Source organism: Serratia proteamaculans, from assembly GCF_008830365.1.
GTDB lineage: Bacteria > Pseudomonadota > Gammaproteobacteria > Enterobacterales > Enterobacteriaceae > Serratia > Serratia proteamaculans.
Genome location: NZ_WBKI01000005.1, coordinates 1 through 115343 on the forward strand (window position 1 = coordinate 1; position 115343 = coordinate 115343).

General features: G+C 55.7%; 104 protein-coding genes, 2 pseudogenes and 1 riboswitch (1 of these 107 running past the window's edge). Of the genes and pseudogenes, 62 read left to right on the forward strand and 44 right to left on the reverse strand.

All coding sequences use genetic code 11. The features are described 5' to 3' along the window. Positions 1–1067 (forward strand): transketolase-like TK C-terminal-containing protein (locus F8R23_RS17485; protein WP_280524785.1); only part of this gene is annotated, 1067 nt, incomplete at its 5' end. A 68-nt stretch (positions 1068–1135) separates the two neighbouring features. Here the strand turns inward: F8R23_RS17485 and nudK are convergent. From nudK to napF, 6 genes are all read right to left on the reverse strand, one after another. Continuing rightward, the gene (gene nudK, locus F8R23_RS17490; RefSeq protein ID WP_112348709.1) at positions 1136–1711 is read right to left on the reverse strand and encodes a GDP-mannose pyrophosphatase NudK; all 576 of its coding nucleotides are present in this window, start codon (positions 1709–1711) and stop codon (positions 1136–1138) included. Between the two features lie 131 nt (positions 1712–1842). Then, on the reverse strand, positions 1843–2460 hold the full coding sequence (napC, locus tag F8R23_RS17495) for a cytochrome c-type protein NapC (RefSeq protein ID WP_085118070.1): 618 nt from the start codon (positions 2458–2460) through the stop codon (positions 1843–1845). Positions 2461–2471: 11 nt separating this feature from the next. Next, positions 2472–2921, reverse strand: a complete 450-nt coding sequence (gene napB / locus F8R23_RS17500; RefSeq protein WP_112348708.1) for a nitrate reductase cytochrome c-type subunit — start codon at positions 2919–2921, stop codon at positions 2472–2474. Between the two features lie 55 nt (positions 2922–2976). Next, positions 2977–5463, reverse strand: a complete 2487-nt coding sequence (napA, locus tag F8R23_RS17505) for a nitrate reductase catalytic subunit NapA (RefSeq protein ID WP_112348707.1) — start codon at positions 5461–5463, stop codon at positions 2977–2979. Beyond that, complete coding sequence (gene napD, locus F8R23_RS17510; RefSeq protein WP_198642606.1) at positions 5460–5726, reverse strand: chaperone NapD; 267 nt, start codon at positions 5724–5726, stop codon at positions 5460–5462. Before napD ends, napA begins: the two co-directional genes overlap by 4 nt. Beyond that, entirely contained in the window at positions 5716–6213 is a 498-nt protein-coding gene (gene napF / locus F8R23_RS17515; protein WP_129936928.1) for a ferredoxin-type protein NapF, read from the reverse strand. Before napF ends, napD begins: the two co-directional genes overlap by 11 nt. Positions 6214–6632: 419 nt before the next feature. Between napF and narQ the strand changes: the two genes are divergently transcribed. Both narQ and narL read left to right on the forward strand, forming a co-directional pair. Then, positions 6633–8315, forward strand: a complete 1683-nt coding sequence (gene narQ / locus F8R23_RS17520) for a nitrate/nitrite two-component system sensor histidine kinase NarQ (protein ID WP_151415855.1) — start codon at positions 6633–6635, stop codon at positions 8313–8315. A gap of 161 nt (positions 8316–8476) precedes the next feature. Beyond that, a complete protein-coding gene (gene narL / locus F8R23_RS17525; RefSeq protein ID WP_129939006.1) occupies positions 8477–9109 on the forward strand; it encodes a two-component system response regulator NarL in 633 nt (210 codons plus the stop codon). Positions 9110–9135: 26 nt separating this feature from the next. On the opposite strand, the gene F8R23_RS17530 is transcribed toward narL, so the two are convergent. Continuing rightward, positions 9136–9414, reverse strand: a complete 279-nt coding sequence (locus tag F8R23_RS17530; RefSeq protein WP_099062557.1) for a winged helix-turn-helix domain-containing protein — start codon at positions 9412–9414, stop codon at positions 9136–9138. Positions 9415–9695: 281 nt separating this feature from the next. Between F8R23_RS17530 and acrD the strand changes: the two genes are divergently transcribed. Further along, positions 9696–12833 carry a multidrug efflux RND transporter permease AcrD gene (gene acrD / locus F8R23_RS17535; protein ID WP_129936925.1) on the forward strand — a complete coding sequence of 1046 codons (3138 nt, stop codon included), beginning with the start codon at positions 9696–9698 and terminating at the stop codon, positions 12831–12833. Between the two features lie 120 nt (positions 12834–12953). On the opposite strand, the gene ypfM is transcribed toward acrD, so the two are convergent. Both ypfM and F8R23_RS17545 read right to left on the reverse strand, forming a co-directional pair. Then, entirely contained in the window at positions 12954–13013 is a 60-nt protein-coding gene (ypfM, locus tag F8R23_RS17540) for a protein YpfM (protein WP_112349006.1), read from the reverse strand. A gap of 238 nt (positions 13014–13251) precedes the next feature. Next, the gene (locus F8R23_RS17545; RefSeq protein ID WP_129936924.1) at positions 13252–15291 is read right to left on the reverse strand and encodes a TonB-dependent receptor domain-containing protein; all 2040 of its coding nucleotides are present in this window, start codon (positions 15289–15291) and stop codon (positions 13252–13254) included. A 395-nt stretch (positions 15292–15686) separates the two neighbouring features. On the opposite strand from F8R23_RS17545, the gene yncE reads away from it, so the two are divergent. The 6 genes from yncE (at position 15687) to F8R23_RS17575 (ending at position 20966) form a co-directional block, all read left to right on the forward strand. After that, complete coding sequence (gene yncE, locus F8R23_RS17550) at positions 15687–16757, forward strand: 7-bladed beta-propeller protein YncE (protein ID WP_129936923.1); 1071 nt, start codon at positions 15687–15689, stop codon at positions 16755–16757. 8 nt (positions 16758–16765) lie between these two features. Beyond that, positions 16766–18937 (forward strand): TonB-dependent siderophore receptor, encoded by a 2172-nt coding sequence (locus F8R23_RS17555; RefSeq protein WP_129939005.1) that lies wholly within the window; start codon positions 16766–16768, stop codon positions 18935–18937. 132 nt (positions 18938–19069) lie between these two features. Next, the gene (locus F8R23_RS17560) at positions 19070–19549 is read left to right on the forward strand and encodes a tetratricopeptide repeat protein (RefSeq protein WP_129939004.1); all 480 of its coding nucleotides are present in this window, start codon (positions 19070–19072) and stop codon (positions 19547–19549) included. 11 nt (positions 19550–19560) lie between these two features. Then, a complete protein-coding gene (locus tag F8R23_RS17565) occupies positions 19561–19992 on the forward strand; it encodes a GNAT family N-acetyltransferase (RefSeq protein ID WP_129939003.1) in 432 nt (143 codons plus the stop codon). Positions 19993–20015: 23 nt separating this feature from the next. Beyond that, complete coding sequence (locus F8R23_RS17570; RefSeq protein ID WP_129936920.1) at positions 20016–20336, forward strand: isochorismate lyase; 321 nt, start codon at positions 20016–20018, stop codon at positions 20334–20336. Positions 20337–20360: 24 nt separating this feature from the next. After that, on the forward strand, positions 20361–20966 hold the full coding sequence (locus tag F8R23_RS17575; protein ID WP_129936919.1) for a GNAT family N-acetyltransferase: 606 nt from the start codon (positions 20361–20363) through the stop codon (positions 20964–20966). 15 nt (positions 20967–20981) lie between these two features. Here the strand turns inward: F8R23_RS17575 and F8R23_RS17580 are convergent, their stop codons facing one another. After that, the gene (locus F8R23_RS17580; RefSeq protein WP_099062565.1) at positions 20982–21407 is read right to left on the reverse strand and encodes a GNAT family N-acetyltransferase; all 426 of its coding nucleotides are present in this window, start codon (positions 21405–21407) and stop codon (positions 20982–20984) included. Between the two features lie 228 nt (positions 21408–21635). Here F8R23_RS17580 and F8R23_RS17585 point away from each other — a divergent pair, with 228 nt between their 5' ends. Genes F8R23_RS17585 through F8R23_RS17600 form a run of 4 tightly spaced genes read left to right on the forward strand, consistent with a single transcriptional unit; the run spans position 21636 to position 23984 of the window. Next, a complete protein-coding gene (locus tag F8R23_RS17585; protein WP_085118090.1) occupies positions 21636–22001 on the forward strand; it encodes an ArsC family reductase in 366 nt (121 codons plus the stop codon). Next, positions 21998–23125, forward strand: coding sequence for a succinyl-diaminopimelate desuccinylase (dapE, locus tag F8R23_RS17590; protein ID WP_129936918.1), 1128 nt, complete (start codon positions 21998–22000; stop codon positions 23123–23125). Before F8R23_RS17585 ends, dapE begins: the two co-directional genes overlap by 4 nt. Beyond that, positions 23122–23796 carry a M15 family metallopeptidase gene (locus tag F8R23_RS17595; protein WP_151415856.1) on the forward strand — a complete coding sequence of 225 codons (675 nt, stop codon included), beginning with the start codon at positions 23122–23124 and terminating at the stop codon, positions 23794–23796. The genes dapE and F8R23_RS17595 overlap by 4 nt, the downstream gene beginning before the upstream one ends. 2 nt (positions 23797–23798) lie before the next feature. Further along, complete coding sequence (locus tag F8R23_RS17600) at positions 23799–23984, forward strand: YpfN family protein (protein ID WP_099062576.1); 186 nt, start codon at positions 23799–23801, stop codon at positions 23982–23984. A gap of 28 nt (positions 23985–24012) precedes the next feature. On the opposite strand, the gene ypfH is transcribed toward F8R23_RS17600, so the two are convergent. The 6 genes from ypfH to dapA form a co-directional block, all read right to left on the reverse strand. After that, positions 24013–24702, reverse strand: a complete 690-nt coding sequence (ypfH, locus tag F8R23_RS17605) for an esterase (protein WP_129939001.1) — start codon at positions 24700–24702, stop codon at positions 24013–24015. Positions 24703–24819: 117 nt separating this feature from the next. Further along, positions 24820–26832, reverse strand: coding sequence for a tRNA(Met) cytidine acetyltransferase TmcA (locus F8R23_RS17610; RefSeq protein WP_151415857.1), 2013 nt, complete (start codon positions 26830–26832; stop codon positions 24820–24822). Positions 26833–26880: 48 nt separating this feature from the next. Continuing rightward, positions 26881–27747 (reverse strand): KPN_02809 family neutral zinc metallopeptidase, encoded by an 867-nt coding sequence (gene ypfJ, locus F8R23_RS17615; RefSeq protein ID WP_012146218.1) that lies wholly within the window; start codon positions 27745–27747, stop codon positions 26881–26883. 165 nt (positions 27748–27912) lie between these two features. Continuing rightward, a complete protein-coding gene (gene purC / locus F8R23_RS17620; RefSeq protein WP_112348693.1) occupies positions 27913–28626 on the reverse strand; it encodes a phosphoribosylaminoimidazolesuccinocarboxamide synthase in 714 nt (237 codons plus the stop codon). A 124-nt stretch (positions 28627–28750) separates the two neighbouring features. Next, on the reverse strand, positions 28751–29803 hold the full coding sequence (gene bamC, locus F8R23_RS17625; RefSeq protein ID WP_112348692.1) for an outer membrane protein assembly factor BamC: 1053 nt from the start codon (positions 29801–29803) through the stop codon (positions 28751–28753). A 16-nt stretch (positions 29804–29819) separates the two neighbouring features. Continuing rightward, positions 29820–30701, reverse strand: coding sequence for a 4-hydroxy-tetrahydrodipicolinate synthase (dapA, locus tag F8R23_RS17630; protein WP_099062580.1), 882 nt, complete (start codon positions 30699–30701; stop codon positions 29820–29822). A gap of 110 nt (positions 30702–30811) precedes the next feature. Between dapA and F8R23_RS17635 the strand changes: the two genes are divergently transcribed. Together F8R23_RS17635 and bcp are read left to right on the forward strand one after the other, a co-directional pair. Continuing rightward, positions 30812–31417 carry a glycine cleavage system transcriptional repressor gene (locus tag F8R23_RS17635; RefSeq protein ID WP_198404413.1) on the forward strand — a complete coding sequence of 202 codons (606 nt, stop codon included), beginning with the start codon at positions 30812–30814 and terminating at the stop codon, positions 31415–31417. A 2-nt stretch (positions 31418–31419) separates the two neighbouring features. Then, positions 31420–31884: a thioredoxin-dependent thiol peroxidase gene (bcp, locus tag F8R23_RS17640; protein WP_085118108.1), complete on the forward strand. Its 465-nt coding sequence runs from the start codon at positions 31420–31422 to the stop codon at positions 31882–31884. Between the two features lie 50 nt (positions 31885–31934). Here the strand turns inward: bcp and F8R23_RS17645 are convergent, their stop codons facing one another. Next, a complete protein-coding gene (locus F8R23_RS17645) occupies positions 31935–33005 on the reverse strand; it encodes an AI-2E family transporter (RefSeq protein ID WP_099062582.1) in 1071 nt (356 codons plus the stop codon). A gap of 241 nt (positions 33006–33246) precedes the next feature. On the opposite strand from F8R23_RS17645, the pseudogene F8R23_RS17650 reads away from it, so the two are divergent. After that, positions 33247–33357, forward strand: a pseudogene (locus F8R23_RS17650) (TOBE domain-containing protein); the annotation flags it as partial. Between the two features lie 50 nt (positions 33358–33407). Here F8R23_RS17650 and F8R23_RS17655 read toward each other — a convergent pair. Further along, positions 33408–34025, reverse strand: a complete 618-nt coding sequence (locus F8R23_RS17655) for a LysE family translocator (RefSeq protein ID WP_129936914.1) — start codon at positions 34023–34025, stop codon at positions 33408–33410. A 194-nt stretch (positions 34026–34219) separates the two neighbouring features. On the opposite strand from F8R23_RS17655, the gene F8R23_RS17660 reads away from it, so the two are divergent. Then, the gene (locus tag F8R23_RS17660) at positions 34220–34681 is read left to right on the forward strand and encodes an Lrp/AsnC family transcriptional regulator (RefSeq protein ID WP_085118113.1); all 462 of its coding nucleotides are present in this window, start codon (positions 34220–34222) and stop codon (positions 34679–34681) included. Between the two features lie 38 nt (positions 34682–34719). Here the strand turns inward: F8R23_RS17660 and F8R23_RS17665 are convergent, their stop codons facing one another. Together F8R23_RS17665 and F8R23_RS17670 are read right to left on the reverse strand one after the other, a co-directional pair. Beyond that, positions 34720–35928 (reverse strand): NAD(P)/FAD-dependent oxidoreductase, encoded by a 1209-nt coding sequence (locus F8R23_RS17665; protein WP_129936913.1) that lies wholly within the window; start codon positions 35926–35928, stop codon positions 34720–34722. 148 nt (positions 35929–36076) lie between these two features. Next, on the reverse strand, positions 36077–36619 hold the full coding sequence (locus tag F8R23_RS17670) for an RrF2 family transcriptional regulator (RefSeq protein ID WP_151415895.1): 543 nt from the start codon (positions 36617–36619) through the stop codon (positions 36077–36079). Between the two features lie 371 nt (positions 36620–36990). Here F8R23_RS17670 and bepA point away from each other — a divergent pair, with 371 nt between their 5' ends. The 4 genes from bepA (at position 36991) to F8R23_RS17690 (ending at position 39822) form a co-directional block, all read left to right on the forward strand. Then, a complete protein-coding gene (gene bepA, locus F8R23_RS17675; protein WP_099062589.1) occupies positions 36991–38460 on the forward strand; it encodes a beta-barrel assembly-enhancing protease in 1470 nt (489 codons plus the stop codon). Between the two features lie 20 nt (positions 38461–38480). Next, positions 38481–38834 carry an arsenate reductase (glutaredoxin) gene (gene arsC, locus F8R23_RS17680; RefSeq protein ID WP_085118116.1) on the forward strand — a complete coding sequence of 118 codons (354 nt, stop codon included), beginning with the start codon at positions 38481–38483 and terminating at the stop codon, positions 38832–38834. A gap of 205 nt (positions 38835–39039) precedes the next feature. Further along, entirely contained in the window at positions 39040–39270 is a 231-nt protein-coding gene (locus F8R23_RS24325; RefSeq protein ID WP_151415858.1) for a hypothetical protein, read from the forward strand. Between the two features lie 12 nt (positions 39271–39282). Continuing rightward, positions 39283–39822, forward strand: a complete 540-nt coding sequence (locus F8R23_RS17690) for a helix-turn-helix transcriptional regulator (protein ID WP_129936932.1) — start codon at positions 39283–39285, stop codon at positions 39820–39822. Positions 39823–39851: 29 nt separating this feature from the next. Here F8R23_RS17690 and hda read toward each other — a convergent pair whose 3' ends face one another. Beyond that, a complete protein-coding gene (hda, locus tag F8R23_RS17695; RefSeq protein WP_085118118.1) occupies positions 39852–40553 on the reverse strand; it encodes a DnaA inactivator Hda in 702 nt (233 codons plus the stop codon). Positions 40554–40781: 228 nt separating this feature from the next. On the opposite strand from hda, the gene F8R23_RS17700 reads away from it, so the two are divergent. Together F8R23_RS17700 and F8R23_RS17705 are read left to right on the forward strand one after the other, a co-directional pair. Continuing rightward, positions 40782–41297, forward strand: a complete 516-nt coding sequence (locus F8R23_RS17700; RefSeq protein WP_129938997.1) for an E3 ubiquitin--protein ligase — start codon at positions 40782–40784, stop codon at positions 41295–41297. A 30-nt stretch (positions 41298–41327) separates the two neighbouring features. Continuing rightward, complete coding sequence (locus F8R23_RS17705) at positions 41328–41576, forward strand: GlsB/YeaQ/YmgE family stress response membrane protein (protein ID WP_006316897.1); 249 nt, start codon at positions 41328–41330, stop codon at positions 41574–41576. 52 nt (positions 41577–41628) lie between these two features. Here F8R23_RS17705 and uraA read toward each other — a convergent pair whose 3' ends face one another. Continuing rightward, positions 41629–42918, reverse strand: a complete 1290-nt coding sequence (gene uraA, locus F8R23_RS17710) for a uracil permease (RefSeq protein ID WP_129936910.1) — start codon at positions 42916–42918, stop codon at positions 41629–41631. A gap of 184 nt (positions 42919–43102) precedes the next feature. Then, positions 43103–43729, reverse strand: coding sequence for a uracil phosphoribosyltransferase (upp, locus tag F8R23_RS17715; RefSeq protein WP_020828072.1), 627 nt, complete (start codon positions 43727–43729; stop codon positions 43103–43105). Between the two features lie 255 nt (positions 43730–43984). Here upp and purM point away from each other — a divergent pair, with 255 nt between their 5' ends. The 5 genes from purM to F8R23_RS17740 all read left to right on the forward strand — a co-directional run bounded on the left by purM (position 43985) and on the right by F8R23_RS17740 (position 48591). Further along, positions 43985–45022, forward strand: coding sequence for a phosphoribosylformylglycinamidine cyclo-ligase (gene purM, locus F8R23_RS17720; protein ID WP_129936931.1), 1038 nt, complete (start codon positions 43985–43987; stop codon positions 45020–45022). After that, positions 45022–45660 (forward strand): phosphoribosylglycinamide formyltransferase, encoded by a 639-nt coding sequence (gene purN / locus F8R23_RS17725; protein WP_129936909.1) that lies wholly within the window; start codon positions 45022–45024, stop codon positions 45658–45660. The genes purM and purN overlap by 1 nt, the downstream gene beginning before the upstream one ends. 114 nt (positions 45661–45774) lie before the next feature. After that, positions 45775–46326 carry a spermidine N1-acetyltransferase gene (gene speG / locus F8R23_RS17730; protein ID WP_004951898.1) on the forward strand — a complete coding sequence of 184 codons (552 nt, stop codon included), beginning with the start codon at positions 45775–45777 and terminating at the stop codon, positions 46324–46326. A gap of 322 nt (positions 46327–46648) precedes the next feature. Next, positions 46649–48103, forward strand: a complete 1455-nt coding sequence (locus F8R23_RS17735) for an SIR2 family protein (RefSeq protein WP_129936908.1) — start codon at positions 46649–46651, stop codon at positions 48101–48103. Further along, positions 48100–48591 carry a TIR domain-containing protein gene (locus F8R23_RS17740; RefSeq protein ID WP_129936907.1) on the forward strand — a complete coding sequence of 164 codons (492 nt, stop codon included), beginning with the start codon at positions 48100–48102 and terminating at the stop codon, positions 48589–48591. The genes F8R23_RS17735 and F8R23_RS17740 overlap by 4 nt, the downstream gene beginning before the upstream one ends. 74 nt (positions 48592–48665) lie before the next feature. On the opposite strand, the gene F8R23_RS17745 is transcribed toward F8R23_RS17740, so the two are convergent. The 8 genes and pseudogenes from F8R23_RS17745 to F8R23_RS17780 all read right to left on the reverse strand — a co-directional run bounded on the left by F8R23_RS17745 (position 48666) and on the right by F8R23_RS17780 (position 63314). Continuing rightward, positions 48666–49478, reverse strand: a complete 813-nt coding sequence (locus F8R23_RS17745; RefSeq protein ID WP_151415859.1) for a hypothetical protein — start codon at positions 49476–49478, stop codon at positions 48666–48668. A 207-nt stretch (positions 49479–49685) separates the two neighbouring features. Beyond that, positions 49686–50361: pseudogene (locus F8R23_RS17750) on the reverse strand (DUF637 domain-containing protein); the annotation flags it as partial. 126 nt (positions 50362–50487) lie between these two features. Beyond that, on the reverse strand, positions 50488–50853 hold the full coding sequence (locus F8R23_RS17755) for a DUF596 domain-containing protein (protein WP_073438616.1): 366 nt from the start codon (positions 50851–50853) through the stop codon (positions 50488–50490). A gap of 9 nt (positions 50854–50862) precedes the next feature. Next, positions 50863–56709: a DUF637 domain-containing protein gene (locus tag F8R23_RS17760; protein WP_151415860.1), complete on the reverse strand. Its 5847-nt coding sequence runs from the start codon at positions 56707–56709 to the stop codon at positions 50863–50865. Between the two features lie 61 nt (positions 56710–56770). Beyond that, a complete protein-coding gene (locus F8R23_RS17765; protein ID WP_232811097.1) occupies positions 56771–58420 on the reverse strand; it encodes a ShlB/FhaC/HecB family hemolysin secretion/activation protein in 1650 nt (549 codons plus the stop codon). A 229-nt stretch (positions 58421–58649) separates the two neighbouring features. Continuing rightward, a complete protein-coding gene (gene pstB, locus F8R23_RS17770) occupies positions 58650–59462 on the reverse strand; it encodes a phosphate ABC transporter ATP-binding protein PstB (RefSeq protein ID WP_085118133.1) in 813 nt (270 codons plus the stop codon). 28 nt (positions 59463–59490) lie between these two features. Next, on the reverse strand, positions 59491–61143 hold the full coding sequence (gene pstA, locus F8R23_RS17775; protein WP_112348678.1) for a phosphate ABC transporter permease PstA: 1653 nt from the start codon (positions 61141–61143) through the stop codon (positions 59491–59493). Then, positions 61140–63314 carry an ABC transporter permease subunit gene (locus tag F8R23_RS17780; RefSeq protein ID WP_151415861.1) on the reverse strand — a complete coding sequence of 725 codons (2175 nt, stop codon included), beginning with the start codon at positions 63312–63314 and terminating at the stop codon, positions 61140–61142. The genes pstA and F8R23_RS17780 overlap by 4 nt, the downstream gene beginning before the upstream one ends. Before the next feature lie 394 nt (positions 63315–63708). Here F8R23_RS17780 and ppk1 point away from each other — a divergent pair, with 394 nt between their 5' ends. Then, positions 63709–65772: a polyphosphate kinase 1 gene (gene ppk1, locus F8R23_RS17785; protein ID WP_112348676.1), complete on the forward strand. Its 2064-nt coding sequence runs from the start codon at positions 63709–63711 to the stop codon at positions 65770–65772. Between the two features lie 10 nt (positions 65773–65782). Then, entirely contained in the window at positions 65783–67333 is a 1551-nt protein-coding gene (gene ppx, locus F8R23_RS17790) for an exopolyphosphatase (RefSeq protein WP_112348675.1), read from the forward strand. Between the two features lie 32 nt (positions 67334–67365). Here the strand turns inward: ppx and F8R23_RS17795 are convergent, their stop codons facing one another. Continuing rightward, entirely contained in the window at positions 67366–69585 is a 2220-nt protein-coding gene (locus F8R23_RS17795; protein ID WP_232811098.1) for an EAL domain-containing protein, read from the reverse strand. Positions 69586–70044: 459 nt separating this feature from the next. On the opposite strand from F8R23_RS17795, the gene F8R23_RS17800 reads away from it, so the two are divergent. The 4 genes from F8R23_RS17800 (at position 70045) to F8R23_RS17810 (ending at position 72825) form a co-directional block, all read left to right on the forward strand. Further along, on the forward strand, positions 70045–70224 hold the full coding sequence (locus tag F8R23_RS17800) for a YfgG family protein (RefSeq protein ID WP_129936405.1): 180 nt from the start codon (positions 70045–70047) through the stop codon (positions 70222–70224). Positions 70225–70414: 190 nt separating this feature from the next. Then, positions 70415–71848, forward strand: coding sequence for a magnesium transporter (gene mgtE / locus F8R23_RS17805; protein ID WP_099062603.1), 1434 nt, complete (start codon positions 70415–70417; stop codon positions 71846–71848). A 162-nt stretch (positions 71849–72010) separates the two neighbouring features. Then, positions 72011–72163, forward strand: coding sequence for a hypothetical protein (locus F8R23_RS24185; RefSeq protein ID WP_165367292.1), 153 nt, complete (start codon positions 72011–72013; stop codon positions 72161–72163). A 311-nt stretch (positions 72164–72474) separates the two neighbouring features. Next, on the forward strand, positions 72475–72825 hold the full coding sequence (locus F8R23_RS17810) for a DNA-binding protein (RefSeq protein ID WP_112348671.1): 351 nt from the start codon (positions 72475–72477) through the stop codon (positions 72823–72825). Between the two features lie 5 nt (positions 72826–72830). Here the strand turns inward: F8R23_RS17810 and alkA are convergent, their stop codons facing one another. Next, positions 72831–74327, reverse strand: a complete 1497-nt coding sequence (gene alkA, locus F8R23_RS17815) for a DNA-3-methyladenine glycosylase 2 (protein ID WP_151415862.1) — start codon at positions 74325–74327, stop codon at positions 72831–72833. A 166-nt stretch (positions 74328–74493) separates the two neighbouring features. Between alkA and yegD the strand changes: the two genes are divergently transcribed. Both yegD and F8R23_RS17825 read left to right on the forward strand, forming a co-directional pair. Further along, positions 74494–75846 carry a molecular chaperone gene (gene yegD, locus F8R23_RS17820; protein ID WP_112348669.1) on the forward strand — a complete coding sequence of 451 codons (1353 nt, stop codon included), beginning with the start codon at positions 74494–74496 and terminating at the stop codon, positions 75844–75846. A gap of 153 nt (positions 75847–75999) precedes the next feature. After that, complete coding sequence (locus F8R23_RS17825) at positions 76000–76566, forward strand: GNAT family N-acetyltransferase (protein ID WP_129938990.1); 567 nt, start codon at positions 76000–76002, stop codon at positions 76564–76566. Positions 76567–76590: 24 nt separating this feature from the next. Here F8R23_RS17825 and F8R23_RS17830 read toward each other — a convergent pair whose 3' ends face one another. Then, the gene (locus F8R23_RS17830) at positions 76591–77544 is read right to left on the reverse strand and encodes an aldo/keto reductase (protein ID WP_151415863.1); all 954 of its coding nucleotides are present in this window, start codon (positions 77542–77544) and stop codon (positions 76591–76593) included. 457 nt (positions 77545–78001) lie between these two features. Between F8R23_RS17830 and F8R23_RS17835 the strand changes: the two genes are divergently transcribed. The 6 genes from F8R23_RS17835 to baeR are packed head-to-tail and all read left to right on the forward strand — an operon-like array spanning position 78002 to position 88975. Further along, positions 78002–79243: an MdtA/MuxA family multidrug efflux RND transporter periplasmic adaptor subunit gene (locus F8R23_RS17835; RefSeq protein WP_129936410.1), complete on the forward strand. Its 1242-nt coding sequence runs from the start codon at positions 78002–78004 to the stop codon at positions 79241–79243. After that, positions 79243–82362 (forward strand): MdtB/MuxB family multidrug efflux RND transporter permease subunit, encoded by a 3120-nt coding sequence (locus tag F8R23_RS17840; RefSeq protein WP_129938987.1) that lies wholly within the window; start codon positions 79243–79245, stop codon positions 82360–82362. The genes F8R23_RS17835 and F8R23_RS17840 overlap by 1 nt, the downstream gene beginning before the upstream one ends. Beyond that, a complete protein-coding gene (mdtC, locus tag F8R23_RS17845; protein WP_151415864.1) occupies positions 82359–85439 on the forward strand; it encodes a multidrug efflux RND transporter permease subunit MdtC in 3081 nt (1026 codons plus the stop codon). The genes F8R23_RS17840 and mdtC overlap by 4 nt, the downstream gene beginning before the upstream one ends. Positions 85440–85449: 10 nt before the next feature. After that, a complete protein-coding gene (mdtD, locus tag F8R23_RS17850; RefSeq protein ID WP_129936413.1) occupies positions 85450–86880 on the forward strand; it encodes an MFS transporter in 1431 nt (476 codons plus the stop codon). Beyond that, positions 86877–88259 (forward strand): envelope stress sensor histidine kinase BaeS, encoded by a 1383-nt coding sequence (baeS, locus tag F8R23_RS17855; protein ID WP_112348661.1) that lies wholly within the window; start codon positions 86877–86879, stop codon positions 88257–88259. Before mdtD ends, baeS begins: the two co-directional genes overlap by 4 nt. Beyond that, a complete protein-coding gene (gene baeR / locus F8R23_RS17860) occupies positions 88259–88975 on the forward strand; it encodes an envelope stress response regulator BaeR (RefSeq protein ID WP_112348660.1) in 717 nt (238 codons plus the stop codon). Before baeS ends, baeR begins: the two co-directional genes overlap by 1 nt. A gap of 6 nt (positions 88976–88981) precedes the next feature. Here the strand turns inward: baeR and F8R23_RS17865 are convergent, their stop codons facing one another. Further along, entirely contained in the window at positions 88982–89368 is a 387-nt protein-coding gene (locus F8R23_RS17865) for a type II toxin-antitoxin system VapC family toxin (protein WP_129936414.1), read from the reverse strand. A 2-nt stretch (positions 89369–89370) separates the two neighbouring features. Then, complete coding sequence (locus tag F8R23_RS17870) at positions 89371–89634, reverse strand: antitoxin (protein WP_112348659.1); 264 nt, start codon at positions 89632–89634, stop codon at positions 89371–89373. Positions 89635–89988: 354 nt separating this feature from the next. Between F8R23_RS17870 and F8R23_RS17875 the strand changes: the two genes are divergently transcribed. The 17 genes from F8R23_RS17875 to gutQ all read left to right on the forward strand — a co-directional run bounded on the left by F8R23_RS17875 (position 89989) and on the right by gutQ (position 107366). Next, complete coding sequence (locus F8R23_RS17875) at positions 89989–90327, forward strand: YegP family protein (RefSeq protein ID WP_099062617.1); 339 nt, start codon at positions 89989–89991, stop codon at positions 90325–90327. Between the two features lie 301 nt (positions 90328–90628). Continuing rightward, the gene (gene trhP / locus F8R23_RS17880) at positions 90629–91981 is read left to right on the forward strand and encodes a prephenate-dependent tRNA uridine(34) hydroxylase TrhP (RefSeq protein ID WP_129936415.1); all 1353 of its coding nucleotides are present in this window, start codon (positions 90629–90631) and stop codon (positions 91979–91981) included. A gap of 489 nt (positions 91982–92470) precedes the next feature. Beyond that, positions 92471–93388, forward strand: a complete 918-nt coding sequence (gene yegS, locus F8R23_RS17885; protein WP_129936416.1) for a lipid kinase YegS — start codon at positions 92471–92473, stop codon at positions 93386–93388. 203 nt (positions 93389–93591) lie between these two features. Next, the gene (gene manD, locus F8R23_RS17890) at positions 93592–94806 is read left to right on the forward strand and encodes a D-mannonate dehydratase ManD (RefSeq protein WP_085118175.1); all 1215 of its coding nucleotides are present in this window, start codon (positions 93592–93594) and stop codon (positions 94804–94806) included. A gap of 14 nt (positions 94807–94820) precedes the next feature. Next, positions 94821–95837 (forward strand): Zn-dependent oxidoreductase, encoded by a 1017-nt coding sequence (locus tag F8R23_RS17895; protein ID WP_112348656.1) that lies wholly within the window; start codon positions 94821–94823, stop codon positions 95835–95837. A gap of 88 nt (positions 95838–95925) precedes the next feature. Next, the gene (locus F8R23_RS17900; protein ID WP_112348655.1) at positions 95926–97215 is read left to right on the forward strand and encodes an MFS transporter; all 1290 of its coding nucleotides are present in this window, start codon (positions 95926–95928) and stop codon (positions 97213–97215) included. A 58-nt stretch (positions 97216–97273) separates the two neighbouring features. Then, a complete protein-coding gene (locus F8R23_RS17905) occupies positions 97274–98752 on the forward strand; it encodes a mannitol dehydrogenase family protein (RefSeq protein WP_129936418.1) in 1479 nt (492 codons plus the stop codon). Positions 98753–98766: 14 nt separating this feature from the next. After that, entirely contained in the window at positions 98767–100098 is a 1332-nt protein-coding gene (locus F8R23_RS17910) for an MFS transporter (RefSeq protein ID WP_112348653.1), read from the forward strand. Between the two features lie 98 nt (positions 100099–100196). Next, positions 100197–100883, forward strand: coding sequence for a GntR family transcriptional regulator (locus F8R23_RS17915; protein WP_129936419.1), 687 nt, complete (start codon positions 100197–100199; stop codon positions 100881–100883). A gap of 213 nt (positions 100884–101096) precedes the next feature. After that, the gene (gene fbaB, locus F8R23_RS17920; protein WP_085118187.1) at positions 101097–102146 is read left to right on the forward strand and encodes a class I fructose-bisphosphate aldolase; all 1050 of its coding nucleotides are present in this window, start codon (positions 101097–101099) and stop codon (positions 102144–102146) included. A gap of 266 nt (positions 102147–102412) precedes the next feature. Continuing rightward, positions 102413–102961: a PTS glucitol/sorbitol transporter subunit IIC gene (srlA, locus tag F8R23_RS17925; RefSeq protein WP_004941528.1), complete on the forward strand. Its 549-nt coding sequence runs from the start codon at positions 102413–102415 to the stop codon at positions 102959–102961. 15 nt (positions 102962–102976) lie between these two features. Then, positions 102977–103957, forward strand: a complete 981-nt coding sequence (gene srlE, locus F8R23_RS17930; protein WP_129936420.1) for a PTS glucitol/sorbitol transporter subunit IIB — start codon at positions 102977–102979, stop codon at positions 103955–103957. 26 nt (positions 103958–103983) lie between these two features. Continuing rightward, positions 103984–104346, forward strand: a complete 363-nt coding sequence (srlB, locus tag F8R23_RS17935; RefSeq protein ID WP_129936421.1) for a PTS glucitol/sorbitol transporter subunit IIA — start codon at positions 103984–103986, stop codon at positions 104344–104346. Positions 104347–104356: 10 nt separating this feature from the next. After that, positions 104357–105136, forward strand: coding sequence for a sorbitol-6-phosphate dehydrogenase (gene srlD, locus F8R23_RS17940; protein WP_099062628.1), 780 nt, complete (start codon positions 104357–104359; stop codon positions 105134–105136). Between the two features lie 52 nt (positions 105137–105188). After that, the gene (gene gutM, locus F8R23_RS17945; protein ID WP_129936422.1) at positions 105189–105545 is read left to right on the forward strand and encodes a transcriptional regulator GutM; all 357 of its coding nucleotides are present in this window, start codon (positions 105189–105191) and stop codon (positions 105543–105545) included. An 83-nt stretch (positions 105546–105628) separates the two neighbouring features. After that, positions 105629–106402 (forward strand): glucitol operon DNA-binding transcriptional repressor SrlR, encoded by a 774-nt coding sequence (gene srlR / locus F8R23_RS17950; RefSeq protein WP_099062630.1) that lies wholly within the window; start codon positions 105629–105631, stop codon positions 106400–106402. Then, the gene (gene gutQ, locus F8R23_RS17955) at positions 106395–107366 is read left to right on the forward strand and encodes an arabinose-5-phosphate isomerase GutQ (protein ID WP_112348647.1); all 972 of its coding nucleotides are present in this window, start codon (positions 106395–106397) and stop codon (positions 107364–107366) included. Before srlR ends, gutQ begins: the two co-directional genes overlap by 8 nt. An 85-nt stretch (positions 107367–107451) precedes the next feature. On the opposite strand, the gene F8R23_RS17960 is transcribed toward gutQ, so the two are convergent. The 3 genes from F8R23_RS17960 to thiM form a co-directional block, all read right to left on the reverse strand. Beyond that, positions 107452–107910 (reverse strand): inhibitor of vertebrate lysozyme family protein, encoded by a 459-nt coding sequence (locus F8R23_RS17960; RefSeq protein ID WP_112348646.1) that lies wholly within the window; start codon positions 107908–107910, stop codon positions 107452–107454. Between the two features lie 86 nt (positions 107911–107996). Further along, positions 107997–108797, reverse strand: a complete 801-nt coding sequence (gene thiD, locus F8R23_RS17965; protein WP_129938983.1) for a bifunctional hydroxymethylpyrimidine kinase/phosphomethylpyrimidine kinase — start codon at positions 108795–108797, stop codon at positions 107997–107999. Next, a complete protein-coding gene (gene thiM / locus F8R23_RS17970; RefSeq protein WP_151415865.1) occupies positions 108794–109588 on the reverse strand; it encodes a hydroxyethylthiazole kinase in 795 nt (264 codons plus the stop codon). Before thiM ends, thiD begins: the two co-directional genes overlap by 4 nt. 36 nt (positions 109589–109624) lie before the next feature. Then, a riboswitch (TPP riboswitch) is annotated at positions 109625–109716 on the reverse strand. A gap of 68 nt (positions 109717–109784) precedes the next feature. Between thiM and F8R23_RS17975 the strand changes: the two genes are divergently transcribed. Beyond that, positions 109785–110210: a GNAT family N-acetyltransferase gene (locus tag F8R23_RS17975; RefSeq protein ID WP_151415866.1), complete on the forward strand. Its 426-nt coding sequence runs from the start codon at positions 109785–109787 to the stop codon at positions 110208–110210. A gap of 41 nt (positions 110211–110251) precedes the next feature. Here the strand turns inward: F8R23_RS17975 and F8R23_RS17980 are convergent, their stop codons facing one another. The 4 genes from F8R23_RS17980 to F8R23_RS17995 all read right to left on the reverse strand — a co-directional run bounded on the left by F8R23_RS17980 (position 110252) and on the right by F8R23_RS17995 (position 114672). Continuing rightward, positions 110252–111517 carry an MFS transporter gene (locus tag F8R23_RS17980; RefSeq protein ID WP_129936435.1) on the reverse strand — a complete coding sequence of 422 codons (1266 nt, stop codon included), beginning with the start codon at positions 111515–111517 and terminating at the stop codon, positions 110252–110254. Positions 111518–111625: 108 nt separating this feature from the next. Next, positions 111626–112603 (reverse strand): sugar phosphate isomerase/epimerase family protein, encoded by a 978-nt coding sequence (locus tag F8R23_RS17985; protein ID WP_129938981.1) that lies wholly within the window; start codon positions 112601–112603, stop codon positions 111626–111628. Positions 112604–112612: 9 nt separating this feature from the next. Further along, the gene (locus F8R23_RS17990) at positions 112613–113320 is read right to left on the reverse strand and encodes a GntR family transcriptional regulator (protein WP_129936427.1); all 708 of its coding nucleotides are present in this window, start codon (positions 113318–113320) and stop codon (positions 112613–112615) included. 116 nt (positions 113321–113436) lie between these two features. Next, positions 113437–114672, reverse strand: coding sequence for an MFS transporter (locus F8R23_RS17995; protein ID WP_129936428.1), 1236 nt, complete (start codon positions 114670–114672; stop codon positions 113437–113439). A 95-nt stretch (positions 114673–114767) separates the two neighbouring features. Here F8R23_RS17995 and F8R23_RS18000 point away from each other — a divergent pair, with 95 nt between their 5' ends. Beyond that, positions 114768–115217 (forward strand): winged helix-turn-helix transcriptional regulator, encoded by a 450-nt coding sequence (locus F8R23_RS18000; RefSeq protein ID WP_129936429.1) that lies wholly within the window; start codon positions 114768–114770, stop codon positions 115215–115217. Between the two features lie 30 nt (positions 115218–115247). Here the strand turns inward: F8R23_RS18000 and F8R23_RS18005 are convergent, their stop codons facing one another. Further along, on the reverse strand, positions 115248–115343 hold the 3' portion of the coding sequence (locus F8R23_RS18005) for a YcgJ family protein (protein WP_129936436.1). Its footprint extends 213 nt past the window's final position; the window shows 96 of its 309 coding nt (coding positions 214–309); its start codon lies beyond the right edge, outside the window; the stop codon is at positions 115248–115250.

Here is a 115343-nt window from a genome sequence, read left to right on the forward strand (position 1 = left end):
AGTTCGCCGCCTACGCCAAAGCCTTCCCGGAACTGGCTGCCGAGTTCAAACGCCGTGTGAACGGTGAACTGCCGGCCAACTGGAAAGCCGACGCCAAAGCGTTCGTTGAAAAACTGCAGGCCAACCCGGCCAACATCGCCAGCCGCAAGGCCTCGCAGAACGCGCTGGAAACCTTCGGCAAGGTGCTGCCGGAATTCCTCGGCGGCTCCGCTGACCTGGCACCGAGCAACCTGACCATGTGGTCCGGCTCAAAACCGCTGAATGAAGACCTGGCGGGTAACTACATCCACTACGGCGTGCGCGAGTTCGGCATGACCGCCATCACCAACGGCATCGCGCTGCACGGCGGCTTCCTGCCGTACTCGGCGACCTTCCTGATGTTCGTGGAATACGCCCGTAATGCGGTGCGTATGGCGGCGCTGATGAAAATCCGCAACGTGTTCGTTTACACCCATGACTCCATCGGTCTGGGCGAAGACGGCCCGACGCACCAGCCGGTTGAGCAGATTGCCAGCCTGCGCGTGACCCCGAACATGAGCACCTGGCGTCCGTGTGACCAGGTGGAATCGGCGATTGCCTGGCAGTACGGTATCGAGCGCAACGACGGCCCGACCACGCTGATTTTCTCGCGTCAGAACCTGACCCAGCAGCCGCGTACCGCAGAGCAACTGGCTAACGCCTACCGTGGCGGTTACGTGCTGAAGGATTGTGCCGGTACGCCGGACGTGATTCTGATTGCCACCGGTTCGGAAGTGGGCATCACCGTGGAAGCGGCAGACCAGTTGACCGCAGCGGGCACCAAAGTGCGGGTGGTCTCCATGCCGTCTACCGACGCGTTCGACAAGCAGGATGCGGCCTACCGTGAATCCGTGCTGCCGGCGGCGGTAAGCGCCCGTGTGGCCGTGGAAGCGGGTATTGCGGACTACTGGTACAAGTATGTGGGTCTGAACGGCGCCATCGTGGGCATGACCAGCTTCGGCGAGTCAGCCCCGGCGGAGCAGTTGTTCAAAGAGTTTGGTTTCACCGTGGACAACGTGGTGGCCAAGGCGCAGGCACTGCTGAAGTAAGCCGTAAGTAGGGGCGCCGCATGCTGCGCCCTGAACATGATGACGAAAACCCGGCGATACCGGGTTTTTTATTCCATAATTCGATGAATTTGCAGGTACTGCAGCAGCATAATGGTCTTGCCGTCTTTCATCCGCCCGTCGGCGATCATCGCCACCGCCTCGGTGAACGGCAGTTCCACCACTTCAATGTCTTCGTCTTCGATACCGCCGCCGGCTGCACGACGCTCATCGTCATGGTACTCGGCAATAAAGAAATGAATGATCTCGGTCACGCCGCCTGGTGACATGTAGGCTTCGAAAATCTTCTTCACCTCGCCAACCTGAAAACCGGTTTCTTCCGCCGCTTCACGGCGCGCGCACTGCTCCGGTGAGTCAGCATCCAGCAGGCCCGCACAGGCCTCCAGCAGCATGCCGCTGTCGTTGCCGTTAACGTAAGTCGGCATACGGAATTGGTTGGTCAGCACCACCGTGCCCTTGGCGCGGTTATACAACAAAATGGTTGCGCCGTTACCGCGATCATAGACTTCACGCATCTGCTGAACAGAACCGCCATCCTTGCGCTTCAGATCAAAAGTGTATTTGTGCAACACATACCAGTTATTCGACAACAGCTCTTTTTTCACATTCTCAATTTTCGCTGACATGAACCCTTCTTCTTTTCCGTTAGCTGAAACGCAAAAATGATACCGCGATTAAGCGCCGAAGTGACAAAGGATTTGCAACAAAAAACCCCGCAGTTCATCAAGAACTACGGGGTTTTTACCACCGAAAGCATTTAGAAGCCGTTAGGCACGTCGCGCATATCCGGCAGCTTGTGGGCGATCCCCTTGTGGCAATCGATACAGGTTTTGCCTTCGGTTATCGCCTTGTCGTGCATCTTCGCCGCCACGGTTTTCTGCGCGGTAAAGTCCATATACTCAAAATTATGGCAGTTGCGGCACTCTTGCGAGTCGTTAGCCTTCATGCGGGCCCATTCGTTGCTCGCCATCGCCAGCCGGTGCTGATCAAATTTCTGTGGCGTGTCGATCAAACCGAATGCTTTGGCATACAACTCTTTGCTGGCCTTGATCTTACGCAGCATTTTCGGCCCCCACTCATGGGGCACGTGACAATCCGGACAGGTAGCACGCACGCCGCTGCGGTTGTTGTAATGCACCGTGCCCATGTATTCCTCATAGACGTTTTCGCGCATTTCATGACAGCCGATACAGAACTGCTCGGTATTCGCCGCCTCCATGCCGGTATTGAAACCGCCCCAGAAGATGATGCCGGCACCAAAGCCCAGCAACAACAGCGTACCCAGCGCCAGACGACTAGGCCTGCGCCACCAGCGCCATAACCGCAGCAGCCGACCGGGCTTTTTTTCAGTGGTGGTGTGTTGGTCTTCGCTCATAGCTCCCCCGCTTAGTGCCCAAAGCCCGGCATGGGCTGGAAATCATTGCCGACAATCGGCGCCGCGTCGGTTTGCGGTACGTGACATTGCAGACAGAAATAACGACGCGGTGCGACTTCACTCAGCACCTTGCCATCCCGGTCCATAAAATGCGTCGGACTGATACGCGGCGCACCGGTGGTGCGATAATGTTCCACTCCGTGGCACTGCAGGCAGCGGTTGGTGTTCTTGCTGACCTGATAGCCATCAACGCTGTGCGGGATCATCGGTGGCTGATTGACGTAGTTCAGCGCCATCCGTTCCTGCTGTTTCGGCATCGAGATCGGCCCGCTGACAGTCCCGGACACTTCCGGGGACTTACTGAGATCAACATCACCAGCAGCAAACGCCAGACCGGCGAAGGCCAGCGATAACAAGGTAACCCACAGGGCAAGCGTCTTTTTCACAACAGGGCTTTTCATTTTTATTTGGCTCCCGGGTAATAAAATGGGGTGTTCATCGTGCAATTCGTCCGCCTCATACCTTCTGCAACTTCACCGCACATTTCTTGAAGTCGACTTCCTTGGAAAGCGGATCGGTAGCATCCAGCGTCAGGTTGTTCACCAGCTGCGCCGCATCAAAGAACGGCATATACACCAGTCCTCTTGGCGGACGGTTACGGCCACGGGTTTCGACCGTGCTGATCAATTCGCCACGGCGCGACAGCACCTTGACCTTCTCGCCACGGCGCAGGTTGCGGCTTTTGGCGTCCAGCGGATGAATAAACAACACCGCTTCCGGGAAGGCCCGATGCAGCTCCGGCACCCGGCGGGTCATCGAACCGGTATGCCAATGTTCCAGCACCCGACCGGTGGATAACCAAAGGTCGTATTCACTGTCCGGGCTTTCCGCCGCAGGTTCGAACGGCAGTGCGAAGATCACCGCCTTACCGTCCGGCTTGCCGTAGAAACGCACTTCTTCCCCGGCTTTCACATAAGGATCGGTACCTTCGCGATAACGCCACAGCGTCTCTTTGCCCTCCACCACCGGCCAGCGCAGACCGCGAGCCTGATGGTAGCTATCAAACGGCGCCAGATCGTGACCATGACCGCGCCCAAAACCGGCATATTCTTCAAACAGCCCTTTTTGCAGATAGAAACCGAAGTCGCGTGCCTCATCGTTCAACTGGTCCGCCGGGATTTCAGTCAGCGGGTATTTGTTGACCTCGCCATTGGCGAACAGCACGTCGTACAGCGTTTTACCGCGATATTCCGGTTTCTGTGCCAGCAGCTCCTCCGGCCACACTTCTTCTACCTTAAAGCGCTTGGAGAACTCCACCAGTTGCCACAGGTCAGATTTGGCCTCGCCCGGTGCTTTCACCTGCTGACGCCAGAACTGGGTGCGGCGCTCCGCATTGCCGTAGGCGCCCTCTTTCTCCACCCACATGGCGGTCGGCAGGATCAAATCGGCAGCCAGGGCACTGACGGTCGGGTAAGGATCCGACACCACCACAAAGTTGCGCGCATCGCGCCAGCCCGGCATGCGGTCTTCATTAATGTTCGGCCCGGCCTGCATGTTGTTGTTGCACATCACCCAGTAGGCGTTCAGCGTGCCGTCTTTCAGCGCGCGGTCTTGCGCTACCGCATGCAGCCCGACTTTAGCCGGGATGGTGCCGGCCGGCAGTTGCCATTTCTGTTCGGCTGTCTGGCGGTGCTTTTCGTTGGTGACCACCATGTCGGCTGGCAGACGGTGAGCAAAAGTCCCCACTTCACGCGCGGTACCGCAGGCGGAAGGCTGCCCAGTCAGCGAGAAAGGTCCACAGCCTGGTTTGGAGATCTTGCCGGTTAACAGGTGCAGGTTGTAACACAGGTTATTGGCCCACACGCCACGCGTGTGCTGGTTAAAGCCCATGGTCCAGTACGACACGACCTTGATGTTCGGATCGGCATACAGCTTGGCCAGCGCTTCCAGTTGGTCTTCCGGCACGCCGCTCATTTTCGCCGTTTTTTCCAGCGTGTACTCCGCCACGAAGGTCTTGTATTCGTCGAAGCTCATCGGATCCGAAGCGTCGCTGCCCGGGTTTTTCGCCGCTTTTTCCAGTGGGTCAGTCGGACGCAGGCCGTAGCCGATATCCGTCGCCCCACGGCGGAAGTTAACGTGTCGATTCAGGAAGTCCTGATCCACCGCGTTGTTTTGAATGATGTAATTGGCGATATAGTTCATGATCGCCAAATCGGTCTGCGGCGTGAACACCATGCCGTTATCCGCCAGCTCGAAGCTGCGATGCTCAAAGGTCGACAACACCGATACGTTGACTTTCTCGTTGCTCAGGCGACGGTCGGTAATGCGCGACCACAGGATCGGGTGCATTTCCGCCATGTTGGAGCCCCACAGCACGAAGGCGTCGGCCTGCTCGATATCGTCATAGCAGCCCATAGGTTCGTCCATGCCGAAGGTACGCATAAAGCCCACTACCGCTGACGCCATACAGTGCCGAGCGTTCGGATCCAGGTTATTGGAGCGCAGGCCGGCTTTCAGCAGTTTGGCGGCGGCATAGCCTTCCCACACCGTCCACTGGCCGGAGCCGAACATGCCAACCGCGTCTGGGCCCTTATCTTTCAGGGCCTGCTTGAACTTTTCGGCCATGATGTCGAACGCCTGCTGCCAGCTGACCGGCGTGAACTCGCCTTCTTTGTGGTACTGGCCGTCTTTCATGCGCAGCAGTGGCTGAGTCAGACGATCTTTGCCGTACATAATTTTTGGCAGGAAGTAGCCTTTGATGCAGCTCAACCCACGGTTGACCGCCGCATCCGGATCGCCCTGTGAGGCCACAATGCGGCCATTCTGGGTGCCAACCAGCACGCCGCAGCCGGTACCGCAGAAACGACAGGGCGCTTTGTCCCATTTGATAGAGTCAGCGCTGCCGGCCACTGCCTGCGCCACCGTAGGAATAGTCAGCCCGGCGGCTGCCGCAGCGGCTACCGCGGCGTTTGCTTTCATGAAGTCTCGACGACTGAGTTTCATGGCGTTACCTCACCTTGAGTGTCCTGCTGGTGATAAACCAGCGATACCGCCAGCACGCCATCCAGATTGCGTACCGACTCAATTTTTTCCAGCAGCTGATGAGAACAAGCTGCCTGCATCACTACCACCAGCTTGCCGTGCTGCGGATCCTGCGCCGGGATTTCCGTGTCCGTTATCGCCAGCAAGGCCGTTATCAGTAGTGGAATTTTTTCCGGTCGCGCCTGCACTACCAGCCCGCTGACGTGCCATTCGCTATTCATTATTATTTTCGCTCCGGGTTAAGGTGACGGCGTCGGCCGGACAACCGGCGACACAGGCGCCACAGCCATTGCAGGCTGCGATGTCCAGCGTCGGTTGTGCCATTTCGCCCAGACGTGGCCGAAAGCGGATCGCCTGAGTCTCACAGCTATCCTGGCAACTACGACATTCCACGCCCCGCTGCGCCAGACAGGCGCTACCGAATACCGCATGTTGCCGCCAGGGGGTTTCTGCCAACGGGCGAAATAGCGGTTCTTCGCAGGCCTGTACGCAGAGCCCGCAAAACGTGCATTCCGCTCGCTGAAAATCAATTTCGGGAAAACCGCCGCTGCCGCCGATCAGCACCCCGGTTTCGCAGGCGCGAACGCAGGCCTGGCAGCGAGTGCAACCGGCAATAAAAAGGGATTCTTCCAGCGACCACGGGGGGCGGATCGCTGCGGTTGGCTGACGCCATTGTCCACCGAGCAGTTTGCGTCGCGACAATACGGTCATGCTGTTTTTCCTCGACGTTGCAAACACGCCACCGCGCGTAATAAATAAAACCTGTTTTTGTATTGTTATTGTAGTCGTTACCAGAGAACTTCCCGTTGCCGCCATGACGCGAAAGGCGACAGGAATAAACCCTGAGAAAGACGGGGGTAAGATAAGAGGATAGCCGGGGGTATATAATTACCCTAAAGGGGTAATTGCGGGGGTAGCTTGCGCCAGATCAATCTATTTCCGCTCTCAATGGGTTATCGGCCGCAGGAACGCCAGCCAGACGCTATCTAGTTGATTATATAGCGTCTGAATTTTGTGGTGATGCAGACCCACTTAATGCAAAACGCAGTGCATTTTAGTTGCAAAACTTATAATTTTGCTTTCGAATGAAACCCGGCGATGCTCATCGCCCACCAGAAAAGGATGCATGATTGCTTGTTAAACGTTCAGTGACCAGCAGCCTGGCCAAGGCGCTGTTTTGCATTGTAATTTTGTCCGTGCTCTCCACCGGGCTGGCGCTGACCACCGTTGCTGACAGCCTGCGCGACGCCGAAGCGGTCAACATTGCCGGTTCACTGCGCATGCAGAGCTACCGACTGGCCTACGATCTCACCCGCCCGGCTCCGGAGCTGGAGCAGCACCTGTTGCAGTATCAGCAATCGCTGCAGGCCCCGGCATTACAAAAGCTGGACCGTTTTTACGTGCCTGAGGAGGTGCGGGAAAAGTACCTGTCGCTGCAGCATGCCTGGCAACCGCTGGCGCAGCAGATCCGAGCCGGCCAGTCGGCCGACTATCAGGCCAATATCGCCGGCTATGTTAACCAGATTGACCATTTTGTGTTGGCGCTACAGCGTTATTCCGAGCTGAAACTGACCGCCGTGGCGGCCATCAGCGTATTGGGTTTTATCGCCATTATCGGCCTGGTCCTGTTTTGCATCCGGTTTATGCGCCGTCAGGTCGTGGCACCGCTGAAGCACCTGGTGGATGCCAGTCAGCGCGTGCAACAGCGGGATTTTAACCACCCGCCGCTGGATACCGCCCTGCCGAACGAACTCGGGGTATTGTCGCAGGCCTTTACCGCCATGTCGGGCGATCTGGCCAAGTTATATAACTCGCTGGAACAGAAAGTGCAGTTAAAAACCCAGCGGCTGCAACAGGCGAACAAGACGCTGGAGGTGCTGTACAGCTGCTCGCAAGCGTTGAGCGTGCGGCAGATAGACCAGCAGGCATTCGAACAGATCCTGCATATCGTGCGCCAAAGCGAGGATTTGCACTGCATCCGGCTAAACGTGGCGGACAACCTCAGTGAATGGCAATTGCACAGCGGTAGCCCTTCGCCGACGCTGGCGTGGCAATCGTTGACCATCATCCAGGGCGGCAAACCTCTGGGTGAACTGAGCTGGCAGCATCAGGATCATCCGCCACACCCACATCTGATGCAAAGCGTGGCCAACATGCTGAGTCGTGGGGTTTATTTTAACCGGGCGCAGAAACAGCATATGCAATTCTTACTGATGGAAGAACGCGCCACCATCGCCCGGGAGCTGCACGATTCTCTGGCACAGGCCCTGTCATTCCTGCGTATTCAGTTAACCCTGCTCAAGCGCAAACTGGCGGGCAGTGCCCCTGAAGCCCAAGAGATCATTACCGATTTTGACCAGGCGCTGGCCGATGCCTATCGTCAGTTGCGCGAGTTGCTGACCACCTTCCGCCTCAACATTCAGGAGGCCGATTTGAACACCGCGCTGCAGCAGTTGCTGACGCCATTAAAGGTTCTTACCGACGCGCGGATTCAGTTACACTGTCGGCTTTCTTCCCAGGCGCTCAATGCCCAGCAGCAGGTGCATGCACTGCAGATTGTGCGTGAAGCGGTGCTCAACGCCATCAAACATGCCGAAGCACAGGAAATCGTGATTCGCTGCGAAATGACGGCCGAGGGGGATAACAGTATCAGCATTGCTGACGACGGCTGCGGCATTGCCAGCCTGAATGAACCTGAAGGCCACTATGGCCTGACCATCATGAGCGAACGCGCTGCGCGACTGGGAGGAACGCTGCGCATCCAGCGGGGTGAGCCGGACGGCACGGAAGTCCGTCTGACATTCCCGCCATAAAATCAGGACAGTTCACCCTTCGTTACGGTTTAGCGAAGTCTAACGGTCATTTCAGGATGTTCATGGCGCCAATTGCCACTATTTTATAAGAGTCTGTCCCACTGTGAAGCGTGCTGCACAGCGCGTTTGAGTGGCTTTACTCGCTACAGGGAGCATATTTCATGGTGATGAAGAATTACCGAGTGATGATCGTCGACGACCACCCGCTGATGCGCCGCGGCATCAAACAACTGCTGGGGCTGGATCCGCTGTTTACCGTGCTGGCCGAAGCCAGTAACGGTAACGAAGCCATTACGCTTGCGCTGCAACACGCGCCGGACGTCATTCTGCTCGATCTGAATATGAAAGGTTTATCCGGTCTGGATACGCTGAAAGCGCTGCGCAATGAAGGCGTGGATGCCCGCATCATCGTGCTGACGGTGTCAGACTCACGCAACGACGTGTATACGTTGATCGACGCCGGTGCCGACGGCTACCTGCTGAAAGACAGTGAACCGGAACAGTTGCTGGAACACATTCGCGCGGCGGCGGAAGGACAGAACGTGATCAGCGACGCGGTGGCGGACTATCTTTCATCCCGCAGCGAACAGCACGATCCCTTTGCCGAACTGACCGAACGCGAGCTGGACGTGTTACAGGAAGTGGCGCGCGGCCTGTCCAATAAACAGGTAGCGGCGCAACTACACATTTCTGAAGAGACGGTAAAAGTGCATATCCGCAACATGCTACGCAAGCTGGACGTGCGTTCACGCGTGGCAGCCACGGTGATGTATCTGGAGCACAAGAGTCATTGATACTTCCCCGGCGTGCCGGGGAGGCTTTATTCAATCGCGGCGAGCAGCGTCTGATGGTGCTGGTTAACCCAGCCCTTGTTGATCGGCCCCCAGTTTTCCAACTGGTAGAAACCGTCGTTATTACGTACGCCCTGCTGAACAAACTGCAACTCCACCCCCAGGCCTGGCAAGGCTTTCAACACGTCTTGCAGAGTACGGCGCGGCCAGCCGGTCAACTCCATCAGACGTGGAACATTGGGCCGTTCGCTGTGGCTGATCAACCAGCATAGATAAAGACGACGGGCAAATACCGGGTTAATTTCCATGCCTTGCTCCTGCATTAATATGAGTCCTGATGATTTCCCGTGATTCCTGATCGGTCAGGCCTTTGATAGTAATAAAATTGTCTTAATGGCGTAATTAACAGCAATAGCAGCACCATTGCAGGTTTCTACTACCGTTATTTACATTATCTCCTTTTTTTCTCCACGCTTTACTCCTCCTACCCGAGTAAAGTGCATAAGCGCCGGAATCCTTCCCAGCCGCTGATAAACGCAATTCCGATGCGTCTTAAAGATAGAACAAGTCATAACGAGGTTCGCGCTGCATGGCCAATTTTTTTATTGATCGCCCGATTTTCGCCTGGGTTCTGGCAATTATTCTTTGCCTGACCGGCGCCTTGGCGATTTCTTCCTTACCGGTAGAACAGTACCCGAACCTGGCACCGCCGAACGTTCGTATTAGCGCCAACTACCCCGGAGCCTCGGCGCAAACGCTGGAAAACACCGTCACCCAGATTATCGAACAGAACATGACCGGTCTGGACAACATGATGTACATGTCGTCGCAGAGTACCAACACCGGGCGTGCCACGGTAACGCTGACCTTTGAGGCCGGCACCGATCCCAACGAGGCGATGCAGCAGGTGCAAAACCAGCTGCAGGCGGCGATTAAGCGACTGCCACAGGCCGTGCAAACCCAGGGCGTGACGGTCTCGAAATCCGGCGACACCACGCTGATGATGGTGGCCTTTGTCTCCACCGACGGCAGCATGGACAAGCAGGACATTGCCGATTACATCGTTTCCAACCTGCAGGATCCACTCAGCCGCATCAACGGCGTGGGCAGCATGGACGTTTACGGTTCGCAATATGCCATGCGCATTTGGCTCGATGCCAACAAGCTCAACAGCTACCAGCTCACCACCCAGGACGTGGTTACCGCGATCAAATCACAGAACGCCCAGGTGGCCGTCGGTCAGCTCGGCGGCACACCCTCCGTTGATAAACAGGCACTCAACGCCACCATCAACGCCCAGTCTCAGCTACAAACGCCGGAACAGTTCAAACAAATCACCCTGCGGGTCAACCAGGACGGTTCACTGGTGACATTGGGTGATGTTTCCACCATCGAGCTGGGCGGCGAGAACTATGACTATCTCAGCCGCTATAACGGCATGCAAGCCGCCGGCATGAACATCAAGTTGGCCTCCGGTGCCAACGAACTGCAAACCGACCAGTTGGTGAAAGACAAAATTGCCGAGCTGTCACAGTATTTCCCGCACGGGCTGGAGGCGAAGGTCGCCTACGAGACGACTCCGTTCGTTAAAGCCTCAATCAAAGACGTGGTAAAAACCCTGCTGGAAGCCATTTTGCTGGTGTTCCTGGTGATGTATCTGTTCCTGCAGAACTTCCGCGCCACGCTGATCCCGACCATTGCCGTACCGGTGGTGCTGATGGGCACCTTTGCCATTCTTTCGGCCTGCGGATTCAGTATCAATACCCTGACCATGTTCGCCATGGTACTGGCCATCGGGCTGCTGGTGGATGACGCCATCGTGGTGGTGGAAAACGTCGAACGTGTGATGAGCGAAGAAGGCCTGTCGCCCCGGGATGCCACACGAAAATCCATGGGGCAGATCCAGAGTGCGTTGGTCGGTATCGCCATGGTGCTATCGGCGGTGTTTATTCCGATGGCCTTCTTCGGCGGCACCACCGGTGCCATCTACCGTCAGTTCTCGATCACCATTGTTTCTGCCATGGTGCTGTCCGTGCTGGTGGCGATGATCCTGACCCCTGCCCTGTGTGCGACCCTGCTCAAACCGATCGCCAAAGGTCACCATCATGGTAAACGCGGCTTCTTCGGCTGGTTTAACCGCATGTTCAACCGCAACGCCGATCGCTACGAGCGCGGTGTGGCACGGGTGCTGCATGCAAGCACCCGCTATATGGTGATTTACCTGTTGCTGCTGGGGGGCATGGCATTGCTGTTTATCAAGCTGCCAACCTCGTTCCTGCCGCAGGAAGACCGTGGAGTGTTCACCGTACAGGTGCAGTTGCCGCCGGGATCGACCCAGCAGCAGACCACCAAGGTGGTGGAAAAAGTTGAGCAATACTTCCTGACCAAAGAGAAGCAGGACGTGTTGTCGGTGTTTTCCACCATAGGTGCTGGCCCCGGTGGTAACGGGCAAAACGTGGCGCGTATGTTTATTCGATTGAAAGACTGGGATCTGCGCACCTCCGGCGCCAACAGCTCTTTCGATATCATCGATCGCGCCACCCACGAATTTAACAAGATTAACGAGGCGCGGGTGATTGCCAGCAGCCCACCGGCGATCACCGGGCTGGGTAACTCCTCCGGTTTCGATATGGAACTGGAGGATCATGCCGGGCTGGGTCACGAAAAACTGATGGCAGCGCGCGATCAACTGCTGCAACTGGCCGCCGCCAATCCACTGCTGTCCCGGGTACGCCACAACGGTCTGGATGACAGCCCGCAATTGCAGATTGATATTGACCAACGCAAGGCTCAGGCGCTGGGGGTTTCTATCGATGACATCAACAACACGCTGTCGACCGCCTGGGGTTCAACCTACGTCAACGACTTCGTCGACCGTGGTCGGGTGAAAAAAGTTTATGTGCAGGCTGCCGCACCGTTCCGCATGTTGCCTGGCGACATCGATAAATGGTTTGTGCGTAACAGCGCGGGCGGCATGGTGCCGTTCACCGCTTTCGCCACCTCCCATTGGGAGTACGGTTCCCCACGTCTGGAGCGTTATAACGGCAGTTCGGCGCTGGAGATTGTTGGTGAGGCGGCAGAAGGCGTTAGCAGCGGTACTGCAATGATCGAAATGGAGAAAATTGTCAGCCAGTTACCGACCGGTTTCGGCCTGGAATGGACCGCCATGTCCTATCAGGAACGCCTGTCCGGTTCCCAGGCACCGGCGCTGTACGCCATCTCGCTGCTGGTGGTGTTCCTGTGCCTGGCGGCGCTGTATGAGAGCTGGTCGATTCCGTTCTCGGTGATGCTGGTGGTACCCCTCGGCCTGATTGGTGCCGTTGCGGCGACCTGGCTGCGTGGACTGGAGAATGACGTTTACTTCCAGGTGGGGATGCTGACCATTATCGGGCTGTCGGCGAAAAACGCCATTTTGATCGTCGAATTCGCCAACGAGCTGAATCAAAAAGGCCAGGATTTGATGGCGGCGACGCTGGAAGCCTCGCGCATGCGTCTGCGGCCGATTCTAATGACCTCACTGGCCTTTATCTTCGGTGTACTGCCGATGACCATCAGCAGCGGTGCCGGCTCAGGCAGCCAGCATGCAGTAGGCACCGGCGTAATGGGCGGAATGATTTCCGCTACCCTGCTGGCGATATTCTTCGTACCGCTGTTCTTTGTGCTGGTTCGTCGCCGCTTCCCGGGAAAACCCTCCAGAGCGGCCAAACCGCAAGACAGCGCAGAATAGCAGGCAAAAAAAAGCAGCGTCGGGAAACCGATGCTGCTTTATCTCGAACGAGAGTCTCGTTCCCAAGGTGCTTCAATTACGGACAAATCAACCAACCTTGTTTTCAGCCTCAACGCAGTGTCAGTTACCCAACATCTCTTCGATGAAGTCTTTCCAGTTTCCTAACTCACGATCAACCATAATAATTTACAACCTCAATTAATAGACGAAGCGAATTCTACGCCTGTTTTTTGAGCAAGTGAAGGGGGTTGGGAACGATGCCAGCCGCGAAAACCGGGGATAGTGCACATTTTCGTATTTATCTGATCAATCGATAATCCCGACTATTCCCTTCCGATCTTAATCCGTCCAAGCCAACGCAGAAAAGATCTAACCCGGCCGCTGTTAGCAAACGGCCGGGCTATTTACTCAGCAAAACTTAGAAATCAACGCGTAAGCCGAGGTTATAACGACGGCCCTCCAGCTGCGGATATTCCCCCCAACTGGTGGTGCGTTTTGGCGCGCTATCGAAAATGTTATACACGCCCGCCATCACCTGGGTGTGCTTGTCGAAGTGGTAAATCACCCCGGCGTCCAGCAAGGCGTAAGCACCGTAGCGGGTATGGTCACCGGTCTCCTCGTTGCGGCTGCGATAATTGACTTTGGACCAGACGTCCAGCGCCGATGCCGCCGCCCACTTGGCGGATAAATTGGCCATGTGTTTTGGGAAGTCATTTAGCGCATAACCCTTATTGACGCCGTTTTTCTGCTCGCTCTTGTTGAAGGTATAATTGGCACTAAGATTCAGACTGTCTGTCGCCTGCCAGTCTGCGTTAAGTTCGACACCGTAAACAGTGGCCTTGCCAATATTGAAATACTTATCGATCGATTCGGCGTTATAACCGTTAACCACGCAGGGGTGGTTGGCACTCGCCTCGCAGATATTCACCTCCGCGATCTTGTCCTTGAAGTCGGTATAAAACACCGTGCCGTCAAAGGAGAGATCGCGATTGTTGTTCCAGTACAGCCCCAGTTCGGTATTCAGGCTGGTTTCCGGCTTCAACTCGCTGTTGCCCACCGACAGATAGGGATAAGGCGGGTTGCTGCCACGCGGCGTAATGAATTGATCGGAGTTTTCCCGCAGCGACGGTTTTTTATAGCCGGAAGAGACGCCGCCCTTCAGTGCCCAGGCTGAATCGAGGATCCAGTTGCCGTAAAGTTTCGGGCTAATGTGGGTGCCAAAGTAATTGTCCCGATCCATACGCGCCGAGGTGGTCAGCGAGAAGTCATCGATGTTCCACTGCCCTTCGGCGAACAGCGCCCAGCCGTCGCGCGAAATTTTGGTGACGGGATCGATGCCCGGCGCCCGTTTGTTGTCGGCATAGAAATCGTCATTCAGCGTTTCACGGCTGTAGTTGGCGCCGAGGGTCAGGTTGTGCTCACCCAGGCTTAGCTTGGCCTGGCTATTCAGCACGTAATTCTCGGTCTGGATATGCTGTGGTGCCAACGTGCTGGTGTGGAAGGTTGACTCGCCTTTTTCGTATTGAAAATAACTGGTGGTGGCGATGCTATCTTCCGCATACCAACCCGAGTGGGTCAGGCTCAGGGCATCACGATCAAAGTCCCAGCCCCAAGGGGTGCCACCTCCTTTCTCCGTCCGGCTGCGTTTTTTCTCCCCCTTCACCAGGTTCAGGTCGAACAGGTTGGTTTCATTGGCGGCAAAACCGAGCGTCATGTCGAGCGACTTTTTGTTGTTCTTGCTGAACGAGTTGGGTTTTTCGTCCTCCCGACGATCGAGGTAATCCGCCGACAGGCTGAGCCCCAGAACATCGGGCACCAGCGGCCCCATCAGGAACAGGTTGGTCTGTTGGGTATTACCGAACTCCTGATGTTGTTGCAAGAAACTGTTTGCGGCAATCGAGCCCATCCATTCCCGTACGCCAAACGGTTTTTTGGTGATGACGTTGACCACGCCGCCGATGGAGTCCGAGCCGTACAGCGATGACATCGGGCCGCGGATCACTTCAATACGATCGATGGCCGCCAACGGCGGTAAAAAGCCGGCTTCGGTGCCAACATTCTGGCCATAGGGACGGGACTCGCCGGTATTCTGCTTAATGCTGTTGACCATGAACGAGGTGTAACTCGAGTCCATACCGCGGATCATGACGTCGCCGGAAACCTCAGTGCCGGCACCGTTGCTGACCGACACGCCAGAAATATCCTGAACCGCTTCGGCCACATCGCGGCTGTTCTGCTTCTCGAGCGTCTTTTGATCGATAACCGAAATGCTGGCCGGGGCATATTTCTTGTTCTGCTTGAATCCGGAAGCGGTGACCACCAGTTGGTCTTCCTGCGAGGCGTTATTTTTCTGCTCTGCCTCCCCTTCCTGAGCATAAGCCTGAGGGGCAATAATCAATACCAGCGCCATCGCTCTGGCTATTCTGCTGCGTTTTCCCATGAAGTGTTGATCAATCATAACCATTCCTAATAAAACCTGTTTCCGATTGGTGTTGTAGCCCGCAAAGCATCCAAAAACGGCTGACGCAGCAGGAGATCAATGGCCTTAGCCAACTCGTTCTGTACGCCAGCGGATAACCGCTGCTGATGGTGTTTTTATTTACAATTCTTCACGATTGACGGCGAATATAGCGGATAATCCTTCGCATTAAAACGAAATGAAAATTATTACGGAAATAAAAACCACGGGGAACAAGATCGAGAAATGCGGACGCCTCATGGGGTTATTTTAAATATTTTCTTATTTTTCAATAACAAAAATACATATCTTCATATGATTAATTAAATGACATTGATATTAATTATCAATATCATTAGCATCCTTGAATCGTAAACTGATGTAAAGGAATGTATATGAAATTGTCCCTATTCACCCCAGGCAAAGGTTTCTCTTTCAGCACCCTGACTTCCGCCATGCTGCTACTGTCTTGCTCAACGCTGGCGGCTGAGCTGCCAGAAAGCCATTTCCAAACCAAACCGGTAGGATACGGCCTGTATGAGTTGGCATTTGATGGCCAAAACAACACCTTGTTTGCCGCTTCTACGCCTTCATTCGCCAAAGGAAAAAACAGCGGGATTGTTTACCGTATCAATCCGGCCACGTTGGCTACAGATGGGAAAATCGTCACCCAACGTCGTGCCTTCGCCACCGCGCTGGATGAAGAACGGCATGTCCTGTACATCGGCAACACCGTGGACGGTTCAGTAACCATGATCGATACCCAGAGCGGTAAAGAACTCGCTACCGTCCAGCTCAGTGAAAGCATGAAAGAAGACCAATTCGTCCCGACGCGTGAAATGGTGCTCGATAAAAAAAATCAGCGCTTGTATGTCTCTGGCACCGCTCAGAAAGGCGTGCTTTGGGTGATCGATACCGCCAAGCGTGAAAAGATTGCCACCATCAGCAACGTCGGCGAATACCCCACCGGTCTTGCTCTGGACACCGAACGTGGCCATATCTACTGTGTTAATGGCGGCGGTGAACTGATTACCCTGGACGCCACCAGCCACCAGATCCTCAAGCGTCTGGTGGTGGAACCCGCTAAAAAACACTTCTTCTTGAATATCAGCCTGGACAGCAAAACCGGCCGTGCCTTCCTCACCGATCCTGACCTGCCGAAGGTGCTGGTTGTCGATATCAACAGCGGCAAAATCCTGCACCAGATTGAGGTGATCAACTCACTGGCGGTGCTGTTCAACCCGGCACGCAGCGAAATCTACATCACGCATCGCGAGGCCAAACGCATCAGCATCGTGGACAGCAATAGCTATCAGGTCAAAAACAGCATCGCCACCCACGCTTTGCCTAACAGCCTGGCCCTTTCTGCGGACGGCAATACCCTCTTTGCCAGCATCAAGCAGTCCAAGGAAGAGATGGAGAAAAAGCAGGATTATCTGCTCAAGATTAATCTCGGCGAACTATGAGGCAGGTAATGACGAGTTTTATGATTCGCCTCTCCGGTGGCGCACTGCTGTGCCTGCCGGTGATGGTGGTGCAGGCTGCGGGGGCCGAGCAGGCTCCCCGCCCACAGAAAGAAGAAACCCTGGAGGTGATCGCTTCACCGTTCAGCGATGACGGCAGCACCGAGAACACCGGCTCCTACACCACCAGCCAGATGACCACCGCGACCGGCTTGCCGCTGAGCATCAAGGATACGCCGCAGTCGGTTTCGGTCATCACCCGCCAGCAAATTGACGATATCAACGCTTATTCGCTAAAGGATATTCTGCGCTGGTCCACCGGTGTCAGTGAGAGCAACTACGACAGCGAACGCTCCTCGTTCAATTACCGCGGTTTTAGCGTCGATAACTATCAATATGACGGTGTTCCCACCTTCTTTGATTCAGGTTATTCCGGCGGTGAGTCGGAAATTGACTCGATCACACTGGATCACGTCGAGATCGTCAGGGGGGCCGCCGGCCTGCTGAACGGCGTCGGTAATCCGGGCGCGGCCATCAACCTGGTCAGAAAGAAGGCTTCCAGCCTTTCTCCTTTTGCCCGCGTCGAACTCTCCGCCGGTTCCTGGGATCATTACCGCACCACGGTCGATGTCGGCACACCGCTCAACGACGAAGGTACCGTCCGGGTGCGCGTCGCTGCCGCCGGCGAACGCAGCCACTCGTTTATGGACAGGCATCAGGAACGCAAAGGCACCATCTATGGCACGCTGGAAGCCGATCTGAGTAGCGAGACATTGCTGCGACTGGGGGCGGATTATCAGCAAAACCGGCCTAAAGCCTCCACCTGGGGTGGTGCCCTGCCAACCGGCTGGTTCAGCGACGGCAGCGAGATCAATTGGGATCGCCACTACAGTGGCGCCTCTGACTGGTCGAGCTGGGACACCACGCTCAGCACCCAGTTCGCGACGCTGGAGCACCAGTTCGATAACGACTGGAAAGGCGTGGCTAACTACACTCATAGCCGTCAGGCTTTCGATGCCAAAATGGCGATGAGTCTTGGTGGGCTGATCGATCCCGATACCTGGGCGGTGAAACCTTCAAGCCCTTATGCCGGGCGTTATGAGGGTTACCGCGATCAGCATGCGGTAGACCTGAAACTGAACGGTGATTTCAGCCTGCTGGGCCGTAATCACAAATTTGTAGTGGGCAGTTCTTCCGCCTGGCAGCACAGTTACAGCACCTATCGTAGTGCCAGTGCCTCACAATTGTTTAGCGGCAGCTTACTGGACTGGAACGGTGGCCTGGGCGAACCCGAGTGGTCAGACAAAATGCCGCAAATGGATTACCGTACGCGGCAAATCGGCTTCTACAGCAGCGCTGACTTTTCGGTCACCGACCGTCTGGATCTGGTACTCGGTGCCCGCTTCAACAGCTTTAAAAACACCACGACTACCACCGCAAACAAAGTCACTCCGTTCGTCGGCACGGTTTATAAGCTGACCGATCAGGTCTCTGCCTATGCCAGCTACACCGACATCTTCAAGGATCAGAACCGGCTCGACAGCAGCGGCCACTATCTGGCACCGATCGAAGGGGTGAACAAAGAGGTGGGTATCAAAGCCGCATTGCTCAATGACCGGCTCAATCTGTCGCTGTCGGCATTCCGCATCACGCAGGACAACCTGGGCGTGCTGGACGAAGACACCGCCAATCTGGACTGGCTGCAGCAGACCTATCATGAGAGTCAGGGTGCCACCAGCAAGGGCGTCGAGTTCGAACTGAACGGTGAACTGGCCCAGGGCTGGAACGCGCAGTTTGGCATTACCCACTTCTCGCTGAAGGACAAGGATAAGGTCGATCTCAACACCGAGCAGCCGCGCACTCGCATCAACCTGTTCACCACCTACCAACTGACGGGTGCCTTGCGCGACCTGACGTTGGGCGGCGGCGCACGCTGGCAGAGCAAGGTTTACGCCAACGTTAGCGGGGCCGATAACGGTGAAATGGTGCAGCGCAAAGCCGAGCAAGGGTCTTACGTTCTGGTCGATGCGATGGCGCGTTACAGACTGACGCCGCAAACTGCGGTGCAACTTAACCTGAACAACGTTTTCGACCAGAAATACTACTCACAGGTTAATTTCTACAGTACCCGCAACTATGGCGAGCCGCGTAACTTCATGCTGACGCTCAAACACGAGTTCTGATCGCTTGCAGTAAAACCGGCCCCGGATCGCGGGGCCAACCTTCCCTCAGCAATACCTATATCCCTTGTGCGATGAATTCTTCCGTAGTAGCGTGCAAAAGATACAAAAACCCCACCCACCTAAGGCCATGTGATGTCCCCTACGCTGACCATCGAACAACTGAAAGAGTTGGGCCGCTATCAGGAAGCGACCGAACTGGCGCAACAACAGTTACTGCAACAACCGGAAGACGCCGCCCTGCACTATCAATTGGCTTGCCTGTATGACGTTCAGGGCTTTGAGCAGCAGGCGATCCCCAGTTACCTCGCGGCACTGACGCGCAATTTGTCGGCAACGCAACGACAGGAAGCCTGGCTTGGACTGGGCAGTACCTACCGGGCGCTCGGCCTGTATCAACAATCGCTGGCCGCCTTCGACGAAGGGCTGAGCGAGTTCCCGCAGGCCAAAGAACTTACCCTGTTTCGCGCCATGACGCTGTACAACCTGGGTGAAACCAAACAAGCGGTCGCGGATTTGCTGTTGCTGCTGGCTGAAACCTCTTCGCATAGCGACATCAGCAGCTACCAGCGTGCGATCCGCCAATACGCCGCCGATCTGGACCGGATTGGCTAAGCGAGGTCACCATGGAAATCGTGACCGACCCGAACCGCTACGGCGTCGACTGGCTGCAGTTGGCCGGGCTACTGGAAGCCGCCGGATTGGGCCAGCGTGATCCGCAGGTTCTGCAGCGCGTTTATCAGCACAGCCAATTTTGCTACTGGGGCTACCTGGATGGCCGGCTGATCGCCACCGCCCACGCCATTAGCGATATGACTTCAGTTGCCTATCTGGCCGACGTGGCTCTGCATCCAGACTTTCAGGGCCAGGGTTTGGGACGTCAGCTGATGGATCGGGTCATGCAGGATTTAGCCCCGCTCGGCAAAGTGTTTATCTACTCGGTGCCCGACAAGCTGGAGTTCTACAAAAAATACCACTTCCGTGAGCTGACTACCGGCATGGTCTATGCCGATAGCGCGGCTTTAGAGCGACTGCAGCAGAATGGTTATATCCGCTGAAAAAACCTTAAAGGAACTCCCCATTGCTTATTGAAAACCGGCTGTCTCCGCAGGACTGTGCGAACATGAATGATATTCGCGCTGAAATAGACATGATGGACGAAAGCATCATCAAGCTGATCGCCCAACGCTTCGCCTACGTAAAGGCTGCGGCCAAATTCAAGACCAGCCCCGATGCAGTACGTGCCAAAGAACGCTTTGAGGCCATGCTGCTGCAAAGACGAGTCTGGGCCGATGAGCAAGGTTTAAGCCCAGAGGTGATAGAAAAAATGTATCGCGATCTGGTTAATTATTTTATCAGCGAAGAAATGAAACATTGGTCCCAGGATCAGGGCGAAAAGTGAACTCAATGAGGAAACCAACAGAACATGGCTGACTTATCCTGGCTGATGGAAACCGAACTGAAAAGCGAAAGCATCAGCCTTATCCCATTACGGAAAGAACATGCGTCACAGCTGGTTGAGGCGGCTACCGACGGCCGTCTCTGGGAACTTTGGTTTACCTCGGTACCCAATGAAGACACCGTAGAAGACTATATCAGCCTGGCTTTAAGTGAACAGGCAGCCGGGCGAGCATTACCGTTCGTTGTGGTGCATAACGCCACGCAAAAAATCATCGGCACCACGCGGGTTTGTCATGCCGACGGACAAAACCGTCGCGTTGAAATTGGCTACACCTGGTATGCCAAAAGCCATCAAAAAACCCCCGTTAACACCGAGTGCAAATTGTTGTTGCTCAGTTATCTGTTTGAATCCCTGGCGGTGATTGCCGTTGAGTTTCGCACCCATTGGCATAATCATGTTTCCAGGGCGGCGATAGCGCGCCTGGGTGCCAAGCAAGACGGTGTACTGAGAAATCACCAGAAAAATGCAGATGGCAGCTATCGGGATACGGTGGTTTTTTCCATCATCGACCACGAATGGCCGATGGTGAAAAAAAGCCTGAGTTATAAATTACGTCAGGCCAGAGAATGATTTCTGGCCAGTAATCTACAGCGTCTTCATCATAAAGATCCTGCTGGTACCTGCCGGCAGACAGGGCACTTCGCCAAAGCTCGTCCAGCCGTTCAACTCATAAAACTTCGGTGCCTGAAAGCTGATGGTGTACAGCACGGCGGAAACACAGCCCCTGCGTCGCCCTTCCAGCTCAAAGCGACGCAGCAACTCACTGCCCAGCCCTGAACCACGCAGCGATTTTGGCAGATAAAACAGATCGACAAACAACATACCCAACGATGAACGCCCGCTAATACCACCCAGCACTTCGCCGCTGATCGGGTCTCTCACCACTACCGCTAACGGGCGACGATCGTTGGTGCCGGTCACTTCATCGTTATATTGATTCAGCCCTTCTGCAATCAGCGCTTCTATTTCGTCGATGGCGCTTTCGGTGACTTCGATTCGGTAATTTTCCATGATCTTCTTCTTATGTAGGGTTACTGAGTAGCACAGTGAGATTAGCAAAAAATCACCGTAATAAACGCGAACGGCATTTTTTCAGCTTTCCCCTGCCTTTCAGACCATTGTACGGTGGAACTCCCCGCCATTTTTCGGCATGCTGGTCGCTGGCTTTCATTTCACCGCCACCGGCGGTTTACCACCGGCAGCTCGCCGGTGTTGGGTTGCAGAGAAGGTTCTTACTCCATGACGTTGACCATGTACGGCATCAAAAATTGTGACACCATCAAAAAAGCACGCCGCTGGCTGGAAGAACAGGGTGTGGCTTATCAATTTCACGACTACCGCGCCGACGGGCTGGACGAACAGCAACTGCGCGGTTTTGTCGAACGCCTGGGCTGGGAGCCGCTGCTGAATACCCGCGGCACTACCTGGCGCAAGCTGGATGAAGCGCAGCGCACCGCCTGCGACAATGCCGATGCGGCCATAGCGCTGATGCTGGCTCAACCGGCAATCATCAAGCGCCCACTGCTGGACGACGGCAACGGACACGCCCTGCTCGGCTTCAGTGCCGAAGGCTACCAGCAATTTATTTCCGAGGTGGCAGCATGATTTGTCCGGTTATCGAACTGGCTCAACAGTTGATTAAACGCCCGTCGCTCAGCCCGCACGATGAAGGCTGCCAGGCATTGATGATTGAGCGTCTGGAAGCCATTGGTTTTACCGTTGAACCCATGCCATTCGGCGATACCCTGAATTTCTGGGCCTGGCGTGGCGAAGGCCAAACGCTGGCGTTTGCCGGCCACACCGACGTGGTACCGACCGGCGACGAAAAACGCTGGGACAACCCGCCGTTTGAGCCAACCATCCGCGACGGCATGCTGTATGGCCGTGGCGCGGCAGACATGAAAGGTTCGCTGGCCGCGATGGTCGTGGCGGCTGAGCGTTTTGTGGCAGCCAACCCGCAGCATCAGGGCCGTCTGGCATTCCTGATCACCTCCGATGAAGAAGCCAGTGCTACCCATGGTACGGTGAAGGTGGTAGAGGCGCTGATGGCGCGTAATGAGCGCCTGGATTATTGCCTGGTCGGCGAGCCGTCCAGTACCGAACGTGTCGGGGACGTGGTAAAGAACGGCCGTCGCGGTTCGATCACTGCCAACCTGCACATTCACGGTATTCAGGGCCATGTAGCCTATCCGCATCTGGCGGATAACCCGGTACACCGTGCCATGCCGGCACTGAATGAATTGGTGGCGACCGAGTGGGATTGCGGCAATGAATTCTTCCCGCCGACCAGCATGCAGATCGCTAACGTGCAGGCCGGTACCGGCAGCAACAACGTGATCCCAGGCGAGATGTTCGTCCAGTTCAACTTCCGTTTCAGCACCGAATCGACCGACGCAACCATCAAACAACGCGTGGAAGAACTGCTCGAGCGCCACCAGTTGAACTACAGCATCGAATGGCGCCTGTCGGGCCAGCCGTTCCTGACCGCACGCGGCGCACTGGTGGATGCGGTGGTTAACGCCGTCGAACACTATTCTGAGCTGACGCCACAGTTGCTGACCACCGGGGGCACCTCAGACGGTCGCTTTATCGCCCAGATGGGCGCGCAAGTGGTTGAACTGGGGCCGGTCAACGCGACGATCCATAAGGTCAACGAATGCGTACACGCAGCCGACTTGCAACTGCTCAGCCGCATGTACCAGCGCATCATGGAGCAACTGGTCGCATGATCACGCCAGAAATGCTGACCGGGCGCTCGACAGATCACCTGGTGCCGCTCTGCGGTAACCACCGGTTGCAGCCCGCCGCCGTGGCCGCGTTCCTCGCCATGCAACAGGCGGCGCTTGCGGCCGGGTTCGATCTCCAGCCCGCCAGCACATTTCGTGATTTTGATCGTCAACAGGCGATCTGGAATGGAAAATTCTGCGGGCAGCGCCCAGTATTAGATAAGGACAGCCGACCGATCGACATCGCGACACTGTCCGCCGCCGAGCGCTGTGAGGCAATCTTGCGCTGGTCGGCTTTGCCCGGTGCCAGCCGCCATCACTGGGGCAGTGACCTCGATGTCTACGATCCTTCACTGTTACCAGCAGGGCAAAAGTTGCAGTTGGAGCCCTGGGAATACGAGCATGGCGGCTACTTTTATCCGCTCAATCAGTGGATGACGGCGCATATGGCAGAATTTGGCTTTTACCGTCCGTTCACCGAAGAAAGTGACGGCGTGGCGGTAGAACCCTGGCATCTGAGTTACCGGCCACTGGCGCGTGAAGCCGAGCATCTGCTGACGCCGGCGCTGCTGCTGGCAGCCTGGAAAAATAAGGACGTTGCTGGTGCCCAATGGCTTGAAGAGCATTTGCCATCGATATTTTCGCGTTTTATACGCCCTGAAGGAAAGGAGTAAATATGGAATGGTTAGCTGACTACTGGTGGATTATCCTGCTGATTTTATTCGGCATGATTATCAGTGGGATCAAAGAGCTGCGCCGCGTTGACGTCAAACGCTATCTGGCCGATAAGCCGGAACTGCCACCGCACCGCGATAACAACGCCGAGTGGGATAACGACGACGACTGGCCGAAGAAGAAATGATATCAGGGCGCATTTAGCGCCCTGAAGTTTATTTAAAAGCGATCAAATCGCCTCGTTTACCAAACATCGCTTCATCCCAGTAGCGCTGAGGCACGTAGTAATGCAGCCGTTCGAGGGCATCGTTCATCATGCCCTGATTGATGGCGTGCCCCACGTCTTCTTCCACGTCCAGCGTGAAATCGACGCCAATAGCCTGCAGCTGTTCTGCTGCCGCCCTGGCATGTTGCACCGCAATCACCGCATCCTGTTCGCCGTGGATCAAGTGCACCACGCAATCACCGAATGCCCGCTCCGGCAGGCTGGCAAAACGCCCGCTGAAAGCCACTACCCGACCGACCAGTCTAGGTTCTGCCTTCAAGGCTTCCAGCGCCATGATTGAGCCCTGAGAAAAACCGACCAGTGCGGTGCCGGCATCATTCACGCCGCTCTGCTGCTGCCAGTAACGCACGGTTTCGATAAACTGCGGCATCACTTCAGCAATGCGCTCGGCGCGGTTTTCCTCAGTCACACCCTGCACCGAAAACCACTGACGGCCGCTGCCGTTACCGAAGGCAAAAGGGCCACCAATGCTGACCACCAGCGCCTGCGGGAAGTCTTTGGCGAAATAGCTGCCAATCTCGCCCATCGCCTCTGGGGTATCGCCAACACCGTGAAACAGCAGGATCAGCTGCGCAGCCGGGGTTGCCGGGCTCTGTACAACAAAATGCTCATGTTTCATCGGTGACTCCTCGTATTGATCAAATTCTGCCCGACGCCAGCTGCCCGGGTTCCTGTCAGCTACTATACGCCGCTGAGAATTCAGGAAAATCGGGTTTTATTGAGCAACATCTTCAATTTATTCCAACGATTGCGACCAGTTGTGCCAGCGCAGGCAGTGCTGAGCATCAAGCTGCTCAAGCGCTAACCCCGCCTCCTGCCGCCAGCGGCGTAGCAAAGCCTTCTGGCCGCTAAAGCCAAGCAACACCACGCAGCCCGCCAGCGTCGTTTGCTGTTGCAGATGCTGACGCAGTGCGGGCAGCGGTAAAGGACTGGCTAGCAGTAAACGTTGTAGCGCCCCCAGGCTGGCCTCAAGCGGCCGATGGGCGAAGGCGAACCCGGCCAGTTCACGCCAGTCATCCTCGCCCAACTGGGTATCGCCGTCATCACCGGTGATTTCCAGTTGCAGATCAATACGCGACTGCAGCCAACGCCAGTCACGCGCCAGATGCTTATGCGCCGCATGCCGCAGCGCCTCACCCTGCTCACTCAGCGGCAGGATGGCCATAGCGGTGTAACAACCGCTGCTGGCTTCCGTTTTGCTGCCGATGCGCACCAGTTCAAAACCACAGGATTGCCAAAAGCGCCACAGCGACTCGGTGTAACCAAAGCTGACCGAGAGGTAATCCAGTCCCTGCGCTTGCCGACGTTGCTGCGCGATCAGACTGCGGGCAATGCCCTGCTGACGCAAAGCCGGTAATACCGCAATGCGGGTAATGCGCCGTGAACGCAGCGTCGGTGCCCACCACTGCCCACCATGTGCCGCCAGCGACTGCGCCACCAGGTTGCCGCGCGGTCGCCGCCGCCCGGCCCAGACTTCGTGTGCCAGTTCGGCGCTCAGACCGCCTTCCTCCACCAGCCACAATGCGCCGATGACTTCATCTTCAACCTGCGCCACGCCAAAATGCATGCCGGGCGCGTCCATCAACCGCCGTAAATCAAGCGGTGAAGTGCGGTAATGGGCGCTGCTTAACAGAGCGTAAAAACGCACTAACCCTTGAGGGTCAGCACACAACGCGCCTTGTTCTGCCCCGCTGATACTGACCGGCTTATTTGTCGCCGGCCAGAGTGGCAGTTCGTTGAACAACAGCGCGTTATCAATGACGCGTTCCAGCGCATCGCCCTGCGCCCAACGCATGGGCTGCTGTAACTCCAGTGGCTGGAACTCAGGCAACCCCGCGCAAAATTTCAGTAAAAACCCCCGGCCGGTGCCTTCATAGCCCTGTACCGTGGTGGTCAGCAAAACGCGGGGGAAATGGCTAACCAGTTGTTGCAGCAACGGGCCGGGGATCGCCGCCGCTTCGTCCACCAGCAGCCAGCCCACATCGCTGACGTCATGTTCGCGACAATGGGCCAACAACGCGTCCGGTGCCCAAAATTGTGCGCGGCCCTGCGCCCATTCACCAGCGACCTCGGTAGCCGCTCGGCTGGGCCCGGTGATCCAGCAGGTGAGCGGCGTGTTCGCCACCAGCATACCCGCCACCGTTGACTTGCCGCGCCCACGGGCAGCAGTCAGCACCCAAACGCCTGACTCAGCGCCGAGTAATTGTGCCAGCAACCTTTGCTGCTCGGGAGTCGGCTGGCCATCCGGCGCTTGCCACTGCCGGCGTATTGGCAAGGGCGCCAAAGCCAGCGGCTCATCCTCTCGCCAGAGCGTGACTTCGTTGTCCGCCGCCAGGTGTTGCTGTAGATGGTGAATAAAATTAGGGGTCATGATCGGCTGCGGGCAATCGCTCCAGCGCAGGCTGTCGTGGTCCGGCTGCTGATGCCATTGTTGCCATGGTGGTGTCAGCAGCAACAACCAACTGCCGGCGCGCAGGGTACCGGCCAGCACGGCCAGGGCTTCGACATCCAGGCCGCGGGTCGCATCAAACACCGCATGCAACCGCTCCTGCCCCAGCAATGTCCGTACCGCACCACTGGCCAGTGACGGCATAGCAGGCGGCGGATTTTCTCCCACCCACGGCCAGTCGCCCGGCAGGGTTGTCGCCAGCCGTTGTGCTTGCTGGCGACACCATTGCGGCTCGCCACTGAGCACCAGCAGGCGCCTGATGCCCTGCTGGTGCATAAGTTGTTGCATTGCCTGTAACATCAGGATCCAGACCTAAAAAAATGCCGGAGTCAGGCTCCGGCATGCATGTTAACGGGAAGCAAAGGTGTTGCAGGTGTTAGGATCACCGCTATCGAAACCCTGTTTAAACCAGGTGTAGCGCTGCTGCGAGGTGCCGTGAGTGAAACTGTCCGGCACCACTCGTCCCTGGCCCTGTTGCTGCAAACGGTCGTCGCCGATCGCCTGCGCAGCGTTCAACGCCGCCTGCAAGTCACCCTCTTCCAACATCTGTTGCTTCTCGGCATATTTGCCCCAAACGCCGGCAAAGCAGTCCGCCTGCAGTTCCATTTTCACCGACAGACGATTCACTTCCGCCTGGCTGGCACCCTGCTGCATCTGACGCACTTTAGGCTCAATGCCCAGCAGGTTCTGCACATGGTGGCCCACTTCGTGCGCCACCACATAGGCCTGGGCAAAGTCACCACCGGCCCCCAGTTTGGTTTTCATATCCTGATAGAACGACAGGTCGATATACACCGTTTTATCGCCCGGGCAGTAGAATGGCCCCATCGCCGCCTGACCGGTGCCACAGCTGGTGCGCGTTACGCCGCGATACATCACCAGTTTGGGTGGCTGGTAGGTTTTGCCCATGCGCTGGAAAACTTCTTTCCAGTTATCTTCGGTAGAGGCCAGCACCACCGAGGTAAACTTAGCCAGTTCATCGTCTTTTGGACTGATGCTGGCGCTTTGTTGTTGAGTTTGCGGGCTAACGTCCCCGCCGTTCAACAACGGCGAAAGATCGATGCCGTAATAGCCGGCCACCAGCACCACCACCAGAATGGCGATACCGCCCTTGCCGCGAGGCACGCGGAAACCGCCGCCACCGCCACCCAGACCTGAAGACTGCCCGCGACGATCCTCAACATTGTCACTTTCCCGACGCCCTTGCCAACGCATATGTAAACTCCAGATTAGGTTTTTGTCATGTTACGTAGATCATTATAAATGCTCAGCGGCAAAGGAAATGTAGAATTTTTCTGGAAATGCAGACAGAAGGAACAGACGGCGGGGAAAGTCAGGGAAATAACGGGGCCGGAGAGACCCCGTATAGCGAGAAAACGCTTAGTCGAGTTTGACACCGATGCGGCGAGCCACTTCTTCGTAGGCTTCGATCAAGCCACCCAGGCTCTGACGGAAGCGGTCTTTGTCCATCTTGTCCAGGGTGTTTTTGTCCCACAGGCGGCTACCGTCCGGTGAGAACTCATCACCCAGCACCACGTCGCCATTGAACAAGCCGAATTCCAGCTTGAAATCGACCAGGATCAGGCCTGCGTCATCAAACAGCTTGCTCAGCACGTCGTTCGCCAGGTAGCTCAGCTCACGCATGCGTGCCAGGTGCTCTTTGTTCACCCAACCAAAGGTTTCACAATAGGACTCGTTGACCATTGGATCGTGCATGGCATCGTTTTTCAGGAACAGGTCAAACAGCGGCGGGTTCAGTACCAGGCCTTCTTCAATGCCCAGACGCTTCACCAGTGAACCGGCGGCGCGGTTGCGGATCACACACTCGACCGGCACCATGTCCAACTTCTTCACCAGCACTTCGTTGTCTGACAGCAGGCGTTCCATTTGCGTCGGGATACCGGCTTCTTCCAGTTTGCTCATGATGAAATGGTTGAACTTGTTGTTCACCATGCCTTTGCGATCAAACTGCTCAATGCGCTGACCATCCAGTGCTGACGTATCGTTGCGGAACTCCAACACCAACAGATCAGGGTTTTCGGTGGTGTAGACGGTTTTTGCCTTTCCGCGATACAGCTCAGCTAGCTTTTGCATCTTAGTTACTCCAATAAAAAATTGTTTTAAAAACGCTGCAAGAATGATGGGTATATTGTGCCAAACCTGCGACGCAAACGATACCGTAACCATCAAAGAAAAAGGGGCCTTGGCCCCTTTTCAGTTACTTAACGCTGGTTTTACTGAATGCTGACTGGAATGCCGCAACCAACCCGTCGTTTTGCGACTGGGTCAACGGCTTCCCTTTAGGATCGATAAATTGCAGGCTGGAACGGTTGTTCAAGTCACCCACCTGCAGTTTGTAATCGCCTTCTTTCAGCTCAGGGTCCTTGACGCCCAACGCATCCCAATCGCTGCTGCTCAGGGATTTGTAGGTTACGGCAACGGTACCTTGCGGACGGCTGCGGTCACCCACTTTCATCCCCAGTTTTTCCAACGCCGCCGGCAGACGATCCCACACCACGGTGTACGGACCGCGCACTACCAACATTGGCAGGCCGGTATCATCTGCGCCGCTCTGCACGTCCAGCGTACCGAAACGGTTGGCAGACTGGTTGCTCGCCAGGTTGTCCTGCTTGTCCAGGCCTTCAACCAGAGTGTTCATCATCATGCCGTTGTAGCGCTGTACTTCCGACGGATCGGTAATCTGCTCGGTTTTACCCTGCTGCTGCAGGCCGACGGTTTTCACCACCAGCGCCTGCTGGTAACCCTGCTGCTGTACGCTGATCTGGTAGCGGCCTTCGTACTGGTTGTCTTCATCCAGACGGTTCCACTTCACCCAGTCGGTAGTCAGGGTCTGAGTAGCGTCCTGACGTGAGGCGATCGCAATGTTTTTCGCTTGCAGCATGCTGGTCACGCGTGACCACAGGTTCTGGTTCTGCGGACTGTTTTCCAGCAGCAGCGTGCCGCTGTCGCCGGCATATTGCGCACGTGAACCGCTCAGCAAGGCCAGTGGCTGTACTGGCGGACGAATATCCAGTTGCTTGCCGACGCCGCCTTTCAGCGTGGTGGCCGGAACATCATAATTACCGCTTTGCACCGGCAGGATCATACCGGCTGGTGCGTTCAGTGGCTTGAGCACCGACGCGTCGAGGTAAGACTCATCGCCGCTAACCTGGCGTTTGTAACGCTGATCGGTGGTACAACCCACCAGCATCATCACCAGCGAAATACCCACGACTTTTGCTACCGTCGACTTTTGCAATGAATAAACCATCAAATTTCCCTTAGAGTTACAGCAAACCGGCGCTTTTCAAGGCGCGTTCCACTACCGGACGGGCAGCGTCGGTCAACGGCGTCATAGGCAGACGCATCGTATCGGTTGCCATCAATCCCAATGCCTTACAGGCCCATTTCACCGGGATCGGGTTTGCTTCTACAAACAAATCCTGATGCAACGGCATCAAGCGCTGATTTAAGCGGCGTGCCTCAGCAAAGTTACCCTGTGCTGCCAGCGCGCAAAGTTGCGCCATTTCACGCGCCGCCACGTTGGCCGTCACGGAAATCACCCCTTTGCCGCCCAGTTGCATGAAATCCAGACCGCTGGCGTCATCGCCGCTCAGCAAAATGAAATCTTCATCATCAACCAGCACTTGGATCTGACTTACACGACTTAAGTTCCCTGTTGCCTCTTTAACAGCAACAATATTCTTAATTTTGGCTAAACGCGCGATCACCGGCGGCAGCATGTCACACCCGGTGCGCGAAGGCACGTTATAGAGAATCTGTGGCAGCGCGGTGCTTTCGGCAATCGCCTTGAAGTGCTGATACAGGCCTTCCTGAGTCGGTTTATTGTAGTAAGGCGTGACCGTCAGGCAACCCACTACGCCGGTGTTTTCGAAGCGTTGGGTCAGCGAAATGGCTTCAGCGGTGGCGTTGGCGCCGGTACCGGCGATCACCGGAATGCGGCCAGCGGCCAGTTCCAGCGTCTGCAATACCACGTCAACGTGCTCGTCATGGGCAAGCGTTGCTGACTCACCGGTAGTCCCTACGGAAACGATAGCCGCAGTTCCACTGGCTACATGATAATCAATCAATTTTTTTAGGCTCGCGCGATCGACAGCACCTGTGTCGTCCATCGGCGTAACCAGTGCAACAATACTTCCCGTAAACATTGGCCATCCCCTCCACAAACAAGTCACTCATGGTACTTTTGCTGCCTATCCAAAAGCAAGCAAACAACGGTGTTGTAAGCGCTTGGCAGGCGGTTTTTTTTATGTTTACCATGGTAACCCCATTGTGCACGACAGGAAGCTCCATTTTGCCTAAGCCAGATGAACACTATCTCGTGATTACCGCGCTCGGTACCGACCGCCCCGGGATCGTCAATGCCATCACCCGCCACGTCAGCAGTTGCGGATGCAATATCGAAGATAGCCGTCTGGCCATGCTGGGTGAGGAGTTCACTTTCATCATGCTGCTTTCCGGCAGTTGGAACGCCATTACCCTGATCGAGTCCACCCTGCCGCAAAAAGGCGCGGAGCTGGAACTGCTGATTGTGATGAAGCGCACCAACTCGCACGAAAGGCCGCCGATGCCGGCCACGGTGTGGGTACAGGTTGAGGTGAAGGACTCACCGCACATCATTGAACGTTTTACCGACCTGTTTTACTCCAGCCAGATGAACATTGCCGAACTGGTGTCGCGCACTCAGCCGGCAGAAACTGACCTGCCACCCCAGCTCCATATCCAGATCACCGCACACAGCCCTGGCAATCATGATGCATCAAATATTGAGCAAGCCTTTCATCGCCTATGTACAGAATTGAAAGCACAAGGCAGTATTAGCGTTGTGAACTATCCACAGCATGATGAGAAAGATGGAGAGTAGTGATGACCCCATTGAAAGCCGGTGATACAGCGCCAAACTTTAGTTTACCTGACCAGGACGGTGAGGAAATTAATCTGGCCGACTTCCAGGGACAACGAGTACTGGTTTATTTTTATCCCAAGGCGATGACGCCGGGCTGTACCGTACAGGCCTGCGGTTTGCGGGATAACATGGATGACTTGAAAAAAGCGGGTGTCGAAGTTCTGGGCATCAGCACGGATAAACCCGAAAAACTGTCGCGTTTTGCCGAGAAAGAGTTGTTAAACTTCACGTTGTTATCTGATGAGGATCACCAGGTAGCACAGCAGTTTGGCGTTTGGGGTGAGAAAACCTTCATGGGTAAAACCTATGACGGCATTCACCGCATCAGCTTCTTGCTCGACGGCAAGGGCAAGGTTGAAAAAGTGTTTGATGATTTCAAAACCACCAATCATCACGACATCGTCCTGAGTTACCTGCAGCAATAATTTATACGAAGCGCAGCGGCCTGCTGCGCTTCGTTATTCGTTATTCCAGCCTATTCCTGTTCCGTTTCCACCCGCAGTTCGTCCGGCCAGGCGTGGATCACCGCCTTCACCAAAGTCGCCAGTGGGATAGCAAAGAACACGCCCCAGAACCCCCACAGCCCGCCGAAAATGATCACCGACAGAATAATCACCAACGGATGCAGGTTGACCGCCTCAGAGAACAGGATCGGTACCAGCAGATTGCCATCCAGCGCCTGCACCACCAGATAAGCGACGATCAGCGTCCAGAAGTCAGCCCCGATACCCCATTGGAACATCGCCACCACCACCACAGGAATGGTTACCAGCACCGCGCCAATATAGGGGATCAGCACCGAGACACCGACCAGCACCGCCAGCAGCAATGAATAGCGCATGTCCAGAACAACGAACACCAGATAGGTCGCTATGCCGACAATCACCATCTCCAGCACCTTGCCGCGAATATAGTTGGTGATTTGCTGATTCATCTCGATCCATACCTGCCCGGCCAGCCCGCGATTCCGTGGCAACACGCGGCGCACCGCGTTGAGCATTTGCTCTTTGTCCTTCAGCAGGAAGAACATCATCATCGGCACCAGGATCAGGTAAATCGCCAGCGTCAACAGCCCAACCAGCGAAGCCAGTGAGAATTTCACCACCGACTCCCCCATGCCCGACAAACGCCCACGCAGGTTTTCCGCCATCATATCGATGATACCGGCATCTACCAGCGCCGGATAACGCTTCGGCAGCGTCGCGGCAAAGTTATAGAACTGATTGAGCATGCCCGGCAGATCGGTCATCAGGTTGATACCCTGTTGCCAGGCGGTCGGCGCCACCACAAACACCAGCAGCATCGCAATACCGGCAAACATGATCATCATCATGCTCGCCGCCCAGTTACGCGAGCAACCAATGCGCTGCAGCCGTGCGGTCGGCCACTCCAGCAGGTACGCCAGCACGATGGCCACCAGCAGTGGAGTCAGAATGCCATGCAGAAAATAGAGAATGAGGAATCCGGCAACCAGGATCACCAACAGCGCGATGGCCTGCGGATCGGTAAAACGACGGCGGTACCACTGTAATAACATCTCCAGCATCAGAGAGTGCTCCTAGAGGTTTGACTGGCAGGCATTGCTGTTCCTGTAATTAGTATTATTGACCACACTCTGGCTATGCAAAAACATCAAGCGCTTAAGGCCGGGTATCAAGCGTATGGTTGTACCATGACGGCCATCTGCCAGCCAGCGATTGTCAGTACAGACAAGGGGAAAGACAATTATCGATTTAATGCGGGGAAGGTAGAGCGGCGGTTTAACTGCGAGTCAAACCGCCGCTACCCTGACCTCGGTGATTACCAACGAAAGCCTGCAGGAAATGGCATTGAGAAACGGATCTCGGGTGATTACGCTGATCAAAGCCTCATCCGTGCTGCTTGCCGTCAGAGCCTGACGGCATCCCCCTTGATATATCCGCCATCATGTCGGCGGATATATCCTCTCTTATTTGAGCGCTTGCTCGGCTAACAAGGCGACGGCGATGATCACCATCGCAGCACCTGAGATACGGCTAACAACTCGCGCCGCCTGTGGGCGAGTCTGCAAGACAGACTGCGAGCCAAATCCCACCAACAGATAAACCAGCCCACAACTGACCAGATGCAACAGGCCGAGTGCCAGGATCTGCGTCGGTATCGACCAAACGGCATGTGGATCGGTGAATTGCGGCAGCAGGGCCAAAAACAACAGGAACACTTTGGGGTTCATGCCACTGATGCAAACTCCTTTACTTGCCCAGCGCATCCATGAGTCTGAGCTCTGTTTCTCCGCGGAATTGGGTACAGGCGGGCTCATCAGCAGATTGATGCCAATCCACAACAGATAGGCCGCCCCCGCGACGGTGAGCACGCTCAGGATCAAGGGGTTATCTGCAACCAACACCCCCACGCCAGCCGCCACAACCACAATCGCCAGCAGATGACCAAACAGCAAACCGGCGACGGCGGGGACCACGACCCTGCCACGTATACCTGCCGATATGACGTATGCCCAGTCCATGCCCGGCGTGATGACAAACAGCATAGAGACCGCCCAAAAGGCCGCAAAAATGGCGAGTGTCATGATGGTTTAAGCCCCTGCCGAGATTGCTGTGTTATCCGTATCTTCACCTGACTTTCCTCATTATAAGACCCTGAGCGCCGCTGCAAAAACGCGCAGTCCCGAGCAGTTAATTATTGGAAAGAATATCTTTAGGGCGTTAAAATGTGCTGCCAATTACTTGCCTGAAAACCACAGGTTCGGGGAAATTCTTCCAAATGGATAAGATTGACCGCAAAATTCTTGCTGAACTACAGACCGATGGGCGACTTTCGGTCACCGACCTGGCCGAACGGATCGGGCTCAGCGTTTCTCCCTGTCATCGTCGGGTCCGGGCTCTGGAAGAGTCGGGAGTGATCCGGGGTTATCGCGCCCAGCTTGATCCCACCAGCCTGGGGTATAACTTTTCCGCGCTGGTTTTCGTCACCATGAGGGAAGGCGATCGCCACGCCGTGGCGGCCTTTGAGGATGCGATGGTGGATATTCCTCAGGTGGTGCAGGCGCAAAGACTGTTCGGTGATCCAGACTATTTGCTGCACGTGATCTCGCGCGATCTACCCGCATTCCAGCAACTGTATGACGAGAAGCTTTCCGCCCTGCCCGGCGTTCAACGTCTCAGTTCGACACTGGTGATGAAAACCGTGGTGCCTGAGCGCTCTTTTTTGCCGATGGGGAAATAACAACGGGAGCGTTTCCGCTCCCGTTGGTGACTTAAGTCTTAAGGCACAATCACAAAGTCTGGATTAGCGACGGCGAACAGCGCATCGCGATCCGCTGCCGGTGGGTAGATCCACTGGGTGTTGATTTCCTGTTTGATCTTTTTTCCTTCCTCACGTGTGAAGCGCACCTGACGGTCCCAGCCTTCGGTGTAGAGCGCTCCCCAGGAGCCGAGATCGAGGCAGGTCACGTACTTGGGCTGACTGTAAGGATAAAGAGGCAGCCCGGCCAGTTCCGCCGCAGCATTATGCCCGGCAACACGCCCCAGGCTCATCGCATGCTGGCAGGTCATCAGGTTATGATTCCCCCGCCCGTCGGTCGCGGCTTTGACCGTATCCCCGGTAACAAACACGCCGTCCACCGCCGGTGCATGCAGGAAGGCATCACCGACAATGCGTCCGGAGCCGTCACGCTCACCCGGAATTTGTGCAACCAACGGATGCGCCCGCACGCCGGCGGCCAATATCACCGTGTCGGTTGCAATGCGTTCGCCGCTCGATAACGTAACGCTGCCGGCATCAATCGCCGTAACGCGCAGCCCGGCCCGTGACTCAACGCCGCATTCATCCAGCGCTTGTCGGATCACCACGCCAGGTTCGGCCCCCATACCCGCCCCCACTTCTTCTGCGGTATCAACAATCACCACACGGATGTTCGCTTCACTGCCCAGAATGGCACGCAGGCGCATTGGCATTTCGGCCGCGCTTTCCAGCCCGGTTAGCCCACCGCCAACTACCACCACGGTGTTACGCGCCGGAGTTTCTGGCTGACTCGCCAATGCTTTTAGATGGGCGTCCAGTCGTTGCGCGCTTTGCAGCGTATCCACGTTGAATCCGTACTCGGCAAAACCAGCCACCGGAGGAATAAACAATTGGCTGCCGGTCGCCAATACCAGGCGATCATAATCCAGTTGTAGTCTTTGTCCTTCTGCACACTCCACCACCAGCGTCTGGTTTTCGCTGTCTATCTGCTCAACCAAACCGGCCAAATGACGAACGCCAATAGCGGCAAGCTGTGCCGAGATATCCGGACTCATGTTTTCCAACACCGCTTCATACAGCCGTGGGCGAATGGTGACGTTCGGCGTCGGCGAAACCATCGTCACTTCGATGCCCTCTTCCTTGCCGGCCAGCGAGATTGCCCGCATGGCGGAAACGGCAGCCCAAAAACCAGCAAAACCAGAACCGGCGATCACTATTTTCTGCGTCATGGAATAACTCCTTCATACACGTTTATCGGGTTGCCCGTACTGTTTTCCAGGCGAGTGGCGCCGTTCCGCTCCCGATTAAAAGGGTGCAGAAGGGCTACCGCCTGTGGCACACAGGCGGTAAAAAATAGTCAGAGAAAATACTGAGGCGTTATTGAGGCTTGGTGCGGGCCGGTTTGCCGCTACGCGTGGTGCGCTCGCTCATGCGCTCATCCATCCAGATGTTGACCTCACCGAAAAACCCTTTTGGTGCCTTGCGCCCGAAGCGAGTAGCGACAGCCCCCAGAGTTTGTACCGCCAGCGCATCACGCATGGCCTTTTCGGCCTGCAGCATCACCGCATGGATCGCACACTTTCCCGACACGGCCCAGTCTGGCGGGCTGTCGTCAAACACCGCACAGCGGCCACGCACCTCCTGGCAATCGAACAGCGGTTTGTGACCTTCAATGGCATCAATGACCTCAAGAAAAGTGATCTCATCTGCCGGGCGGGCCAACCGATAACCACCGCGCACGCCTTCGCTCGCGGCAACGATCCCCGCTTTTTCCAGCTTGGGAAAGATTTTGGCCAGGAAGCTGGGGGAAATGCCCTGCAGCTCGGCAAGTTCGCGGCTGCTAAGAGCACGCTGGTTATCGCCGACGAGCCAAAGCAGACAGTGGATGCCGTATTCAACGCTGGTAGTGATGTAAGCCATATTGGGTTTGCGGTGCACCTGTGAATTCAATAACACAGACTATATTAGTCCACGTTTAACCTGTCAATTAAAACGCAGACAAACATTGTCCTTGTTTTTAATCGATGGCCTGAGAGCGTCACTCCGTCGATCGCCATGGCGGTATTCAGAAATGAAAAATAAAGCCTTTCTGTCCGATTATTGCCGAACATAAGTTTCATTGTCGCTTTTGGCTGACTATGATGTGATCTGCCAACAGGCCGCCACAACGCGTGCATTTTTGTGAGCCAACACGCTTTCGCACTGATTGTTTTGGCGAGTCCGGCAGGGAACAAGAACTCTTAGGTGATGCTGACGTCTTAGAAATGACTATTTAAGGGAAAAGCCTGACTATGACCACCCGGTTGACCAAAACAGCGATTGCAGTACTGTTACTTGGCACGCTCAACGCCACGGCGATGGCGCCGGTGCAGGCGGAAACCCAGGATCAACTGCCGGATATGGGCACCTCTGCGGGCGGCACTCTGAGCATTGGCCAGGAAATGGCCATGGGGGATTTCTATGTGCGTCAGCTTCGCGCCAGCGCACCGCTGATCAACGACCCACTGCTGACTCAATACATTAACCAGCTGGGTAACCGACTGGTGGCAAGCGCCTATTCAGTGCGCACGCCATTCCATTTTTATCTGGTGCGTAACGACGAAATTAACGCCTTTGCCTTCTTCGGCGGCAACGTGGTATTGCACTCCGCTCTGTTTCGCGAAACCGACAACGAAAGCCAGCTCGCCTCGGTGCTGGCGCATGAAATCTCGCACGTGACCCAACGCCACCTGGCACGAGCGATGGAAGACCAGCAACGCAATGCTCCCCTGACCTGGGTTGGCGCCCTCGGCTCCATCCTGCTGGCGATGGCCAACCCGACCATGGGCATGGCGGCGCTGAGCGGTACCCTGGCCGGTACGCAACAGGGTATGATCAGCTTTACCCAATCCAACGAACAGGAAGCCGACCGTATCGGTATTCAGGTATTACAACGCGCCGGGTTTGATCCGGAAGCCATGCCTGACTTCTTGCAAAAGCTGTCTGACCAGTCGCGTTACGCCTCGAAACCGCCAGAAATGCTGCTGACCCACCCATTACCCGACAGTCGTCTGTCTGACGCACGCAACCGCGCCAACCAGATGCCCAAGCATTTGGTGCAGTCCACCCAGGATTACCTGATGGCCAAGGTGCGTTCTTTGGGGATGTACAGTTCCGAAGGTTACGGTCTGCGCGAAGAACTGCTCGATACTTACAGCAAAGGCAATATACGTGAACAGACCGCTGCCAAGTACGGCCGCGCCATTCTGTTCTATGAGGCGAAAAAATACGATGACGCCCGTAACATCATTCAGCCGTTGCTGACGCAAGATCCGAAAAACGTCTGGCTGCTCGATTTGATGACCGACATCGATCTCGGTCAGAAGCGAGCGCCGCAGGCCATCGCCCGCCTGCAGGCCGCTAATGCCGCCCAAAGCAACAACCCGGTGCTGCAGCTCAACCTGGCCAATGCCTATGTTGAAGGCAATCAGCCGGCCCAGGCATCCAAAATACTTAACCGTTATACCTTTGCCCATCCGGACGATCCCAACGCCTGGGATCTTCTGGCCCAGGCCAGTGCCGCTCAGGGACTGCGCGATGAAGAGCTTTCTGCCCGTGCCGAAAGCTTGGCACTGACCGGCCGTCTCGATCAGGCCATTGGCTTGCTCAGCAATGCCAGTTCGCTGCAAAAACTCGGCAGCCTGAAACAGGCGCGCTATGATGCGCGCATCGACCAGTTGCGCCAATTGCAAGAGCGTTTCCGCCAGTACCAGCGCAGCTGATTTTGATAAGGATGATTTAAATGAAGAACGTCACGATTTACCACAACCCGCGCTGCTCCAAGAGCCGTGAAACCCTGGCACTGCTGGAACAGCATGGCGTAACGCCTGAAGTGGTGCTGTATCTGGAGACGCCACCGTCGGTGGAGCAACTGAAAAAACTGCTGAAGGAGCTGGGCTTCACCTCAGCGCGCGAACTGATGCGTAAGAAAGAAGATCTGTACAAAGAATTGAAGTTGGCGGATGAAAGCCTGAGCGAAGCCCAGTTGTTAGCAGCGATGGTGGCGAATCCGAAGCTGATCGAGCGCCCTATTGTGGTCAACGGCAGCAAAGCGCGTATCGGCCGACCGCCGGAACAGGTGCTGGAGATTTTGTAAGCGCCTCCTGTTCAGCTATCTATTGATCAATAAAATGGAAATAGCCCTCAATAGGGCTATTTTTAATTGCTTGTTATATAAATACTTTTCATCATCCCTCCTCGCTCTATCTGATATTCTTCCGCTGATGTGTAGATTAAATGCACACCCGCCGTTGACATCAGTCAACACTTAAAATAACCTCAGTAACATCTATAGGCGGGTGATGAAAAACCATCCTAATAAGCATATCCAGGCTGCAATAGCCTATACCATTTCACAAGGCTGGTTGTTTCGCTCCAGCAATGGGCATGCATTTGGCCGTCTCCATTGCTCTCTCCCCGGGCATAAGGAGCACATAATGAGTATATGGTCCACACCAAAAAGCCCGGAACAACACGCCAAACAGATACGCCGTAAAGTCGATCAATGTCCGGCTCTTTCTGGAATAAAATAAAGAGGAATTATGATGGCAGTTTACAATTTCTCACTGACGCTCGCCGGCGTGAGCTCAAAGACCCCGGGTCTGGAAGACGCGTTATACGTCAGTGGCTGTGATGACGGGTTGATTTGTTACTACGGCAAATCGGTCTATGTGGAGTTCGATCGAGAAAGTGACAGCTTCGCCAACGCCATTCTCAGTGCAATCTCGGATATCGAGACTGCCGGCATTGGCGCACAGGTAATGTCGGTCGATTCATATCTGGTGGGTTTAAGCGATATTGCACAACTCACCGGCCTGTCACGGCAAGCTATCGCTATGCTGAAAGACGGGACCCGCGGTTCCGGGGATTTCCCCTCTCCGCTACAGCGGCTTAAAGGCTCGTCCCCCCTGTGGAGTTGGTGCAGTGTAGCGGCTTGGTTGGCAGAGAAAGGTAAAATGGGCCAAGAACTGGCAGATAATGCGCAATGTCTGGAAAATATCAATTTGGCATTACAGCTCCGGGCCAGCAAGCAACGCGTTCAGATCGAACATTTCTTCACCTTGCTGGAACACGCCGTAGATTAAGTGGGGTAAACCCACTCTCAAACCTTCGGTTATAGCCCCAGAATCTCTTTCACAAACGGGATGGTCAGCTTGCGCTGGGCGGTGATTGAAGCATGATCGAGTTGATCCAGCGTCATAAACAGCGTGCGCATTTCACGATCCAGGCGTTTGAGCAGGAAACGCCCCACGTCTTCCGGTAATTCAAATCCGCGCAGTTTGCCACGCAATTGCAGCGCCAGCAGTTTCTCTTCATCCGACAGCGGTTGCAGCTTGTAGATTTGCCCCCAGTCCAGGCGTGAGGCCAGGTCGGGCAAGTGAAGATTGAGTTGGCGTGGCGGACGATCCCCGGTAATAAACAGGCGCGTACGGCCGGTTTCCAGGATGCGGTTATAGAGATTGAAGATGGCCATTTCCCAGGCTTCGTCACCGGCGATGCACTCGATATTATCGATACACACCAGCGCCAACTGCTCCATGCCATCCAGGACCTCAGGCACGAAATAGGCTCGCTTATCCAGCGGCACATAGCCTACGGCTTCGCCGCGCTGCGAAAGCTCTGCGCAGGCCGCATGTAACAAGTGACTGCGCCCACCGCCCTCGCGTGACCAGAAATAGATATAGTTGCCGTGTTCCTGACGAACGGCGGACTGGATCGCGCTCAATAAGGATGGGTTCTCCCCCGGATAAAAACTGGCAAAAGTTTCATCATCGGGAAGATAAAGTGGCAGTGAAAGCTGTGCCGGCGTATTCAGAAAAGCACCTCAACCAAAACTGGCAGGAAAACACGGTAAGTCTACCACAGAAAACGGGCTCTGTTGAACCGGCAGGATTTTATGCCGCAATAGTGTACAACGGTGGCCAACGCGGTCAAATTAACCGACGGCCCTGGTCAGTGAAATTTGTATTTCAGCTAAGTCTTATCCTAGTATAGATAAGCGAAACGCAATCACCATAAACAAGGTTCTACAAGGATATAGACAATGAAAGTATGGAATAAAGTGCTTTTGGCCTCACTCATTGGGCTAGTACTTGCCGGCTGTGATGACTCCTCCAAAGTCGACGCCAATCTTGAAAAGGCCAAAGACAGCGCAGAGCAGATGAAAGACGCCGCCCAGAAAAAAGCGGACGATCTGACCGATAAAGCTGCCGCCGTGGCCAAAGACATCAAGAAAGAGGCCACCACTCAGGCCGACCAGCTAAAAGACAAGGCTTCGGCGATTAAAGACGATGCCAGCAAGCAGGCAGAAGCCATCACCAATGATGCGAAGGCCAAAGCCGATGCCATCAAAGATGACGCCAGCAAACAAAGCCAGCAGTTGGTCGACCAGGCTAAAACCATTAAGAACGACGCCATTAATGGCGCCAACGATTTGACCGAACAGGCCAAAGCGAAAACCGAAGCGATTAAAAACAGCGCTGAGAATAAAGCGGAAGAATTAAAAAGTGATGCTGATGCAGCAGGGACCAACAATACCCAGCCGGCAACACAACAATAATTTAGTTGATATCAAAGAAAGGAGCAGTCAATGGGAATTATTTCCTGGATCATTTTCGGCCTAATCGCCGGTATTTTAGCCAAGTGGATCATGCCAGGTAAAGACGGTGGCGGTTTTATCCTGACCATCGTATTGGGTATTGTCGGTGCCGTGGTGGGGGGTTATATCAGCACCTTCTTTGGCTACGGCAGAGTGGACGGTTTCAACTTCGGCAGCTTTGTGGTGGCGGTGATTGGTGCCATCGTGGTGCTGTTTGTTTACCGTAAAATCCGCAGCTAATTTGTTGCGTATTAATAAAACGGGCAGCTTATCGGCTGCCCGTTTTCATTCATCACTTCCGTTCGGCCGACTCATCCGGCGCTTCGATCACTTCCTCTTCCTTACGGTACAGGCTAATGACCTTGAACAGCAGGCTGAGGCCGATGCCCACGATGGTTGCCAGCGCCATGCCTTTCAACTCGGCAGCACCGATATGCACCTTGGCACCGCTGACGCCGATAATCAGGATCACCGAAGTCAGAATCAAGTTTTGCGCCTTGTTGTAATCCACTTTGGATTCAATCAGCACGCGAATACCGGACGCGCCGATCACCCCGTACAGCAGCAGGGATACACCGCCCATCACCGGTACCGGCACCGCCTGAATGGCCGCTGCCAACTTACCGACGCAGGAAAGCAGGATCGCCAGAACCGCCGCACCGCCGATCACCCAGGTACTGTAAACCTTGGTGATAGCCATCACGCCAATATTCTCACCGTAAGTGGTGTTTGGCGTTGAGCCAAAGAAGCCGGAGATCACCGTCGAGATGCCGTTGGCAAACATGGAACGGTGCAGACCCGGGTCGCGCAGCAGGTCTTTTTTCACGATATTGGCCGTCACTACCAGGTGGCCGACGTGCTCGGCGATCACTACCAGCGCCGCCGGCAGGATGGTGAAGATGGCAAACCATTCAAAACGTGGGGTGTAGAAAGTCGGCAGTGCGAACCAGTGCGCCTCACGGATCGGAGTTAAATCCACCACGCCCATAAAGAACGACAATGCATATCCCACCAGTACGCCGATCAGAATTGGGATAATCGCCAGAAAACCGCGGAACAACACGGAGCCCAGGATAGTCACACCCAGCGTTACCAGCGAAATGGTCACGGTAGTGGTGTCTGCACTGACGCCGTCGGCCGGCAACAGCCCCGCCATATTCGCCGCCACCCCCGCCAGTTCCAAACCGATGACCGCGACAATCGCCCCCATCGCCGCCGGTGGGAAGATGACGTCCAGCCAGCCGGTACCGGCTTTTTTGACAATCAGCCCCACCAGGCAGAACAACACCCCGCACATGATAAAACCGCCCAGCGCGACTTCATAACCCAGTGGCAGTAACAACAAGACCGGTGAGATAAAAGCAAAGCTGGAACCGAGATAGGCCGGGATCTTGCCCTTGCAGATAAACAGATACAACAGCGTCCCTATGCCGTTAAACAGCAACACCGTCGCCGGGTTAATCTTGAACAGGATAGGCACCAGCACGGTAGCGCCAAACATGGCGAACAGATGCTGGAAGCTGAGTGGAATGGTCTGCAATAGCGGCGGGCGTTCGCTGACGCCAATGGCGCGACGGGTCATGGTGGGCCTCTGAGTCGTTATCGGTTGTATAAGCTTCGTGATATATGCTCAATGAATTTCAAGTTACAGCCAGGCAGCAAGGGGAATAAGCCTCAGGAGCTTATCCATGCCCGTAGCCAGCGATGCTGTCGCTTGAAAGACGAAGAGCATAAAAAAGCCGACTCATTAAAGTCGGCTAAATTTGTTACTTGGTACCAAATATCTTGTCGCCGGCATCACCCAGGCCCGGCACGATGTACCCTTTCTCGTTCAGACATTGGTCTATGGACGCGGTGTACAATTCGACGTCCGGATGCGCTTTCTCCAGCGCGGCGATACCTTCCGGTGCAGCTACCAGTACCAGCACCTTGATGCTGTTGCAGCCGGCTTTCTTCAGCAGATCGATAGTGGCGATCATCGAACCGCCGGTAGCCAGCATCGGGTCAACAACCAGCGCCAAACGCTCTTCGATATTGGAAACCAACTTTTGGAAATAAGGTACCGGCTCCAGGGTTTCTTCGTCACGGTAAACGCCAACCACGCTGATGCGTGCGCTAGGGACGTTTTCCAGCACCCCTTCCATCATGCCCAGACCGGCACGCAGGATAGGCACAACGGTAATTTTTTTCCCTTTAATCTGGTCTATTTCAACCGGACCACACCAGCCATCGATGGTCACTTTCTCTGTTTCCAGATCGGCGGTCGCTTCATAGGTCAGCAAACTACCCACTTCCGAAGCCAGCTCACGGAAGCGTTTGGTGCTGATGTCATTTTCACGCATCAGTCCAAGCTTGTGTTTCACCAGCGGGTGTTTCACCTCAACGATCTTCATCATTTTTCTCCTATTAAGGTGGTTGACGGCCAAAAAAATCGCCGGATTATACCTCCTTTTGCCGACTGCGCCACCCACTATAGCCCGATCGGGATCAACAAAAGATTGAATAACAGTATAGATGACGAAAAAGCGGAGCTGGTTCACAAGCCACTCGCAAACGTTTGCCTGCGCTGTTAGAATTGCCGCGCCTTAGTCCGGAATCAATGCCGGATGCACAGTTTTCAAACCGCAAACCGTCGTGGGGATCGCGCAGTGACCGACAAAACCTCTCTCAGCTATAAAGACGCAGGTGTCGATATCGATGCTGGCAATGCATTGGTAGACCGCATCAAAGGTGTAGTTAAACAGACCCGCCGCCCTGAAGTGATGGGTGGTCTGGGCGGTTTTGGCGCCCTGTGTGCGTTGCCGCAGAAATACCGCGAGCCGATTCTGGTGTCCGGTACCGACGGCGTAGGCACCAAGCTGCGTCTGGCGATGGACCTGAAACGACACGACACCATCGGCATCGATCTGGTTGCAATGTGTGTGAACGATTTGGTGGTACAGGGCGCCGAGCCGCTGTTCTTCCTGGATTACTTCGCGACCGGCAAACTGGACGTGGACACCGCGGCCAGCGTGATTACCGGTATCGCCGAGGGCTGCAAGCAGTCTGGTTGTGCGCTGGTTGGGGGTGAAACCGCCGAAATGCCGGGCATGTACCATGGCGAAGATTACGACGTGGCCGGCTTCTGCGTCGGCGTGGTCGAGAAATCTGAAATCATCGACGGCAGCAAGGTTCAGTCCGGTGATGCCTTGATCGCCCTGGGCGCTTCCGGCCCGCACTCCAACGGCTACTCGCTGGTGCGCAAAATCCTGGAAGTCAGCAACACCGACCCAACCACCACCGACCTGGAAGGTAAACCGCTGGCTGACCATCTGCTGGCACCGACCAAGATTTATGTGAAATCCGTGCTGGAGCTGATCGAGAAAATCGACGTCCATGCTATCGCTCACCTGACCGGCGGCGGCTTCTGGGAAAATATCCCGCGCGTGCTGCCGGAAGGTATGCAAGCGGTGATCGACGAATCCAGCTGGCAGTGGCCAGCCGTATTCACCTGGCTGCAGCAGACCGGTAATGTCAGCCGCCACGAAATGTACCGCACCTTTAACTGTGGCGTGGGCATGGTGATCGCACTGCCGGAAGAATTGGTTGAATCCGCCATCGCATTGTTGACTGCCTCCGGTGAAAAAGCCTGGAAGATCGGTAAACTGACCGCTTCTTCTGACGAACAACAAGTGGTCATCAACTGATGAAAAAGATCGTGGTGTTGGTCTCCGGCCAGGGGAGTAATCTCCAGGCGCTGATTGACGCCTGCCAGCAGGGCCGAATTGCCGCCGAAATTGTGGCGGTATTCAGCAACCGGGCGCAGGCTTATGGCCTGCAACGCGCAGAAGCGGCAGGCATTGCCGCCCATGCGCTGGATGCCAAGGCCTTTGCCGACCGCGCGGCGTTTGACGCTGCGCTGGCGGACGCCATCGACCGGTACCAGCCGGATCTGGTGGTGCTGGCCGGCTATATGCGCATTCTCAGCCCGCAGTTCGTACATCGCTTTACCGGGCGCATGCTGAACATTCACCCTTCCCTGCTGCCGAAATACCCTGGGCTGCATACTCACCGCCAGGCCATCGACAACGGTGACAGCGAACACGGCACCTCGGTGCACTTCGTGACCGAACAGCTCGACGGCGGCCCGGTGATCCTGCAAGCCAAGGTACCTATTTTCCCCGGCGACGAGGAAGACGAGGTGGTTGAACGGGTGCAAACCCAGGAACACACCATTTACCCGCTGGTGGTGAACTGGTTTGCCGAAGGTCGGTTGGCGATGCGTGGTGGCGCTGCCTGGCTGGACGGCGAACGCCTGCCGGAACAAGGGCATGCAGCGGACTGATCGCTGTACTCTGAACACCGTCTAAACGGCGCCTTTCACGGCGTCGTTTTTTTTCGCCTCAATCAAGCCCCTGACGTTATACTTTGCACAATTTCACGACATAGAGGAACACACATGTCCAGCACTACCAGCGTCAGGCTACGCCCATTGGAACGGGATGATCTGGCGTTCGTCCATCAGATGGACAACAACGCCAGCGTGATGCGCTATTGGTTTGAAGAACCTTACGAAGCCTTTGTCGAGCTTTCCGATCTCTACGACAAACACATTCACGATCAGAGCGAACGGCGTTTTATCATCGCCCACGAAGGTGCCAAGGTCGGGCTGGTGGAACTGGTGGAGATCGACCACATCCACCGCCGCGCAGAATTCCAGATAATCATAGATCCGGCCCATCAGGGCAAAGGCTACGCCAGCACCGCCGCCAAGCTGGCGATGGATTACGGCTTCTCGGTGCTGAACCTGTACAAGCTGTATCTGATCGTTGACAAAGAAAACCCGAAGGCGATCCATATCTACAGCAAGCTGGGCTTCGAAGTGGAAGGCGAACTGATTGACGAATTCTTCGTCAACGGTGAATACCGCACCGTACTGCGTATGTGCATCTTCCAGCCGCAGTATCTGGCGAAGTTCAAAACGCCTGGCGATAAGCCGCTGGTTAAATAGGGAAATATAATGCCGGTCGCCGCTGATTAGGCAACCGGCATAATTATTTATACCCTTCGCTAATATTAACGTTCAAATACCCGTTCGATTCCTTCATAAAAATGCAACTGCCTGACGCTCACTCACCTATTACTTTTAAAATTAATTTATATTCAAAAAAACCATTATTACATTCACACCATGAATGGCTTTTAATTATTTTAATTTTACTTAATTTGTATATTCCACTAATGTATTTATCAGTATGGAAATAATCATATTCACCAAACAAATAAATACCCATCAATAAATAAAAAGCTGTTATCCACAGGAAGGAACCTACATGTTCTCACGCGATATAGAGTTGTTTATTCGTGATTATGTTAATGACATAAAGGCGGACTCCGCCGCTCTGTTTGCCGGCGCCGGTTTATCCATCCCTGCTGGTTTCGTCAGTTGGAAAGAGCTTATCAGCGATATCGCCTACGAGCTGGAACTGGATATTGAGAAAGAAAGCGATCTTATTTCACTGGCACAATTTCATCTCAATGAAAAAGGTAATCGGCATAAAATCAATCAGAAGATTGTCACCGAGTTTGCCGAACAGGCGCAGGAAACGGAAAACCATCGAGCGATCGCCCGATTACCCATTTCGTCGCTTTGGACCACCAACTACGACGATCTTTTCGAAAAAACCTATGCCCGTTATAACCGCGTATGCGATATCAAAACCACACCCATCAGCCTGACCAACAATATTCACAAACGTGATGTAGTTTTATACAAGATGCATGGTGATTACAGAACGCCTAACGAAGCCATTATCACCCGGCAGCAATATGAAGCCTATCCTCGCTCTCACGCGCCATTTATCAATATGCTGATGGCGGAACTCACCGCCAAGACCTTTCTGTTTATCGGATTCAGTTTCGAAGATCCCAACCTGCAATACGTCCTTAGCCGTCTCTATATGCAACATGGTGAGGGGAACAGAAACCATTATTGCGTCATGCGCCGGGTTCAACTCGGCGATAACGGCAGTGAGGATCAGGCCGCATGCGATTACAACAGCCGCAAGCAAACGCTGATGATCAACGATCTGCGCCGTTACGGCATCCAAACGCTGCTGGTAGATGATTATCAGGACATCACTCGCCTGCTGTTGGCCATCGAAACTCAGTTCAAGAAAAGCACCGTATTCATTTCAGGCAGCGCTGAAAGCTACACACCTTATACACGTGAAGAATCCATTCAATGCCTGCACCGCCTGGCGGGCCAGCTTATCCGCAAACAGTTCCGTATCGTTAACGGTTTTGGCTGGGGCATAGGGACGGCGGTGATCAATGGTGCGCTGGAAGCTATCTATGGAAGCCAGGGGAAAATAACCGAAAGCCAACTCATCCTGCGCCCCTTTCCACAGTTTGCCAGCGGCGGCACAGCGCTGCCTGAACTCTGGCATGAGTACCGTCAGCGCATGATCTCACTCAGCGGCATTGCCGTCTTTTTATTCGGCAACAAAAAAGACGCTCAGGGTGCATTGGCCGATGCCGACGGCCTGCTGAAAGAGTTCGCCATCGCCAACGAACAAGGTTGCATCTGCATTCCAGTCGGCTGCACCGGCTACGTATCCGCCGTTCTCTATCAAATCATCAAGGAGGAAATGACCGACACCTTTTATCACCGCAATCCCGCTGCCATGGCGCTGCTGGACCAGCTCAATGAGCCGGGAAAGCTGGCAGAGAAGAAAACGCGCCTGTTGGAACTCATCGATATCATTGCCAAGGAGAATCCCTCATGACCAGAAGATGCTTTTACAGTTTCCACTACCAGCCCGACAACTGGCGCGTTTCGCAAGTGCGCAGCATAGGCAGCCTGGAAGGTAACCCGCCAGCCAGGGATAACGACTGGGAGGAAGTCACAAAAGGCGGTGACGCCGCTATTGCCGACTGGATCCAAACTCAACTGACCAACCGCAGCTGCATTATTGTTCTGGCCGGTGAAGACACGGCAAATCGCAAATGGATCAATCACGAGATTTGCGAAGCCTGGAAAAAAGGTATGGGGGTGTTGGTGGTCTACATCCACAACCTGAAGGACAGTACCGGCGAGCAGGCAGCTAAAGGTAATAACCCGTTGGATTACATCAAGCTGGGCGAGAACAAGCTCTCTGCGATCGCTAAAGCCTACGATCCCCCCTATTCAACCAGCACCAAAGTCTACGAGTACATCGAAGAAAACCTGGCCGATTGGGTGGAGGAGGCTATTCGCATCCGTAATAACTACTAACGACTGACGCCGTTATCAAAAAGGGGCCATATCAGCGATAGGCCCCTTACTCGTTATCGGCACGTCTTATCTTTTCACTTCTTCTTACCCAGCAGGCGCATTAGCCACCCCCGCTGCGATTTCCTGACAGGCAGCATGTCTTTGATGGACGTTGGTTCTAAAACAGGCTCGCTATCCGCCGTCGTAGCGCTACGCTCATGCAGACATCGCACCTGATACTCCACTTGCGTTTGGCACAAGTGAGGTTGCCATTCCTGCCAGAAATCATTGGCTTGTCCCAGAGAACTCCATTCGTCAATTGACCAGACTACGACGAAAATTGCCATCGCAACATAGGTAACGAAGAAGAATAAAAACCAAGAAGTATTGCTGGCGGTAGCTTCACTTTCCCCCAGAGGAAGCACGGTGACGTAAAAACCGTAGGAGATCGCCAACGCACTGACAATCAGAAAGACTACAGACCCGATACGCTGGTGCCGCAGCCGGTTGGCATCCAGGGAAAAGACACCGCTCTTGACTGAGGTAAGCGAAACACGGCGTAAAAAACAGTTCAGAGAGAGGCTATTCAACGGCAATGATGCACGGCCAAGATAGTCCATCAGTTGATGTGCAACCCACACCGGCAAACAAATCCCGATGCTTTCATAAAGCGCTTTTATTTGCAGTAGCACCATGCCGTCCTGCGGCTTATCCCGCAATGTTTGGATGTGTGACAACACCGATAATCGTTTAACATTGCTAACGACATCAAATTGTCGGCTACGCCGGTTATCACGGCCTTTTAACCTGCGTGAGAACCACCATTTCCCAGTGGGGAGCGCGATTGACACTAATAAGGTTAAGGTTGGAATTATAATATCTTTAACATAGCTTGAATCAATATCCATTATTATATTTTCCTTATATAAAAACAAACATCCATTTACCGAATAAATACATGAACTAACAATAAAAAAGTTAAAGCTTCAACTATCAACATATCAAGAAAATTATCGACCAACCACAAAAATAGCACCCGACATTAGAGAAACCATTTCTATACCATCAATTAAATATGAAACAATGAAAAATATCAGCAAGGAGATTTTTATAGCCTGCGAAGCAATATCAAATCCCAGTTGGAGACCCAGTTCCCTGAAGCCTGTTGCATCAGAGATCCCCAATAACATATCGTTGATACAGTCCCCATTGCCCGAAATCCGACATGATTCAAAATTTTTTTTCATTTTTCGCCGACAATTGTGCCATTTCCCGGCGAACATTGATTTCACAACCGCTATTACCTTTGCAGTCGGCAAGCTTCTTCGCCATTTTTGCCGGTTCATCATGCATCAGGAAATTGTAAACCAGCACATTCTCAGCAGCGGAGGCTCCACTGCTGGCTCCCTTGGCAGAGTTAGTGATAGCTGCACCGGTTACCGCGCCAATAATACGCCCAGCAGACTGCACTTTAGCGTCCCGCGTTGCCGGCTCTGTAAAAATATCACCCAATGTGATTGCAGCCAGCTCCGCCGCCAGCGCCCCAGCCGCCGCACCTTTACCGTCACCGCGGCCGATTTCCACCGCCACACCCGCCACCACCGCATGGCTGACAGATTTACCGACTACGCCCAATACCTCGCTGTTATCGCCAATCAGCTTCGCCCCTTCGGCATTAATCTGGCTGCCGATATTGGCCAACAGAGCATTGGTCAGATTGTCCTTAAAGCTGCCGCCATTGATGGCGGTATTCAGGCTGGAGCTGATAACAGACTGCCCCGCTGCGTGCTGGGGCAATCTAGCTCCCCACGCCAGATGCCCTCTTCTCGAGGAGACCATAACTCGCTAAGCGTATTGGTATTTTTGTGAAGAAAGAATTAGGTAGGAAACGGCTCCGAAGAGCCGCTTCTGTGTATATCAGGTCCAATCCTTATAGCCACTCTCGTGGATCCAGACAAGACCAGCAGGGCAAGCATCAGATAAAAACCAATATCCATTAAAAGCTCCATACTCCATCTCTTCAGGAGTATTAGGAAAACTGGCTCGAAACTTATCTACCTGTTCTTTTACCGTCCCCGTCAAGAGCATGCCTCCGCTGCCAAGTTTTACTTTCCCTTCATTCATCAAACGTTCGATAAACCAGAGGAACAACTCTTTCTCATCATTAAAAGAAAGTGATATTTTACCTGATAGACTATCCGGATGAATATTTTCCCAAATAGTCACCATCGATGCCCCCTCAAGAGCTTCTTTCCTATTTTCATATTGTTCTATCGTAAGCATAAAGATCACCTATCTAAACTTCATTTCAAACTTGTTATCGGAAAGATTCGAAACTTTGTTTATATCTTTATTCCCGATAATATCAATCGTCCACCGAGCTTTCGACTCTTGTGCACTTGTAGAGTAGTTTCTCAGGTTTATTATTTTTCCTTCAAACTTAGCATAATAAACAATGCCTTTCGAATTTCTAACCTCTTTAAGAGGAAGGCCTCCAGCAAGTGATTGTGCATAGTCATAGATTTCCTTATCGCCAAGTGATTCAGAAGCAAAAACTTTTGTTGTTCCTTTTCTATTACTCCCTCCATCGCCCAAAACTTGAGCTATAGACTTACCAAAAACTGTTACGTTACCATCTGACTGCGTTTTATCGAAAAGTTTAACCAGTTGGTCAGTATTAACCTTCTGAATATCTCGCAGATAATCCGCGGTCTTCGTTGACAAGTTTGTACCCGCAGCCGTTTCGCCCTTGATGAAATTGGCAACCGGTTGAGCATTGAAATTTTTTGTTTTATACAACTCGTCTGAAGTCTTCACCAACTGCTGCGTCAGCTTCTTAACGCTATCCTCGGTTTTCCCCAAGATCAGCGTGCTGCCGGTAGTGACGGCTCCCGTTCCAATTATCGCCTCCGGTGCCACAATGTCTGCCGCATAAATCCCAGCCTGATTCAGGCAAAGTGCCGGATTGGTTTTACAGCTAGCAATGGCCAAGCGAGCGGCTAAAACCAACTCCGGTGCCGCACCAACCAATGTTATGCCGCCCGCAGCAAGAACCACACCACCGCCACCTACGGTCGCCACAATGGCTGCGGCTTCCCGGCGAGCCACTACGCGTTTTGCCGCCGCTGCATCGCCTTTATCGGCAGCAAGGATATCTTTCTGATTATCCAATGCGTACTGCATCAACATATGTTCGGTCATGTTGTAGCGATAAACCGACTGTGCACTGTCCGCAGCACTGTAGGCGCCTTCCGGTGTATGCGTTGTCAACGCCCCGGTCAAAGCCCCGATTACTCGTGCCGTTTGCTCTTTTACTTCATTGCCGTTTAACGCTTCCTGCAGACGGTAGAGCTGCCGTTCCTTTTCATTGAGATTAGCCGGTTCAAACAGCGTGCTTTGCATAATCACGCCAGCCAGCTCCGCCGCCAGCGCCCCAGCCGCCGCACCTTTACCGTCACCGCGGCCGATTTCCGCCGCCACACCCGCCACCACCGCATGGCTGACAGATTTACCGACTACGCCCAATACTGCGCCGTTATCGCCAATCAGCTTCGCCCCTTCGGCATTAATCTGGCTGCCGATATTGGCCAACAGGGCATTGGTCAGATTGTCCTTAAAGCTGCCGCCATTAATGGCGGTATTCAGGCTGGAGCTGATGACCGATTGCCCCGCCACCCGCTGCGCCACCTTGCTCCAGTCGCCGTTGCTCAGCTGCGGCAGCTTGACGTTGTTTGGGTTGAGCGGCTTGCCAGCCGCGTCCTTGCTCCAGCCCATCGCACTGTCAAACCCGTTGAGCGCCCCACCAATCGCCATCGCCGTGGCCGTCGCCTTCACGCTCTCGCGACTGCCCAGCACTTTTAGCGTTTTTGACAAATTACCCTGGTTTTCTACCAGCGCTACCGCCGCCTGAGAGGCCAGCGACGACATCCCGGCCGTCACCGCACCACTGGTCACTGCACCGCCACCAATGGCCCCGGCAACATTGCTGGCAGCTAGCGCCGTGAGCGAACTGCCCGCGGTCACTGCCGCCGCTGCAATGGCAATCACCGCCGCCACCGCCGGGTTCAGGTGTTGGCTCTTGTAGTCCCAACTGTCGTAGGCGTCCTTAACGGTGTTCCACTGCACGTCGTTGCGTTTGTTGAGGTCTTTTACCCAGGTGGTGCCCGGCGTATTACCCAGCGCATCTATCGCGCTTTGCAGCACCTGGCCGTTTTTCGCCTTCACGTCGGCGCTAACACCCTTTGCCGCATCGACGGTCAGCGTACCGCCAGTATGAATGCTCGGCAGCACCCACTTGTTGTCTTCATAGCCTTTATTGGATTGCTTGATGAAGAAACCTTTCGAGTTGCTGATCGTTTGCTCGAAGGAGGTATTTTTTACGGCACGGAAGTTAACCTGCCCATATGTGCTGGTTAATCGAGCATTCTGCCCGGCGGCGATTTTACTGGCTTCATAGGTGCTATCGTCGCGGCTCATTAGGTTGATGTTGCCGGCGGCAGTAAACTCGGTGACCTTATTGGCTACATCATGGCGAGTCTGCTTAACTTCGGTTTTCTTGCCCCACCATTTGCGTTTCTTCTCGGTTTTCTCGTAGTGGCTGGACTCTTCCATTGCCTGGGCGTAGAGATAACCGCCCTTGGCCGCTATGTCCATATTGCCGGCGCGCATGGCTTCGGCCTGGTTGTGGGCGTCGACCTGGGCTTTTTGTTTGGCTTCGTCCGCCCCTTTGCTTATCGCCTCATTGCGTGCGGTTGTTAGGCGTGATTGTGCCTCGTTTTTTGTGTTGTTGCCTTGATTGATTCGCTGCTCTGCCTGTGCGACGTCATTTCGAGCAGCAGCCAAACTATTTCTGGCAGCACCAAGTTCTGCTTCACGTTGCGTTACAAACTTATCCCAGCTCCCTACTTCAGCTGACCAGCCGCTGCCATATTCGTGAGGTGGATTATTACGCATAAACTCGTCCCGTCTTTCCTCAGCATCCCTGACGGCGACTTCTGCTTGCTGAACGGACGAAAGGCGTTGCGTCACAACGTGTTCAGCATTTGTTTTTTCCTGCTGTGCCTGATTAATGCGCTGCTGCGCATTCTGAATCTGCTGCTCGGCTACCGCAATGCGTTGGCCCCAGTCAGTCACCGCGACCGGCGGCTTCCAGTTGGCCCCCAACCCCTTAACCACCAGCTTGGTCGCCTGGAACAAAATGCTGCCATTAGAAATGATCGTCATCAGGCCACCAGCAGTTAGCTCTGTGCCCTGCTGGGTTCGTGTTTCGGTAAACTCCTTGTTGCCCTCGCGGTATGTATGGTTTTGCACCGCCTCAAAGCGCGTGTCGGCACCAGATGTCAGGGTCATATTGCCGCCGGAGGTGAGTTTGGCGCCGTAGGTCAGTAACTGATTGTTGGCCGCCGCCGTCAGGTTTTTTCCAGCATTGATGGTCGTCACTGCATGACGGTCATCCTTGTTGTTGTCGTTGGCGGCATCGATGGCGGAATAAGCCACGTTGGACAGCCACAGGTTTTGCCCGGCCAGCAACGTGATGTTGCCGTTGGCAGAGAGCGTGCCGCCCTGGGTGCCCAGGTCACGGGCCGAGTTAATCAACAGGTCGCCACCGGCGTGTATCCGGCTGCCCAGTTCTGGGGTGCGCGAGGATACAAAGGGATGGCCATAATTGCCGTCCAGCGCGCGGTAGTTGAGGTCGGCATTGTGCCCGGCCAGCAGCGTCACGTCCTTGCTGGCATGGATGTTGGCGCCGCGCAACGCCAGATAGCCGCCACTGTTGAGCGAGACCGAACCGGTGGCCTTCATCGCACCGACCTGAAGCAGGCCGTTGAAGTATTGCAGTCGTTTGTCCGCCGGCAGGTTCTCGCCGGGGCGATTGCGCGTCAGGATGGCGTCATTTTTGATAATAGAGATGCTGCCGGGAGCGGTCATACTGATGTTACGGCTTTGTGGTGCCAGCAACGTATTGAGCAGGGTGATGGTGCTCCCTGCCGTCAGCGTCAGGTCGCGCGATGCTTCCAGGCTGCCCAGCCAGCGCACCCCGTCTGGATGGTAATAGTGAGGTTTCTCGCTGGTATGGACCTTTATCTCACCAGTGCGGGCGGTAAGGGTGACATCCTGCCCCTTCAGCTTGCTTTGCCAGGCATCTATGGTGTTGCCCGCCATCAGATCCAGTGATTTTCCTGCCGACAACATCCCCTGCCCCAAAATAACGCGGTCTTCCGCGATGGCAGAGATATTGCCAGTGGCATTAATGGCATCGGTGTTGACGATATTGGCCGCGTGCAGCAGCACATTCTGCGCCCTGATGGTTTCCGGGCGGCCGGTCGTTTTCACGTCATTGAGCTGGTTTTCATTTGGTGTTGGGGTGTTTATTTCTATCTGTTTTTTAAAATCCGCCACCAGATTGCCGCCAGCAAGCAGTGATGAAGCGGAATAACCAGAAGTGGACCAGCTCTTTTGAGTCCCTTTCCTGACATAGAGAATATATTCCGGCGTTGTCGTTTTCACGTCCTGCCACTTATGCCCCAAGACAACATTGGGGTTGGGCGTTTTAGGCTCAAAAAGCGCGTAGTCATTCAGGTCACCGGCCATTTCGCTGCGAACCTTGAGGTTGTTACCGGTCAAAATCAGGTCTTTTGCAGCCTTCAGCGTACTAACATGGTTCCAGAGCTCTGAAGCATTGATATAAGCATTTTTCCCCGAGGTTATTTCGGCGGAACGGCTGTCGGTCACCACCGCAAAATGCCTCTTTTCGCTATTAACCCAGGGTGTTTTTTTGAAATCTATCTGTCCCAGCCATTTGAAGTCTTTATCTTCGAGTTCTGCCAGATAATCGAAGAATCGGAAATCATTCGGGTCCTGATACACCCCATCAGCCAGCCAGCGGTCAATATCCTTGTTATCTTTCGGGGCCGTTGTCGACGAAATAGCAAACTTCTGGCGCACGTTATCAAGCTTGTCAGTACGAATCACCAAATCGCCGCTGTTGGTCCTGATGGTCGCTGAACGGTTCTCGACGTATTTGGATTTATTACCCTGCGCGTCCTTCTGGATCCACATGCTCTTGTTGGCATGGAGTTTGGCGTTTTCTCCCGCATTACGAATGTGGTCGCCAAAAACCCGCATGTCACCACTGGTGCTGATCTGTCCGTCATTAACCAGTTTGGTGGCTGCAAGCGTGGCGTTGCCGTCGGCCTGCACGATAGTACCCGGCGTGACATGCAGCTCTTTGGCGCTGACGTTGAGATCGGTTTTACTGTGCGTAGTGCCGTTGAGCGAGATTTTACCGTTGACGCTCAACGTAATATCTCGCTGTTTACTGGTGAGGTCTTTCAGATTGACTCCGACACCATCTTCATTGGCCACCAGACGAATTTTATTGGCGTACATGCCGCCTAATACCTTGGTATCCACCGCCAACTGTGGTTTGGTGCCCTCGCCGGCGATGGATTTTATAGTGCCATCCTTGAAACTGACCCGGTTGGCACCCTGGGTCAACGACAGGTTGTTCGCATTAATTTTGCCGTTCAATGTTGTGGCACGGCTGATGATATCGACATAATCCTGGGCGTTACCGTCCAGCCCCTTACCGCCAATAGTAACCGTGCCTTTTTTGACTTCCAGCGCTTCCAACGCACCTTTCTTATCGAACTGCGGTTTACCGGTGGTCAACGTCACACCTGGGGTATTAATAAAACCGCAGCCATCGCAACTGATGCCGTTGGGGTTAGCGATCATCACATTGGCTTTGTTGCCGAACACTTCCAGCTTGCCCTGCAGCTCGGAACGGCTGCCGCCGATAACTTCATTGATGATCAAATCGGCAGGTTTGCCCTTGAAGTTGGGGTTGCCGTTGATAATGTCGACACCTAACTGCGTTTTACCGCCCTGTGTCGCGTTATTCAACACTGCGCCAGGCGTGCCGACGTTAAAGTCTTTATAGGTATTATGTGAAATGCCTGCACCGTTGGGAGTGGCGATATTCACTACCGGTACATTGCCCGGTTTGATAATCACTTGAGAATTGCCGTTGGCGGCGTTGATACCAGCGGCGAAGGCTGGATGCAATGGTTGCAGCGCCGTAAGGTAAATCAGCAAGTAACTGGCGCACCGGGCCAGCGGATGGTTGTATTTATCCAACGTTTCACTCCCTCGAAAAATTTTATAATCGGCGCAGATAGCACCTTGCTGTGTACTGGCGTTATAAAGTGACGGTGGCTTGCCAGTAAGCCACCCAATGATCTGGCGTAAAACTGTCGGGATGTGTCAGCGGCCTGCCCAAGGTGGCCGATTGATTGAACCAACGCCCATTCATCGATACCCCCACGGCCGCCCCAGTGACATTGCCACCGTCAATTTTCCCAGTCCGGCCTTGCACCCACCCCGTATCCAACGCGCTGGTAAGAGACAGTTCCCCCAACCCCGGCAACGTCATCCATTGCCAATTGAGCTCATTACGCCAATAAGCGCCGCGGTTACCCGTCAGATACTGCTCTTTAAACCCACGCACCGAATATTGCCCGCCGACGGAAATGCGCTCACTGGAATACAGGTTATCCGCTGTCGTTTGCCCATAGGCTGAGGTGAGGTAGTACAGTGAGGAGGTCAGGGGATAGAAGTAGCTGCCACTGAGACTTAACTTGCGAAACTCACTGCGTGGCGCATCGCCATACTGCGGATTATCAGGTGTTGCCCCCAACATGGGCAGGCCGTGGCTTACCGTCGGGTTCAGCGTCAGATAGCCGCGCCCGGCAACCGCGCTGTAATTTCCGCCGAGGCTAAATACGCTGAGCGTCGGGCTGCTGATAGCCAGACGTTCACCCGCCAGTTGGTTCTCTGTACGCCTGCGCGTCAGCCCTATGTCGACAGAAAACTTGCGCGTACCGTCTCGCAACAGCGTGCGGTTGGCACCCAAACGCTGGGTTTGACTGTTACCCTTATAGCGGTAAGCGTCGCCATTGAACGGCACGTTCTGGAAAAAATCATTCCAGGCATATTGATAGCTGAATAGCCAGTAGCCGTAGGGCAAGGTCACGCCGCCGTTGAGGCTACGGCTGCGATGGCTATGGCTGAAATCGCTGTTACGTGTCGCAGAAAATGACCACTGTTCGGCAAGGCGCAACGGACTATCCAACGTTATGCCGGCATTCATCTGCCCGGTGCCCGTGCTTTTCTGGCCGCTGTTGTCTGCACCAAAAGAAAGTGCAACGGGCAAACGCGTGGAACCGCGCCGCAATATCACGTTTGAATAACCAGAATGCGTTCCAGGCTGGATATCGATACTCACCTGCTGTGAGGGCAGCCGATTAAGCTGTTCCATGCCCTGCTCGATATTCCGCAGGTTTAATACATCGCCGACCAAACCGGGAAACACCATGCTTAGTGCCAGCGTATTTTCCCCGGCGAGGCTGATGGATTCGACCCGCCCTTCGCTGGCGCTGATGATCAATGTACCGCCAGCAATATCCTGATCCTGCAGGAAGGCCTGCGAGGTGATATAGCCGCGTTGCAGATAGGCATTGGTGGTTTCTCGCACCAAGCGATTGATGTGGTTCAACGTCAGGCAACGGCCCTGGTAGGGTTTGGCCAGTTTATCTTTTACCGACCAGGAGAGATGCTCCGCCTCCTGAAATACAATGCGTTGCACGTTGTGGCAGTTTTCCTCGACGGCACTCGCCACAGGCAGCGGTAATGCAGGCAACGCGACATTGTTTTGCAGTGCTTCACGCTGCTGCTGCGCCTGTTCCAATAACATCTTTTGCTGTTGGTTGATGCTGTCCCGGTCAGCCGGGCTGGAGGGTTCAGCCGCCTGAGTAACGCTGAAAAAACATCCACAGACAATGAGCGCCAAAATCCTGAAACGGGGCTTCCATGCACACACTTTAAAACATCCATTTACGATAATTTACACACATTATCGAAGTCTAAACATTTCAGGGCAACATTTCTATACGAATGAGAATCATTTTTATTAAAAAATTAAAAAAGCATGCAATGCGCAGAGAGGGGTTGCAGAAGGATGGGTGAAAATTGAATCATTTTGCGGTGGTTTCCCTGCGGCGCAGCACCGCAGGGGTAAATCAACCATAGCGTCCGGTAATGTAATCCTCGGTACGGCGCTGGCGCGGCGAGGTGAAGATGTCATCGGTGTCGTTATATTCCACCAATCGGCCCTGGTGAATAAACGCCGTGTAGTCGGATACTCGCGCCGCCTGCTGCATGTTGTGCGTCACCAACACCACGCTGTAATGCTGTTTCAACGCAGAAATCAGCTCTTCAATGGTGAGCGTAGAAATTGGATCCAGCGCCGAGGTCGGCTCATCCAGCAGCAACACTTCCGGCTCGATGGCGATCGCCCGCGCAATCACCAACCGCTGCTGCTGACCGCTGGAAAGGCGAAACGCGTTCTCACGCAGCCGATCTTTCACCTCGTGCCAAAGCGCTGCCGCACGCAGCGAGCGCTCTACCGCCTCATCAAGGATGCGTCGATCGCGCACGCCCTGCAGACGCAGGCCATACACCACATTTTCATAAATCGACTTGGGGAAGGGGTTCGGGCGCTGGAACACCATACCGACCCGCCGTCTCAGTGCCGCAACATCGATTTGCGCCCCACTGATGCCCTGACCGTTAAGCTGCAGATCGCCTTCAATCCGGCAGTTATCCACCAAATCATTCATCCGGTTGAAACAACGCAACAGCGTCGATTTACCGCAACCGGAGGGGCCGATCAGCGCCGTCACCCGGTGTTTCGGAATTCGCAGTGAAATATCGTGCAGCACCTGCTTCTCGCCATAAAACAGGTTGAGGTCGGTTACCGACAGCGCGGTATCTTCATCACCAAGATGCTGGACATCCAGCCGGGGCAAACTGCCTGGCGTCATCAAACTCATTAGGCACTCCCCAGGAATAGCTTCATTGTTACTGCGACCATGCTCTGTATCGCTCCCTTAGCGAATGTCGAATGCCCATCGCCGCCAGATTCAACCCCACCACAATCGCCACCAGCAGGAAGGCGGTGGCAAATACCAGCGGCCGGGCGGCTTCCACGCTCGGGCTCTGGAAGGCCATATCGTAAATCTGGAAGCTCAGGTGCATAAACTTCCGCTCCAGATGCAGATACGGGAAAATATCATCCACCGGCAGTACCGGTACGGATTTCACCACGCCCACCAGCATCAGCGGCGCGGTCTCTCCAGCGGCGCGCGCTACCGCCAGGATCAGGCCGGTCATCATTGCCGGTGCGGCCATGGGCAAAACGATGCGCCACAGCGTTTCCGCCCGGCTGGCCCCCAGGGCCAACGATCCCTGACGCAGGGAGGCAGGAATGCGCGACAGCCCCTCTTCGGTAGCAACGATCACCACCGGCAACGTCAACAGCGCCAGCGTCAATGCCGCCCATAGCACCCCCGGCGTACCAAAAGTCGGGTTGGGCAACGATTCCGGATAGAACAACTGATCGAGCGTGCCGCCAATCATATAAACAAAGAAGCCGAGGCCAAATACCCCGTAGACGATCGAGGGCACGCCGGCCAGATTCACCACCGCAATACGGATCAGCCGCGTCAGCAGATTATTCCCGGCGTATTCGTGCAGATAGACGGCGGCAATGACGCCAAACGGCATCACCACGATCGACATCAGGATCACCATCAACACCGTGCCGAAAATGGCCGGGAATACGCCACCTTCGGTATTGGCCTCACGTGGGCTGTCGCTGAGGAATTTCTTCACCTGCTCGCCCCAGTGCACCAGCTTCTGCGTGGTATGCATCGCATTGGGATACCAAGCATCGCGCACCTGGCTGAGCGAAATAGTATGAACCTGGCCGTGCATATCACGCAGCAGCAGCGCATCACGGTGGCGATCGCGGTTCAAGCCTTCCAGTCGATCAGACAGCAAGCGATACTGGCGCTGCAGCTCCAGCCTTTCTGCCTTGATGGACGCCTGCGCACGGGCGTCGAGCTGGTCGTCATGCTGCAGGCTTTTCTCCCGCAGCCGCAACGCGTCAAACCGTTGGTTGATACGCGCCATATCGCGGAACTGAATATCGTGCGCCTGCCGCGAAAGCGCGGCAATTTGCGGCAAACGCTGTAGCAACGCCTGGCTGAGGTTACGCCCGGTCAACGGCTGGCCGTCCTCCAGCATACCCGCCAGATAACCATAGGCGGTGCCATTGCTGTTGCGTTCCAGAACCAGCAAATTGCGCGGCGTGCTTTGGCTCAGAATGTCACCGGCCAGCAGTGTGCGGAAGTCCTGGCCTTCGCTCTCTCGGTTGCCCACCTTGATCAGATAACGTTCAAAACTCTGCGCATTCCCCGGCGGCAGCGCAACGCCGGACTCTTGCAACTGACGGCGCGGAATACTCTGCTGCTGATACAACTCGCCGATCATTGTCACCGGCCCGGCAGCGCTCTGATTGAGCTCAAACTGGTAGACCGGGCTGGGCCAGAAATAGCGCATCCCCTGCCCGGCCAGCAACAGCATAATGCCGATTAACGCCAGCAGGCTGACGGCCACCGATCCGGCGGTCAGCCAGATCCACGGCGAACCGCTCTTTGCCCAAAGCTTCATGGCGCCTCCTGATTCAGGGTATAGCGTTTACGCAGGCGCAGCCGGATCGCCTCCGCCAGCGTGTTGAAGACAAAGGTGAAAATAAACAGCACCAGCGCGGTCAGGAACAGCACCCGATAATGGCTGCTGTCGGCCACCGCTTCCGGCATCTCGATAGCGATATTGGCCGCCAGGGCGCGAAGTCCCTGGAACAGGCTGCCGTCGATTACCGGCGTATTGCCAGTCGCCATCAGCACAATCATGGTTTCACCCACCGCTCGGCCAAAACCGATCATCAGCGCCGAGAAAATACCGGCGCTGGCCGAAGGCAAGACTACCCGCATCACGGTTTGCCACTGGGTCGCGCCTAGCGCCAACGAGCCCTGGCTCAGCGTCGCCGGCACGCTGAACAAGGCGTCTTCCGCCAAAGAGAAGATGATAGGCACCAGTGCAAAGCCCATCGCCACGCCGACCACCAGAGCATTACGCTGGTCATAGTCATCGCCCAGCCAGAAATGCAGCGGTTCGCCAAACAGTTTGACCTCCAGCCACGGTCCCACGCTGAACGCCAGCCAAACGGTGGCTATCATCAACGGCAGCAGGATCAGCAGATCCATGCCCGGTGGCAAGCGACGCGGTGTCAGCTTGTTCACCAGAGCGCCGCAGGCCAGCACCACTACCGCCAACAGCAGCGGCAGCGACAGCACCGCCAATAGATAATGTTCAATCACCGGCGCCAGCCAGATACCGGCCACCAGCCCAATAACTACCGTCGGCAGCGCACCCATCACCTCTATCGCCGGTTTAATCACCCGTCGCAGCCCGGCCGACATGAAATAGGCGGTATAAATCGCCCCGGCCAATGCCAGCGGGATGGCGAACAGCATGGCGTAAGCCGCTGCCTTAAAGGTGCCAAAAATGACCGGCATCAGGCTAAATTTGGCCTGATAGCTGTCCTCACCGGAAGTAGATTGCCAAACATAGGCCGGTTCGGGGTAATTCTCATACCACACCTTGTGCCACAGCGAGCGCCAGGTGACGTCGGGATAAGGGTTATCGATTGGATAATGCTGCCAGCCCTGCGCCGTTTCCAGCAGCAGACCGTCACCGCGTGGGGCGAATGCTATTTGCTGTACGCCGGTGCTCAACCTGCCGTTCAGCAACGGCTGCGGCTGAATGCTGGAGAACAGAGAGAAGCCGCCGTCAGGTCTCAGGGTTGCGAACACCCGACGATAAGGCTCGGCCACCAGCAAATCCTGCGGTTCGGACTGGTGGTCGAAATGCTGCACCGGGGTCAGTTGCCAGCGCTGATCCTTTTCAACATCGAACCATTCGCGTATGCCACCGTCAGCCGCTTCGATCAATAACGCGCTGCCACCGGGCAAGGCGGTCAGTTGATAAGGCGTGTGATCACCGAGGATACGCGTTTCTTTAAGCTGTAACTGGGTATCGTTAATTTGATAGCGCGCCAGTCGGTTGCCCGACAGCAGATATAATTGACGGCCGTCCGGCGTCAGCACCAACTGCTGCACCGCGCTCTCCAGCGGGCTTTCGCTCAACTGCGGCGCTTGATCGCTGCCAAAACGGCCAAACACCAAACGGTGGTCATCAGTGACACCAGCCAGCAGATAGTGACCGTGTCGCACCTCGGACAGTGCCAGCAGCGCCAACGGCCGCCCCTGTTTATCCAGCGCTAGCGGCCGTTGCCCCAGCGGAAATAGCCACTGTGGTGCAGAGGTGCTCGCCGCAGCAAAATCCGCGCTGGCAACGATAAAGCGGCCATCGGCCTGCGCCAAAGCAAACAGATCGCGTTCACCGGCCGCCTGAGTCAACAACGTCGGCTTAGTCAGCAATGGCTGCTGCGACAACGGTATGCCCGCAGCGGCAGTGTCCTGAGGTACCAATCGGTAAAACTGCCCCAGCCCCTGCGCATCAATGCGGTACCCGATACGCTGCTGCACATCCATGCCCAGCGCCAGAGCAGACGCGGTGGCGCTGATCGGCAAAGGCTTGGCCTGCCCCATCGTTGCCGGTTTAAACAGCGGCAGCACCGCAAACAGCAGGTAAACGAAGATCAGCATTAGCGTCATCAGTACCAGCAACCCGCTGACGGTCACAGCCGCCTGCACGCTACGGTCGATGCGCGCACGCAGCCGATCCCGGGGATGTTGGTTTACCGTAGTCTGTGCCATGTCTCTCGCTGTCGCTGATGTAAGCAGGCTTGCGCCATAGAATAACCGGGCATCTTATGTCAGTTTTATGACGTTTGCATGACAAAGTTACCCACCAGGCACAGCGAACTTTGCGCTACCCATCAGCATTATTAATGCTATATATTGCTGAAAAATGATGATAAACCCGATCACATCTATAAATATAAAGCATGAAATACGCCATTTTATGCCAATTGCTGATGACCAACAGTTCCCACGCCGCAGAAAATATATTTACCGCTTAAAATGCCTCACGCCAAGGTAATGGATGTGTTGGACTTTCCTGTCAATCTCTCGCAATAATGATGAAGGACACTAGAGCGGCATCCGGGCCGTGTCCCGGATCCTTTTCTAAAATTGAACTGGAGTGGCAATGGGTCAGGAAAAGCTCTACATCGAAAAAGAACTAAGCTGGTTATCCTTTAATGAACGCGTATTGCAGGAAGCCGCAGATAAGAGCAATCCCCTGATTGAGCGCATGCGTTTTCTGGGCATTTACTCCAATAACCTTGATGAGTTCTATAAGGTCCGCTTTGCCGATCTTAAACGACGTATCCTGATCAGCGAAGAACAGGGTTCCGGTGGCGCTTCACGTCATCTGCTGAAAAAGATCCAGGCCAAGGTATTAAAAACCGATCAAGAATTCGACAGCCTGTATAACGATTTGCTGCTGGAAATGGCGCGTAATCAAATCTTCCTGATTAACGAACGTCAGGTGTCGGAGAACCAGCAAATCTGGCTGCGACAATACTTCAAGCAGCATCTGCGTCAGCACATCACGCCCATCCTGATCAACCACGAAACCAATCTGGTGCAGTTCCTGAAAGATGATTACACCTATCTGGCGGTGGAGATTATTCGCGGTACACGCATCGATTATGCGCTGCTGGAGATCCCGTCCGACAAGGTGCCACGCTTCGTTAACCTGCCACCGGAAGCGCCACGTCGCCGCAAGCCCATGATCCTGTTGGACAACATTCTGCGCTACTGCCTGGATGATATCTTCAAGGGCTTCTTCGACTACGACGTACTCAACGCCTATTCGATGAAAATGACCCGCGACGCGGAATACGATCTGGTCACCGAAATGGAATCCAGCCTGCTGGAACTGATGTCCTCCAGCCTGAAACAGCGTCTGACCGCCGAACCGGTGCGCTTTGTTTACCAGCGCGACATGCCGAATGAAATGGTGGAACTGCTGCGCGGTAAGCTCGGTATCTCCAACTACGACTCGGTGATCGCCGGCGGCCGCTATCATAACTTCAAAGACTTTATTGGCTTCCCGAACGTCGGCAAGGCCAATCTGGTCAACAAACCGCTGCCCCGCCTGCGCCATATCTGGTTCGAAAAGTTCCGCAACGGCTTTGACGCCATCCGCGAACAGGACGTGCTGCTTTACTACCCATACCACACCTTTGAGCACGTGCTGGAGCTGGTGCGCCAGGCGTCGTTTGACCCCAGCGTGCTGGCGATAAAAATCAATATTTACCGCGTAGCAAAAGACTCACGCATTATCGAATCGATGATCCACGCCGCCCACAACGGCAAAAAAGTGACGGTGGTAGTGGAGCTACAGGCACGCTTTGACGAAGAGGCCAACATCCACTGGGCCAAGCGTCTGACGGAAGCCGGGGTGCACGTTATCTTCTCTGCACCGGGGCTGAAAATTCACGCTAAACTGTTCCTGATCTCGCGCCGTGAAGGCGACGAAATTGTGCGCTATGCTCATATCGGTACCGGTAACTTTAACGAGAAAACCGCGCGTATTTATACCGACTATTCGCTGTTGACCGCCGACTCACGCATCACTAACGAAGTGCGCCGAGTGTTCAACTTTATCGAAAATCCGTACCGGCCAGTCACCTTCGACAACCTTATGGTGTCGCCACAAAACTCGCGCCTGAAGCTGTATGAGTTGATCGATAAGGAAATTGCCAACGCTCAGGCCGGTCTTCCTGCTGGCATTATGCTGAAAATCAACAATCTGGTGGATAAAGGGCTGGTAGATCGGTTATATACGGCATCCGGCGCCGGCGTAAAAATCCGCCTGTTGGTGCGGGGTATGTGTTCTTTGATTCCCAACCTGCCGGGGATCAGTGACAATATTCAAGCGATCAGTATCGTCGACCGCTACCTGGAACACGATCGGGTTTACGTTTTCGAAAACAAAGGTGACAAACTGGTTTATCTGTCCTCTGCCGACTGGATGACCCGTAACATAGATTACCGCATCGAAGTCGCGGTCTCGCTGCTGGATCCAACGCTGAAACAACGGGTTCTGGATATTCTGGAAATCCTGTTCAACGACACGGTCAAGGCGCGCTACCTCGATAAAGAACTGAGCAACCAGTACGTCCCGCGCGGCAATCGCCGTAAAGTGCGTTCTCAGGTTGCCATTTATGAGTATTTAAAAGCTCTGGAACAACCAGGACAGTAGGCCAGCCACTATGCCGCTAAAAAGCACTGCAACAAACAAACCGCAGGAAATCGCTGCCATCGACCTCGGGTCGAACAGCTTCCACATGGTGATTGCCCGCGTCGTCAACGGCGCCTTACAGGTGTTGGGCCGTTTAAAACAACGGGTTCACCTTGCCGATGGATTGGACAGCAACAATGTGCTCAGTGAAGAGGCAATAGAACGCGGCCTGGCCTGCCTGGCGCTGTTTGCCGAACGGCTGCAGGGCTTCCCGGCGGATAACGTCACCATCGTCGGAACCCATACCCTGCGCCAGGCGGTTAACGCCGAAGTGTTCCTCAAGCGTGCGGCCAAAGTGATCCCCTACCCGATCGAAATCATCGCCGGGCAGGAAGAAGCGCGTCTGATCTTTATGGGTGTGGAACACACCCAACCGGAAAAAGGCCGCAAGCTGGTGATCGACATCGGTGGCGGTTCTACCGAACTGGTGATCGGCGAAGACTTTGAACCGCTGCTGGCAGAAAGCCGCCGTATGGGCTGCGTCAGTTTCGCCCAACAGTTTTTCCCAGGCGGTGAAATCAGCAAAAGCAATTTCAAACGTGCGCGCCTGGCGGCGGCACAAAAGTTGGAAACCCTGGCCTGGCAATACCGCATTCAGGGCTGGCAATATGCCCTGGGCGCGTCAGGCACCATCAAGGCCGCACACGAAGTGCTGGTCGAGATGGGTGAAAAAGACGGCCTGATCACCCTGGAACGTCTGGAGATGCTGGCGGAGCAGGTGTTGCAGTTTAAAAGCTTCAGTTCCCTGAGTCTGCCGGGGCTGTCGGAAGACCGTCAGTCGGTCTTTGTTCCGGGTCTGGCGATCCTGTGCGGCGTATTCGATGCGTTGGCGATCCGCGATTTGCGCCTTTCCGACGGTGCGCTGCGCGAAGGCGTGCTGTACGAAATGGAAGGCCGTTTCCGCCATCAGGACATCCGCAGCCGTACCGCCAAAAGCCTGGCCGATCACTACAATATCGACCGTGAACAGGCCAAACGGGTGCTGGAAACCACCGAATTGCTGTACGCGCAGTGGATGGCGCAAAACACCAAACTGGCGAATCCTCAGTTGGAAGCGCTGCTGAAATGGGCCGCGATGCTGCATGAAGTGGGGCTAAGCATCAACCACAGCGGCATGCACCGCCACTCAGCCTATATTCTGCAAAACACCAACCTGCCTGGCTTCAACCAGGAGCAGCAGTTGCTGTTGGCGGCGCTGGTGCGGTTCCACCGCAAGGGCATCAAGCTGGAAGAACTGCCACGCCTGAACCTGTTCAAGAAGAAGCATTATCTGCCGCTGATCCAACTGTTACGTCTGAGTACCCTACTCAACAACCAGCGCCAGTCGACTACCACGCCAGAGACCTTGCGCCTGAGCACCGACGATAATCACTGGACGCTGCGCTTCCCGGCCGGTTATCTGGCACAGAACAATCTGGTTCAACTGGATCTCGAACGCGAACAGGCCTACTGGAACGACGTGGTAGGCTGGAAACTGATTTGCGAAGAAGAAGGTTCACAGAACGAGCAACGCTCGGCCTGAGTCTGTGCCCCCTGCCAGCCGGGGGGCACAATTCAATCTTGTACCGGTAACAGCGCAGCCAACGGTTGTGGCTCGCCGATGAAATAGCCCTGCATATAGTCAACACCGACCCCTTTCAACGCGAGCAACTGCTCCATACTTTCGACGTATTCCGCCACAATGGTCAATCGCTTCATCCGTGCCACCTTACAGATAGACGCAATCACCTGGAAATCTACCGAATTGGTCAGCATGTCGCGGACAAACCCACCGTCAATTTTCAACATGTCGACCGGCAGTATCTTCAGCCGATCGTAGCTGGCATAGCCGGTGCCGAAATCGTCCAACGCAATGCGGCAGCCCATTTCACGCAGTGCCTGCAGGTTTGCTCTGGCGTAATCTGTATCCTGCAGCAAGTGCGATTCGGTTACTTCCAGCGTCAGTTGGTACGGTTCAATCCGGTTCTGCTGCAACAGGTTGTTCACATCGTGGCACAGCATCGGACGGCATAGCGAAGAAGGTGATAGATTAATCGCAAAGCGCGCGCTGGGCAGTTCGGCCCGATGTCGGTCCATAAATTTCAACGTATTGCGCAATACCCAAATGTCCACCCGATAAGAAAGGCCAAACTCATGTGCCACCGGTAGAAAATCGTTTGGTGATATGATCTCCCCCCGAGCGTCGCGCATACGCAGCAAAATTTCATGATATCGATCACCACGCAGGCCAACGATCGGCTGCGCCATCAGGATAAACCCGTCGTTATCCAGCGAATGTTGTACGCCATGCAGCAATGCCACCTTGCGTTTGACCTCCTCCTGAACCAGATGACCGCCGTTTTGCACACTCTCCGGCTTGCCGCTGGTCAGGGATACCTCTGCCAGCGAGCTAAGTTCCCCCAACAGCAGGTAGAGATGTTCAAAATCGGACACCACGCTGCAAAATCCTAATCCCAGCGGGGGATGGAGCGGCAAGCCGTTCCATACCAGGCGAAATTTCTCCAGCGCGCGGTAAATCTCTGCGACCTTTGCCTCGCTGTCTTCAGCGTCCACTCGCAGCAGCAGATCATAACCCGGCAGGTGGTAAACCCCCTCGCCAGGTGCCAATACCTGATGCAATAGCGCCGCCAGTTGTTGTTTGAAGCGAATGCGTAACTGCATGCCGTAGTTACGTGTCAGCAAATCCAACTCGCTTACCCGCAGGAAACACAGCGTTGAAGGAGGGGACTGGGCCAGATCGCGCTTGAGGGCACGCAGGTTAGGCAGGCCAATCACCGGATCCTGCAACGAGGCGCTTTGTGCCCTGGCGTGGCTCAGGCGCTGACGGGTGTTGAGTGCCGACATCAGGTAAATGCACAGGGTAAACACCACCATCATCGAAGAGATCACCGCCAGATTCAGCAACAGATTCTCACGCTGGGTATAACCGGGATAATTGAAAAACAACACCAGCAGGGTGGCGGACCAGATAATACAAATGAATTGATAACCAAAACGCATCGCGCCGTACAACATCACCGGCAGCAGCAATATCAGGCCGTAGCCCCCCAGCAGCAAAGGGCTGGCGCTTTTGGCCTGATGGCATAGCAGAGCCACCATGGTGCCCAGCACTGACAGCCACAGCACCAGCTCTTTTTTATCGGCGTTTGGCGCCATTTCACGGCCAAAACGCCGCCAAAGGGTCAGAACAAACCCGGGCTTGTTCAATATGCGCAACATAAAGTAGAACAACGGCATGGCCGAAAGGCTACCCAGCAGCAGAGCCTGAAAATTAACCAAGGCCAGCAGATGACTGCTCTCGCCAGACATCATCCCCAGCTCATCAGGCAATTGAGCGAGGCCGACCAACAGCTTCAGGCCGAAGACAAACAGCAACGCCGGCAACACCACCAGCCAGATCAACCGCGCCTTGACCAGCGCCGGTACCCCCGGGGCCGCACACCAACGCCGCTGGGTCTGGCTGCGGTACCCCAGCCAGCACAGACTCAGGCAAAACAGGTACAGCAACATCACCAACATGCCGCTTTCCAGCCCCAGTCGAAGACCGTAACGCAGCATGATGGCCAGGGTAATGCCCGGCAGCGCACGCCAGTCATAAACCATCAGCAGTGCCATACAGGCTGTCAGTGGCAGATAGAGCAAATAGACTTTGCCCTCGGGCAGCATAATGCGCGGTGACAACCAACCGGCAAACGGGATCAAAAACAGGCCCCAGATGAGGGGAAATCCCCACCAGCGCTCGCGCAAATGCTTCCAGAATATTGGCTTAATCATAAAAATAGCGAGTCCTTCAGAGCGTAATTCCATTCACGCGTTCAGGTAATAAGGCAGGTTCCTTTACGTACCTCTCTCCATTCATGAGGCAAAGTGAAAATAACATATGCGACAGGGGAATGGGGGGAATTTTAGGCGCTGGGGTCAGCGGAGGCTTGACTGCGATCAATCAAAAAAGAAAAGTTGGGTAATAATGTGTAAAGCCATATTTTGTATTGCCTTAACCCGCTGATCCCAGTGACAAACTCAAACCCGAGTTAAACACCGGTGAAATACCTGGTTTTGCCGTCCGGAAATAAATAGACAATATTTGTCATCGATAGCTAAAATTCCGGTTACAATTTATCGGCTTTAATCACCCGCAATCCCCCAGACAGGATCGAGGAAAATGTAATCGCCCCTCTCCCGCTGGCAAGGCGCGCGGGTATAACACAGGAAACCGGCATGGCCGGGTGATATATGCGTAAAAAAACCACCGGACAGATGACGAAAATAGTGCTGTTTATCAGCTTTATCATTTTAGTCGGCCGTCTGTTGTATGCTGCGGTTGTCGCGGTGCCCCATCATCAGGAAAAAAAGCTCGCCCCTTATCAAAGCACCACCGAGATTGGCGGCGAAAACCAGGACACAACCCCCTGAACCCACAGACTCGAGCTTCTCTGCAGGGCTTGCGAATAGTTAAGCAGCCTGCCAGCGTATCGGCATGCCAGGCCCCTTACTTATTCCTCAGCTTCTGCACCCAATTCATAAAAATGACGCCTGCATTCACTATGCTCTATGTTGTCCAGAGTCCGTCTGTAAGGATCACCGAGTGCCAGTAAGGAATACCATGTCAGCAGCAACGCATAACGTTCAAAAAGTCGCTGAGTATCGCCAGCGCATTCTTTCTCTGCTGTTAAACAACAAAGACCTGGTCGACGGCATTCTCGGTCGCCCAGGGGATGGAAATGCCCTCAGCAAAAGTGAACTGCTAAACCAGACTGCTGAAATAACCGGCCTGCTGGACGATATGCACGCCGCTGACCTGGCAGACTTGCTGGAAGCTCTGCCGCAGGACGAGCGCCTGGCCGTATGGCGATTGATCGGCAACGCCAAACGCGGCCAGACGCTGGTGGAAGTGGCCGAACCGGTGTGGGACAGCCTGATCGAAGAGATGAGCGACAAAGACCTGCTCAAAGCGATCAAAACGCTGGACGTCGATGAACAGGCCTATCTGGCTCAATACCTGCCGCGTAACCTGATGGGTCGTCTGCTGACCTCGATGGATCCGGAGCAACGTGCGCAGGTGCGCGAGATGATCCACTACGGTAAAGACACCGTCGGTTGGATGATGGACTTTGAACTGGTCACGGTGCGCCCGGACGTCACCCTGGGGGCGGTGCATCGCTTCCTGCGCCTGCGCAAAACCATTCCGGCAGCCACCGATAAACTCTTTGTCACCGATCGTAAAAATACCCTGTTGGGCGAATTGCCGCTCACCGCCGTGCTGCTAAATGATCCGGAAACCCTGGTGCAGACGGTAATGGACAGCGATCCCACCCGTTTTTTGCCGGAAGATAAAGCCGAGGCAGCCGCCAGCGCGTTCGAACGTTATGACCTGATTAGCGCCCCGGTGGTCGATGCCAAAGGCAAGCTGATGGGTCGCCTGACCATTGAAGAGATCGTTGACGTGGTCAACGAAGAAAGCGACAGCAACCTGCGCCGCATGGGGGGCTTAAGCCCGGAAGAAGACGTGTTTGCCCCGGTCAGCAAAGCGGTGAAAACCCGTTGGGCCTGGCTGGCGATCAACCTGTGTACGGCGTTTATTGCCTCACGCGTTATCGGCCTGTTCGAACACACTATTTCGCAACTGGTGGCGCTGGCCGCGTTGATGCCAATCGTCGCAGGTATCGGGGGTAACACCGGCAACCAGACCATCACCATGATCGTTCGTGCGCTGGCACTGCATCAGATTGAGGTCGGCAATATTTCCCGTCTGATGTTCAGAGAGCTGGGGGTCGCCATCATCAACGGCGTGGTCTGGGGCGGGATCATGGGGATAGTCACCTGGTTGCTGTATGGCGACTGGGCAATGGGCGGCGTGATGACGCTGGCGATGATCCTCAACCTGCTGGTGGCGGCGCTGATGGGGGTGGTGATCCCAATGACCATGCTAAAAATGGGGCGCGATCCGGCGGTCGGTTCCAGCGTATTGATCACTGCACTGACCGATACCGGCGGCTTCTTTATTTTCCTCGGCCTGGCCACCATTTTCCTGCTCTGAATCCTGATGGCCGGCGGCAACGTCGGCTTTTGCCACCGCTCACTAAAACCGCCTGATTCAGTAGGCTTTCTTGCCGCGCTGTACTACCCTTTGGCAATGAACTTTCCACCTTATCCGCGTCATGACGTCGTTCAGTGACAGATGCCAGCGTTAAGGTTGTTTATGGATATCAGCGCACCGAATCATCTCACCACGCGCAAAGGCGCACTGCTGATGCATACCCTGCTGGCACAGGCCGACATCGCCTGCTACACCGCCAAGCATCAGGGTCGCGGGAAGATCTATCTGTACGAAGCACGACAAAAAAGATACTGACTCCAGGCGCACCACATCACAAAAGTTAGCCACAGGGACCTGAAACAAGCGCTGACCACACGACTCCGCGGCGGTGACCGTGGCGTTCGCTCCCCCCATTCCCCTTCATTCTGCCCCACTCTCCCGTTTTTCGGGCTGTGGCGTCATTGGGTCACAGCCCCCGATCACGTTTTTTTTGCTTAGCCAACCTGAGGTTAGTGGTATAGCTAACGTGTCAAAGTTAATCGTTTGAACAATACCTCGATACGGAAATCAGCACGCGCGTTAATTTCCACCCCATCTTTAAAAGTGATTGCTCAGGGATAATGGCTATGAAAAACGAGTGGTTTGCCGCCAGAGAGCTAACCGGCATTGCAGGACTGCCCTCCTCGCCACAGGGCATCAATTTGATGGCCCGCCGCGAAGGTTGGATCAGCCGCCGCCGAAAAGGCGTACAGGGCAAAGCGGTGGAATACCACATTAACAGCCTGCCGATCGGCGCACGCAGCCTGTTGATACTGCAAGAAGATCCCGCAGAATATCAGGTTGAACGTAAGGATCCGCTGGCGGTATGGGTTGAGTATTACTATCACCTTAGCGAAAGCGAACGTGAGAAAGTCCTGACGTTCCTGATGCGTGAAGGGATCGACAGCCTGCTGGCGCGCATTGCCGCCGAAGAGTAGCGCGGCTAGCCGTCAGTGTCCGTTGACGGTACCCAGCCCTCGTTATGCCACAGATGCAGCGTGGCGTAAGAGCGCCATGGCCGCCAGCGTTCGGCATAGTTTTCAATCTGGCGTGGCGTCATCTCTGGAAAGCGCTGTTTGATCAGATAATCTCCCGCCAAAAAGACGTCCGGCCATGACCAGGCACGCATAGCGATATAACTGGCCGTCCAACTGCCAATTCCCGGCAACGCGGTCAGTGCCTTGATCCCCTGCTCAATATCCAGCACGTTATCCAACTGCAACCGCCCTTCAGTGACCGCCCGTGCAATGGCGATCAGCGCCGCTGCGCGTTTTAGTTGCACCCCCAGCGGACGCAGTTCCTCAGGTTGCAGTTGTGCCACCTGCTCAGCATTGGGGAACACATGGGTAATGCCGGCGTAGGGCTGTTCCAACGGCGTACCCCAGCGTTCCGCCATGCGCCCGGCAAAGGTCGCCGCCATCTTGACGCTGACCAACTGCCCGAGCACCGCCCGTGTCGCCTGTTCAAAACTGTTGACGCAACCGGGCAGCCGCAGGCCCGGCGCATCGGCGGCCAGTGCTCCCAGGGCCTGGGTGATCAGATCCGGTGCGGCATCCAGATCGAACAGTTGGCGGATACGGCGTAACACCTCCGTGGTTACCCGGCTGAGCGCCGGAGCGATCTCTACCCGCACCCGATTGCGGGCCTCCTCCGGCTGTACGCTGACCCAGCCGTGATAGTCAATACCGCACTGAGTAATGGCGATCGCCCGCAAATATTGTTGCCCCTCAATCCTTTCCACACCGCTCACCGCACGGGTTTGCAAAAAGCTCAGCATGCGCGGCCAGTCATAGGGTGGCCGGTAGCCCAAATGAAACACCAGCCCGCTGGCGACGGTACGCTCATTACGGCCGCTGCTGCTACGCAGCGCCGAGGGGATCAGCCGGTAGCGCGCCTTGAACAATTCGTTAAAGCGTCGCAGGCTGCCAAAACCGGCGGCAAACGCCACTTCACTCAGCGGCATATCGGTATCCGCCAACAGCCGTTTGGCCTGTAACAGCCGGTGCGACTGAGCATAATCAATCGGCGAGGCACCAAACTGATCGGCAAAAATGCGCCGCAGGTGGCGATCGGAAATTCCCAACCGCGCGGCCAGTTGCTCGCAGCTGTGCTCCGACAGATAGCCTTGTTCAATCAACTGTACCGCCACCTGGGCGTAGCGATTGCCGAGGTCGATCAACGCCAGACCCGGTGCCAACTCCGGCCGGCACTTCAGACAGGGGCGAAAGCCCGCCAGCTCCGCCGCCGCCGCGCTCGGGTAAAAAGTACAGTTCTCGATCTTCGGCGTGCGGGCACTGCACACCGGGCGGCAATAAATACCGGTCGAAGAAACACCGACGAAGAAGCGGCCATCGAATTTGCGATCGCGCGCACTCAGTGCCTGATACAACGCCTGCTGTTGGTTTTTCATGGCCACGCTCGGGGTCAATTTTTTGTTCATTATGCGACTCGGCTGATGCGCTGACGTGCGGGATTCGGACATTAAGTTAAGCATGCACTCCCGTTCGCCGCTAAAATTTTCGTCAGTTAAGCGCTCACACATTGCCCGGGGGGCAAGTCTCGGGTAAAGTCGCCCCCCTTCATCGGCATGGGGATTGAGAAAAGACATGTTTATTGGATTCGATTACGGAACGGCCAACTGTTCCGTCGCAGTGATGCGTGATAACGGCCCCGAGCTGCTGACGTTGGAAAACAACGAACCCTATTTACCGTCGATGCTGTGTGCGCCGACGCGGGAAGCCGTGAGCGAGTGCTTGCACCGTCACTGGCAGGTGCCGACCGGCAGCGAAGAGAACCAGCAACTGCTGCGCCGGGCGATAAACTACAATCGCGAGGAAGACATTCCGGTCGCGAATAACAGCGTGCTGTTTGGCCTGCAGGCATTGGCGCACTACGTTGAAGATCCGGAAGAAGTGTATTTTGTTCGCTCACCGAAATCCTTCCTTGGTGCCAACGGTCTGAAGCCGCAGCAGATCGCACTGTTTGAAGATCTGGTGTGCGCCATGATGTTCCACATCAAGCGCCAGGCGGAAAACGTTCTGCAGGACAGCATCAGCCAGGCGGTCATCGGTCGCCCGATCAACTTCCAGGGCATGGGTGGTGAAGAGGCCAACCAGCAGGCGCAGGGCATTTTGCAGCGTGCAGCCGAACGTGCCGGGTTCAGAGACATTGAATTCCAGTTTGAGCCGGTCGCGGCAGGGCTGGACTTTGAAGCGACGCTGAGCGAAGAGAAAACCGTGCTGGTGGTAGACATCGGCGGCGGGACTACCGACTGTTCAGTCTTGCTGATGGGGCCGCAATGGCGTGACCGCGCCGATCGCCAGCAAAGCCTGCTGGGACACAGCGGTTGCCGCGTTGGCGGTAACGATCTGGATATCATGCTGGCATTCAAACAGCTGATGCCGCTGTTCGGCATGGGCGGCGAAACCGGAAAGGGCATCGCCCTGCCCGCGCTGCCTTATTGGAACGCAGTCGCCACCAACGACGTGCCGGCGCAGAACGACTTTTACAGCGTCGCCAACGGCCGCATGCTGCAAGATTTGATCCGAGATGCCGCCGAGCCGGAAAAGGTCAAACGCCTGCTGAAAGTCCACCAGCAACGTCTGAGCTACCGTTTGGTGCGCGCGGCAGAGGAGAGTAAAATCGCCCTGTCTGCGCAGCAAAACATCAGCGCACCGCTGGCTTTCGTCCAGGCTGATCTGGCGGAAACCATCAGCCAGGATCAGCTTGCCGAGGCTATTTCGCAGCCGCTGTTGCGCATTCAGGAACAGGTCAGCGCCGCGTTGGCCAGCAGCCAGACCGCACCACAGGTGATTTATCTCACCGGCGGCAGTGCACGTTCACCGCTGCTACGCGCCGCACTGCAACAGCAGTTGCCGGGCATTCCTATCGTCGGTGGCAACGACTTCGGCTCGGTCACCGCCGGGCTGGCTCGCTGGGCGCAAACGCTGTTCCGTTAATGGCCTCAGGGTGCTGATAAACCCGCAAAACGACTAAAACGGTAGGGGTCGAACATGTTCGACCCAATTTACCCCATTGATTATACTATCGGGCGCAGCATGCAGCGCCCCTACAATGAAACCACGGGGCACTTGGTTATTGGAGGAAAGTCGATGAGTGAAATACTCCCCTTCGAAAGTGACCGATTGCTGTTACGTGCCTGGCGCGACGAAGACCTGCCGGCGTTTGCCGCCCTCAACGCCGATCCCCAGGTGATGCGTTATTTCCCCGCCCCGCTGACAGCCGAACAAAGCTACGCGCAGGCTGACAAGATCCGTCAGTTCATGCAGCAAAACGGTTGGGGTTTATGGGCGGTGGAAGAAAAAGACGGTGCGCCTTTTATCGGTTTTGTCGGGTTGGCGATCCCGGCGGACGATCTGCCCTGCTCACCCTGCGTAGAAATCGGCTGGCGGTTAGCGGCAGCGCACTGGGGTAAAGGCTATGCTTCTGAGGCCGCCGGTGCCGCACTGCGCTACGCTTTCGAACGCCTGGATTTGGCTGACGTGGTGTCTTTTACCGCCGAAAGCAATAAACCATCAAGCCGGGTAATGGAACGCATTGGCATGATGTCTCATGGCGAAAGTTTCCTGCATCCCCGATTGCCGCAAGGCCATCCGTTGCAAAAACACGTCCTGTATCGGCTGACACAACAAAACTGGCGGGAAAAACGCCACGGCTAATCCCGCCGGTGATTGTTGGAAATATTACCAGGCGCTGGCCTGGTTCAATGCGCTGATATCTTCAGCCTCCAACCGCAGTCGGGTGGCGCTAATCAGCTCATCCAACTGTTTCAGCGAAGTGGCGCTGACAATCGGTGCGGTGATGCTCGGTCTTGCCATCAACCAGGCCAGCGAAACCTGCGCCGGTGAGGTGTGATGTTTCGCCGCAACGCTATCCAACGCCGCCAGGATTTTAAAACCACGCGGATTGAGATACTGCTCAATCACTCTGTCACCGCGCTGGCTCTTGCCAATATCTTGCTCGCTGCGGTATTTACCGGTCAGGAAACCGCTGGCCAACGAGAAGAAGTTAATCACCCCCAGACCATGGCGCTGCGCCACCGTTTCCAAGCCTTGCTCGTAACCTTCGCGTGCATACAGGTTATATTCAGGTTGCAGGGTTTCGTAACGCGCCAGCCCTTCCTGCTCACTGACGTTCAGCGCTTCTTCCAGACGATCGGCCTGATAGTTGGAGGCACCGATCACCCGTACCTTACCGGCCTTGATTAACGCATCGAACGCCGCCAGGGTTTCCGCCAGCGGCGTATCCCGATCATCATCATGTGACTGATAAAGATCGATATAGTCGGTCTGAAGACGGCGCAGTGAATCCTCGACCGCCTGCTGGATATAGCGCGGCGACAACCCCTGTTTCCCTTCCCCCATCGGCTTGCCCACCTTGGTGGCAATGATCACCTGGTCGCGCTTACCGGTTTTTTTCAGCCATTGTCCAATGGTGGTCTCCGACTCTCCGCCCTGATTGCCCGGCGCCCAACTGGAATACACGTCGGCGGTATCGATGAAATTGAGCTGGTTCTCCACCAGCGCATCCAGCAGGCTGAAGGAAGTTTCGCGATCCGCCGTCCAGCCGAACACGTTACCGCCGAAGGTTAATGCCGGCACTTTGAGGCCCGAATGGCCCAGTTCTCTGTTGCTCATTGTATGCTCCAAGGGGATTAATGATTCGCAGGGTAATTATTAGCGCCAAACCGAGAAATAGGCCAAAACGTATTGGCTATAAGCCGAACCCATTCACTTATAAACATAGTCAATTTGTATCCTATAGCTTTCAAATTGCAGCCAGGCGGCAAAGGCAGGACAAATCGGTCGGGAACCGATTTGAACAGCACTTGTGCTAGCCCGAAGGGTGAGCCTCAGGGATGAAGCTCATTAGTCCCCATGAGATTACTGAGGTAAGTGATTGGGGTGAATGTGCACAGCCAACGACGCTGCGGTTTGAAAGATGAAGGATATATTCGGACGATGCTGACGATTCCTCCATATTTCCTTCATCTTTATGCCGTCTTTGCTGGCTAAACTAGTATCCTGTAAGGAGTGTAACTTTTGAGGCAATGAGTGCCCGCACGCCTGCCCTTTTGGAGATATTTTCGCCGCCATGAATGCAAAAAACCCACGTCGTTCACTGATACTGCGCCTGCTGGTGGTGGTCATTGTGGCTATTGCCGCCGTGCTGATTTGGCATCACTTTAGCGCTTCACCACCGGCTACGGCTACCGCACCAGGTGCGCGCCATGCAGGTAGCGGCCCAGCGGCCGGTGGCCGACGTGGGGCACCAATGTCACCGGTGCAGGCCGCGACCGTCACGCAGCAGACGGTACCGCGCTATCTTTCCGGGCTGGGCACCGCCACCGCAGCCAACACCGTGACCGTCACCAGCCGGGTTGACGGCCAACTGATGGCAGTCCACTTTACCGAAGGCCAACAGGTCAAGGCTGGCGATCTACTGGTTGAAATCGATCCACGCCCGTTTGAAGTACAACTGACCCAGGCGCTGGGGCAACTGGCCAAAGATCAGGCCACACTCGCCAACGCCCGGCGTGATTTGGCGCGTTATCAGCAACTGGCGAAAACCAATCTGGTCTCGCGCCAGGATCTGGATACCCAACTTTCCTTAGTGCAACAGACAGAAGGGGCGATCAAAGCCGATCAGGGCACGGTCGACAGCGCCAAACTGCAAATCACCTACAGCCGTATCACAGCACCGATCGACGGCCGCGTCGGCCTGAAGCTGGTGGATGTCGGTAATTACATCACCAGCGGCAGCACCACCGGCATTGTGGTGATCACCCAGACTCACCCTATCGACGTGGTGTTTACCCTGCCGGAAGCCAATATCAGCGATTTGATCAAGGCGCAAAAAGCCGGCCCGGTCAGCGTCGAAGCCTGGGATCGCACCAACCAAAGCCAATTGGCGACCGGCTCGCTGCTGAGCCTGGATAACCAAATCGACACCACCACCGGCACCATCAAACTGAAGGCGCGTTTTACCAACGAGGACGACGCACTGTTCCCCAATCAGTTTGTTAACGCTCGGCTGAAAGTGGCAACCTTGCATGATGCGACCGTTATCCCAACCGCGGCGCTGCAAATGGGCAACGAAGGCAACTTCGTCTGGACCCTGAGTGAAGAGAACAAAGTCAACAAACACCTGGTCACTACCGGCATGCAGGACAGCCAGCAGGTGGTGATCAACGCCGGTCTTAACGTCGGCGATCGGGTAGTTACCGACGGTATCGATCGCCTGACTGAAGGCATGCAGGTAGAAGTAGTCACGCCGCAGGCGGCTGCGACAACCTCCAAACCCAGCCATCCACCGCGCGCTCAGGGGAAATCCTGATGCAGGTGATACCACCTAACCCCGGCGGCGGCCCATCCCGCCTGTTTATTCTGCGTCCGGTCGCCACCACATTATTGATGGTGGCTATCCTGCTGGCGGGGATTATCGGCTATCGCGCCCTGCCGGTTTCCGCCCTGCCGGAAGTCGACTATCCGACCATTCAAGTGGTCACGCTGTACCCTGGGGCCAGCCCGGACGTGGTCACTTCTGCCATCACCGCCCCACTGGAACGCCAGTTTGGCCAGATGTCCGGCCTGAAACAGATGGCGTCGCAAAGCTCCGGCGGTGCCTCGGTAGTCACGCTGCAATTCCAGCTTGAACTGCCGCTCGACGTTGCCGAACAGGAAGTGCAGGCGGCGATCAACTCCGCCACCAACCTGTTGCCGAGCGATCTGCCCTACCCGCCGATTTACAGCAAGGTTAACCCCGCCGATCCGCCGATCCTGACGCTGGCCGTAACCTCATCTGCCATGCCGATGACCCAGGTGGAAGACATGGTGGAAACCCGCGTGGCACAGAAGATATCGCAGGTCACCGGCGTCGGACTGGTCACGATTTCCGGCGGTCAGCGACCGGCGGTACGCGTGAAGCTTAATGCGGCAGCCGTCGCCGCCTACGGCCTTGACAGCGAAACCATCCGCACCGCCATCAGCAATGCCAACGTCAACTCCGCCAAAGGCAGCCTGGATGGCCCAACCCGTTCGGTCACGCTGTCCGCCAACGATCAGATGAAGTCCGCCGACGATTACCGCCAACTGATTGTCGCCTACCAAAACGGCGCGGCGATCCGCCTGCAGGATATCGCCACCATCGAACAGGGCGCAGAAAATACCCGGCTGGCTGCCTGGGCCAACAAGCAACCGGCCATTGTGTTGAATATTCAGCGTCAGCCGGGGGTGAATGTGATCACCACAGCCGACAGCATTCGCGAGATGCTGCCAACGCTGATTAAAAGCCTGCCGAAGTCGGTCGACGTCAAGGTACTGACCGATCGCACCACCACCATTCGTGCCTCGGTCAGCGACGTACAGTTCGAACTGCTGCTGGCGGTAGCACTGGTGGTGATGGTGATTTACGTGTTCCTGCGCAACGTGCCGGCCACCATTATTCCGAGCGTCGCGGTACCGCTGTCGCTGATCGGTACCTTCGCCGCCATGTACTTTCTGAACTTTTCGATCAACAACCTGACGCTGATGGCTCTGACCATTGCCACCGGGTTTGTGGTCGATGACGCCATCGTGGTTATCGAGAACATCTCCCGCTACATCGAAAAAGGGGAAAAACCGTTAGATGCGGCGTTGAAAGGCGCCGGTGAAATCGGCTTCACCATTATCTCACTGACCTTCTCGTTGGTGGCGGTGCTGATCCCACTGCTGTTTATGGGTGATATCGTCGGCCGACTGTTCCGTGAGTTTGCCGTGACGCTGGCGGTGGCGATTTTGATTTCCGCCGTGGTTTCGCTGACGCTGACGCCGATGATGTGCGCGCGTATGCTGAGCCACGAATCGTTGCGTAAGCAGAACCGTTTTTCCGCGGCCTCCGAGCGTTTCTTTGATCGGGTCATCGCCCGCTACGGCAAATGGCTGAAAACGGTGCTGAATCATCCCTGGCTGACCCTGGGTGTGGCGTTCAGCACGCTGGTCCTCACCGTGCTGCTGTACCTGTTGATCCCAAAAGGCTTCTTCCCGGTACAGGACAACGGCATTATTCAGGGCACGCTGGAAGCTCCGCAGTCGGTGTCGTTCAGCAATATGGCCGAACGCCAACAACAGGTGGCGGCAGAAATTCTCAAGGACCCGGCGGTGGAAAGCCTGACGTCGTTTGTCGGCGTTGACGGCACCAACGCCACGCTCAACAGTGGCCGGTTGCAGATCAACCTCAAGCCCTTAAGCGAACGCGCAGACCGCATTCCGGCCATCATCACCCGCCTGCAGCAGCAAAGCGCGCAGTTCCCCGGCGTAAAGCTGTATCTGCAGCCGGTGCAGGATCTGACCATCGACACCCAAGTCAGCCGTACCCAATACCAATTCACCCTGCAAGCGATGTCGCTGGACGATCTGAGCCTGTGGGTGCCGCAACTGATGGCGGAGCTGAAACAAACCCCGCAGTTGGCGGACGTGACCAGCAACTGGCAGGATCAGGGGCTGGTCGCCTATGTCAATGTCGATCGCGATTCTGCTTCCCGCCTCGGCATCAGCATGAGCGACGTGGATAATGCGTTGTATAACGCCTTTGGCCAGCGGTTAATTTCCACCATTTACACCCAGGCCAACCAGTACCGCGTAGTGCTGGAACATGACGTCAGCAGCACGCCAGGGTTGGCGGCACTGAATGATATCCGCCTGACCAGCAGCAACGGCACCATAGTGCCGTTGAGCACCATTGCCAAAATAGAGCAGCGCTTCGGGCCACTGTCGGTTAACCATCTGGATCAGTTCCCGGCGGCCACCATCTCCTTTAACGTGGCGGGCAATTATTCGCTCGGTGAAGCGGTCGATGCCATCACCCTGGCGGAAAAAAACCTCAATATGCCAAAAGACATCACCACCCAGTTCCAGGGGGCAACACTGGCGTTCCAGGCAGCGCTGGGCGGCACCCTGTGGCTGATCCTGGCGGCGGTGGTGGCGATGTATATTGTGCTGGGCGTGCTGTATGAGAGCTTTATCCACCCGGTGACCATTCTGTCTACTCTGCCCACCGCCGGGGTCGGTGCCTTGCTGGCGCTGATGCTGGCCGGCAGCGAACTGGACGTGATCGCCATTATCGGCATCATCCTGCTGATCGGTATCGTGAAGAAAAACGCCATCATGATGATCGACTTCGCCCTGGCCGCCGAGCGTGAGCAGGGGATGACGCCGTATGACGCGATTTATCAGGCCTGCCTGCTGCGTTTTAGGCCAATCCTGATGACAACGCTGGCCGCGTTGCTCGGCGCACTGCCGCTGATGCTCAGCACCGGCGTCGGCGCGGAACTACGTCACCCGCTCGGGGTTTGTATGGTCGGCGGGCTGGTGATGAGCCAAATCCTGACGCTGTTCACCACCCCGGTGATCTACCTGCTGTTTGACAAGCTGGCGCGTAACACTCGCCACCAGCCGGATGTGCAGGAGCTGCCGTGAAATTCTTCGCCCTGTTCATCTACCGACCGGTCGCCACCACGCTGCTGACATTAGCCATCGCCATCAGCGGTGTGATTAGCTTCAGCCTGCTGCCGGTTTCCCCGCTGCCGCAGGTCGACTATCCGGTGATTTCGATCAGCGCTTCGCTGCCGGGTGCCGATCCAGAGACCATGGCCTCATCGGTGGCGACGCCGCTGGAACGCGCACTGGGCCGAATTGCCGGGGTCAATGAAATGACCTCAATGAGTTCACTGGGCAGCACGCGAGTGATCCTGCAGTTTGATCTCGACCGTGATATCAACGGGGCCGCACGTGACGTACAGGCGGCAATCAATGCGGCGCAAAGCCTGCTACCTACCGGCATGCCAAGCCGCCCCAGCTACCGTAAGGTCAACCCCTCCGACGCGCCGATCATGATCCTGACGCTGACCTCGGATACTTACAGCCAGGGCCAGCTCTACGACTTTGCCTCTACCCAGTTGGCGCAGAAAATCGCCCAGACTGAAGGAGTGGGTGACGTTTCGGTCGGCGGCAGTTCGCTGCCTGCGGTGCGAGTCGAACTCAACCCAAGCGCCCTGTTCAATCAGGGCATATCGCTCGATGCGGTGCGCCAGACCATCAGCAATGCCAACGTGCGCAGGCCGCAGGGCGCAGTGGAAGACCCTCAGCAACGTTGGCAGCTCCAGGCCAACGACGAGTTGAAAACTGCCGAGGCTTATCGCCCACTGATTATTCACTATAACAACGGCTCGGCGGTGCGCCTGAGCGATGTGGCTGCGGTCAACGATTCGGTGCAGGACGTGCGCAACGCCGGGATGACCGATGCCAAACCGGCGATTATTCTGGCCATCAGCCGGGCTCCGGATGCCAATATCATTGAAACCGTCGATCGCATTCGCGCCGAATTGCCCGCGCTGCAAGACAACATTCCGGCGTCAATACAACTGAATATTGCCCAGGACCGCTCGCCGACCATTCGCGCCTCGCTGGCCGAGGTGGAGCAGTCGCTGGTGATTGCCATTGGGCTGGTGATCCTGGTGGTGTTTATCTTCCTGCGCTCCGGCCGCGCTACGCTGATCCCGGCGGTCGCCGTACCGGTATCGCTGATCGGTTCCTTCACCGCCATGTATCTGTGCGGCTTCAGCCTGAATAACCTGTCGCTGATGGCATTGACCATCGCCACCGGCTTCGTGGTCGACGACGCCATCGTGGTGCTGGAGAACATTTCCCGCCACATTGAGGCCGGCATGAAGCCGGTCAACGCGGCGCTGGTCGGGGTGCGTGAAGTCGGCTTTACCGTGCTGTCGATGAGCGTGTCGCTGGTGGCGGTGTTTATTCCGTTGCTGCTGATGGAGGGCCTGCCGGGCCGTCTGTTCCGCGAGTTTGCCGTGACCCTGTCGGTCTCGATCGGTTTGTCGTTGATTATCTCACTGACGCTAACCCCGATGATGTGTGCCTACCTGCTGCGCCACCAGCCGCCGCGCTCGCAGAGGCGAGTACGCGGCTTCGGTAAAATGTTGTTGGCGTTGCAACAGGGCTACGGTCGCTCGCTGAGCTGGGTGCTTGGCCACTCACGCTGGGTGTTGGCGGTATTTTTAGCCACCATCGCGCTCAACGTGTGGCTGTACGTCAGCATTCCAAAAACCTTTTTCCCGGAGCAGGATACCGGCCGGCTGATGGGCTTTATCCAGGCAGACCAGAGCATTTCCTTCCAGGCGATGCGCGTTAAGCTGGAAGATTTTATGAAGATTGTGCGTGAAGATCCGGATGTGGAAAACGTCACCGGCTTTACCGGGGGGTCACGCACCAACAGCGGCTCGATGTTTATTTCGTTGAAACCCCTGTCGGTACGCAGCGATGATGCGCAAAAAGTGATCGCCCGGCTGCGCGCCAAATTAGCCAAAGAGCCGGGAGCCAGCCTGTTCCTGATGGCGGTACAGGATATCCGCGTCGGCGGTCGGCAGGCTAACGCCAGCTACCAGTATACGCTGCTGGCAGATGACCTCGCCGCGTTACGTGAATGGGAACCGAAGATCCGTACCGCGCTGGCCGCCTTGCCAGAGCTGGCAGACGTCAACTCCGATCAGCAGGACAAAGGGTCGGAGATGGATCTGGTTTACGATCGCGAAACCATGGCCCGGTTGGGTATTTCGGTCTCTGACGCCAACAACCTGCTGAACAACGCCTTCGGTCAGCGCCAAATTTCGGCCATCTATCAGCCGCTCAATCAGTACAAAGTGGTGATGGAAGTCGCCCCCCCCTATACCCAGGACGTGAGTTCGCTGGACAAGATGTTCGTGATCAACAAGGACGGCAAGGCTATTCCCCTGTCCTACTTTGCCCGTTGGCAACCGGCCAATGCACCGCTGTCGGTTAACCATCAGGGGCTATCGGCCGCCTCGACCATCTCGTTTAACCTGCCGGATGGCGGCAGCCTGTCCGATGCCACCGCCGCCGTGGAACGCACCATGACGGCACTCGGCGTCCCCGCCACCGTGCGCGGTGCCTTCGCCGGTACCGCACAGGTGTTCCAGGAAACGCTGAAATCCCAGTTGCTGCTGATCGCCGCTGCCATCGCCACGGTGTATATCGTGCTTGGCATTCTCTACGAAAGCTATATTCACCCGCTGACCATCCTGTCCACCCTGCCCTCTGCCGGCGTGGGGGCGCTGCTGGCGCTGGAGCTATTTGGCGCGCCGTTCAGCCTGATAGCGCTGATTGGCATTATGTTGTTGATCGGTATTGTGAAGAAAAACGCCATCATGATGGTCGACTTTGCCCTGGATGCACAGCGCAACGGCGGCATTAGTGCGCGAGACGCCATTTTCCAGGCATGCCTGCTGCGCTTCAGACCTATCATGATGACCACGCTGGCGGCGCTGTTCGGTGCATTGCCGTTGGTACTGACCCACGGTGACGGCGCAGAATTGCGCCAGCCGCTCGGTATCACCATCGCAGGCGGCCTGATCGTCAGCCAACTGTTGACGCTGTACACCACCCCGGTGATTTACCTGTATTTTGACCGGCTGCAGATGAAGTTCCGTCGCGGCAAGAAACTGGATCCTTTGCCCCAATAATGGCTGATTGATGCTTATAAAACACACTGCTTCAGTACAGTGGCAACTCTGGATTGTGGCGTTCGGCTTCTTTATGCAGACGCTGGACACCACCATCGTCAACACCGCCCTGCCGTCGATGGCTGTCAGCCTGGGGGAGAATCCGCTGCGCATGCAATCGGTGATCGTCTCCTACGTACTGACGGTGGCGGTGATGCTGCCTGCCAGCGGCTGGCTGGCGGATCGGGTTGGCGTGCAGCGGGTGTTCTTCAGTGCCATCGTGCTGTTCACTCTGGGATCGATCCTCTGTGCCCGTTCCGAAACCCTGAATGAGCTGATCGCCTCGCGCGTAGTCCAGGGCATCGGCGGCGCGATGATGGTGCCGGTCGGTCGGCTGACGGTGATGAAAATCGTCCCGCGCGAACAGTATATGGCGGCGATGACCTTTGTTACCCTACCCGGCCAAATCGGCCCGCTAATGGGGCCGGCACTGGGCGGCTTTTTGGTGCAGTACGCCAGTTGGCACTGGATTTTCCTGATCAATATTCCGGTGGGGATCGCCGGGGCCATCGCCACACTGCTGCTGATGCCCAACTACCGCATGCAGACCCGGCGCTTCGACATCAGCGGTTTTATCATGCTGGCTATCGGTATGGCGACGTTGACGCTGGCGCTTGACGGCCACAAGGGAATGGGGTTGTCGGCCACCGCCATCGGCGGCCTGGTGGTAGCTGGCGTAGCGGCGCTGGCCGGTTACTGGTGGCATGCTCACGGCAACAACCGGGCGCTGTTCTCACTGCGGTTGTTCAAAACCCAGACCTATAAAGTTGGGTTGACGGCCAGCCTGCTGGGCCGTATCGGCAGCGGCATGTTGCCGTTTATGACGCCGCTGTTTATGCAGGTCGGCATGGGGTTTTCCCCGTTCCACGCCGGGTTGATGATGATCCCGATGATTATTGGCAGCATGGGGATGAAGCGCATCGTGGTGCGAGTGGTTAACCGTTTCGGTTACCGCAACGTGCTGGTGGCCGCAACGCTGATGCTGGCGTTGATCAGCCTGAGTTTTCCACTGGTCGCCATGCTCGGCTGGATCTGGCTGTTGCCGGTGGTATTGTTCTTCCAGGGCATGGTCAACTCGCTACGCTTCTCGGCCATGAATACCCTGACGCTGAAAGATTTGCCTGATCGGCTTGCCAGCAGCGGCAACAGCCTGCTGTCGATGGTGATGCAACTGTCGATGAGCCTTGGCGTCAGCATCGCCGGTATTCTGATCGGCAGCTTTGCCCATCAGCAGGTGATCACCGACAGCCCGGCGATTCACAGCACCTTTATTTACAGCTACTGCTGCATGGCGTTAATCATCGCCCTGCCTGCGCTAGCCTTCGCCCGTGTCCCGGCCGATACCACGACTAACCGTACGCTGACCAAAGAGCCGGGGACCGGCTCCACGAGGTTGCAATGAAAATAGGCATTACCGGTAAACTGTTCATGGCGATCTTCGCCACCTGCATGCTGGTGCTCATCACCATGCATTGGGGTGTGCGTGTCAGTTTCGAACGCGGTTTTATCGACTACATCAAGAACAGCAACGAACAACGTATCAACATGCTGGGTGAAGCGCTGGAAGAACAATATAGCCGCCACGGCAACTGGGTCTTTCTGCGCAATAACGATCAGGTGGTTTACCAGATCATGCGTTCGTTCGAACAGAACAGCGACAGCAGCCACAATCTGCCGCCCAAGGGCTGGCGCACCCAATTCTGGGTGGTAGACAGCCAGTTTAACCGGCTGGTTGGGCATTCTGGCCCGCTGCCGAAGGAAGGCCCGCGCCATCCGATCCGCTACAACAATGAAATTGTCGGCTGGGTGATCACCACCCCGGTTGAGAGGTTGACGCGCAATACCGACATCAACTTCGACCAACAGCAAAGGCGCACCAGTTGGATGATTGTCGCCCTCTCCACGCTGTTGGCAGCGGCGGTGACCTGGCTGATGTCGCGCGGGTTACTGGCGCCGGTCAAACGCCTGGTAGCAGGTACTCATCGGCTGGCCGCGGGGGATTTCGGCACCCGCGTGGCCGTCAGCAGCCAGGATGAACTGGGGCGACTGGCGCAGGACTTTAACCAGCTCGCCACCTCACTGGAAAAAAATGAACAGATGCGGCGCGCCGTGATGGCCGACGTCTCGCACGAATTACGTACCCCGCTGGCGGTGTTGCGCGGCGAACTTGAAGCCTTGCAAGACGGCGTGCGCCAACCCACCCCGGCCTCACTCAGCTCATTGCTGGCAGAAGTCACCACCCTGACCAAGCTGGTAGATGACCTGCACCAACTGTCGTTATCCGATCTCGGCGCGCTCGCTTACCGTAAATCACCAGTCGACTGTGTGCACTTGCTGCAAATTGCAGTCGCCAGCTTCCGCGACCGGTTCCGCGCCAAAGGGCTGGAAATCGTGACTCTGTTGCCTGAACAGGCACCGCTGTTTGGCGATCCGGACAGGCTTAATCAGCTATTTAACAACCTGTTGGAAAACAGTCTGCGTTATACCGACGCCGGCGGTAAGCTGGAAATCGGTGCAGAGCCGTTGCCGGGCCGCCTGCGGATTTACTGGCAGGACAGCGCGCCGGGTGTCAATGATGAGCAACTGGCACGCATTTTCGAACGCTTCTACCGTACCGAAGGTTCGCGTAATCGTGCCAGCGGCGGCTCCGGACTGGGGCTGTCGATCTGTCAAAACATAGTGGAAGCACACAACGGGACGATCTACGCACAGCACTCGCCTTTGGGCGGCGTGCGGATTACAGTAGAATTCGCCATCCCGGTAATGAATAAGGCGTCATGATGGAAACCCAGAACCAGCCGTTGCAAATTATGATTGTTGAAGACGAACCCAAACTTGGCCAACTGCTGGTGGACTACCTGCAGGCCGCAGGGTACGCCACGCGCTGGCTGACCAATGGCAGCGAAGTCGTGCCGGCAGTGCATGAACGAGCCCCCGCACTGATCCTGCTGGATCTGATGCTGCCGGGCTCCGATGGGCTGACCGTCTGCCGCGAACTACGCCGCTTTACCGACATTCCTGTGGTGATGGTGACAGCGAAAATTGAAGAAATTGATCGCCTGCTGGGGCTGGAAATCGGCGCAGATGATTACATCTGCAAACCTTACAGCCCACGTGAAGTGGTCGCCCGGGTGAAAACCATTTTGCGCCGTTGCTACCGCCCGCTGGATAATACGCAGGAAGAAACCCAGCTTCATATTGATGAGCCGCGCTTTCAGGCCAGCTATCAGGGCCAAATGCTGGATCTCACCCCTGCGGAATTCCGCCTGCTGAAAACGCTGGCCAGCCAGCCGGGCAACGTGTTCTCACGCGAGCAACTGCTGAATAATCTGTATGACGACTACCGGGTGGTGACCGACCGCACTATCGACAGCCATATCAAAAACCTGCGGCGCAAGCTGGAGCTGATCGACGGCGAAAAATCCTTTATCCGCTCGGTGTATGGCGTGGGTTACCGCTGGGAAGCCGAAGCCTGTCGGCTGGTGAATGGGCTGTAACCGGTTCTAGGTCCAGTCTTCGACCCTCAGCCCCGGCACCATGGCGAACGCCTTATCATTAGTCACTATTGTCGCACCACGGCTCTGCGCGTGTGCGGCAATAAGCTGCTCCAAAGCCCCCATTACTCGCCCCTTTTTCGCCATATCCGCCCGCATAGTTCCGTAGCAATGCGCGGCTTCCCGGTCCCAGGCATACACCGTCACGGAATCCAGGAATGCCGCCACGGTCGCTTTCAGCGCCAAACTTTGCCGCTTGGCTACGCCATACAACAATTCCGCCTCCGTGATACTGGAAATACAGACCGCAGACGGTGGGATCTTTTCCATTACACGCAATAAGCGGGGATGCCGACGGAACAGTTGGCTGACCGTATTGGTATCAAACATGTACATGCTTACTCTTCCTCGCCGAACGGATCGCGGATGGCGATCCCCTGTTGACGATCCTCAGCCACCAGGAAGTCCTGCGGCACCTGAGTTTGCTCGATCATCTGCAGCAGTGGAGCCCAACTGTCAGGTTTTGCCGGATACTTTGATAAAATCACGTTTCCCTCCCGATCGCGGCGGATATACACACGATCTGTATCAAATTCGAATTCCACGGGTAATCTCACCGCTTGATTTCTGCCGTTTTTAAACAGCTTCGCGACTCTTTCCATTTTCATCTCCTCTGACAGGCATAGGCCAAAGCATGTGCCTGTTGAGCTTCGATGCCAAGATGCTGTGCTTGTTTTTTGAACGCCAATGACGCAGCGAGCCAACCTTAACGTGGCGTGACCGTCGGTGAAATACTGCCCTGGCAAAAATGCGGCCAGCTGCGCAGACTTTCTGCGCATCACAATCCCCCATTAGCTTCTCGTGCTGCAGCACTATCCGCTGGTTAAAACTCAACGCCAGCGCAAAAAAATCGCCTGTTTTTTGCGCTATGGTGCGCAAGTCATGTTTATTAGCCGCCCAATTTCAAGCTATTGGCTACACTTACATCACTTATCGGAACCCACAGGAGAGGAACCATGGCAATCGGTCACTATGAGCTGAAAAAAGCAAAGAATGGACAGTACCACTTCAACCTGAAAGCCAGTAATGGTGAAATTATTCTGGCCAGTGAGATGTACGCCAGCAAGGCCTCGGCGGAAAATGGCATTGCCTCAGTGCAAACCAATTCCCCTCATGAAGCGCAGTACGAACTGAAACACAGCACCAGCAATCAGCCTTACTTTGTACTGAAAGCCAAGAACCATCAGGTGATCGGCGTCAGTGAAATGTACAGCTCTGAAACAGCAGCAAAAAACGGTATTCAGTCGGTGATCAAGAACGGCCCGAGCACCGATGTGCGCGATTTGAGCGCATAACTTCATCTGGGCGACGCGCGATGGCTGCCATCGCGCGTTTTTCTTATGACCAGGATCAATCTCCCTGTAATAAATCCGGTTACCTGCTGATTTCTTGCCACGCTGCCGCTACAATCCCCCGCTTTTACTGCGCCATTTGGGGCGCGTTATACCCACTGGCTTTCATACGGCAGCTAGGCGGCTAGTTCGTGAGTCTCCAGGAGCTTGGTAGACCAAGTGATTGGGGTGAACGAATGCAGCCAACAACGCTGCAGTTAGAAAGACAGAGGTATACTGACCTGAAATCAGACCGAGACTCATTATGTTTACACCGGAACTCCTCTCCCCGGCCGGCACGCTGAAAAACATGCGTTACGCCTTTGCCTATGGGGCCGACGCCGTTTATGCCGGCCAACCGCGTTACAGCCTGCGGGTGCGCAACAACGAATTCAATCATGAGAACCTGGCGCAGGGGATCAACGAAGCCCACGCACTGGGCAAAAAATTCTACGTAGTGGTGAATATCGCCCCGCACAACGCCAAGTTAAAAACCTTCCTGCGCGATCTTAAACCGGTGATCGACATGGGCCCGGACGCGCTGATCATGTCCGATCCCGGCCTGATCATGATGGTGCGCGAAGCCTTCCCGCAGATGGACATTCATTTGTCGGTACAGGCGAATGCGGTTAACTGGGCAACGGTGAAGTTCTGGCAGCAAATGGGGCTGACGCGAGTGATCCTGTCGCGCGAACTGTCACTGGAAGAGATCGCCGAGATCCGCGCCCAGGTACCTGAGATGGAGCTAGAAATCTTTGTTCATGGTGCGCTGTGCATGGCCTACTCCGGCCGCTGCCTGCTGTCCGGTTATATCAACAAGCGCGACCCTAATCAGGGTACCTGCACCAATGCCTGCCGCTGGCAGTACAAGGCGGAAGAAGGCAAAGAGGACGAGACCGGCAACATCGTGCATATGCATGAGCCGATCCCGGTGCAGACCGTCGAACCGACATTGGGTATCGGTGCGCCAACCGACAAAGTGTTCATGCTGTCCGAAGCGCAAAAGCCGGATGAATACATGAGCGCCTTTGAGGATGAACACGGCACCTACATCATGAACTCGAAGGATTTACGCGCCATCCAGCACGTAGAACGTCTGACTCAGCTCGGCGTGCATTCGCTGAAAATCGAAGGCCGTACCAAATCCTTCTACTACTGCGCACGCACTGCGCAAGTTTATCGCCGAGCCATTGATGACGCGGTCGCGGGCAAACCATTCGATCCCACCCTGCTCACCACACTGGAAGGTTTGGCGCACCGGGGTTACACCGAAGGTTTCCTGCGTCGCCATGTGCATGAAGCCCAGCAAAACTATGATTACGGTTCCTCACTGTCTGAACGCCAGCAGTTTGTCGGTGAATTCACCGGCGTCCGGCGTGACGGTTGGGCAGAAGTGGATGTGAAAAACAAGTTTATGGTCGGTGATGGCGTAGAGATGATGACTCCCGGTGGTAACGTGTTGTTTACCCTGGAGAGCATGCAGAATAAAAAAGGTGAAGCGATCGATGTGGCGCCAGGCAACGGGCATATCGTCTATTTGCCGATCCCGCATGATATCGATCTCAATTACGCGTTACTGATCCGCAATTTGCCTGATACCAATAGTCCGGCGGTGTGAAAATTCCGCTCGCTATCTTTAAGTGGTGATTTTTAGCAAATATTAGAATTGGATCACATCAATTAGTCCGCAGCTTGGTTAATATCAGGCTGCTTAAAACTAAGAACGAAAAATATTTGCATAGCAATACTAGGAACCACCTCCTTAGCCGGTCCAATCTCCCTTGGACTGGCTTTTTCTTTGGTTTCAACCACCTATCCGCTCGGGTATCGCTAATATAACCAGCCATTTTTTTAACACATTATTTAAATCTATTTTTAAAAACACCTTCCCTCACAGCGATATAAATACCATGCTACAACGGTTAATTAATTCATTAACAAAAAACGCTAACTCATCTGCGGCGTATATCTCAGATTAAGTCAATTATGTAGGAATTATCTCTGCCCAACGGCATCTACCCAGAATTAACTGAATATTCTGATGGCCTGCCGCGGGTGGGTAGTTTATCGTTGCTCATTATCTGTTTACCGCAGGGAGAGACCGGGAATGCATCCACCAGCACCAGCGCTTCTTATCATTAATGGCAAAGGCGCCGGCAACGAAGAGGTTCGCCTTGCAGTCCAGAAGTTGCGGGATGAGGGCCAAACTCTGCACGTTCGCGTCACCTGGGAGCATGGAGATGCTGCACGGTATGTGCAGGAAGCCTGCCAACTGGGTGTGGCCACGCTGATTGCCGGCGGCGGCGATGGCACCATCAACGAAGTGGCCGCAGCATTGGCAACCTTACCGACCAAGGGCCGGCCGGTATTGGGCATTCTGCCGTTGGGCACGGCCAACGACTTCGCCATGGCCTGCAATATCCCGCTGATGCCGGAACAGGCGCTGCGGTTGGCGGTCAAAGGCCGTGCCGTGCCGATAGATCTGGCAAAAGTAAACGATCATCGCTATTTCATCAATATGGCGACCGGCGGTTTTGGTACCCGAATCACGACCGAGACCCCGGAAAAACTGAAGGCCGTGTTAGGCGGTGTGTCCTACTTTATTCATGGCTTACTGCGCATGGATACGCTCAAGGCCGATCGCTGCGAGATCCGTGGGCCGGATTTCCATTGGTCCGGCGACGCGCTGGTGATTGGCATCGGTAACGGCAAACAAGCCGGTGGCGGGCAGCAGTTATGCCCGGACGCACTGATCAACGATGGCTTGCTGCAACTGCGTCTGTTGATCGCTGATGAGTTGCTGCCGGCGTTAGTGGCCAGCCTGTTTAGCGATGAAGAAAACAAAAACGTGATCGGTGCTGCGCTGCCGTGGCTGGAAATCGATGCGCCCCATGAGATGGCTTTTAATCTCGACGGCGAACCGCTCAAGGGCACTCATTTCCGTATTGAAGTGCTGCCCAACGCCATCGAATGCCGCCTGCCACCCAACTGTGGATTACTGGGCCAACCTCAGTCCTCTAAATAGTTCCCCACAGCGCCCACCAGCACAGGTTGGGCGCTGTTTGCTATAAGGGCAACCCGTCCGCCTTTGCCTTGCCTCCGCTGCTCCCTTTTCTGCGACAAAATGTGATCCTCTCCGGCAAATTCATTAAATCATACTTGTATGGTAGTTGGTTCATGGCGTATTTTTCGTCCATTATGATGACCCGTGGGAACAGGATTAGACCTATGAAAATTATCAACGCAGAGGTTTTTGTTACCTGCCCAGGCAGGAACTTTGTCACGCTTAAGATCACCACTGACGAGGGGATTACCGGTATCGGCGACGCAACCCTTAACGGCCGCGAGTTGCCGGTGGCGTCCTACCTGAAAGATCACGTCTGTCCGCAATTGATCGGTCGTGATGCCCACCAGATCGAAGACATCTGGCAGTTCTTCTATAAAGGCGCTTACTGGCGGCGCGGCCCGGTGACCATGTCCGCCATTTCCGCCGTAGACATGGCGCTGTGGGATATCAAAGGCAAGGCCGCCAACATGCCGCTGTATCAGTTACTGGGCGGCGCATCACGTACTGGTGTGATGGTTTACTGCCACACCACCGGCCATTCTATCGACGAAGTGCTCGACGACTACGCCAAACATAAAGAGTTGGGCTTTAAAGCCATTCGTGCCCAGTGTGGCGTGCCGGGCATGAAAACCACCTATGGCATGGCCAAGGGCAAAGGGTTGGCTTATGAACCCGCCACCAAGGGCAACTGGCCGGAAGAACAGCTGTGGTCAACGGAGAAATACCTCGATTTCACCCCCAAACTGTTTGAAGCCGTGCGCAACCGCTTTGGTTTTGACGAGCACTTGCTGCACGACATGCACCACCGGCTGACCCCGATCGAGGCCGCACGCTTCGGCAAAAGCGTTGAGCAATACCGCCTGTTCTGGATGGAAGACCCCACGCCTGCGGAGAATCAGGAATGTTTCCGCCTGATCCGCCAGCACACCGTCACGCCAATCGCCGTCGGCGAGGTGTTTAACAGCATCTGGGATTGCAAACAGCTGATTGAAGAGCAGCTGATCGACTATATCCGCACTACCCTGACCCACGCCGGTGGCATTACCGGCATGCGCCGTATTGCCGACTTTGCCTCGCTGTATCAGGTGCGCACCGGCTCGCACGGCCCCTCCGATCTGTCGCCTATCTGCATGGCAGCGGCGCTGCATTTCGATCTGTGGGTGCCGAACTTTGGCGTGCAGGAATACATGGGTTACTCCGAACAAATGCTCGAGGTGTTCCCCCATAGCTGGAGCTTTAACGACGGCTATATGCACCCGGGCAATAAACCGGGGCTGGGCATTGAGTTCAACGAAAAACTGGCCGCCCGTTATCCGTACGAACCGGCTTACCTGCCGGTCGCACGCCTGGAGGATGGCACCCTATGGAACTGGTAACAGGAGAACGCACCATGCAAAGCGTGGTCATTGAACAGCCCGGCCTGCTGGCTATCCAGCAGCGCCCTCTGCCGCAGCCGGCCGCTAATGAAGTGCGGGTAAAGGTTAAATTTGCCGGTATCTGCGGTTCTGACGTGCATATTTATCATGGCCATAATCCTTTCGCCCGCTACCCGCGTGTGATCGGTCATGAGTTTTTTGGCGTGATTGATCAGGTGGGCAGCGATGTCGCCCCGCAGCGGATCGGCGAACGCGTTTCGGTCGATCCGGTGGTCAGTTGCGGCCATTGCTACCCTTGCTCTATAGGCCGCCCCAACGTCTGTACCGAACTGCAGGTAATAGGTGTGCACCGCGACGGTGGCTTCAGTGACTATGCCTGTGCCCCGGCGCGCAACGCCTACCGCATTCCGGACAGTATCAGCGATCGCCACGCCGCCATGGTCGAACCCTTCACCATTGCCGCCAATATCACCGCCCATCTGCAGCCCAATGCCGCTGATATCGCGCTTGTCTACGGCGCAGGGCCGATGGGGCTGACGGTGATCCAAACGCTGAAAGGCGTCTACGGCGTGAAGCAGGTGATCGTCACCGATCGCATCAAGGAACGACTGGAGATGGCGCAGGAAAACGGGGCCGACTGGACATTCAACAATGCCGAAGCGTCGCTGCCCGCCGAACTGGAACGACGCGGCATCCGCCCGACGCTGATCGTCGACGCCGCCTGCCATCCAGCCATTTTGCAGGAGGCGATCAACCTGGCGTCCCCGGCGGCACGCATCGGCATCATGGGGTTCTCCGGCGATGCCTGCACCGTTACTCAACACAGCATCACCAGTAAAGAGCTGTCGATTTTCTCCTCACGTCTCAACAGCGCGCGCTTCCCGCAGGTCATCGAGTGGATGGCCAGCGGGAAAATCGACCCACAGAAGTTAATTACTCACTGCGTGCCGGCCGCCGAGGTTGAACAGGCGATGTTAATGTTCGAAAAAGATCAGCGCACCTGCTGCAAGGTGCTGTTGCAATTCGATTGATTACTCTACCAGGGCCAGGAGCTGCAGGAAGCGGCCCTCTCCAACCATGAAGCATCGCGATTAAAACAACATCAAGTGGAGTGCTTTTATGTTTAAAAACCTGCGTTGGACCATCGTATTCCTGCTGTTTATGGTTTACATGATCAACTACCTCGACCGCGTCGCGCTATCGATTACCGTACCTATGATCGAAAAGGATCTGATGTTGAATGCCGAGCAGTTCGGCATCATCTTCGGCAGCTTCTTCTTCGGTTATGCCATCTTTAACTTTATCGGCGGACTGGCGGTAGACAAATTCGGCCCGACATTAGTACTCGGCATTGCCGTCGGCCTGTGGTCGATTTTCTGCGGCATGACGGCATTAGCCACCGGCTTCTATTCCATGCTGATCCTGCGCGTGCTATTCGGCATGGCCGAAGGGCCAATCTGCGCCTCCGCCAATAAAATGATCAACGGCTGGTTCCCGAAGAAACAGGCGGCGACCGCCATGGGCCTGCTCAGTGCCGGTTCCCCTTTGGGCGGTGCCGTCGCCGGGCCGATCGTCGGCTACCTGGCATTGGCATTTGGCTGGCGACCGGCGTTTATGGTCATCTGTTCGATCGGTATCATCTGGATGCTGGTGTGGTTCTTCGTGGTGGCAGATAACCCGGCGAAAAGCAAACGCGTCGGTGATGAAGAGCTGGCGCTGATTAACCAGATGAAGGAAGAGACTCACAGCGCCGAAGAAGAGCTGAGCAATGCCGCGCACGGGCTGGGTTACTACCTGAAGCAGCCGATCATCCTGGTCACCGCGTTCGCCTTCTTCTGCTACAACTACATCCTGTTCTTCTTCCTGAGCTGGTTCCCGTCCTATCTGGTGCAGGCGCATAACCTGAACATCAAGGAAATGAGCCTCACCACCATGATCCCGTGGATTGTCGGCTTTGTCGGCCTGGCGCTCGGTGGCTATATCTCCGATAAAATTTTCAATATCACCGGCAAGCTGCTGCTGTCGCGCAAGATTGTGCTGGTCACCAGCCTGCTGGCGGCGGCCATCTGTGTGGCACTGGCGGGTACCGTCAGCAGCGTAGTGCCGGCGGTGATGCTGATGTCGGTATCGATCTTCTTCCTGTACATCACCGGGGCGATTTACTGGGCAATTATCCAGGACGTGGTGCATAAATCCCGGGTCGGTGGCGCCAGTGGCTTTATCCATTTGGTGGGCAGCGTTTCCGGCATCATTGGCCCGGTCGTAACCGGCTACATCGTGCAAAACACCGGCAAGTTCGACAGCGCCTTTATGCTGGCAGGTGGCGTGGCCGCGCTCGGGGCCGTGTTGGTACTGCTGGTGATCAAGGCACCGCGCAATACCGCACAACCACAAATATCAAAACCCTAACCTGCCCGGGGCGGCCAACGTCGCCCCGCTTTCAGTCCCCACGTTCAGGAACTTCAGCATGACACTTTCCAGCATCAGCGTGCTGCCGACGGCGGTTGCGCAGCCGGGTTACGCTCGCGAAAGGATTAAACCGCGCATCGTGCATCTGGGTTTTGGCGCGTTTTTCCGCGCACATCAGGCGGTATATACCGAACAGTTGGCTAACGAGCACGCCAGCGACTGGGGTTACTGCGTGATCAGCATGCACAACGGCCGGCAAAAAATCGCCGACCTACAACGCCAGGATTTGCTGTATACGGTCGCAGAAATGGACGGCGACGGCTGGCATGGTCAGAGGATCGGCGTCATCAGGCAGGCGCTGCACTTGCAGGTCGACGGGCTGGAAGCCGTGCTTGAAGCCATGGCGCAACCGGAGATTGCCATCGTTTCACTGACCATCAGCGAGAAAGGCTACTGCTATCAGCCCGCCAGCGGCCAGTTGTTGGCAGAGCATCCGGATATTCAGCACGACATCGCCCACCCGCTGCATCCGCGATCGGCCCCCGGCCTGATCCTGGCCGCGCTGCGGCTACGCCGGGCACGGGGCCTGCCGGCGTTTGCCGTAATGTCCTGCGATAACATGCCGGCCAACGGTCAGGTAACCCGCAACGTACTCAGCCAACTGGCACTGCGACAGGATACGGATCTGGCGGCGTGGGTCACACAGCAGGTCGCATTTCCATCAACCATGGTCGACCGCATTGTTCCGGCAGTCACCGCGGAAACGCTGCAACACATCGAGGATTTACTAGGTGGCATCGCCGATCCGGTCGCTGTCGCCTGCGAACCCTTCCGCCAATGGGTGATCGAAGATCACTTTCCGCAGGGACGCCCGGCATGGGAAAAGGCCGGTGCTGAGCTGGTCAGCGACGTACTGCCATACGAGGAAATGAAGCTGCGGATGCTCAACGGCAGCCACTCGTTTCTCGCTTATCTGGGCTATTTGGCCGGTTATGCGCATATCAGCGACTGCATGCAGTATGCGTATTTCGTTAAAGCCGCACGCCACCTGATGCTGGCGGAGCAAGCACCGACGCTGCAGGTTCGTGAGCTGGATCTGACGCACTACGCAGATTCATTACTGGCCCGTTACCGCAATACGGCACTAAAGCACCGTACCTGGCAGATCGCCATGGACGGCACGCAAAAACTGCCGCAGCGCATGTTGGACTCCATTCGTTGGCATCTGGCGCACGGCAGCGATTTTAGCTGTCTGGCTTTAGGCGTCGCCGGTTGGATGCGTTACGTCGGCGGCAAGGATGAACAGGGTCAGCCTATTGAGATCAGCGATCCTTTAAGTGAACGCCTCGCCAACTTGGTCGGCAACAGTCGCGAAGGCCCGGAACGGGTGCTGGCCCTGTTGCAGCTCGATGTGGTCTTTGGTCAGGATCTGCCGGCCAATCACAGCTTCGTCAACACCGTCACCCATGCCTATCAGGCGCTGTTAGCTCATGGTGCCAGGGCCACCGTGGCCGCTCTGCCCATCAACGGATACTAACCGGGAGAATTCTGATGTCTGCAACCCCACATGAAGTCGTTACCAACGACAATCAACCGTTATTACGGCGTGTCGCCAGCGCTTCGGCGATAGGCACGGCAGCCGAGTACTACGACTTTTTCGCTTATGGCACCGCTGCGGTGCTGTTTTTCGGACAACTGTTTTTCCCCAGCGCTGATCCGCTGATCAGTACACTGGCAGCCTTCGCCACCTACGCGGTCGGTTTCCTGGCCCGCCCACTGGGCGGTATCGTATTCGGCCACATCGGTGACAAAGTTGGCCGCAAGAAAGCGTTGGTGATCACCATTTTGATTGTCGGCCTCGGCACCTTTTGCATCGGTCTGCTGCCAACCTATGAAAAAATCGGCATCTGGGCGCCCATCGCCCTGATCCTGATCCGCGTACTGCAAGGTTTCGGCGTCGGTGGCGAACAGGCTGGCGCGGTGCTGATGACCGCAGAATACTCACCACCACAGCGCCGTGGTTTCTACGCCAGTTGGGTGCAGATCGGCGCGCCGGCCGGTTTCCTGCTGCCCTCGGGGCTGTTCGCCCTGTTGACCGCGCTGCTGACGCCGACACAAATGCTGGACTGGGGCTGGCGTATTCCGTTCCTGCTCAGCCTGCTGCTGGTGATCGTCGGGTTATTCATTCGCCTGAAAATCGACGAATCGCCGGTATTTAACCAAATCCGCGCCACCAAGGCAGTTGAAAGCCGACCGGTGGTGGAAGTGGTTCGCACCTACCCTGGCCTGATCGGCAAAGGGGTGTGCGCCAAGCTGATTGAGGCCTGTGCCTTCGCCATGTTCACGGTGATCGTGCTGGCCTACGGCAAGGCCAATCATCTGAATGAAAGCATTCTGCTGGAAGCGATGATAGTCGCGGTGCTGCTGGAAATATTCGCCATCCCGCTGATGGGCCACCTTTCCGATCGACTGGGGCGTAAACCCGTGTATATCGCCGGTGCGCTGCTGCAGGTGATCTGCATAGTGCCGTTCTTTATGGCGATAAACCTCGACAGCTACTGGATAACCCAAATCGCCATGATTCTGGTATTAACCCTCGGCCACAGCATGTGCTATGCCCCACAGGCCTCCTTCTTCCCTGAGCTGTTCCCGACTCGCGTACGCTGCAGCGGCATTGCGTTAATCTGGCAGATTGGTTCGCTGATCGGCAGCGGCATCCTCGGATTGCTGGCGGTGAAGATCCTGCAGATGACCGGTGGTCATTATTACGGCCTTGCGGGATACATGATGGTATTGGGGGTAATTTCGGCCATCGGCTTGAGCCTGATGCCTGAGACCGCACCGCAACGGCGTCGACAGGAATACCAGGACTGGCATCATTGAGTTGTCCCGTTCGGCGGGTGGATTTATCCACCCGCCATCAGACAATAATCTGCTAGTATGGTGGCATCCGAATCCCAGCCAGATGACCGATCGTCTCCATGTCTGAATCCTACAGCCTCACCAATAGCCTTCCGGTTAATCAGCAAATCTACCGTTTCCTGCGTAAGGACATCGTCGACTGCACCATTCCCCCCGGCACGCTGTTGTCAGAGAAAGAGATTTCCACCCGCTTTAGCGTTTCACGCCAACCGGTGCGCGAAGCCTTTATCAAGCTGGCGGAGGCCGGACTGGTGCAGATCCTGCCGCAGCGCGGGACTTTCGTGATGAAGATTTCGGCCAAACGGGTAGCCGATGGGCGTTTTATCCGTCAGGCCGTAGAATGCGCTGTTGTACGTCGCGCGGCGGAACGCATCACACCGGAACAGTTGATGACGCTGGAGCATAATTTGCATCGTCAGGAGCTGGCCGCACAGAACAAGCAGACACGTGAGTTCCTGGCGCTGGACGATGAGTTCCACCAGTTGCTCACTCAGTTTGCCGAATGCCCACTGGCCTGGGAGACCATCGAAACCATCAAGGCCACCATGGACCGGGTGCGTTTTCTCAGCCTGAGCGAAGTCTCGCCACCGGAAAGCCTGCTCCAGCAGCATTACCGCATTTTTGCCGCGCTGAAGGCGCAGGATGCCGATGCCGCCGAGCGCGCCATCCATGAGCACCTGCAAGAAATGATCTACTCTATTACCCCCATCGCTTTGCAGAATACCGAGTGGTTCGACGCCGAATAGTCAAGCACTGACCTTCAAGGGGGCGATCGCCCCCCGCTATTTGGCTTCCCAAATGGCATTTCCTCTCAATCGCATCTATTGTTTCTCCTTGCTATCAGGATTTCATTACTATCGTTTTCACAGCTTCAATCACCGCTTTTTACTACGCCGGTGAATAAATATCCCCTATGGTTTTTATTGTCGGTGTATGAAGAAGCTAATCAGGAGACAATCATGACTGATATTGCGCAGTTGTTAGGAAAGGAAGCGGAAGACCTGTTGCAACACCGCTGTACTACCATCCCTGCTGAGAATCTGTACCTGCCGGGCGCCGACTTTGTCGACCGGATCATGATCGATAATAACCGTCCCAACACTGTTCTGCGTTCGATGCAAAACCTGCTCAACCACGGCCGCCTGGCCGGCACCGGTTACCTGTCGATTCTGCCGGTCGATCAGGGTATTGAGCACTCCGCCGGCGCGTCTTTCGCCGCCAACCCGCTGTACTTTGATCCGAAAAACATCGTCGAACTGGCCATTGAGGCCGGCTGTAACTGCGTCGCCTCGACTTACGGCGTGCTGGCATCAGTATCGCGCCGCTATGCCCACAAAATTCCGTTCCTGGTCAAACTGAACCATAACGAAACCCTGAGCTATCCGACCCAATACGACCAGACCCTGTATGCCAGCGTCGAGCAGGCCTTCAACATGGGTGCCGTCGCGGTCGGTGCCACCATTTACTTTGGTTCCGAACAGTCACGCCGCCAGATTGAAGAGATCTCGAGCGCCTTCGAGCGCGCCCACGAACTGGGTATGGTCACCGTGCTGTGGGCTTATCTGCGTAATCCGGCGTTTACCAAAGACGGCGTGGATTATCATTCCAGCGCCGATCTCACCGGCCAGGCCAACCATATTGCCGCCACCATCGGTGCCGATATCGTTAAGCAGAAAATGGCGGAAAACAATGGCGGTTACCGCGCGGTGAAATTCGGTTATACCGACGACCGCGTCTACAGCAAGCTGACTACCGATCACCCGATCGATCTGGTGCGTTACCAGTTGGCCAACTGCTATATGGGACGCGCCGGGTTGATTAACTCCGGCGGGGCCGCCGGTGAAAACGATCTGCAGGAATCGGTGCGCACCGCGGTCATCAACAAGCGCGCAGGTGGCATGGGACTGATTCTGGGGCGTAAAGCGTTCAAGAAATCGATGAAAGAAGGTGTCGCGCTGATCAACGCGGTTCAGGACACCTATCTGGATAAGAAAGTCACCATCGCCTGATCCCGTCACTCGCAAAATCTGTTACCTCCAGCCCGGTTCGCCGGGCTTTTTTATGCCCTTAATCTGCTGCCATCTTCCTCCTTGCCTAATGGCTACCGCGCTTTAATGTTATTTTTCTTTCATAATTAACTTTCACAATAAAATATTTATCTTTCAAACTGTGATCTATTTAAAACAAATCAATCCATAAAGTGATTAGTGTAAGGCCCATGGCGACAGAGCCGCCGTTCGCTCCAGGCCATACCTTCCATCTCAGGAGAACAATAATGATTGAGCTAATCACCCACGGCGCCGAATGGTTTATCGGCCTGTTTCAGAAAGGCGGTGAAGTGTTTGTCGGCATGGTGACCGGCATTTTACCTTTGTTAATCAGCCTGTTGGTTATTATGAACGCGCTGATCAAATTTGTTGGCCAGGAACGTATAGAACGCTTGGCGCAGCGCTGTGCGGGGAACCCGGTTTCACGCTATCTGCTGCTGCCGCTGATCGGCACCTTTGTGTTTTGCAACCCGATGACCCTCAGCCTCGGTCGCTTTATGCCCGAGAAATACAAACCCAGCTACTACGCGGCGGCGTCCTACAGCTGCCACTCGATGAATGGCCTGTTCCCACATATCAACCCCGGCGAACTGTTCGTTTACCTCGGGATCGCCAGTGGACTAACTACCCTCGGCCTGCCGCTGGGGCCGCTGGCGGTGAGCTATTTCCTGGTCGGGCTGTTTACCAACTTTTTCCGCGGTTGGGTAACCGATCTCACCACCAGCCTGTTCGAACGCAAGATGGGCATCCGCCTGGACCGTCAGGTACAACTTTAATCCGTGGAGTACAGCATGAGTGCTTATATCCGTATTGAGAAAGGCGCCAGCGGCTGGGGTGGCCCGTTGCAGTTACCGATCGAGCCGGGAAAAAAAGTGGTGTACATCACTGCCGGTACCCGTCCGTCAATCGTCGATCGACTTAGTGAACTGACCGGCTGGCCGGCCGTCGACGGCTTTAAGGAGGGCGAACCGCCAGCCGATGAAATTGGCGTCATGGTGATCGACTGTGGCGGCACCCTGCGCTGCGGCCTGTACCCTAAACGCCGTATTCCAACGGTCAATATCCACGCTACCGGCCAGTCCGGACCGCTGGCGAAATTTATCCTCGAGGATATTTACGTCTCCGGGGTACGCGATAGCAACATCAGCCGGGTGGAATCGGCAACGGAAACAGCACAAGCAGCCCCCGCCCCGCAACCCAAGGGACGGGATTACGACACCAGTAAAAAGATCACCGAACAGAGCGACGGCCTGTTGGCGAAAGTCGGCATGGGCATGGGATCGGTAGTGGCAGTGTTCTTCCAGTCTGGCCGCGACACCATCGACACGGTACTGAAAACCATTCTGCCGTTTATGGCGTTTGTCTCGGCGCTGATCGGCATCATCATGGCCTCCGGCCTGGGGGATTTCATCGCCCACGGCCTGACGCCATTGGCCAGCAGCCCGATTGGCCTGGTGACGCTGGCGCTGATTTGTTCTTTCCCACTGCTGTCGCCATTCCTCGGCCCTGGCGCGGTGATCGCCCAGGTGATTGGGGTGCTGGTCGGGGTGCAAATCGGTCTGGGTCATATCCCACCCCAACTGGCGCTGCCCGCCCTGTTCGCGATTAACGCGCAGGCCGCCTGTGACTTTATTCCGGTAGGTCTGTCATTGGCAGAAGCCAAGCAGGACACGGTGCGGGTCGGTGTCCCTTCGGTCTTGGTCGGGCGTTTCCTGACCGGCGCACCTACGGTGCTGATCGCCTGGGCCGCCTCGGCTTTCATCTACCAATAACTTTTACTTACTGCCAGGGGCTAGCTATGAACACCATTTTCCAAACCACCATCACCCAAATTGGCGACAGTGCCCGCGATGCATTGCTGGACGACATGCTGATCACCTTCCGTGAGGGGGCACCGGCAGACATCGAAGAGTTTTGCTTCATCCACCGGCACGGCAATACCCTCGGCGAGCTGCAGACCGGCGGCTGGATGGAGCTGGCGGAGCAGCGTTATCCGATTACCGCCGTTGGCGAGGTCGCCAACCAAAATCTGCGTGAACTGGGCCACCTTACCGTGCGTTTTGACGGGGAAAATCAGGCCGAATTCCCCGGTTCTATCCACGTTGCCGGTACCACGCCGGTTGATATCCCGTTAGGCAGTACGCTGAAATTTATCGCATAAGGAGTAGACCATGTCTGAAGTAGCTGTAGTGATTGGCGGAGGCCAAACATTAGGTGCATTTTTGTGCCTGGGACTGGCGCAGGCGGGTTACCGCGTAGCGGTAGCCGATTTAAACGCGGATAACGCCCGACAGGTGGCGCAGCAGATTAACGACCAATACGGCGCAGGCTGCGCACAGGGTTTCCAGGCCGATGCCACCAATGAGCAGAGCGTCATTGCCCTGGCGGCAGCGGTGGATAGCCAATTTGGCCAGGCCAATCTGCTGGTGTACAGCGCCGGTATCGCCAAGGCCGCGCCGATCACCGATTTTCCACTAGGGGATTTCGATCGCTCGCTGCAGGTCAATCTGGTGGGCTATTTCCTCTGCGCCCGCGAGTTTTCCCGCCTGATGATCCGCGACGGCGTTGCCGGGCGCATCATTCAGATCAACTCCAAATCCGGCAAGGTCGGAAGTAAGCACAATTCGGGTTACAGCGCCGCCAAGTTCGGCGGTGTCGGGCTGACCCAGTCACTGGCGCTCGATCTGGCGGAATACGGCATTACCGTGCATTCGCTGATGCTTGGTAACCTGCTGAAGTCGCCCATGTTCCAGTCACTGCTGCCGCAGTACGCGCAAAAACTGGGGATTGCGCCGGATGAAGTTGAAAAATATTACACCGACAAGGTGCCGCTGAAACGCGGTTGTGATTACCAGGACGTGCTGAATACCCTGCTGTTTTACGCCAGCGATAAAGCGTCTTATTGCACGGGCCAGTCGATTAACATCACCGGCGGTCAGGTAATGTTCTGATTGGGTTACGCCTCCCTCTCCGTCTGGAGAGGGAAAATAAACAGGAAACACTATGACCCAGGCATTGATCATCTTCGCCGTACTGGCCTGGCTGCTGCAAATCGCGCTCGGTTGGTGGCAGCTCCAGCGTTTCAACCGTGCCTTCGACGGCCTGTGCCAACTGGGCCGCGTCGGTGTCGGACGTTCTGGCGGGCGCTTTCGGCCACGAGTGGTGCTGGCTTTGGCCTTCGATACCGAACAACGGGTCTGCGGCAGCATGTTGATGCGCGGCCTGACCATTTTTGCCCAGCCTCGGTCGATCGCCCGGCTGCATGGCCTGCACCAGCGGGATCTGCGCCCGGATGTGATCTTCCCCGAGGATCACGCATGTCAGACTGCACTATCGTTAGCGATTGCCCCTAAATCATGATATTTTCACATTAAAAGACATTACCTTTCATATTGAATTATTCATTAAAGGGAAATGCTCAACTCTTGTGAACAGGACGGGCTATGAAACCAAAGCAGCGACAGGCCGCTATCCTTGAATATCTGCAGCGACATGGCAAAACGGCAGTGGATGCCCTGGCGGCACATTTCGCCACCACCGGCACTACCATTCGTAAAGATCTCACCCTGCTGGAAGACGAAGGCGAGGTGATCCGCACCTACGGCGGCGTGGTGCTCAGCCGCGACGATGGCGACCAGCCCATCGACCGCAAAACCCACATCAATACCGAAAAGAAACGCCAAATCGCCTACGCCGCCATTAAGCTGATCAACGACGGCGACTCGCTGATTTTCGATGCCGGAAGCACGGTGCTGCAAATGGTGCCGCATCTGGCGCAGTTCAATAACATCACGGTGATGACCAACAGCCTACACATCGTTAATGCGCTGGTGGAGCTGGATAACGACCAGACCATCCTGATGCCCGGCGGCACTTACCGCAAAAAATCGGCGTCCTTCCACGGCAGCCTGGCCGAATCAGCTTTCCAGCAATTCAGCTTCGACAAGCTGTTTATCGGTGCGGACGGCGTGGATCTTAACGCCGGTGTCACCACCTTTAACGAAGTGCATAACGTCAGCAAGGCGATGTGCGAAGCCGCCAGCCGTATTATCCTGCTGGTGGATTCGTCAAAATTTGGCCGCAAAAGCCCGAACGTGGTCTGCGACCTGAGCGCCGTAGACACGCTGATCACCGATAAAAACATCAACCCGGATTACCTCGCCGCGCTACAAGCGAAAGGGATCAATATCATTCTGGTAGGAGATTTTGATGAGTAACGCCGCTGCCCTGCTGGCCTTTGCCCGCGAAACGCTGGAAATTGAGTTGACCGAAGCACAACGCCTGCTGGCACGACTGGACGACAACTTCGTCTGCGCCTGCGAACTGCTGCTGAACTGTCGCGGCAAGGCGGTGATTTCCGGCATCGGTAAATCCGGTCATATTGGTAAAAAAATTGCCGCCTCGCTGGCCAGTACCGGCACCCCGTCTTTCTTCGTCCACCCGGCGGAGGCACTGCACGGCGATCTCGGTATGATCGGTGCCGACGACGTGGTGGTGTTTATCTCCTACTCCGGCCGCGCCAAAGAACTGGATCTGATCCTGCCGCTACTGGCGGAGAATAATATCCCGGTGATCGCTATTACCGGTGGCAAAGAGTCACCACTGGCACAGGCAGCGGCCTGCATGCTGGACATCAGCGTTGAGCGTGAGGCTTGCCCGATGGGGCTGGCACCGACCTCCAGTGCGGTCAATACGCTGATGATGGGCGACGCACTGGCAATGGCGCTGATGCGCCAACGCGGTTTCAACGCCGAAGACTTTGCCCGCTCGCATCCGGGCGGCAGCCTGGGCGCACGCCTGCTGAACCGGGTACATCACCTGATGCGCACCGGCGATCGCCTGCCGCAGGTCAGTGAAAATGCCAACGTGATGGAAGCGATGCTCGAACTGAGTCGCACCGGGCTGGGGTTAGTGCCGGTGTGTGACGCACAGCAGAAAGTAGTGGGGGTGTTTACCGACGGCGACCTGCGTCGCTGGCTGGTGAAAGGCAATAGCCTGCAGGATGCATTAAGCCCGGCGATCACCCGGCCCGGCTACCGTTTGCCGGAACAATGGCGCGCCGGAGAAGCACTGGAAGCATTGCACGAACAGCACATTAGCGCCGCGCCGGTGGTCAACCTGGATGGCGTACTGGTGGGCGCGATCAACCTGCACGACCTGCATCAGGCCGGTATCGGCTGACCGCATTAACTAATGCTTGCCCGTTTGTACCCTCTCCTTTGGGAGAGGGTTAGGGTGAGGGGATTCGTACGACGCTAAAGCCCACTTATTTCCAGTCCGGATTATTCTCAAACTGTTGTTTCAGCAGCGCCTTCATGTCCTCATCCGGCTTGCCCAGCCATTGGTATTTGGCGTATTTCTTCGGGTGATCAACCGCTTCCGGTTTGTTCGCCACTTCAACGCGCACCGCCCAGGCCTGCGACTTGTCTTCTTTAAACGCCACCATCATAAAGTTGTTGGCACAGTCGTGGGGCTTGCACACATTGCCCACCAAATAATCCTGGCCCTTCCAGCTCAGGCTTTGCGCCGGGGTTGAAGTCCCTACCCCTTTGCGTGCCCAGCCCGGCAAACGGGCCTGCCCCTTCACCATGTTCTGCCAACTGGTCTGATAGCCCGGCTGCTGGATCACGTCCGAAGTGGTGACAATCTGTTGGGCGAGGCTGCCCACGCTGAAGCTGAGTAACGCGCCGAAGATGGCGCCGCGAAGTGCGTTTTGTCCTGTCATGCCCTTCTCCCTTGATTGAATTCGATCGCACCCGGCCAAAACCGGGCCTGAATCTAGTCAGACCACAGCACGGCTAAAAAGTTGACTCACCACCAGGCGTGAAAATGGTGCACCGGCCCAATGCCGTGCCCCACTTCCAGCGTATCGGCCTGCTGCAAGGCTTTTTGCAGATAATCCTTGGCGACAGCGACCGTACTTGCCCAGTCGTCGTGGCGCGGACGCAGCGCGGCCAATGCAGCAGACAGCGTGCAGCCGGTGCCGTGCGTATGGCGGGTCGCTACGCGGGGTGCAGTAAAGCGTTGCTCCTGCCCCACACTGAACAGCCAGTCCGGGCTTTCACTTTCGCTGAGATGGCCGCCCTTCATCAGTACCGCCTGGCAGCCCATCGCCAACAGTGCCCGCCCCTGTTCACGCATCTGGCTTTCGTTTTCCGCCGGGGCACATTCCAGCAGGGCCGCCGCTTCCGGCAGGTTCGGCGTGATGATCGACACCAGCGGCAACAGTTCGCGGCGAATCGACTCCACCGCCTCCGGTGCCAGCAAAGGATCACCGCTTTTCGCCAGCATCACCGTATCCAGCACCACAAACGACGGCTGATAGTGACGTAAACGCTCCGCCACCGCCTGCACAATGTCGACGTTGGCCAGCATGCCAATCTTGGTGCTGTCGATACGCAGATCGCTGAACACGGAATCAAGTTGAGCGGCGACAAAAGCCGGCTCGATGTTATACACCGACTGCACGCCGCGGGTGTTTTGTGCCACCAGCGCGGTGATCACGGAGGCGCCATAGGCCCCTAGCGCAGAGAAAGCTTTCAGGTCGGCCTGGATACCGGCCCCCCCGCTCGGATCGGTCCCGGCGATGGTCAACGCGTTAATCCGTTTCATTGCAGATCCTCCGGACGCAGTTGGTAAAGAGCATCGAGAAATGCCGGGGTGAAACTGCCCGGCCCAGCCGCGCCACGCGTCGCCCGCTCACCGCAAAGTGACATCACCCGACAGGCGGTGGCTACGTTGTCCAGCCGATCGCCCGGCAGGCTGCAGAATGCCGCCACCACGGCCGAAAGCGCACAACCGGTGCCCACCACTCGCGTCATCAGCACGTCCCCTCCGGCGACCGCCCAGTCACGCTGGCCGTCGGTGATGTAATCCACCACGCCGGTCACTGCCACTATCGCCCCGCTGAGCCGCGCCAGTTCGCGCGCCGCCGGTAACGCCGCCAGTGAATCGTCAGCGCTGTCGACGCCGCGCCCACTCGCCTGCAGGCCACTCAGCGCCATAATTTCAGAAGCATTACCGCGGATTGCCGCCGGCTTTTCGCCCAGCAAACGTTGGGCAAAGGCGGTGCGATACGCCAGCCCACCGACGGCGACCGGATCCAGCGTCCAGGGAGTGCCTGCCGCATTGGCGGCCTCTACCGCTGCCAGCATGGATTCGGCCCGCGAGGCATTGAGGGTGCCAATATTGACCAGCAAAGCATCTGCCAGCCGGCTGAACTGCGCCGCTTCGGTTGGTTCCACCACCATCGCAGGGGAAGCGCCGAGCGCCAGCAACACGTTAGCCGTCAGTTCCTGCACCACTTCGTTGGTCAGGCAATGAATCAAGGGGGATTGGCGTTTAAATTGGATCAAACAAGCCGCGGCGTGAGCGCCGGGTAAAGCATCAGGTCGAGCGAACATATTCCTCCCAACCGGCGTTCAAGAAGGCGGGTACCGGTGGGGGCACCGAGACTTCCCTACGCTGGCATAATCCAGATCAGGTAATACGGGTAAAATCTCAGCCCCTAGAGGCACCCCGAGTCAAGACGGCCATTATTGGGGTTGCCGCCGGTGAGGTCAATCGCGCTATAGTGTCAAAAAATAAAAAGGAGCCACCATGCAAATAAGAAAATACCAGGAGGCCGACCGTCCGTTCCTGCGCACCCTGTATCTGGCATCACGCAAAGCGGCGTTCCCCTGGCGTGATACCACAGATTACCGACTGGAAGATTTCGATCGCTCGACGCTGGGCGAGGATATTTGGGTGGCGGAAGAAAACGGCAAGCGACTGGGGTTCGTCTCGATTTATCGTCAGGATAACTTTATTCACAATCTGTATATCGACCCTCAGCTGCCGCCCCTGGGCGTCGGTAGCGCCCTGCTGCAGGCGGCGGAGCAAACCTTCACTGCCACCGGCTCGCTGAAATGCCTGGTCAAGAATGAGAAGGCGCTGGCCTTTTACCACAAACACGGGTGGCGGACGATCGCCACCGGCAATGACGGCGCGGAAGACTATTACCTGATGCACTCGCCGACCAAGTAAGGGCACGGCATGCTGTACCGTGCCCATCCATAGTCCCCAAATCAGGCGGCAGAAACCGCCGGGGTCAATTTGCCGCGTGCGCGGATATTTCTAACCAGCAGCCCCGACACGATTATCCCGGCACAGGCAAACATGCCCATCAGGCCGAAGACAATCTTGTAGCCGGTTAGTCCGGGGAAGGCATCGAGAATATGGCCGTACAGGCTGAAGCAAAACATCGCCGGGGCATAGCCGATAAAACTACCCAACGCCATCGCCGCACCGGTGTGTTCCTCATCAATCCCCGCCTCACCGATCGGTGCGAAGAACACTGCACGTTGGGTAAAGACTACCGCACCAAATCCCAGCGTACAGGCCATGCCCAGATAGACCGGCATTTGCTCATGCGGCAACAGGATCAATAATGCCAGCGCAATGGCGCTGATAATAAAGGTGTAGAATAAATATTTGCTGGGGGATTTTAATACTTTGTCCGCAATCAACCCGCCAATAGGTCCACCCACCATTTTTAGGCAATACTGATTAATGATCCCGTAGGCCCCAACCAGTGCAATCGGTAATGCATAGACATGGCTCAGGAAAGGAATAAAGAACGTCAGCCCACAATACACCGCGTAAACACAGAAAACGCTGAAGGCAATCAGCCAGACCGTTTTATTTTTTAATACGCTGCTCATGCCCGGTTTTTTATCAACCGGCAATGCGCTTTTCGATGGTATTTTCTCCTCCGGGCTTTCCTTCATCACCAACAGAATAATAATCCCTACGATAATGGCGATCGCTGAATAAAACAGTATCCCAACTTTGAAACCAAGGTAGCCGCTGCCAAAAGCGGTAAACAACGCCAGTGCGGAAAACGCCACCACGGTATCCACCACGCCACGCCCGGTTTCGAAAAAGCCGAACAGCCGCCCCTGCTGGGTATTATCCCCCAGCATACTCACCGATTTGAGCAGTACCGGCCAGTTCAGCATATCGCAGGTGACGCCAAACAGGGCCCAGACAAACAGAATGCCCCAGTAACCCGGCATGCTGGACAGGTAAATACCGAGTAAACCGGTAGCGATCAGTGAAAACGACATGGTAAAACGGCGCGGCAGACGATCGGAAAAATAAATCGATAAGAAGAAGCCAATAGTGGTCACAATCGAGTTGACCGACATGGCGTTACCAATTTCTCCGTTACTCAGGTGGAAATATTCTTGCATCGGCACATAAAAAGCATCCTTAAGGGAGGGCAATTTATATATTGTCCCACCACATAAGACCAACAAGCTAAATAGCGCCCATCTTTTTTTAGTCAGCATCATTCCCTCACAGCCAATAGATAATTAAGCGGTGTTGTGACCTCGGTGATGGGACGAGCACACCTCCACATCAGCGAGAATAGGTAATTTATAAATTTCGTTATTATATTATGCCGGGGTTAGCAGTTCCCGGGCTTGCTGCGTCAAACTGTTAATAATGGTGCGAACATGGTGGATTTGATTTAAAGCATCCTGAGACTCTTTTTTTAGTCGTTCTTCCAACCCTTGCTCCGGTAACGCGGTTTCACTCATTTCGCGCCATGGGATAGGCGGGTTATCGCCCTCATCGGTGAAACGAAACGGCGGCGCGTAATAATCCACTTCTTCTTCCAGCCCATAAGCGGTGACCTGCGGCCGCTCGTCGCCCAAACAAATTAGCCCCAACAACAGTTCGCGGAAGGGTAAGTCCCCCTGCCCGGAAATACAGGCACGGTGCCCCATGCCCTTCTTCTCACGCACAATCAGCGCATCCTTGATATGCACCTGAGTGATTTCCCCGGCCATTATCGCCAATGCCGACAGTGGATCTTCGTTGGCGTTAATCATGTTGGCGAAATCGAACAACAGGGAAAGTTGAGGAAACTCCGCCGCCCGAACCAGGCTAACCAGTTCATGGCTCTTGAGATCTTCGTGCTGTTCCAGTGTAAAACTCAGGCCCGAGTGCTGGTAACGCTGCTTGATATACTGAATATCGGCCGCGATACGCGTCAACACCTCCTGCAATGGCCCCTGATAGCGCGGATAAAAGCGCACCGAACTGGCACCGGATTTAAGGGCAATATTCACCGCCTGATCGATGGTCTGCGAGTCGGAGGCGCTGGTTTCGATATGAATATCCAGCCCATAGCGCTGCGCCTGCGCACCAAAGTTGCGCAGGCGGGCATCATCGGCGTGGCAAAGCGCCTGACTTTCCCCATCCAATACATGCACTTTCACACCGCGCAGCTGCTGCTGATGGGCAATAATCAGCAGATCCTCAGGCAGGATTTTCTCCATGCGCATATTGAGATGAAAGGCGTAGGCATGCAGATAAAGGGGCAAATTCTGCGCCCGCAGAAGGACTTTCTCCGCCGTTAAGCGATCCATGGTGTTCACCTATAAGTTAATGAAAAAATCCACCGACTCGAAGCGCCAGTATTCGATATCCACCTGTACGATACGGCGTTGGGCATCGGCACGATGCTTCTCTACCAGAATCGACGGCGTGCTGGCGTTGCCGCCCATCACCTTGCAGGCATCGCCGGATAATCGGGTAGGTTTAAAGGCCAAATGACGGGTACCAGTCGGGGTGCCGTAGGCGTGTTCCCACACTTCGGCAAATGAGTTTTCACCCAGACGTTTGATAAAATCGGGAGCCACCAGCGGATTGATATAGGTTTCGTGATAAAACACGATGTGATTATCCAGTGCCCCCCAGCCACAGATCTGGTAGATCTCTGCCCCTTCACTCACCTGCAGTAAATCGCCAATAGCCGCCGGTGCCGTCAAGACCCGCTCCTTGGTCATATAGCCCCAGGAAGGAAAGCGCCCCTGCTCGATGGCCGCCTGTTTGAAGCTGGTAGACGAGTTGGGGTTGTAGTTAAACCGCGGCAATGCCGCAAACCAGCCCCGGCGATCCTTGCGGAATATTCTCGACTCGCTTTCCAGGAACAGCAACGCCTGACGTAGCGTCATGCGCTTAATGTTCAGCAATTCCCCCAGTTCTCGCTCCGAAGGAAGCTTGTCACCGGGGGCTATCGCGCCCTGACTCAGCCAATCATTAAGCCTTTGCTTGGCCAGTTCAACGGTGGAGTTGTTTTCCATAGCTCACTCAATTGGTTTAAACCAGATTGCACAACAGTATCGCGGTGAATTATGACAAACAATGGGGGTACTGAATTTTATATGTGACTCCTGTCCCAGAACCGAAAGGATGCCGGTTAATCCATCCTGTCTGAGGCTGGCATCGCACGCAGCGTCAGCCCCCAGAACAACAGGGCGATCAGGCTGACACCCGCACCCAGCCAGCACACGCCAGACCAGCCCGCCAGGGCAAATACGTGGGTGCTGGCAAAGGCACCCAGCCCACTGCCCACCGCGTAAAACAGCATATAGCAGCCAACTAACCGGCTGTGGGCCTGCGGATGTGCGCTGAAAATCAGGCTCTGATTCAGCACATGAATGGCCTGCCCCGCCAGATCGAGCAGCACTATGCCCATAATCAACCATCCCAGCCCGTAACTCAGCATGCCGAGTGGTAACCAGGCCAACACCAGCAACAGCAAGCAAACCCCACTCGCCACCTGCCCCAAACCGCGATCGGCCAGGTGTCCAGCCCGTACCGCCGCCAGTGCACCCACCGCCCCCACCAAACCAAAGGCACCAATCACCGAATGTGAAAAATTAAACGGCGCCTGACTGAGTGGCAGAACCAGTGCACTCCAGAAAATGCTGAAAGCCGCAAACATCAGCAGCGCCAGCATGCCGCGGATCTGCAGCGTGCGATCGCGCCACAGCAACGTCAGCATTGATCGCAACAGCGCCGGATAACTGAGTGTTGAAGGCGCTGTTTGGGGGACGGGCAACAGACGCGCAAGCACCGGCAACAGGAGCAGAGTTACCGCCGCAGAGAAAAAGTAAACCGCGCGCCAGCCGCCGATATCCGCCATTGCGCCGGAAAGCGTGCGCGCCAATAACAACCCCAGCACCACACCGCCTTGCGCAGCGCCCACTACCCGTCCCCGCTCATGCGGCGCTGCCAATGTAGCGGCGAAGGCGACCAATCCCTGGGTCATGGCGGTACCCAGTAACCCCACCAGCAGCATGCCGACCAGTAATAGCAGGCTGCTGTTCGCCCAACCGACCACACAAAGTGCGGTAATCAGCAGCAGTTGCTGAACCGCCAGCAGCCGGTGACGATTAACCCGATCGCCCAACGGCACCACCAGCAACAATGCCAATGCGCAGCCTAACTGAGTGACGGTGATCACCATGCCCACCGACGCCAGGCTGATATGAAAATCCTGAGCAATGGCGTCCAGTAAAGGTTGAGCGTAATACACATTCGCCACGCTAAAGGCACTGGCCCCCGCCAGCAATAACACCAGCGACGCAGGCAGGCGACTCAGCGCTCCGCCCTGCGCGGCACAAATCGGATCCAGCGTTTTATCACTCATCGTTCGCTCCAAAGTGGTTTCATTATTAAACCCAATGAACTTTACGCACGGAGGTTTTATAATGCAACCAGATATCGCTACAGGAATGGAAAGCCATGAAACGTAAAAGTCTGGAAGATGCACTGTGCCCGGTGGCACGTACGCTGGATGTGATTGGTGACTGGTGGTCGCTGCTGATTGTGCGCGACGCCTTCGACGGCGTGCGCCGCTTCAGTGAGTTTCAAAAGGGGCTGGGGATGGCGAAGAATATCCTCTCTACCCGGCTACGTACCCTGGTGGCGCACGGCATTTTGGAGATTGCCCCCGCTTCGGACGGCAGTGCCTATCAGGAATATATTCTCACCGACAAGGGGCGCGCCCTGTTCCCGGTTATCGTCGGCCTGCGCCAGTGGGGGGAGGATTATCTGTTTGACGCACAAGAGGCAAGATCAACGCTGGTAGAAAGCGACACCCGCCAACCGATCCCACGTATGACGCCGACCGGCAGCACCGGGCAGGTTCTTACGCCGCTGAATACTTTGGTGGTGAAGGTCGACGGGGCCTGACGGATCCTTGGACGGGTGCATGCTGGGCTATTAGTGGCCGAAAAGCAGCTCGGTGTATTTCTTGGAAACGGCGCCGGTGCGTTTACCGCCTTCGCCGTAGTAGCGATCCTCGCGGCACAGTCGCTC

Coding starts and splice junctions, on each gene's coding strand:
- speG (WP_004951898.1), top strand. CDS start 45,775: ATGTCCAGCACTACCAGCGTCAGGCTACGCCCATTGGAACGGGATGAT.
- F8R23_RS17595 (WP_151415856.1), top strand. CDS start 23,122: ATGATCACGCCAGAAATGCTGACCGGGCGCTCGACAGATCACCTGGTG.
- F8R23_RS17585 (WP_085118090.1), top strand. CDS start 21,636: ATGACGTTGACCATGTACGGCATCAAAAATTGTGACACCATCAAAAAA.
- dapA (WP_099062580.1), bottom strand. CDS start 30,701: ATGTTTACGGGAAGTATTGTTGCACTGGTTACGCCGATGGACGACACA.
- purC (WP_112348693.1), bottom strand. CDS start 28,626: ATGCAAAAGCTAGCTGAGCTGTATCGCGGAAAGGCAAAAACCGTCTAC.
- F8R23_RS24185 (WP_165367292.1), top strand. CDS start 72,011: ATGGATATCAGCGCACCGAATCATCTCACCACGCGCAAAGGCGCACTG.
- F8R23_RS17975 (WP_151415866.1), top strand. CDS start 109,785: ATGCAAATAAGAAAATACCAGGAGGCCGACCGTCCGTTCCTGCGCACC.
- napA (WP_112348707.1), bottom strand. CDS start 5,463: ATGAAACTCAGTCGTCGAGACTTCATGAAAGCAAACGCCGCGGTAGCC.
- purN (WP_129936909.1), top strand. CDS start 45,022: ATGAAAAAGATCGTGGTGTTGGTCTCCGGCCAGGGGAGTAATCTCCAG.
- yegD (WP_112348669.1), top strand. CDS start 74,494: ATGTTTATTGGATTCGATTACGGAACGGCCAACTGTTCCGTCGCAGTG.
- mdtD (WP_129936413.1), top strand. CDS start 85,450: ATGCTTATAAAACACACTGCTTCAGTACAGTGGCAACTCTGGATTGTG.
- srlE (WP_129936420.1), top strand. CDS start 102,977: ATGAGTGCTTATATCCGTATTGAGAAAGGCGCCAGCGGCTGGGGTGGC.
- F8R23_RS18000 (WP_129936429.1), top strand. CDS start 114,768: ATGAAACGTAAAAGTCTGGAAGATGCACTGTGCCCGGTGGCACGTACG.
- mgtE (WP_099062603.1), top strand. CDS start 70,415: ATGTCAGCAGCAACGCATAACGTTCAAAAAGTCGCTGAGTATCGCCAG.
- F8R23_RS24325 (WP_151415858.1), top strand. CDS start 39,040: ATGAAAAACCATCCTAATAAGCATATCCAGGCTGCAATAGCCTATACC.
- srlR (WP_099062630.1), top strand. CDS start 105,629: ATGAAACCAAAGCAGCGACAGGCCGCTATCCTTGAATATCTGCAGCGA.
- F8R23_RS17985 (WP_129938981.1), bottom strand. CDS start 112,603: ATGGATCGCTTAACGGCGGAGAAAGTCCTTCTGCGGGCGCAGAATTTG.
- ypfJ (WP_012146218.1), bottom strand. CDS start 27,747: ATGCGTTGGCAAGGGCGTCGGGAAAGTGACAATGTTGAGGATCGTCGC.
- F8R23_RS17705 (WP_006316897.1), top strand. CDS start 41,328: ATGGGAATTATTTCCTGGATCATTTTCGGCCTAATCGCCGGTATTTTA.
- F8R23_RS17840 (WP_129938987.1), top strand. CDS start 79,243: ATGCAGGTGATACCACCTAACCCCGGCGGCGGCCCATCCCGCCTGTTT.
- F8R23_RS17735 (WP_129936908.1), top strand. CDS start 46,649: ATGTTCTCACGCGATATAGAGTTGTTTATTCGTGATTATGTTAATGAC.
- gutQ (WP_112348647.1), top strand. CDS start 106,395: ATGAGTAACGCCGCTGCCCTGCTGGCCTTTGCCCGCGAAACGCTGGAA.
- arsC (WP_085118116.1), top strand. CDS start 38,481: ATGAAGAACGTCACGATTTACCACAACCCGCGCTGCTCCAAGAGCCGT.
- F8R23_RS17530 (WP_099062557.1), bottom strand. CDS start 9,414: ATGGAAATTAACCCGGTATTTGCCCGTCGTCTTTATCTATGCTGGTTG.
- pstA (WP_112348678.1), bottom strand. CDS start 61,143: ATGAAGCTTTGGGCAAAGAGCGGTTCGCCGTGGATCTGGCTGACCGCC.
- thiD (WP_129938983.1), bottom strand. CDS start 108,797: ATGAAACGGATTAACGCGTTGACCATCGCCGGGACCGATCCGAGCGGG.
- nudK (WP_112348709.1), bottom strand. CDS start 1,711: ATGTCAGCGAAAATTGAGAATGTGAAAAAAGAGCTGTTGTCGAATAAC.
- F8R23_RS17825 (WP_129938990.1), top strand. CDS start 76,000: ATGAGTGAAATACTCCCCTTCGAAAGTGACCGATTGCTGTTACGTGCC.
- alkA (WP_151415862.1), bottom strand. CDS start 74,327: ATGAACAAAAAATTGACCCCGAGCGTGGCCATGAAAAACCAACAGCAG.
- F8R23_RS17915 (WP_129936419.1), top strand. CDS start 100,197: ATGTCTGAATCCTACAGCCTCACCAATAGCCTTCCGGTTAATCAGCAA.
- F8R23_RS17670 (WP_151415895.1), bottom strand. CDS start 36,619: ATGGCTTACATCACTACCAGCGTTGAATACGGCATCCACTGTCTGCTT.
- F8R23_RS17990 (WP_129936427.1), bottom strand. CDS start 113,320: ATGGAAAACAACTCCACCGTTGAACTGGCCAAGCAAAGGCTTAATGAT.
- baeS (WP_112348661.1), top strand. CDS start 86,877: ATGAAAATAGGCATTACCGGTAAACTGTTCATGGCGATCTTCGCCACC.
- F8R23_RS17690 (WP_129936932.1), top strand. CDS start 39,283: ATGGCAGTTTACAATTTCTCACTGACGCTCGCCGGCGTGAGCTCAAAG.
- F8R23_RS17580 (WP_099062565.1), bottom strand. CDS start 21,407: ATGGAAAATTACCGAATCGAAGTCACCGAAAGCGCCATCGACGAAATA.
- F8R23_RS17810 (WP_112348671.1), top strand. CDS start 72,475: ATGAAAAACGAGTGGTTTGCCGCCAGAGAGCTAACCGGCATTGCAGGA.
- dapE (WP_129936918.1), top strand. CDS start 21,998: ATGATTTGTCCGGTTATCGAACTGGCTCAACAGTTGATTAAACGCCCG.
- F8R23_RS17865 (WP_129936414.1), bottom strand. CDS start 89,368: ATGTACATGTTTGATACCAATACGGTCAGCCAACTGTTCCGTCGGCAT.
- F8R23_RS17780 (WP_151415861.1), bottom strand. CDS start 63,314: ATGGCACAGACTACGGTAAACCAACATCCCCGGGATCGGCTGCGTGCG.
- F8R23_RS17800 (WP_129936405.1), top strand. CDS start 70,045: ATGCGTAAAAAAACCACCGGACAGATGACGAAAATAGTGCTGTTTATC.
- srlA (WP_004941528.1), top strand. CDS start 102,413: ATGATTGAGCTAATCACCCACGGCGCCGAATGGTTTATCGGCCTGTTT.
- acrD (WP_129936925.1), top strand. CDS start 9,696: ATGGCCAATTTTTTTATTGATCGCCCGATTTTCGCCTGGGTTCTGGCA.
- F8R23_RS17980 (WP_129936435.1), bottom strand. CDS start 111,517: ATGCTGACTAAAAAAAGATGGGCGCTATTTAGCTTGTTGGTCTTATGT.
- F8R23_RS17645 (WP_099062582.1), bottom strand. CDS start 33,005: ATGCTGGAGATGTTATTACAGTGGTACCGCCGTCGTTTTACCGATCCG.
- srlB (WP_129936421.1), top strand. CDS start 103,984: ATGAACACCATTTTCCAAACCACCATCACCCAAATTGGCGACAGTGCC.
- F8R23_RS17555 (WP_129939005.1), top strand. CDS start 16,766: ATGACGAGTTTTATGATTCGCCTCTCCGGTGGCGCACTGCTGTGCCTG.
- yncE (WP_129936923.1), top strand. CDS start 15,687: ATGAAATTGTCCCTATTCACCCCAGGCAAAGGTTTCTCTTTCAGCACC.
- srlD (WP_099062628.1), top strand. CDS start 104,357: ATGTCTGAAGTAGCTGTAGTGATTGGCGGAGGCCAAACATTAGGTGCA.
- manD (WP_085118175.1), top strand. CDS start 93,592: ATGAAAATTATCAACGCAGAGGTTTTTGTTACCTGCCCAGGCAGGAAC.
- napF (WP_129936928.1), bottom strand. CDS start 6,213: ATGACCGTATTGTCGCGACGCAAACTGCTCGGTGGACAATGGCGTCAG.
- napB (WP_112348708.1), bottom strand. CDS start 2,921: ATGAAAAGCCCTGTTGTGAAAAAGACGCTTGCCCTGTGGGTTACCTTG.
- upp (WP_020828072.1), bottom strand. CDS start 43,729: ATGAAGATCGTTGAGGTGAAACACCCGCTGGTGAAACACAAGCTTGGA.
- F8R23_RS17995 (WP_129936428.1), bottom strand. CDS start 114,672: ATGAGTGATAAAACGCTGGATCCGATTTGTGCCGCGCAGGGCGGAGCG.
- gutM (WP_129936422.1), top strand. CDS start 105,189: ATGACCCAGGCATTGATCATCTTCGCCGTACTGGCCTGGCTGCTGCAA.
- F8R23_RS17560 (WP_129939004.1), top strand. CDS start 19,070: ATGTCCCCTACGCTGACCATCGAACAACTGAAAGAGTTGGGCCGCTAT.
- F8R23_RS17740 (WP_129936907.1), top strand. CDS start 48,100: ATGACCAGAAGATGCTTTTACAGTTTCCACTACCAGCCCGACAACTGG.
- uraA (WP_129936910.1), bottom strand. CDS start 42,918: ATGACCCGTCGCGCCATTGGCGTCAGCGAACGCCCGCCGCTATTGCAG.
- F8R23_RS17660 (WP_085118113.1), top strand. CDS start 34,220: ATGGATAAGATTGACCGCAAAATTCTTGCTGAACTACAGACCGATGGG.
- ppx (WP_112348675.1), top strand. CDS start 65,783: ATGCCGCTAAAAAGCACTGCAACAAACAAACCGCAGGAAATCGCTGCC.
- F8R23_RS17600 (WP_099062576.1), top strand. CDS start 23,799: ATGGAATGGTTAGCTGACTACTGGTGGATTATCCTGCTGATTTTATTC.
- F8R23_RS17835 (WP_129936410.1), top strand. CDS start 78,002: ATGAATGCAAAAAACCCACGTCGTTCACTGATACTGCGCCTGCTGGTG.
- F8R23_RS17830 (WP_151415863.1), bottom strand. CDS start 77,544: ATGAGCAACAGAGAACTGGGCCATTCGGGCCTCAAAGTGCCGGCATTA.
- fbaB (WP_085118187.1), top strand. CDS start 101,097: ATGACTGATATTGCGCAGTTGTTAGGAAAGGAAGCGGAAGACCTGTTG.
- F8R23_RS17745 (WP_151415859.1), bottom strand. CDS start 49,478: ATGGATATTGATTCAAGCTATGTTAAAGATATTATAATTCCAACCTTA.
- pstB (WP_085118133.1), bottom strand. CDS start 59,462: ATGAGTTTGATGACGCCAGGCAGTTTGCCCCGGCTGGATGTCCAGCAT.
- F8R23_RS17565 (WP_129939003.1), top strand. CDS start 19,561: ATGGAAATCGTGACCGACCCGAACCGCTACGGCGTCGACTGGCTGCAG.
- ypfH (WP_129939001.1), bottom strand. CDS start 24,702: ATGAAACATGAGCATTTTGTTGTACAGAGCCCGGCAACCCCGGCTGCG.
- F8R23_RS17870 (WP_112348659.1), bottom strand. CDS start 89,634: ATGGAAAGAGTCGCGAAGCTGTTTAAAAACGGCAGAAATCAAGCGGTG.
- napC (WP_085118070.1), bottom strand. CDS start 2,460: ATGAGCGAAGACCAACACACCACCACTGAAAAAAAGCCCGGTCGGCTG.
- F8R23_RS17610 (WP_151415857.1), bottom strand. CDS start 26,832: ATGTTACAGGCAATGCAACAACTTATGCACCAGCAGGGCATCAGGCGC.
- F8R23_RS17875 (WP_099062617.1), top strand. CDS start 89,989: ATGGCAATCGGTCACTATGAGCTGAAAAAAGCAAAGAATGGACAGTAC.
- F8R23_RS17655 (WP_129936914.1), bottom strand. CDS start 34,025: ATGACACTCGCCATTTTTGCGGCCTTTTGGGCGGTCTCTATGCTGTTT.
- F8R23_RS17635 (WP_198404413.1), top strand. CDS start 30,812: ATGGTAACCCCATTGTGCACGACAGGAAGCTCCATTTTGCCTAAGCCA.
- F8R23_RS17910 (WP_112348653.1), top strand. CDS start 98,767: ATGTCTGCAACCCCACATGAAGTCGTTACCAACGACAATCAACCGTTA.
- ppk1 (WP_112348676.1), top strand. CDS start 63,709: ATGGGTCAGGAAAAGCTCTACATCGAAAAAGAACTAAGCTGGTTATCC.
- bcp (WP_085118108.1), top strand. CDS start 31,420: ATGACCCCATTGAAAGCCGGTGATACAGCGCCAAACTTTAGTTTACCT.
- F8R23_RS17795 (WP_232811098.1), bottom strand. CDS start 69,585: ATGATTAAGCCAATATTCTGGAAGCATTTGCGCGAGCGCTGGTGGGGA.
- thiM (WP_151415865.1), bottom strand. CDS start 109,588: ATGTTCGCTCGACCTGATGCTTTACCCGGCGCTCACGCCGCGGCTTGT.
- narL (WP_129939006.1), top strand. CDS start 8,477: ATGGTGATGAAGAATTACCGAGTGATGATCGTCGACGACCACCCGCTG.
- bepA (WP_099062589.1), top strand. CDS start 36,991: ATGACCACCCGGTTGACCAAAACAGCGATTGCAGTACTGTTACTTGGC.
- F8R23_RS17665 (WP_129936913.1), bottom strand. CDS start 35,928: ATGACGCAGAAAATAGTGATCGCCGGTTCTGGTTTTGCTGGTTTTTGG.
- F8R23_RS17575 (WP_129936919.1), top strand. CDS start 20,361: ATGGCTGACTTATCCTGGCTGATGGAAACCGAACTGAAAAGCGAAAGC.
- F8R23_RS17895 (WP_112348656.1), top strand. CDS start 94,821: ATGCAAAGCGTGGTCATTGAACAGCCCGGCCTGCTGGCTATCCAGCAG.
- F8R23_RS17545 (WP_129936924.1), bottom strand. CDS start 15,291: ATGATTGATCAACACTTCATGGGAAAACGCAGCAGAATAGCCAGAGCG.
- F8R23_RS17755 (WP_073438616.1), bottom strand. CDS start 50,853: ATGCTTACGATAGAACAATATGAAAATAGGAAAGAAGCTCTTGAGGGG.
- F8R23_RS17960 (WP_112348646.1), bottom strand. CDS start 107,910: ATGACAGGACAAAACGCACTTCGCGGCGCCATCTTCGGCGCGTTACTC.
- F8R23_RS17900 (WP_112348655.1), top strand. CDS start 95,926: ATGTTTAAAAACCTGCGTTGGACCATCGTATTCCTGCTGTTTATGGTT.
- F8R23_RS17905 (WP_129936418.1), top strand. CDS start 97,274: ATGACACTTTCCAGCATCAGCGTGCTGCCGACGGCGGTTGCGCAGCCG.
- yegS (WP_129936416.1), top strand. CDS start 92,471: ATGCATCCACCAGCACCAGCGCTTCTTATCATTAATGGCAAAGGCGCC.
- trhP (WP_129936415.1), top strand. CDS start 90,629: ATGTTTACACCGGAACTCCTCTCCCCGGCCGGCACGCTGAAAAACATG.
- bamC (WP_112348692.1), bottom strand. CDS start 29,803: ATGGTTTATTCATTGCAAAAGTCGACGGTAGCAAAAGTCGTGGGTATT.
- F8R23_RS17700 (WP_129938997.1), top strand. CDS start 40,782: ATGAAAGTATGGAATAAAGTGCTTTTGGCCTCACTCATTGGGCTAGTA.
- baeR (WP_112348660.1), top strand. CDS start 88,259: ATGGAAACCCAGAACCAGCCGTTGCAAATTATGATTGTTGAAGACGAA.